General features: G+C 37.2%; 77 protein-coding genes (1 of these 77 only partly in view). 60 read left to right on the top strand and 17 right to left on the bottom strand.

The window, feature by feature from the left end:
• Nucleotides 1-223: 223 nt before the first annotated feature.
• On the bottom strand, nucleotides 224-1408 hold the full coding sequence (locus MOK21_RS08450; protein WP_249073490.1) for an alginate O-acetyltransferase AlgX-related protein: 1185 nt from the start codon (nucleotides 1406-1408) through the stop codon (nucleotides 224-226).
• A 10-nt stretch (nucleotides 1409-1418) separates the two neighbouring features.
• Entirely contained in the window at nucleotides 1419-2843 is a 1425-nt protein-coding gene (locus tag MOK21_RS08445; protein WP_249073489.1) for an MBOAT family O-acyltransferase, read from the bottom strand.
• Nucleotides 2844-3801: 958 nt separating this feature from the next.
• Here MOK21_RS08445 and MOK21_RS08440 point away from each other — a divergent pair.
• On the top strand, nucleotides 3802-6840 hold the full coding sequence (locus MOK21_RS08440) for an S-layer homology domain-containing protein (protein WP_249073488.1): 3039 nt from the start codon (nucleotides 3802-3804) through the stop codon (nucleotides 6838-6840).
• A 283-nt stretch (nucleotides 6841-7123) separates the two neighbouring features.
• Nucleotides 7124-8623: an S-layer homology domain-containing protein gene (locus MOK21_RS08435; protein ID WP_249073508.1), complete on the top strand. Its 1500-nt coding sequence runs from the start codon at nucleotides 7124-7126 to the stop codon at nucleotides 8621-8623.
• On the opposite strand, the gene MOK21_RS08430 is transcribed toward MOK21_RS08435, so the two are convergent.
• The 3 genes from MOK21_RS08430 to MOK21_RS08420 are packed head-to-tail and all read right to left on the bottom strand — an operon-like array spanning nucleotide 8616 to nucleotide 10935.
• Complete coding sequence (locus tag MOK21_RS08430; RefSeq protein ID WP_249073487.1) at nucleotides 8616-8960, bottom strand: hypothetical protein; 345 nt, start codon at nucleotides 8958-8960, stop codon at nucleotides 8616-8618. The two genes, MOK21_RS08435 and MOK21_RS08430, sit on opposite strands and share 8 nt — an antisense overlap.
• Before the next feature lie 41 nt (nucleotides 8961-9001).
• Entirely contained in the window at nucleotides 9002-10258 is a 1257-nt protein-coding gene (locus MOK21_RS08425; protein WP_249073486.1) for an HlyD family secretion protein, read from the bottom strand.
• Entirely contained in the window at nucleotides 10258-10935 is a 678-nt protein-coding gene (locus MOK21_RS08420) for a hypothetical protein (protein ID WP_249073485.1), read from the bottom strand. Before MOK21_RS08420 ends, MOK21_RS08425 begins: the two co-directional genes overlap by 1 nt.
• 512 nt (nucleotides 10936-11447) lie before the next feature.
• On the opposite strand from MOK21_RS08420, the gene MOK21_RS08415 reads away from it, so the two are divergent.
• From MOK21_RS08415 to MOK21_RS08380, 8 genes are all read left to right on the top strand, one after another.
• Nucleotides 11448-14927, top strand: coding sequence for a hypothetical protein (locus MOK21_RS08415; RefSeq protein ID WP_249073484.1), 3480 nt, complete (start codon nucleotides 11448-11450; stop codon nucleotides 14925-14927).
• Nucleotides 14928-14992: 65 nt separating this feature from the next.
• Entirely contained in the window at nucleotides 14993-15646 is a 654-nt protein-coding gene (locus MOK21_RS08410) for an S-layer homology domain-containing protein (RefSeq protein ID WP_249073483.1), read from the top strand.
• Nucleotides 15647-15812: 166 nt separating this feature from the next.
• Nucleotides 15813-16895 carry a CAP and S-layer homology domain-containing protein gene (locus MOK21_RS08405; protein ID WP_249073482.1) on the top strand — a complete coding sequence of 361 codons (1083 nt, stop codon included), beginning with the start codon at nucleotides 15813-15815 and terminating at the stop codon, nucleotides 16893-16895.
• An 828-nt stretch (nucleotides 16896-17723) separates the two neighbouring features.
• Nucleotides 17724-18653: a C40 family peptidase gene (locus MOK21_RS08400; RefSeq protein WP_249073481.1), complete on the top strand. Its 930-nt coding sequence runs from the start codon at nucleotides 17724-17726 to the stop codon at nucleotides 18651-18653.
• Nucleotides 18654-18891: 238 nt separating this feature from the next.
• Nucleotides 18892-20790 carry an N-acetylmuramoyl-L-alanine amidase gene (locus MOK21_RS08395; protein ID WP_249073480.1) on the top strand — a complete coding sequence of 633 codons (1899 nt, stop codon included), beginning with the start codon at nucleotides 18892-18894 and terminating at the stop codon, nucleotides 20788-20790.
• Nucleotides 20791-20965: 175 nt separating this feature from the next.
• Complete coding sequence (locus tag MOK21_RS08390) at nucleotides 20966-21211, top strand: hypothetical protein (RefSeq protein ID WP_249073479.1); 246 nt, start codon at nucleotides 20966-20968, stop codon at nucleotides 21209-21211.
• A gap of 241 nt (nucleotides 21212-21452) precedes the next feature.
• Nucleotides 21453-23369, top strand: coding sequence for an N-acetylmuramoyl-L-alanine amidase (locus tag MOK21_RS08385; protein ID WP_249073478.1), 1917 nt, complete (start codon nucleotides 21453-21455; stop codon nucleotides 23367-23369).
• A 1609-nt stretch (nucleotides 23370-24978) separates the two neighbouring features.
• Nucleotides 24979-26262 carry an oligosaccharide repeat unit polymerase family protein gene (locus MOK21_RS08380; protein ID WP_249073477.1) on the top strand — a complete coding sequence of 428 codons (1284 nt, stop codon included), beginning with the start codon at nucleotides 24979-24981 and terminating at the stop codon, nucleotides 26260-26262.
• Between the two features lie 249 nt (nucleotides 26263-26511).
• On the opposite strand, the gene MOK21_RS08375 is transcribed toward MOK21_RS08380, so the two are convergent.
• The gene (locus tag MOK21_RS08375) at nucleotides 26512-28467 is read right to left on the bottom strand and encodes an S-layer homology domain-containing protein (protein ID WP_249073476.1); all 1956 of its coding nucleotides are present in this window, start codon (nucleotides 28465-28467) and stop codon (nucleotides 26512-26514) included.
• Between the two features lie 237 nt (nucleotides 28468-28704).
• Between MOK21_RS08375 and MOK21_RS08370 the strand changes: the two genes are divergently transcribed.
• From MOK21_RS08370 to MOK21_RS08350, 5 genes are all read left to right on the top strand, one after another.
• Complete coding sequence (locus MOK21_RS08370) at nucleotides 28705-30969, top strand: S-layer homology domain-containing protein (RefSeq protein ID WP_249073475.1); 2265 nt, start codon at nucleotides 28705-28707, stop codon at nucleotides 30967-30969.
• Between the two features lie 338 nt (nucleotides 30970-31307).
• Nucleotides 31308-32453, top strand: a complete 1146-nt coding sequence (locus MOK21_RS08365) for a polysaccharide pyruvyl transferase family protein (protein ID WP_249073474.1) — start codon at nucleotides 31308-31310, stop codon at nucleotides 32451-32453.
• The gene (locus MOK21_RS08360; RefSeq protein ID WP_249073473.1) at nucleotides 32450-33550 is read left to right on the top strand and encodes a glycosyltransferase; all 1101 of its coding nucleotides are present in this window, start codon (nucleotides 32450-32452) and stop codon (nucleotides 33548-33550) included. The genes MOK21_RS08365 and MOK21_RS08360 overlap by 4 nt, the downstream gene beginning before the upstream one ends.
• On the top strand, nucleotides 33547-35085 hold the full coding sequence (gene murJ / locus MOK21_RS08355) for a murein biosynthesis integral membrane protein MurJ (protein ID WP_249073472.1): 1539 nt from the start codon (nucleotides 33547-33549) through the stop codon (nucleotides 35083-35085). Before MOK21_RS08360 ends, murJ begins: the two co-directional genes overlap by 4 nt.
• 724 nt (nucleotides 35086-35809) lie before the next feature.
• A complete protein-coding gene (locus tag MOK21_RS08350; protein WP_249073471.1) occupies nucleotides 35810-36406 on the top strand; it encodes a TetR/AcrR family transcriptional regulator in 597 nt (198 codons plus the stop codon).
• Nucleotides 36407-36732: 326 nt separating this feature from the next.
• Here MOK21_RS08350 and MOK21_RS08345 read toward each other — a convergent pair whose 3' ends face one another.
• Both MOK21_RS08345 and brnQ read right to left on the bottom strand, forming a co-directional pair.
• On the bottom strand, nucleotides 36733-38118 hold the full coding sequence (locus MOK21_RS08345) for a S41 family peptidase (protein WP_249073470.1): 1386 nt from the start codon (nucleotides 38116-38118) through the stop codon (nucleotides 36733-36735).
• Between the two features lie 186 nt (nucleotides 38119-38304).
• Nucleotides 38305-39657, bottom strand: a complete 1353-nt coding sequence (gene brnQ, locus MOK21_RS08340; protein ID WP_249073469.1) for a branched-chain amino acid transport system II carrier protein — start codon at nucleotides 39655-39657, stop codon at nucleotides 38305-38307.
• 249 nt (nucleotides 39658-39906) lie between these two features.
• On the opposite strand from brnQ, the gene MOK21_RS08335 reads away from it, so the two are divergent.
• Nucleotides 39907-40806, top strand: a complete 900-nt coding sequence (locus MOK21_RS08335) for a C40 family peptidase (RefSeq protein WP_249073468.1) — start codon at nucleotides 39907-39909, stop codon at nucleotides 40804-40806.
• Between the two features lie 41 nt (nucleotides 40807-40847).
• On the opposite strand, the gene MOK21_RS08330 is transcribed toward MOK21_RS08335, so the two are convergent.
• The 3 genes from MOK21_RS08330 to secA2 form a co-directional block, all read right to left on the bottom strand.
• Complete coding sequence (locus tag MOK21_RS08330) at nucleotides 40848-41171, bottom strand: hypothetical protein (RefSeq protein ID WP_249073467.1); 324 nt, start codon at nucleotides 41169-41171, stop codon at nucleotides 40848-40850.
• A gap of 134 nt (nucleotides 41172-41305) precedes the next feature.
• Nucleotides 41306-42208, bottom strand: coding sequence for an accessory Sec system S-layer assembly protein (locus MOK21_RS08325; RefSeq protein ID WP_249073466.1), 903 nt, complete (start codon nucleotides 42206-42208; stop codon nucleotides 41306-41308).
• A complete protein-coding gene (secA2, locus tag MOK21_RS08320; protein WP_249073465.1) occupies nucleotides 42208-44571 on the bottom strand; it encodes an accessory Sec system translocase SecA2 in 2364 nt (787 codons plus the stop codon). The genes MOK21_RS08325 and secA2 overlap by 1 nt, the downstream gene beginning before the upstream one ends.
• 224 nt (nucleotides 44572-44795) lie before the next feature.
• On the opposite strand from secA2, the gene MOK21_RS08315 reads away from it, so the two are divergent.
• The gene (locus MOK21_RS08315; RefSeq protein WP_249073464.1) at nucleotides 44796-45860 is read left to right on the top strand and encodes a glycosyltransferase family 4 protein; all 1065 of its coding nucleotides are present in this window, start codon (nucleotides 44796-44798) and stop codon (nucleotides 45858-45860) included.
• A gap of 314 nt (nucleotides 45861-46174) precedes the next feature.
• Here MOK21_RS08315 and MOK21_RS08310 read toward each other — a convergent pair whose 3' ends face one another.
• Both MOK21_RS08310 and MOK21_RS08305 read right to left on the bottom strand, forming a co-directional pair.
• Nucleotides 46175-47233, bottom strand: coding sequence for an LCP family protein (locus tag MOK21_RS08310; protein WP_249073463.1), 1059 nt, complete (start codon nucleotides 47231-47233; stop codon nucleotides 46175-46177).
• Nucleotides 47234-47371: 138 nt separating this feature from the next.
• The gene (locus MOK21_RS08305) at nucleotides 47372-48007 is read right to left on the bottom strand and encodes a YigZ family protein (protein ID WP_249073462.1); all 636 of its coding nucleotides are present in this window, start codon (nucleotides 48005-48007) and stop codon (nucleotides 47372-47374) included.
• Between the two features lie 155 nt (nucleotides 48008-48162).
• Between MOK21_RS08305 and MOK21_RS08300 the strand changes: the two genes are divergently transcribed.
• The 25 genes from MOK21_RS08300 to hpf all read left to right on the top strand — a co-directional run bounded on the left by MOK21_RS08300 (nucleotide 48163) and on the right by hpf (nucleotide 70429).
• Nucleotides 48163-49311 (top strand): sensor histidine kinase, encoded by a 1149-nt coding sequence (locus tag MOK21_RS08300; protein WP_249073461.1) that lies wholly within the window; start codon nucleotides 48163-48165, stop codon nucleotides 49309-49311.
• Nucleotides 49312-49345: 34 nt separating this feature from the next.
• Nucleotides 49346-50020 carry a response regulator gene (locus MOK21_RS08295; protein WP_249073460.1) on the top strand — a complete coding sequence of 225 codons (675 nt, stop codon included), beginning with the start codon at nucleotides 49346-49348 and terminating at the stop codon, nucleotides 50018-50020.
• 363 nt (nucleotides 50021-50383) lie between these two features.
• Nucleotides 50384-50932: a nuclear transport factor 2 family protein gene (locus MOK21_RS08290; RefSeq protein ID WP_249073459.1), complete on the top strand. Its 549-nt coding sequence runs from the start codon at nucleotides 50384-50386 to the stop codon at nucleotides 50930-50932.
• A 611-nt stretch (nucleotides 50933-51543) separates the two neighbouring features.
• Entirely contained in the window at nucleotides 51544-52386 is an 843-nt protein-coding gene (locus tag MOK21_RS08285; RefSeq protein WP_249073458.1) for a DegV family protein, read from the top strand.
• Nucleotides 52387-52676: 290 nt separating this feature from the next.
• Nucleotides 52677-54044 (top strand): ATP-dependent helicase ComFA, encoded by a 1368-nt coding sequence (locus MOK21_RS08280; protein WP_249073507.1) that lies wholly within the window; start codon nucleotides 52677-52679, stop codon nucleotides 54042-54044.
• Nucleotides 54041-54631, top strand: coding sequence for a ComF family protein (locus tag MOK21_RS08275; RefSeq protein WP_249073457.1), 591 nt, complete (start codon nucleotides 54041-54043; stop codon nucleotides 54629-54631). Before MOK21_RS08280 ends, MOK21_RS08275 begins: the two co-directional genes overlap by 4 nt.
• An 80-nt stretch (nucleotides 54632-54711) precedes the next feature.
• Nucleotides 54712-55125, top strand: coding sequence for a TIGR03826 family flagellar region protein (locus MOK21_RS08270; RefSeq protein WP_249073456.1), 414 nt, complete (start codon nucleotides 54712-54714; stop codon nucleotides 55123-55125).
• Nucleotides 55126-55244: 119 nt separating this feature from the next.
• Nucleotides 55245-55505: a flagellar biosynthesis anti-sigma factor FlgM gene (gene flgM / locus MOK21_RS08265; RefSeq protein ID WP_249073455.1), complete on the top strand. Its 261-nt coding sequence runs from the start codon at nucleotides 55245-55247 to the stop codon at nucleotides 55503-55505.
• 27 nt (nucleotides 55506-55532) lie between these two features.
• Nucleotides 55533-56033, top strand: coding sequence for a flagellar protein FlgN (locus MOK21_RS08260; protein ID WP_249073454.1), 501 nt, complete (start codon nucleotides 55533-55535; stop codon nucleotides 56031-56033).
• A gap of 66 nt (nucleotides 56034-56099) precedes the next feature.
• Nucleotides 56100-57671 carry a flagellar hook-associated protein FlgK gene (gene flgK, locus MOK21_RS08255; RefSeq protein WP_249073453.1) on the top strand — a complete coding sequence of 524 codons (1572 nt, stop codon included), beginning with the start codon at nucleotides 56100-56102 and terminating at the stop codon, nucleotides 57669-57671.
• A 40-nt stretch (nucleotides 57672-57711) separates the two neighbouring features.
• Nucleotides 57712-58659, top strand: a complete 948-nt coding sequence (gene flgL / locus MOK21_RS08250; protein WP_249073452.1) for a flagellar hook-associated protein FlgL — start codon at nucleotides 57712-57714, stop codon at nucleotides 58657-58659.
• A gap of 123 nt (nucleotides 58660-58782) precedes the next feature.
• On the top strand, nucleotides 58783-59346 hold the full coding sequence (locus MOK21_RS08245) for a DUF6470 family protein (RefSeq protein ID WP_249073451.1): 564 nt from the start codon (nucleotides 58783-58785) through the stop codon (nucleotides 59344-59346).
• A 16-nt stretch (nucleotides 59347-59362) separates the two neighbouring features.
• Nucleotides 59363-59806: a flagellar assembly protein FliW gene (gene fliW, locus MOK21_RS08240; RefSeq protein ID WP_249073506.1), complete on the top strand. Its 444-nt coding sequence runs from the start codon at nucleotides 59363-59365 to the stop codon at nucleotides 59804-59806.
• On the top strand, nucleotides 59806-60024 hold the full coding sequence (gene csrA / locus MOK21_RS08235) for a carbon storage regulator CsrA (protein ID WP_249073450.1): 219 nt from the start codon (nucleotides 59806-59808) through the stop codon (nucleotides 60022-60024). The genes fliW and csrA overlap by 1 nt, the downstream gene beginning before the upstream one ends.
• 196 nt (nucleotides 60025-60220) lie before the next feature.
• Nucleotides 60221-61378, top strand: coding sequence for a flagellin N-terminal helical domain-containing protein (locus MOK21_RS08230; RefSeq protein WP_249073449.1), 1158 nt, complete (start codon nucleotides 60221-60223; stop codon nucleotides 61376-61378).
• A 110-nt stretch (nucleotides 61379-61488) separates the two neighbouring features.
• On the top strand, nucleotides 61489-61842 hold the full coding sequence (locus tag MOK21_RS08225; protein ID WP_249073448.1) for a hypothetical protein: 354 nt from the start codon (nucleotides 61489-61491) through the stop codon (nucleotides 61840-61842).
• Between the two features lie 9 nt (nucleotides 61843-61851).
• Nucleotides 61852-63702 carry a motility associated factor glycosyltransferase family protein gene (locus MOK21_RS08220; protein ID WP_249073447.1) on the top strand — a complete coding sequence of 617 codons (1851 nt, stop codon included), beginning with the start codon at nucleotides 61852-61854 and terminating at the stop codon, nucleotides 63700-63702.
• A gap of 7 nt (nucleotides 63703-63709) precedes the next feature.
• Nucleotides 63710-64450 carry a 3-deoxy-manno-octulosonate cytidylyltransferase gene (gene kdsB / locus MOK21_RS08215; protein ID WP_249073446.1) on the top strand — a complete coding sequence of 247 codons (741 nt, stop codon included), beginning with the start codon at nucleotides 63710-63712 and terminating at the stop codon, nucleotides 64448-64450.
• A complete protein-coding gene (locus MOK21_RS08210; RefSeq protein WP_249073445.1) occupies nucleotides 64443-66038 on the top strand; it encodes an aldolase catalytic domain-containing protein in 1596 nt (531 codons plus the stop codon). The genes kdsB and MOK21_RS08210 overlap by 8 nt, the downstream gene beginning before the upstream one ends.
• A gap of 209 nt (nucleotides 66039-66247) precedes the next feature.
• Complete coding sequence (locus MOK21_RS08205) at nucleotides 66248-66640, top strand: flagellar protein FlaG (protein ID WP_249073444.1); 393 nt, start codon at nucleotides 66248-66250, stop codon at nucleotides 66638-66640.
• Nucleotides 66641-66663: 23 nt separating this feature from the next.
• Nucleotides 66664-68256: a flagellar hook-associated protein 2 gene (locus tag MOK21_RS08200; protein ID WP_249073443.1), complete on the top strand. Its 1593-nt coding sequence runs from the start codon at nucleotides 66664-66666 to the stop codon at nucleotides 68254-68256.
• A gap of 21 nt (nucleotides 68257-68277) precedes the next feature.
• Entirely contained in the window at nucleotides 68278-68637 is a 360-nt protein-coding gene (fliT, locus tag MOK21_RS08195; protein WP_249073442.1) for a flagellar protein FliT, read from the top strand.
• Between the two features lie 76 nt (nucleotides 68638-68713).
• Nucleotides 68714-69124 carry a flagellar export chaperone FliS gene (fliS, locus tag MOK21_RS08190; RefSeq protein WP_249073441.1) on the top strand — a complete coding sequence of 137 codons (411 nt, stop codon included), beginning with the start codon at nucleotides 68714-68716 and terminating at the stop codon, nucleotides 69122-69124.
• Between the two features lie 217 nt (nucleotides 69125-69341).
• A complete protein-coding gene (locus MOK21_RS08185; RefSeq protein ID WP_249073440.1) occupies nucleotides 69342-69725 on the top strand; it encodes a PilZ domain-containing protein in 384 nt (127 codons plus the stop codon).
• 152 nt (nucleotides 69726-69877) lie between these two features.
• Nucleotides 69878-70429, top strand: a complete 552-nt coding sequence (gene hpf / locus MOK21_RS08180; protein ID WP_249073439.1) for a ribosome hibernation-promoting factor, HPF/YfiA family — start codon at nucleotides 69878-69880, stop codon at nucleotides 70427-70429.
• A 132-nt stretch (nucleotides 70430-70561) separates the two neighbouring features.
• Here hpf and MOK21_RS08175 read toward each other — a convergent pair whose 3' ends face one another.
• On the bottom strand, nucleotides 70562-71611 hold the full coding sequence (locus MOK21_RS08175; protein ID WP_249073438.1) for a PD-(D/E)XK nuclease family protein: 1050 nt from the start codon (nucleotides 71609-71611) through the stop codon (nucleotides 70562-70564).
• A 357-nt stretch (nucleotides 71612-71968) separates the two neighbouring features.
• Between MOK21_RS08175 and secA the strand changes: the two genes are divergently transcribed.
• The 3 genes from secA to prfB all read left to right on the top strand — a co-directional run bounded on the left by secA (nucleotide 71969) and on the right by prfB (nucleotide 76623).
• Nucleotides 71969-74479: a preprotein translocase subunit SecA gene (gene secA, locus MOK21_RS08170; protein ID WP_249073437.1), complete on the top strand. Its 2511-nt coding sequence runs from the start codon at nucleotides 71969-71971 to the stop codon at nucleotides 74477-74479.
• Between the two features lie 357 nt (nucleotides 74480-74836).
• Nucleotides 74837-75382: a competence protein ComK gene (locus tag MOK21_RS08165; protein WP_249073436.1), complete on the top strand. Its 546-nt coding sequence runs from the start codon at nucleotides 74837-74839 to the stop codon at nucleotides 75380-75382.
• A gap of 136 nt (nucleotides 75383-75518) precedes the next feature.
• Nucleotides 75519-76623, top strand: a protein-coding gene (gene prfB / locus MOK21_RS08160) for a peptide chain release factor 2 (protein WP_283164646.1) whose coding sequence is annotated in 2 segments (ribosomal slippage) — nucleotides 75519-75593 and nucleotides 75595-76623 — 1104 coding nt in all. Because the reading frame shifts where the segments join, the coding sequence is not laid out codon by codon here.
• Nucleotides 76624-76926: 303 nt separating this feature from the next.
• Here the strand turns inward: prfB and MOK21_RS08155 are convergent.
• On the bottom strand, nucleotides 76927-77436 hold the full coding sequence (locus MOK21_RS08155) for a competence protein ComK (protein ID WP_249073435.1): 510 nt from the start codon (nucleotides 77434-77436) through the stop codon (nucleotides 76927-76929).
• A 226-nt stretch (nucleotides 77437-77662) separates the two neighbouring features.
• Between MOK21_RS08155 and MOK21_RS08150 the strand changes: the two genes are divergently transcribed.
• From MOK21_RS08150 to MOK21_RS08095, 12 genes are all read left to right on the top strand, one after another.
• On the top strand, nucleotides 77663-77905 hold the full coding sequence (locus MOK21_RS08150; protein WP_249073434.1) for an IDEAL domain-containing protein: 243 nt from the start codon (nucleotides 77663-77665) through the stop codon (nucleotides 77903-77905).
• Nucleotides 77906-78332: 427 nt separating this feature from the next.
• Nucleotides 78333-80312: an excinuclease ABC subunit UvrB gene (gene uvrB / locus MOK21_RS08145; RefSeq protein WP_249073433.1), complete on the top strand. Its 1980-nt coding sequence runs from the start codon at nucleotides 78333-78335 to the stop codon at nucleotides 80310-80312.
• 7 nt (nucleotides 80313-80319) lie between these two features.
• Nucleotides 80320-83184, top strand: a complete 2865-nt coding sequence (gene uvrA / locus MOK21_RS08140) for an excinuclease ABC subunit UvrA (protein ID WP_249073432.1) — start codon at nucleotides 80320-80322, stop codon at nucleotides 83182-83184.
• A 582-nt stretch (nucleotides 83185-83766) separates the two neighbouring features.
• Nucleotides 83767-84960 (top strand): DUF4097 family beta strand repeat-containing protein, encoded by a 1194-nt coding sequence (locus MOK21_RS08135; RefSeq protein WP_249073431.1) that lies wholly within the window; start codon nucleotides 83767-83769, stop codon nucleotides 84958-84960.
• A 275-nt stretch (nucleotides 84961-85235) separates the two neighbouring features.
• Nucleotides 85236-85922, top strand: coding sequence for a cell division ATP-binding protein FtsE (gene ftsE, locus MOK21_RS08130; protein ID WP_249073430.1), 687 nt, complete (start codon nucleotides 85236-85238; stop codon nucleotides 85920-85922).
• The gene (gene ftsX, locus MOK21_RS08125; RefSeq protein ID WP_249073429.1) at nucleotides 85912-86796 is read left to right on the top strand and encodes a permease-like cell division protein FtsX; all 885 of its coding nucleotides are present in this window, start codon (nucleotides 85912-85914) and stop codon (nucleotides 86794-86796) included. The genes ftsE and ftsX overlap by 11 nt, the downstream gene beginning before the upstream one ends.
• Before the next feature lie 50 nt (nucleotides 86797-86846).
• Entirely contained in the window at nucleotides 86847-88184 is a 1338-nt protein-coding gene (locus MOK21_RS08120; protein WP_249073428.1) for a murein hydrolase activator EnvC family protein, read from the top strand.
• A gap of 243 nt (nucleotides 88185-88427) precedes the next feature.
• Nucleotides 88428-89069, top strand: coding sequence for a hypothetical protein (locus tag MOK21_RS08115; RefSeq protein WP_249073427.1), 642 nt, complete (start codon nucleotides 88428-88430; stop codon nucleotides 89067-89069).
• A complete protein-coding gene (locus MOK21_RS08110) occupies nucleotides 89066-89653 on the top strand; it encodes a redoxin domain-containing protein (RefSeq protein WP_249073426.1) in 588 nt (195 codons plus the stop codon). The genes MOK21_RS08115 and MOK21_RS08110 overlap by 4 nt, the downstream gene beginning before the upstream one ends.
• 420 nt (nucleotides 89654-90073) lie before the next feature.
• A complete protein-coding gene (locus MOK21_RS08105; RefSeq protein ID WP_249073425.1) occupies nucleotides 90074-91519 on the top strand; it encodes a S41 family peptidase in 1446 nt (481 codons plus the stop codon).
• A 198-nt stretch (nucleotides 91520-91717) separates the two neighbouring features.
• Nucleotides 91718-92899, top strand: coding sequence for a PDZ domain-containing protein (locus MOK21_RS08100; protein ID WP_249073424.1), 1182 nt, complete (start codon nucleotides 91718-91720; stop codon nucleotides 92897-92899).
• The gene (locus tag MOK21_RS08095) at nucleotides 92899-93135 is read left to right on the top strand and encodes a DUF2198 family protein (RefSeq protein ID WP_249073423.1); all 237 of its coding nucleotides are present in this window, start codon (nucleotides 92899-92901) and stop codon (nucleotides 93133-93135) included. The genes MOK21_RS08100 and MOK21_RS08095 overlap by 1 nt, the downstream gene beginning before the upstream one ends.
• 58 nt (nucleotides 93136-93193) lie before the next feature.
• On the opposite strand, the gene MOK21_RS08090 is transcribed toward MOK21_RS08095, so the two are convergent.
• The gene (locus MOK21_RS08090) at nucleotides 93194-93520 is read right to left on the bottom strand and encodes an AzlD domain-containing protein (protein WP_249073422.1); all 327 of its coding nucleotides are present in this window, start codon (nucleotides 93518-93520) and stop codon (nucleotides 93194-93196) included.
• Entirely contained in the window at nucleotides 93517-94248 is a 732-nt protein-coding gene (locus MOK21_RS08085; RefSeq protein ID WP_249073421.1) for an AzlC family ABC transporter permease, read from the bottom strand. The genes MOK21_RS08090 and MOK21_RS08085 overlap by 4 nt, the downstream gene beginning before the upstream one ends.
• A 124-nt stretch (nucleotides 94249-94372) precedes the next feature.
• On the opposite strand from MOK21_RS08085, the gene MOK21_RS08080 reads away from it, so the two are divergent.
• The 3 genes from MOK21_RS08080 to addB form a co-directional block, all read left to right on the top strand.
• The gene (locus MOK21_RS08080) at nucleotides 94373-94924 is read left to right on the top strand and encodes a helix-turn-helix domain-containing protein (protein ID WP_249073420.1); all 552 of its coding nucleotides are present in this window, start codon (nucleotides 94373-94375) and stop codon (nucleotides 94922-94924) included.
• Nucleotides 94925-94935: 11 nt separating this feature from the next.
• Nucleotides 94936-95565 (top strand): TVP38/TMEM64 family protein, encoded by a 630-nt coding sequence (locus tag MOK21_RS08075; RefSeq protein ID WP_249073419.1) that lies wholly within the window; start codon nucleotides 94936-94938, stop codon nucleotides 95563-95565.
• A 491-nt stretch (nucleotides 95566-96056) separates the two neighbouring features.
• Nucleotides 96057-99324: the 5' portion of a helicase-exonuclease AddAB subunit AddB gene (addB, locus tag MOK21_RS08070; RefSeq protein ID WP_249073418.1), read on the top strand. It continues 242 nt past the right edge of the window; the window shows 3268 of its 3510 coding nt (coding positions 1-3268); the start codon lies at nucleotides 96057-96059; its stop codon lies beyond the right edge, outside the window.

The raw sequence follows: 99324 nt of genomic DNA, 5'->3' as shown, positions 1-99324 counted from the left end.
GCTAAAGATAGAAACAACGCCGACAACAGTAAGAGTAGCGTCGCTAAAGAAAGAAACAACGCCGGCAACAGCGAGAGTAGCGCCGCTAAAGGTAAAACAACGCCGGCAACAGCGAGAGTAGCGCCGCTAAAGGTAAAACAACGCCGGCAACAGTAAGAGTAGCGCCGCAAAAGACAGAACAATCGCCGGCAACATCAACAATTGCGCCGCTAAATGTCGATCGTTACTCTGGCATCAGTCTTAAATTACGGTCATTGTAAGCAAGCACGACGTAGTCTGGGTGCAGGCTTTGTAGATAAGAGATAGCATCTTTATCCAAATAACGTAAGTCTAAAATCGTTAACTCTTTAAAGTGACTTGCCACATGAAATTGAATAGTGTTGAAGTATGAATCTTTGATGACGACGATATGTTTATCGCTGTCATAATGATTGTTAACAATTGTGAGCTCTGAGAAGTCGCGGCTATAGGCTTCGGCATAGTTGACGACTGTTTCAGGACTCATCTTTTTAGCACGGCCGTATACTGCGTCGTACGGAGCTGTGACGCCATCCTCGATAGAACCGACATGAATTGTAAATTGTGTTGCGAATGAAGCTGGCTCGTTGTAGCAAACTTGATCGCGGTTATTGACGGTCATGTACAAAATTTTATTCCATGAGCCAGCAAACTTATTAGGTAAGCAATAAGTATTGGCTTCATTATATGGAATCGGTTCAATCGTTTCACCGAGTCGTTCGCTCATTGTTTTCATGAGTGCCTGATAGCCTGAGTATGCACCGCGTATTGTCCAGTGATGATCGGTTTTGAAGAAGTTACGTTCAGCAGAAAAGTCGTTATTCTTCATTTCATCATAGAGACGAACATTATCTACACCTTTAGCGGTAACAAACTCATGAAGGCGTAAATTATTGGCAACTCCGGCGTCCTCAGGCATATAGCTTGGGCTTGGCTCGCGTGAGTAAGTCGCCTTTGCTGGTAGCGAGTAATACGTAAACGGGATATTTTTTTCAGCTAGTCCTTCGCTTAGCTTTTGTAAATCAGTAGCAAAGTAAGCGAGCTCCTCATCCGGTTTTTCTTCAGCAGGCTTTGAAATAATCCAGCCGCTTTTATCATCAACTGCGTACTTATCGTTTAAGTAGGTTTTCCCCATCGCACGTTGGTAGTAAACATAATTACGCATCCATGTATCGCGTGCAGGAAATTGATCGGAAATATAGGTTTCTACTTGTTTTGACCATGCCCCAGATAAAATTTCCTGTGGGCTTGGCGAAAGATTTGCAGATTCTAACGTACGGTTCTCCATTTCAGATTGTGGACGATCCACCGTTAATACGTGCACGACGAAGCCACCGAAAATGATGCAAAAAAAGGTTATTGGTAATAGATACATTTGTATTTTTCGCATGTTGTCCCACCTAGAATCTAAAGTAAATGAATGGATTATGTGTTGCGTTCACTAAAAACATCGTGATAAAGAGCAACAATGCTCCATAGTAAATGGATTGTACAAGGCGTAGACTCCAATCAAATGATAGGGAAGCCGTCGCTTTTTGCTCGCTCCACGTTTGATAAAGTCTATAAACTGGCATAACGAAGATAATCGCAATGACAAAATACACGACATAATCCTTTGCAAGCAAAATCGTTTCATAATTATACAGTGCTGCATCGGATAGTCCGAACAACGTTTTGATAAATCCAAAGGCGTATGTAAAGTCATTCGCTCTAAAGAATACCCAACCGAACATAATGAAAGTAATCGTATAAATATGACGTAAGAAACGAGGTACGCGTTCCAACCATTTTAAAAGCACCCATTTTTCAAGGCAAATTAATAGTCCGTAATAAAAGCCCCATGCCATAAATGTCCAGCTCGCCCCGTGCCAAAAGCCCGTTAACGTCCAAACAATTAATAAGTTTCGATATAGTTTCCATGCGTGGCTAACACGACTACCGCCAAGTGGAAAGTAGACATAGTCTCTAAACCAGCTGCTGAGCGAAATATGCCAGCGACGCCAGAATTCTGTTACGGACTGTGCAATGTACGGATAGTTAAAGTTCTCTTCAAAATGGAAGCCAAAAATTCGTGCTAAACCAATGGCCATATCACTATAGGCAGAGAAGTCAAAATAGATTTGTAGCGCGTAAGCAAAGAGCCCAATCCAAGCAGTACCTGTTGTTAAATCGCCACCTGATAAACTGAAAACCTGGTCGGCCACTTCACCCATCGGATTCGCAATAAGTACTTTTTTAGCTAACCCCTGCACAAAGCGACGAGTACCCATCATCCAATCCTCAGCTGTAGAAAAACGCTTTTTAATTTGCTCGGCTACCGTTTGATAACGCACAATCGGTCCGGCCACAAGCTGTGGAAACAATGTAATGAAAAGCGATAAATCTAAAAAATTACGCTGTGCCTTTACGTCTTTTCGGTAAACATCAATCACATAGCTAAGTGCTTGGAACGTGTAGAATGAAATACCAATCGGAAGCGGTACAGCCTCCCATTCAATAGGCTTATCCAAATAGTTGTTCAAAATGTCCACGAAAAAGCCGGCGTATTTGTAATAGCCTAGGATGGCCAAATTACTCACAATAACAAGCCAAAGTAGCGCTTTTCGTTTAGACTGCGAAACCGTATTTTCAATGACAATCCCCAAAATATAATTCAGCAAAATGGAAATCATCATTAATAGTACATACTTCGGTTCCCCCCATGCATAAAAGAACAGGCTGGCCAAAAGTAAAATTGTGTTACGAAGCATCTTCGGAGAGATGAAGTACACAATGAGCACTAATGGTAAAAAGACATATAAAAATATAAGGCTACTAAAAACCATTCCTTCAAATCCTCATCTCTAATAATAGTTATATCCATTATAGTATCGCGAATAATCGCTAATAAAAAGCCTAAATCGCCGATAAGATCATGAAGATCCCTAATAATAAGGTAGAATCACTGAAAAATCACGAAAATCACTGAAAAATCACAAAAATTGCTGATAAAATTCCAAATATCGCTAATTGCACCAATGCAGTCGCTGATAGAAAAATAGAATCGCTGATAACTAGACGAATACCGCTGATAAAAAGTCAATAACCGCTGATAAATTCACGAAGATCGCTGATAAAAAGGTAGAATCGCCGATAAATCGTGAAGATCGTAGATAAAAAGTAGAAACGCTGATAAATCGTGAAAATCGCTGATAAAAAAATAGAAACGCTGATAACTAGACGAATACCGCTGATAAAAAGTCAATAATCGCTGATAAACTCACGAAGATCGCTGATAAAATGCCAAAAACCACCGACTGTATCACGACACTCGCTGATTAAAAAATGCAAATCACATGGGTCATTTTTCGTCGATCATTAAAAAAATAATTGCTTATAAAATGTACCAAATAACTCATAGTACATCAAATTTATGTAAAAATATATTAGATTCAAGGAATACAAGAATAAATTTCCTACACTATTTTAACGTAAATTCACGAATTGTTCACTATTGGTTTTTACTCAATTATTGCGCGAAAGTCGAAATATGTAGAAATTTGGATGGTAAAAATGACATGGGTAAGATGGTATATTTTCCTTGTGGCAGTAAGGTTTGTCTGTCAATTTTAAGGATGGTAGCAACAATTATATTTTCATAAAAAATGGTTAAATAACCTTTAAAATTCAGGTGTTACCACAATTTTCATTCCAGTTATTTCATTTTGAAATTTATTATCTCGTAATCTTATAATGAATTCGTAGTCACAAATATTGGCTAATTTATCTAGGGGGTATTTTCATATGAAACAAAAATATAGTAAATGGGTTGTCGGCGCAGCGTCAGCAGCTCTAGTAGCATCAGCAATCGTACCAGCAGCAAGCGCAGCTAGCTTTACTGATATTGAAAAAAGTGATCACAAGGATGCAATCTTAGCATTAGCGGACGCTAAAATCGTAGCAGGTTACCCAGATGGCACATTCAAACCGAATGCTGTAGTTACTCGTGGTAATGTAACTAAGTTCTTAGGAAAATGGTTAGTGTCAGAAAATTACGAAATTCCTGCAGATTATGCAACAGAAGCTCGTTTCACTGATTTACCAACAACAACACCTGACAAAGAGTTATTACAATATGCAGCACTTGTTAAAGATGCTGGCGTATTCAAAGGCTCAAATAACAAATTAATGCACACTAATAACATGAGCCGTGAGCAAATGGCAGTAGTTTTAGTACGTGCGATCAAAACAGTTTATAACGTAGATTTAGTAGCTGAATATAAAGAAGCTGGATTCAAATCTACTATCACTGACTTAGAAAAAGCTACAGCTGCAGAAAATCGCGAAGCAATCATCGCGTTAGAATATGCTGAACTTACAAACGTTAAACAATTCAATCCTAAAAACACATTAACACGCGGTCAATTTGCATCATTCTTAAGCCGTGCAATTGATAATGTTGGTGAAGAAGTTTTAACTGTTAAAGAAGCTAAAGTTGTAGATGCAACTACATTAGAAGTAACACTTTCTGATGATTCAAAACATACTGTGAAATTAGAAACTGCTCTTCCAGAAAACAAAGAAACTAAAGTAGATTTCGAAATTGATGGTAAATCTTATTCAGCTGTAGTTACTTATGAAGTACCTGATGCTAAATTAGATTCAGTAAAAGCAATTAACGCTAAAACAATCGAAGTTCAATTTAACAAAGCAATAGAAGATACTTCTAAAGCTAAAGTTGAATTACTACGTGGTTCTTTCAAACAAAACGTAACTCTTGTTTGGGCTGATGACAAAAAATCAGTTCAATTAGTAGGTGCTACAAACTTCCAAGCAGCTGAATACACTGTAAACGTTGCTGGTTTAACTGAAAATGTATTAACTAATACAGTTAAAATCGAAGCTCAAAAAGTAACTTCAATTGAAGTTTTAGACGAAGTAGCTGTAGTTAACAAAGCCGTTAAAACTGACGGTACTTTCGACGCTGGTACTACTGCAACTGTTGGTTATGTAGTTAAAGATCAATACGGTACAGATATTACAAAATCAACTTCTTTAAAAACAAATAATGATGTTAACGTAGTTGCTGATTCAGCTAAAGGTGTAGTGAAATTATCAGGTGCTGTAGTTGAAGGCAAAAAAATCGGCGATTTAGTACCAGTAGTATTATTTGATTCTGCTACAGGCACATCAGTTTCAAAAACTGTAAAATTATCTGCTGAATCTACAGTTTCTTCTATCGAAGTAGCTGGTGTTTATAACGCTAAAGGTGAAGAAGTAGCTTTAAATGATGCTTCTAAAGCTTCTGATGCGTATATCGTATTAAATCTTAAAGATCAATATGGTAAAGAAATTACAGACGAAGCTAAAGCAACTGGTCTAGTAATTACAAACACAAACTCAACAAACTTAGACATCGAAAACACTGTTAAAAAAGTTAAAATTGGCGATAAAGATAAATTAGTAGTTGCATTAAAATCTATCTTAAAAGCTGGCGATACTGATGTATTATTCATTTCAACAACTAACGGTCAATCAGCTAAATATACTGTTAAAGTTGCAGAAACTTCTACAACTAATACAATCGCTGTTTCTCAACCAGAAATCGCTGTTGCTGAAGAAGCTACATTAATCCCATTAACAGTTACTGATAAAGAAGGCAATGTAATCACTAACAAAAAAGTGTTAGCTGATGCAAACAAAGGTATTAAAGTTGGTGGTGCTACAGTTGCTGAATCAGCTCTTGAAGTAAAAGATGGCCAAGTATACTACAAAACAACATTTAACACTGCTGGAACACAAGCATTAGTATTCCAAACTTCAACTTACAACGTTGCTACTATTACTGTAGATGTTAAAGCAAAAGCAGTACCAACTGTTGTTCGTGGACTTAAAAATCCTTTAGTAATTTCAACATCTCAAAATCCTGTTACAATTACAGCGAAAGACCACTTAATCATTGAAGACCAATATGGTCGTGAAATGAAAAACTCTGAAGCGCCTGTAAAAGTTACATTAGTTGGTACTTCAGATGTAGTAACATTAAACGGTAATACAGTGAAAGCTGAAAAAAATGGTACTGCGACTTTAAATGTGGCACTTGAAACTCAAAATGGCACAATTGATTCTGCTGTAGAAGTAAAAGTACAAGTAACTGATGGTACAGAATACAACGGTTATGAAATTGCTGAAATTGGTAAAACAAAAGCAGGCGAAGATAAAGCTATTACAGTTAACGGTTTACTAAACGGTGGTAAAGTTGCACTTGAAGCTAACGAATATACTGCGACAGTAACTGGCGGTCAATTAGATTCACCACAAGTTGTAACTGCTGGTAAAGTAAAAGTTGAAGAAGCAGCTTTAAACACAGATTCAGCTAAAAAAGTAGTAGATACAGAATTCACATTAAAAGTTACAGTTAATGCTACTGGTGAAATCTTAGAACAAAAATTCGTTGTTTCAGCTGAAGCTGCAAAAACGCAAGATTTCTTCTTTACAGCATCAGCACCAGCAGCTGATTACAACCAAGCTAAAGCTATTACAGAGGCTACATTAGTATCTGGTTCAACTATAGCAGTAGGCTTAAAATCTACAGGTGATGCACCTGCAGTAGTAAACGTTGCAACTGTTGACCAATACGGTAACAAAGCAATCACAGCACTTGCTGCAAATACAGTTACAATCGTACCTGAAAAAGCGGCTGATTTAACAATTACTGATAACGGTACTGCTGGTGCAACAGCAGCATTAAAATCAGGTGTTACAGAAGCTAAAGCTACTTTAAAAGTTAAAGTAGGTAACGCAACAAAAGAATTAAAAGTAACAATTGTAGCAGCACCTTAATTAAAGGGATTATGCTATAAACTAGTGAACTAGTATCTTAGCCTTGTGATTAGATGAAACTTTTTGTTTCATTATGGTCACAAGGCTTTTTGATGGAGATAGAAGTTAAAGCCCTAACATTTAATATAAATGTTAGGGCTATTTCCATTTGTAGTAAAACATGGAGAAAAGCTCAACAACACATTCTAGAATACATAACAATAGAAGATTATGAAACTTTTAGTATTACTCGACATATTATCATAGTATGATAGACAAAATATGTTAAGGGGTTGAGCTGGTGATGAATAAGCATACTTTATTTCAGGGGGCATTAGTTGCTGCTCTTGCGACAAGCGCCATTGTAATAGTACCGTCTGCGCAGGCAACAGAGAAATTTTCGGATGTTGATTACACGAAGGAATACGGTGTAGCGGTAAAGGATTTAGCGGGACGCGGAATTATTAAAGGTTATGCAGATGGCACATTTAAGCCATTTGCTAATGTGACGCGTGGACAGGCATCGAAGATTTTAGCAGGTCTTTTAGGGCTTGATACTAAAAATGTACAGGACCCTAAATTTACGGATGTAAAGCCGAGCGATGAATATTATGGAGCAATCGCTGTCTTAGCAAATCAAGGCATTATTTCAGGATTTGCTGATGGTAGATTCGGTGTCAATCAAGCTATTACACGTGAACAATTGGCGCGAATGCTAACAAGCGCTTATCAATTAGAAATGGCTGAAGCAGATCAAACATTACCCTTTACGGATATTGTAAAATATTCGGATGCCTATTACGCAGTCGCTCCATTGTTTGAAAATCATATAACGAAGGGGATAACGCCAACTACTTTTGGTGTACAAGAGACGGTGAATCGTTCGCAGCTTGCTTTATTTATTCATCGAATTGAGGCTGTTCAGGCGAAACGAGCTATCCAAACATTTACTGCGCGTGAGCTTAATTCAACTAATATTGATGCTTATTCTACCAATAATTTAACACCAGATGGAGAACATGAATTTTTCCGTATTCTTCGAACAAATTACGATGTGAAAATTGAGGCGTTACGAGAAGGATCAGGCTATTTCATGCTTGTTGGCTATAATATCGATAATGAGGGAAATTATGCAATTGTCGATATGCAAAAATATAAAATTGATGTCACAAAAGTAGATGGAAAATTACAAATGAACTGTCAGCCAACAGATGAAATTACACCAGGTTCAGCACTGTTTTTAGAGCAAGATTTTGGCTTTGATCCGAAAAATATTCAGCTAACAACAGCTGATGGTCATGCTGTGAGTGATAAAGTTTTCAGCTATAAGCCATATAAATTTGATGGCTGGGAGGAAGAAACAATTCCTAAGGGCGGTAACTACGTGCTGATGTTATCACAAGCAGGTGACTATATCGCGACTCTTTCTGATAATAACGGACATTCGACACGGGTAGGTATCCATGCAGAATCTGATGGCTATGAATTGTATACAACATCAGCGATTGAAAAAAACAGTGCGTTCATTCCAAAAAGTGAAATTGGTTTTAAAGTGAAAGATTTCAAAATCGAGCAATACACAGGTGCAATGCATGATCATAAAATAGTTGATGTCGAGCTTTCAGAAGATGGCGTCACTGTCAAAAAAGTCGGACAAGGTAATGCTATTTTTTCTGTTCGTCTAAATGGGGAAAATGGTGAAAAACTTTATGTCCATGGCATGATCCATGAGGTAACTGGTATAACAGCAATGAATTATGAACTAGTAACCCAAGAACAAATGGAGAATGCATCGTTTAATTAATAAAACGGTGTAAATCGCTGATAAACCTGGGTAAATCGCTGATAAATATCGAAGAATCGCTGATAAAACCAGGTGAAACGCTGATAAACAATGGAAAATCGCTGATAAACCTGGGTAAATCGCTGATAAATATCGAAGAATCGCTGATAACCCCGGGTTCGCTGATAAATATCGAAGAATCGCTGATAAACCTGGGTAAGTCGCTGATAAATATCGAAGAATCGCTGATAAATCCGGGTAAATCGCTGATAAACAACGAAGAATCGCTGATAACCCCGGGTTCGCTGATAAACAACGAAGAATCGCTGATAACCCCGGGAAAATCGCCGATAAACATCAAAAAACCTCCCCAATTTCATTCGGGGAGGTTCTTGTATACTAAAAGACGATATATTTCACGTAGTCTTTCCAACCGATCTTTTTGAAATCTTGCCATTTAATTTTTTCGAGAGGGATTGAACGGAAGGAGCGCGCTAATATATTGCGTTGTTCATTTGCAATAATTGGTGTGCCGGCTTCCAAATAGCTTGAGAAGATAGTAGAATCGGCCGTTTTAAAGGCAACCTGGATATCCTCAAGGCGTATTTTGCCGTTTTCATCAATTGTATAAATGCTATGTTTATTGTTCTTTCTAGATTTCACCCATGCGGACTTCACCTTAAACGCGTTGGATGCTTCATTTACGGTAATAGCAGCCTTACCAACTGTTGAAAATGGAATGTTATCTAGTATGTCATCCTGATGCAAGATGACTTCATAGCTTGTAGGCTTTGGTAGCTTGGCAGTTTTAGCTAGTTCATTTGCCCAAAGTGATTCAGTATTCATGGCTATCTTTTGTTTTTGAACGACAGTACCTGATAAATCCCCGTCGTTATGTGGCAATTTAAAAGTAACAGTTTGTCCATCTTCAACCTTTTGCCATTCATCCTCGGATAAGTAGGCGAGCATAGATTTTTCAGCTGAATAAATTTCAAATGTTACTGTACCAGCTTCTTCAGTGATTTTTGAGATTACACCATCTACTGGGCAAATAACACCTTGCCATGCTTTAATTTGTTCTATGCGTGCATCCAATAATGCTACTTCACGATTAGTCTCCGCGATGTGGCGATTCAGTATGGCCACTGCCGTTGATGGAGTAGCTTGCTGACCTAATTCAAACTTAACAGAGACGTTTAACTTTTCACTAATTTGGTCGGTATTAATAGAGCTTTTTGGGTCATTGGCTCCACCGTATTCAGATTCTATCTCCGCTAGCGCAGATTCTAAATCACTTAATTCAGTTTCGTAGGCAGTGCGTTCAGCCTCAAGCTTTGTTAATTCACCGTCAACTTTCTCTGTTTTGTAGGTTGCTAGTAAATCATTAGCGTGTACTTCTTGTCCACGTGTTGCATCGATGGCAGAAAGGCTTTTCGCATCTGCTGAAATCGTATAAGTTTGAGAAGGTGCAACAATCGCATCCTTTTCAACAGTCTCTTTACGTTCGCCAGTAGCAGCTATTTGGAATTCATCGATAAAGTAGGATCTGGCTACTTTACTATCATCCTTAAATACAAAATAAGCATTTACGCCAATTAATAACGCTATCACAATAATACTTAAAATTGTCCAAGGTCTGGATTTAATAAAGCGCATCATCCTAACCCCCTTGTAATCCATTCTTGTAGTGGTAACGCACTAACCATTCCGATAAAAATAGCCATTACCACATAGAGCCCAATAATTTTTGCTAATAAGGCCTTACGATCTGACCAGTCCTCCCATTTTGAAAGGAACGTGTATTGCACAATAATTGTTAATACCGTTGCTACGGTTAGTTGATTGATAGCAAATAGTACAAAATCCGTATCAATCACTTGCTGTGCTACAGGTGCAAGTGAAAAGAAGGAGAAGTTTGTCGTGTATCCAACTGCATAAAACACGGCAAATAAAATTGTCTTTTCAATAAGTAAAAATACCATTACATAAAGTTGTACCTTCTGAATCCATTTGTAAGGAATGTCTGTAAATAGATGTAACAAGTATGTAATGCCGTAATAATGGAAGCAATAATAGATAACTCCCCAGGCAATAGCCCCAACCATTGATAGTAAACGGGCTGTATAGTATTCACTTGGATGATTCGATGCAAATAATGTTGTTAAGCTTTCGGTACCCATGCCCCAAAACTCGCGAACCATAAATAGAAGCATAAAGAGTATGAAAACTGTGAAGGATCGTTTTTTATAGCCTCTTATTTCTCCTTGTTCAACAGCTTGGGTAAAGTTAGCGGGATGCATTAAGCTGTGCCAAAACTTATATTGATAAAACATATGTAGCTCCCTTTCTCGTAATTTAAATATTTAAGTTGTAGTATGCACCTATTTACTGGTAAATGACATAGTAGTTTAATTTAATCGCTATGGTTAGACAATTATACAAAGTTTTTATTCCCCATTCTATGTAATGTTAGACAAAATATTTCCTGGAAAATATAAAGTGCAAGTACATGCAGACAAGCTTAGATCTCGCTTTCGACAATTGTGGGCCATATTCGCACCTATCTTTAACATATAAAGTCTATTAGCATTTTTTATTGCAATCGGTCATATTTTGCCAAAATTTTTGCCAGATCAATGCACATGATTCAATTATATAGTATCCTAACAATAACTTCCTATAAAAAGACTATTTAATCTAAAAAAAAATATTATTCCGTTGGTGAAGGGGATAGCTTCTTCTATAGAATAGCTTGAAATAGGATAAAATGCACCGATACTAAAGGTAGCAAATTAGAAATGAAAGATACATAACAATTTACCTATAAAAAGAAAGGGTGGGCATTTTGAAGAAACCAATACAGGTTGGTGTCATAACAAGCCTATTACTAACTCCGGCAGCGATCGCCAATGCTCAAGAAGGACAACCTCAAACAATCTCTCAGGAGAATCAACAAGCTAATGTGAATGTAGCTGCAACAGTCACAGATCCAAGAGCTCAAACTATTGCACAATTTGGCAAACTATCTGAAAAATCTGGAGCGACAGAAATGGCTGCTGCCAAGAGAGATTTAGCATTTTTAAGCGATAATTTTGATGAGGAAGAAATCTATTTTATTACGGCTAAATATAACTATATAGAAAAACAAATTGTTTTGTTAAAAAAGCTCAAAGATATTGGTGCAAGTATTAATGGTCTCTCCTATACTAGTAAAACTTTCATGAAAGAAGTAAACGATGTATTTACTAGATATGAGAAATTTTTAGGTACAGAAGAGGGAAATTATTTATCTGTACAAAAAACATTTAGAGACGCTGTTGATACTGCAACTAACAATAAGGCTAGAGCTATCGTTAAAGATGTGACAGGTACATCACTCCAATATGAATTTCCAGAGCCTGATCGCAATACGTATTTCAAAAATAACGGGGCAGATATTGCAAAACTAAACAAAATGAATGATGATGCAAATGCAGTGAGTGGTTCAGTCACTTTATTGGAAAAACTTTTATCCATCCTTAGTGATCCAAATGCTGATGCTACTAAAATTGCAGAAACTACTACTGAAATAACAACTAATTTGAACAAACACACAGCAGATCAAAAGAAAATCATTACAGCCTATAATCCAACGAATGCAACGGTGACACCTTACAAAAAATATACAGAAGTAGTAGCGAACTTATCTTCAGCGGAGAAAGTAATGGCGAGTATTACACTGCTGAAAAATAAAGGTCCAGAAAAATTCACATCTGCTACAAGCTTTATTAGTGAAGTTGCATCGATTGAAACGGCCTTTAATAAACTAGATGCTAGCTCAAAACGACTAGTGACAAACTATAAAGATCTTGAACCGTTTAAGGAAGCGGCTACTATTTCCAAGCAAATTGCAGCGCTAAAACCGTCAAGTAGTGCAGATTATCGAACTTCCGTAGCGGCGATAAGTGGTGCCTTATCAACTTTAGATACAAAAGATTACGTAATAAATAGCGCTGACTTAACATTAGCTGAAGCAAATATCAAAGTAGCGCAAGAAATTGAGGCACTCATTGCGGGCATTACCAAAGCACCGGATATTATTACAGCAATTGAGCAAGCACGAGCTGCTTACAATACACCTGTAGCATCTGATGGAACGAAAATAGATCCAGCCACTGTCAAAAAAATCGTCAATAATTTGTCAGTGCTAACAAGCTGGGAAACTTCACATAAAGCTGTTTTAAATGTAATTACACTTGTGGAAAAGCTAGACCCAACTGCCAAAGATTATACTAAAAAAGCAAAGGCAGCGAATACGGCTTACCTAAAGTTAGATTCTACAAAACAGGCGTCCGTGAAAAGCTATCATTCTGGAAAGTTGAATGATCAAGTAGCGGCAATGGATGTTGTGGCACGCATCATGGCCTTAAATCCATCGCAAAAAACATATACAGAGGCAGTTACGCAGTTATTTAAAGATTACGGGGAACTATCAGCTGAGGGGCAAAAACTTGTCACGAATTATGTTGATCTTGAAACCGCGAATCGCTATATTACAACAGCTAAAAATTTCGATGAGCGTGTTATCGCTTTAGCGAATGAGTCAGACGCTACGTTTGTAGCGAAAGTAGCGGAGATGTCTACTGAATATAAAGCAATGGATAAAAATGTGAAAAAATTGGTCACACAATCCAAGACATTAACAACTTATGAGAAGAATAATGCCAATGTTGTGAAGGTTATTAAGGCAATTGACGCTTTAAATCCAGCAAGTAAGGATTATACAAAAAAAGTTTTGGCCGCACGAAAAGCTTATAATGCATTAGATTCTGCTTCGCAAAAACGCGTAACAAACTACAATCAGCTAACAGCGGTTGAGGATGTGGCTACATTAATAGGCTTAATTGAAACATTGAAGCCGACAAGTAAAACATTTTTAAATGATTTAGAATCTGCGCGCAAAAACTATGATGCATTACCACCAGAAAAGCAAAATGCTGTCACTAACTATGAAAAGCTTGTTACAGCAGAGACTGAGCTAAAATCTGCGGCTATAGTGATTGAATTGATAGAGGCGGCAATGCCTGATGACCCTGATTATTTAACGAAGCTTATGAATGCCCGTGTTGCATACGATAAACTAACATCCGGACAGAAAAAGCTTGTGTCTAATGTAAAGGTATTAACAGATCGCGAAAAACAAGTAAAACCAATTTTAAATGTGATGGTGCAAATTGATGGTTTAGAGCCAGGCACAAGTAAATTTGTCAGTCAAGTAAACTCAGCACGAAAAGCGTACGATAAGCTGACAAAGGACCAAAAGCTATATGTTAAAAATATTGCTATTTTACAGAGCTATGAGCCAACTGCCAAAGTGGTTGAATTAATTGGCAAGTTAAAGCCATCAAGTAAAACGTTCACTACGGATACCGTACAAGCTCGAGCATTATACGATGCCCTAGCGAATGACATGCAACAATATGTCACAAACTACAATTTATTACAAGCTGCTGAAGCGAGCATCTTAGGTGCAGGAAATGTACAGCGCATGATTGATGAGCTTCCGACTGTCCCAGCAAATCAATATATTAAACGTATTGAAGAGATACGAGCAGCATATAATGCATTACCAAAAGATCAACAATATGCGGTTTCAAACTATAAAACATTGCAAGAGCAAGAGAAAATGATTAAACCTGTCATTAACGTTGTCAACGAGATTGATAAACTTATGACATCGAAAAATATGGACAGCCAATATCAAAAGATTTTAAAAGCATATGACAATCTTACTGCTACTCAACGTAAATATGTTTATAACGAGCAGTTGCTTCTATCATTAGATAACGTTATTAAAGTTTATAAGAGTATTGCAGCGTTAAAACCAAGCGATAAAATGTATTTTGGCATGATAGAATCTGTGCGTAAAGATTACGATAGCTTAAGTACTGCAGATAAGCAAAGAGTATCCAATTACAATGTATTGCTTGAAGCTGAGAAAAATATGAGTGAAGTAAAGAAAGTCGTAGAGATTATTGCTGGTCTAAATCCGACTTCCAGCACATATATTCAAGATGTAGCGAATGCTTCTGCGGCATATAAAGCGTTGGACTCAAAAGTAAAAGGACAAGTCCTTAACTACGATACTTTAAAGAAAGCGGAAAAAGATGTAGCGGCCGTGTTAAAAGTAGTAAATGCAATCGGTGAATTGGATCCAGACGCTAAAACGTTTGAGAAGAAAGTACTGGCTGCACAAAAACTATATGACGCCCTTACGCTTGAACAGCAGGACTTAGTATATAATTACCGTATTTTACAGGACCACTTAAAAACATTAGGTTATTAATAAGAAGAGAGGGCATGTCCCTCTTTTCTTTATATATAATAAGGAAGGGAAGCATAAATTTGTCGATGGAGAAGGTACATAAAGCATGGGCTTTAGCAACCGCTGCAGTAGTTGTACCCTGTGTTGTGGCAATGCCTGCAGAAGCAGCGACAATGCCATTTACAGATATAAAAAATAGCGGAAGCGAAGCAGAATTATACAAGGCGGTTAGTGAATTATATAATCAGGGAATTGTCTTTGGAACAACATCGACTACGTTTAGTCCTTATCAAAATTTAACGCGAGGGGAAGCGGCATATTTTTTGGCTAAAGCTCTAAAATTGGAGACAAAAAATGTAGTGAATCCTGGCTTCAGTGATGTACCAACCTCTCATCAATATTACGGGCATATTGCCGCGCTTGCTGAAAAGGGTATTATCCAAAAAGGTACAAATTATAATCCAAATCATTTTATCAAGCGAAGTCAAATGGCAAAGATGTTGACAGTTGGCTTTGATTTACAGCAGGCAACAACATTATCTGCACCATTTTTAGATTTTACGAAAGATAATGAAACTAATAGGTATATTCAAACGTTATTAAATTATGAGATTACACAAGGAACTAGCGCGACGACATTTTCACCTTATACAGATGTCCGACGCGGTCAAATGGCCTTATTCATCTATCGTACTTTGCAAAAAACAGAAGATGATTTCTTTATTATTAGCGTTGAATAAACACGAAAACGCACTCTCAGGTTATTTTCAATCTTAGGGTGGTTTTTTGAAAGGTAAAAGGTAAAATCGGGTAATAATGGATATGTTTGTTGTGCTAATTGCACACGTCCCCCGAAGAAGATCAAATAGTTCTATACATATTTAAATGAAGGAGGAGGTAGTTGTTTTGTTTAAAAAAGTATCTATTGTAGTTGGCATGTCTTGTATTTTGCTGACTACATCATATGCTGTGCCTCTGACAAACACATCTGAAGAAGTATTGGCAGCTAGTATTGCAAAGGATGTATCACAATCACATTGGGCAAGAAGCTCAATAGAACATATGCTAGAAAAGCATTATATGACAAATTATCAGGATGGCTCCTTTAGACCAGAACAAACGATTACTAGGGCAGAGGCGGCAACTGCAATTGCCCGTTCCATGCAGCTAAACCTTGATAACAATTATTCTCCAAATTTTAAGGACTTATCAGCCAAACATCCGAACTATAAAGAAATTTGCGCCTTGGTCAAATTAGGGGTTTTGCAAAATGGTGATTACTTCAACCCTGATGCCCCTTTACAGCGTGCGCAAATTGCCAAAATGCTAACACTCGCTTATAAAATTGAAGTCGATTCTAAAAATAATAGTAAATTTAGCGACGTGAAGCAGGGATATTGGGCAAAAGACTATATTGAATCACTTGCAGATGTTGGGGTTATTAAAGGGATCAACGCACAGCAATTTGCACCAAATCGGTTGGTAACACGTGCGCAATTTGCTTCTCTGGTTGAAAGAAGTCTCGACTTTTCAACGAAGGTAGCAAATCGCGAGGTCGCCTATGACTATTTATCCAAGTCATATATTCCAACAAAAAATTATTCGCCAACCATGTCTAATGATGTCATCCGTTTAGTTAACGTGGAACGACAAAAAAGAAAGCTACAACCCCTAAATTATGATGCAGCATTAACACAAGTTGCCGTTATTAAGGCACAGGATATGGTGAATCGACATTATTTTGAACACAACTCACCTTACTACGGGATGCCCTGGGATATGGCAACATTATTCGATTATCCTTATACGAGCTTTGGAGAAAACATAGGAAGAAAAATCCCATCCCCTGATGCGGCCGTTAAAGCATGGATGGCTTCTCCAACCCACCGTGAAAATATTTTACGAGAAAATTACACAAATACCGGAGTGGCAATTGCCGTGGATAGCAATGGAAATTACTATTGGGTGCAATTATTTTCTAGTCAATAGCTGAAGCGAGCGGGGTAAGAAATACCTGCGCGGAGTGTGAGAATACCCGCGGGAGGGAAGGTAAATACCAGCGCGGAGTGTGAGCATACCCGCGGGGGGAAAGGTAAATACCAGCGCGGAGTGTGAGAATACCCGCGGGGGGGAAGGTAAATACCCGCGGAAGAGAGGTAAATACCCGCGGAAGAGAGGCGAATACCCGCGAAAGTGAAGCAAATACCCGCGAAGGTGAGAATACCCGCGAAAGGTGAGCGAATACCCGCGAAAGTGAAGCAAATACCCGCGAAAGTGAGAATACCCGCGGAAGAGAGGCGAATACCCGCGAAAAGTGAGCGAATACCCGCGGAAGGAAGGTAAATACCCGCGGAAGGTGAGCGAATACCCGCGAAGGTGAGAATACCCGCGGAAGGAAAGCAAATACCCGCGAAAGGTGAGCGAATACCCGCGAAGGTGAGAATACCCGCGAAAGGTGAGCGAATACCCGCGAATAGCAATTGAATACCCACGCAAGCAGCGTAGCGACAGGTACAGGTGTAACCCGCATTCATCTCACCACCTAAAAGGTGGGGACTTCTGCTGAAAAAAAGTAAACTGCACTAATTCTTGTAATCTATTGTGACAAAGCGTAGCGAATATTACAGGAATGTTACAAAAATCCTGAATATCCATTATGTAATACCCATATTTTAACGCTGATAAACCGCGAAACGTTGGTATATCAGTGTTTTTTTGTACTCTCAAAACCGTTACACAATTGAAAAGTTATACTAGCATCTTTTGTGATAGTCTATTTATAGGCAAAAAAGTTTCTGAGAGGGGAATACCGAATATATGAAAAAGAAATGGTTACTACCGATTTTTGCATCTTTTATGTTATTTACAACAACTCAAATAGATACAGCTGAAGCAGCTACAGCATCTGATGTTACTGATACAGCTTCAAAATATTTAGGGGTTCCATATCTTTATGGGGGTACGACTACTAAAGGAATCGATTGCTCAGGCTTTACATCAAAAGTATTTGGAGAATTAGGTATTCAATTAAACCGTACATCAGGCTCACAATATCAACAGGGTACTGCGGTAGCTAAGAATGATCTTCAAGTTGGAGATTTATTATTCTTCAATACTAGTGGTAAAGGTGTCTCACACGTATCGATATACGTAGGTGACGGAAAAATGATTCATTCACAAACAGGTAAAGGTGTTAGCTACTCAAATGTAAACGATCCATATTATTGGGGTTCTCGTTACATCGGTGCTAAACGTGTAGCAACATTTGATAGCACACAAGCTGAAGCTGTTAAAGAAGAAGTAAAGAAAGCTGCGATTGATTTTACAGTTTATGCTTCTCGTGCTGAAGTGGCAGAGCAAATTGCTAAAGCGCTTAACTTGGATACATCCGATAAAAATACGAAATTTACAGACGTAAAACCAACATTTGAACATGCTGGTGCGATTGCTGCTGTATCGAAGTTAGGTATCTTTGATGGTGATGGTAGTGGTAAATTTAATCCATCTTCACCGATAACACGTGCTCAAATCTCGAAAGTTTTAGTACAGGCCTTCGGATTAAAGCAACAAGGCAATGTTGTAACATTTACTGATGCTCCTGCAAATCATTGGGCAAATGAATTTGTTTCAATTCTAGCGTCAAATCATATTACAGAAGGTAAAGGAAATGGTACTTTCGGTTATGATGAAATGTTAAAAATTTCACAGCTTCAAGCATTTATTGAACGCGCACAAAAATTACAATAATATCAAATTCCGTATTACTTAGACAAGGGCTACGTTAGAGTAATACATGCAAGGAAGTTCTTTTAAATAATGAATAAATTGAGGAGAGTTTGCACTTGCAGACTCTCTTCTTTTTATGAAATACCAAATATAGGAGGGGTGCCCAAAAGTAGTATAATAGTTACATTTGTATGATAGTTTTGTCTGTGTGATTTTGCTAAAATGAACCACGAGAACAGGAAGGGAGGAAATAAGACAAATGTACCTCAAAAAAATCAGTCTTATATTATGTGTCTTATTCATTTCAGCTTCTATGTTTACAATACATAGTGCCCAAGCAAGTGGCGGATTTGTAGATGTTCCTAAAACGCATGAAGCCTATGATGAGATCAATTATTTAGTTAGTTTAGGTGTTATTAAAGGATATACGGAAAACGGCAAAACGTATTATAAACCTTATAATAGCGTAACCCGTGGACAAGTTGCTAAAATGGTCGTTATTGCATCAGGTAATAAGCCACTAGTTGTTAATAAATCAAGCTTCACGGATGTGAAAGTCGGAACAGAGCTTTCAGGCTATGTAGAACGTGCTATACAGCTTGGCCTTTTTAAAACAAATATTAAAGGTCAGTTCTATCCGAACAAGCCTTTAACTCGTGATGAAATGAGTTATGTTTTAACTAAAGCGTTTAAACTTGATACAAGTGAATATCAAAATATCGATTCTCCTTTTGTAGACGTAGCTATTACGAATCCGTACGTTACATACGTAAATACAGTTTACTATAATGGTATCGCGCAAGGATCGGGTCAAAAATATAACCCGACTAGCCAAATGACACGTGCGCAGTTTGCATTATTTGTAGCGCGTGCCAAAAGTGAAAAGTATCGTTTAGAGCTACCAGTTAAAGGTGTAGTTGTACCGGATACATCACAAGTCATTGGATTAGTTTCTGTAACTACCGATGGATTAAATATTCGCAAATCTAAAGATTCTTCATCTACTATTAATATTGTAGGTACTGTCAATAAAGGCGGTAAGCTATCCGTTTATGCAGTTGAAGGTGACTGGTTAAAGGTTACTTACAAAGGTGCCTTTGCTTATATTTATAAAACATATGCACAGTTTTTAGATGCAGATGGTAACCCATTAGGGAATGTCCAAAAACAAGTTACTGCAACACAAAATGTAAATCTTTACGTAAAACCAACTTCTTCATCAAAGGTAATTACGTCAATTAATAGCAAAACAAAATTACCAGTGTATAAGACAGTAAGTGGCTACCATTTAACTGTAGTAAACGGTATTCCAGGCTATGTCGTGGCTAATAGTACGGAGGACGTTGAAAAACCTTCTACTCCAGATCCAACTCCGACTCCACCACCAACAGTCTCTGGTGATGTATTAGGTCGAGTGACGGTTGACAGTTTAAATATCCGCAAAGAAGCAAACTCTACTTCTACAGTGCTAGCTAAGCTGAAAAAGGGCGAAACTGTTCAAGTAAACAGTATTAACGGCTATTGGGCTCAAGTTACTTACCAAGGTCAAAAAGGGTATGTCCATAAGTCATACGTAAAGTTACTAAACCAAAGTGGTAACCCATTGAAAGACCGAATCATTATTATTGACCCAGGACATGGCGGAAAAGACGTTGGTACATTGTATGGTTCTTTCTACGAGAAAAATATTACATTAAAGGTTAGTACGATTGTAAAGAACAAGCTGGAAGCAGCAGGTGCAAACGTTAAGATGACACGTACAGGTGATACGTTCCCTTCATTACAGGGGCGTGTAGATTTTACAAATGCTAATTACGGTGAAATCTTTGTAAGTATCCATGTTAACTCTGCATCGAATACTTCTGCACAAGGTACTGAAACATATTATGCAAAATCAACAGGTGATATGTATCAAGAGGACATTGATCTTGCGACATTTGTAAATAATCAAATCGTTAATAACGTAAAAATGAAAAATCGTGGTGTTAAAGAACAACAATATTACGTAATTCGCAACACGATTATTCCAGCTATTCTTGTTGAGCTAGGCTTCCTATCAAATAGTGAAGACCGCGCTAAACTGACAAGTGATCAATATGCTGAGATGTATGCTGATTCCATCTATAAAGGAATTTCGCAATACTACGCAAAAAAATAATAACAACGGGCTACATTGTTCAATGAACAATGTAGCTTTTTTACTTAAAAAAGCATGAGGAAGAAAGAGGCAATTGAATCACGTTGTATGTACAATTGCTGTACGCATCATGCCAAGCTGAAAGTACTATGAGAAAAACTATATTTCCGAAAAAAATGATAAAAAGAGACAAGAAATGCTTGTTGCATTTAATGAATTTGTATCTTTTGTAGATAACCATTCCTCCTTGGTAAGAAGTTTGTTATACGACCAAGTAAAAAAAGATGAATATGTAGCATTGGAAACAGCTATTGCTAAAGAAATTCTTTTATTCCAAAAAGCTGTAACTGACCCTGAAAGACGAACGCATGTCGAAAACCTTGAAGTAGCTTCGAAAGAGTTCAACAACTATATTAAAGAACAAATGGATAAAAGCATGTGATAACTTATCTTGAAAATTCTATTAATAATAGGTCCTGAAAGTCTTGTTAGATATAGGCTTTCAGAAATTTTTAATTTGGGGGATTCCAGTAGAAAGATATTGGGTTAACATGCCGAAAGATACATCCTATAATAGCATTCTATTATTTATGATAAAAGTTTAATAATTCCTGTATTTAATAGTTTTACCTGTCTAATTTTGTTAATATTAATGTTAGAACAAGAAAGGAGGAAATATGACATTGAATCTTAAAAAAATTAGTGTTGTATTATGCGCCTTATTCGTTTCAGCAATGTTTACAATACATAGTGCACAAGCAAATAGTGGTTTTGTAGATATTCCAAACAAGGATGAGGCATATGAAGAAATCAATTATTTAGTTAATTTAGGTGTTATTAAAGGATATACGGAAAAGGGCAAAACGTATTATAAACCTTATAATAACGTAACGCGTGGACAAGTTGCTAAAATGGTGGTTGTTGCATCAGGTAACAAGCCATTAGTTGTTAATCGATCAAGCTTCACGGATGTAAAAGCAGGCACAGAGCTTTCAGGCTATGTAGAACGTGCTATACAGCTAGGCTTTTTTAAAACAAATATAAATGGGCAATTTTTACCAAATAAGCCGTTAACTCGTGATGAAATGAGTTACGTATTAACAAACGCGTTTAAGCTTGATACAAGTAAGTATAAAAATATCGATTCTCCTTTTGTAGATGTAGGTATAACTCATCCGTACGTTACATTCGTGAATACGATTTACTATAATGGTATTACAAAGGGAAGCAATCAAAATTATAATCCAAATGAACAAGTGACACGTAAACAGTTTGCGTTATTTGTAGCGCGTGCCAAAGAAGAAAAATATCGTTTAGAGCTACCAGTTAAAGGTGTAGGTGTACCGGATGCATCACAAGTCATTGGCCTAGTTTCCGCAACAACTGACGGCTTAAATATTCGTAAATCAAAAGATTCTTCAGCTGCTACTAATATTGTTGGCACTGTCAACAAAGGCGGTAAACTATCAGTCTATGCAGTTGAGGGAGACTGGTTAAAGGTTTCCTATAAAGGTGCCTTTGCTTATATTTATAAAACGTATGCACAGTTTTTAGATGCAGATAGTAACGCATTAGGGAATGTCCAAAAGCAAGTTACTGCAAAACAAAATTTAAATCTTTACGTAAAACCAACTTCTTCATCAAAGGTGATTACATCCATTAATAGCAAAACAAAATTACCAGTGTATAAGACAGTAAGTGGCTACTATTTAACTGTAGTAAACGGTATTCCGGGCTATGTTGTGGCGAATAGCACAGAGGAAGTTGTAGTAGAAAAACCTACTACTCCAGATCCAACACCAACACCAACACCAACTCCACCATCAACAGTTTCTGGTGATCTATTAGGTCGAGTGACGGTTGACAATTTAAATATCCGCAAAGAAGCCAACGCTACTTCCGCAGTAGTAAGCAAGTTAAAAAAGGGCGACTTTGTTCAAGTGAACAGTATTAACGGTTATTGGGCACAAGTTACCTATCAAGGTCAAAAAGGGTATGTCCATAAATCTTATTTAAAGCTTTTAAATCAAAAGGGTAATCCGTTAAAAGATCGAATTATCATTATTGATCCGGGTCATGGTGGTAAGGATCATGGAACCATTTTCGGTAAAACGATTTTCGAAAAAGACATTACATTAAAGGTCGGTACCCTTGTCAAGGACAAACTACAGGCTGCAGGTGCAAATGTAAAGATGACACGTACAGGTGATACGTTACCTTCATTACAGGGGCGTGTAGATTTTACAAATGCTAATTACGGTGAAATCTTTGTAAGTATCCATGTTAACTCTGCAGTGAATACTTCAGCACTAGGCACTGAGACGTTTTATTCAGTGTCAACAGGTGATATGTTTAAGGAAGATATTGATTTAGCGACATTTGTAAACAATCAAATCATAAATAACGCAAATATGAATAATCGTGGTGTTAAAAAATACAACTATTATGTCATTCACAACACGATTATTCCAGCTATTTTAGTAGAGTTAGGCTTCCTATCAAATAACGAAGACCGCGCTAAGCTGACAGATGATCAATATGTTGAGAAATATGCTGAATCCATCTACAAAGGAATTTTGGAATATTACTCAAAACAATAATAATGAAGAGCTACATCGTTCAATAGAGACGATGTAGCTCTTTTTGTAGTATTAAGGTGAATTTTATTAGCGTAAAGAAGTGATTTAGCGGCGGAAGTCACGGGTTTAGCGGCGCACCATGCATAATTAGCGGCGGAATTCACAGGTTTGGCGGCGAACTATGTATAATTGCGGCGGAATTCATGAGTTTAGCGGCGAATCGAGCATATCAATCGGCCGAATTCACAAGCTTATCAGCGATATATGAATAAATAGGAAACAATTGTCGATTGTTGGAACCTTTTAAGCGTGTGAACGTTTTAATTTTTGCAATCGTTTTGCGATTATCACGCCCTCTATAAGGATATATGTATCGTATGTTCCAGTGGCTAAATTACCAGGCATAGTAAATCTGATATTTTTCCGAATTGGTACTAATATCTCTTTGAACTCAGTATTGCCTGTTGCGGAATCATCAGCCAGTGCCCGTATCAACAACTTTAGTCTAAAATTTCTCTTTTCAATGTACAACGTGCAGGCACATTAACATTGTTCTTAATCGCTACAGTGGAGAAGAAAGTAAATTTACCAGACGGTGGGGCACATAGCTATCGTAGCTACCCAATTTAATGCATGCTTCATAAATATTTGTGCATTTTTGTCACCATTCGTTGTGAAATAGGCTACACCATTTTATCCTGCCAATCCGCTTCATTATTGAATTGAACAACTCTGCCTATACCGTGCAATAGCATTGGCTACGTCAATGTCAATTTCCTGTTTTATGGATAAACAGTAAGTACTCTAACACAATATCTTCAAGGGGTTTTTGCGGATTCATTATAGGCTGTCTAAAAGGCACAAATTGCATCACCTCCATTTCAAACGTACATTTTGACATTTTCACGTTCTTGTTGCTGATAAAAAAGCTTTAAGTTCCGGGCTATAGTTAACCTTTTCAGAAACAAGTTGGTCATTAACTGTTCCACAAGGGTGTGTAATATTGACATATTTCTCACTACTTCCAGAGAAAGAGCATGCTACGGGTAGTGAAATGAATAATTCTTCATACCATTCACATCCTTAATTTTGTACTTTTCTTTAATTATGTGTGATTGAACCATGAAATTTGCACTACTTATGTATCGTGCCTCTAAATAATCGATAAATCATTAAAAAAGGGTGGAACATTAGTTAAGACGTATGCTTTGAATAGAAGTAGATTGGAGTGGATGCTGGGCGACTCCTGGTGATCAATAGAGGAACGACGGTTAAAAACGCCTTCGAAAACAACAAATGTTTTCTGTAGCGAAAGCGAAGCGCTAGTCGGAACGGATATAGTGATTAGCTCAACAATTGTTGTGGTATAATTTTTTCTAAAATAGATTGTCGATTGATGTGAGGGGAAAATTGTGTGCAAGGGGACCAATGGTAGGGGGATTGGCTCGGAAGACTGGGGATAAACTCGTAATTTAGAGAAAAAGAGAAATCATTGCATAATTTTATATAAAATCAATTATAAGTCTATCTGTATTTATGTTATAATAACACTTGTTTTGCTTAAAAAGAATAAACAACTATGATTCGCGATAGAGGAGGGCAATCACATCTACTGAGATGTATGACATTTATGAATAAACTGAAACAAACCTTTGCAAAGGTCAACAAAATTGATACGTTTTCGCCGTATTTCTTTTTACCTTTTATATTAGTGCTCTATTTCTTTACAAGTCTATTTGATTTCCATCGATTTGAATTATTTAATTTACGTGTATCAATTTGGCCAGCGGTATTTTTAGCAGTAGCCTGCTATTACATCGGTGTTTACATTATTGATAAGTTACAATGGACAATCCCATCATTTGGTTTATCCTTCTTTGGGAAGTATGTTGTTCATTTTATCGTACTTTTAACTTTACTAGGTTTAGTTTCATACGTATTAATGATGATTTCCGGTGGTGGGTTAGGAATTTCTGATGAATCTAACCGCCGTAACCTTGATCCAAAACTAAACTTCTTTGCACAATTATTATGGTATGGCGTTTTACTGCTAATATCTTATAAAATGATTTTAGAAAAAAATATGACATGGAAAAAAACATTAATCTACGGCTCCATGTATGCTGCTGTAATGTTCTTATTCCTATTAATGGGTTACCGTACGCCATTAATCATTATGTTATTTACTGGTATTATCATTTTCCATTACGTTGTAAAACGTGTGAAATTAACATGGTTCCTTACGGCTCTGTTTGTTATCGGAGTAGCTTTCTCAATGTTTGGTTTCTTCCGTGTTGTATCAGAGGATACAACGAAGGAATTTAATAGCCGTGAACAGCCAGAAGTAGCTTTAACTGAAACAGAAAAGGAACAACTGCTATCAGTAGAGCAGCAAGTGAATTTAACACCAAAATGGATTCGTTCATTAAATGGTGAGAGCGTAACTGGCCATATTGTTTTAAGTAAAATTATGGAATATACACAAGAGGAAGGCTACCTTAAAGGTGAAATCCATGCTGGTGTCTTCAATACCATTTTACCGGGCGAACAAGTATCGCCACGTATGAGAGTAACAGAGGTTGTAAACTCTCTAAGCGAATCAGAAGGTAAATATATTACACGTCCTAATAGAACAACAACACCTACATTTATCGGTCAATTATTCTTAGATGGCGGTTATCTACTTGTAGCAATTGGCTTCTTCTTATACGGTGTATTAATTTCATTAATTTATAATAAAGTGAAGCAAGGTGGTATTCGTAGCTTCCACTCAGTAGCTTATGCATTTGTCATTACCGTATTTACAGTATCTATGCATACGGGCTTACTTGATTTAATCTTTATTTTAATGCTTGGCTTTGTCATAATTGCGTCAGCGATTATTAAAACAGATAAAAAGAAGCTTTCATACTAAACAATACAAGAGATGTCTCAAATATTATTTGAGGCATCTCTTTTTCGTTAGGTATTATTATCCGTCGCTTTTATTTCACCAAAAAAGCTGTTGGGCCGAGACTCTGGAGCGCAGCGGGGAGGGGCTTGTGATAACGTCTACGTGACCAGAACCCGACGCCCCCGGAAAAAGCACTTAGTCGAAAAGGAACCTTAAATAGCTTCCCAACAACAAAAAAAGTCGCCCTAATAGGATAGGACGACTTCTTTTTTATTTGACTGTATTGATTACTTTTACGTAGTCTTTGCTAACGAAAGCTGTACTTGTATGGAGCTTGTCAGAAAGGACTTCATACCAGCCGTTTGTAGCAGAGCTTGTGATGATAACAGGCATACCGCTTCGTGCATATGTGAATAGTGGGCTAAAGCTAGTAGCCGCGCCAGTACGAACGTTTAAGCCGCTTGTTGTCGTTAGACCGACTGTGTATGGGTTACGGGCATCCTTAAAGCCTAACGCCTTTTCAGCACGGTAATAGTGTCCGGCAATTTTTGAACCCCAGAATGGATCAGAAGCGTATTTTATATTAAAGCCAAGCGCTTTTGAACCAATTGTTGCACCATTAGCAAAGTAACCCCCTGGTGTAATATAGTTTGGCTGTAGGAATTTATCCACAAGCTCATTGACATTGTCAATTACACTATCAAATTTTTTGTTTGCTGGGTTTGTATCATACACGTACAAACCAAATAGGTTATTTAAATCTTGTGCATGGTCACTCATACCATAAGCACTCTCATGCTGTGCAAGTGACAACACGAGCATTGCGTTAATTTGGGATTTAGCTTCTACATTTTTCAATGTTTTCCCTAAACCTATTAACTTACTTTTCTTTGTAGCATCTTTATAACGGCTGACTCCTGTACTCTCAACTTCTGCTAGCTTTTTCATAATATAAGCATCTATTTCTTGTGCAGTATATTTTGTTTGAGCACGGGCAGGTAAAAATTGATAGTAGTTATAAGCATCACCTTTAGATGAGCCACTGCTATTTGTGAAATAAATACCGTCCCAGCTATAGTATCTTTCGCCCTGCTTCATAAATGCTGGTGCTTTTCCGAAAACATAGCTAGAAGAATACTTATTTGTTTTGTAATCGTAGAGTGTGTGTTTAATTTCGCCATTTTCATTTGAATAGTACGAACGGCCTTTGCTCATTGAAAATGGGATTAATGTAACATCAGCATGCTTTAAGTAGCCGACCTGACCTGCTAGTCGAACTTTTACTTGTGTTGCATCACTACTTAGGTATTCCATTTCTGTGTTTGCTGCAACAGATAACGCGTCATTAATTGTTTCAGATTTAAGGGCTACATAATTATTTGTAACAACGATGCCTGAGGACATTTTTACAATTTTGTCACTTTGGACAATAACCTGTGTGTTTTTTGTCATAGCTTTTTCAGCAGCTTCAAAGGTAGAGAATCCTTGGTTGCCAACTAATGCACCGTTTGAAATTTCTTTCACAGCATATTTAGAGGGGCCAGTTGTATTACCACCGCTAGTATTACCATCATTAGAACCGCCACTGTTTGAATTGCCATCGTTTGGTTCACCAGCATCTGGATCACCAGCAAGTTGCATTAAACGTAGAATAAACGATGATGATTGTCCAATCGTTGCGTTTTTTTCAGGCATAAAATTACCATTAGAGCCTTGAATGATTCCTAGTTGTGCACCTATAGCTACTGCTTGACGGTAGTCTTTATAAATAGCTGCATTATCCTTAAAGGTAATAGAAGAAGTACCTTTAGGAATTTTTAAATAATCAATAGCTCTCTCAAGCATAACCGCCATATGTTGTCTTGAAATAACGGCATTAGGTTTAAATGAACCATCTCCGTAGCCTGTAATAATCCCAGCTGAAGCAGCAAGTTTAATACCTTTTGCATGTACATATGTATCTGGAACATCTTTAAAGACCATGTCGCTTGTCGTTTGAAGATTCATGGACTTCGCTAAATAAGAAGCAAACTCTCCGCGTGTCACATTGTCATTTGGACGATAACTTCCTTTAGCATCTTTTATTAGTGCATCTTTGGAAATTAAATAACGAAGACCCTGTTCATGTGAATGCCCTGTTAGTTCATCGGCAGATGCCAGTTGGGGCTGCCAAAGAAGCATGCCGATAACTGTCATGAGCAAAGCAATGATTGATAGTTTTTTCATATTTTACCCTCCTAGACTTCTACATCATTTTACCAAAGTTATAGAGTAACGATAAGGTCAAATGTTAGAAAAATCATAAAATGAGACTATATAAATAGATTTCGTGTCAATTAATATAAAACTGGAAAATAGCTTAAATGTTCCATGGCTATTTTGGCATATTTTTGCTAATCTTATAGAAGTAAAACATGTGAAGGGAGAGTTGAGAGCTCCATATTTCCTTGGAGTGCAAAAAAAATGAAAAAAATAGCGAAAAATTTACTAGTTTTAGTTGTATTATTGTCAATGGTTGTTAGTCCGTTAAATGCTTATGCAGCACAAACGGTTAAGAAGGATTATAAACTATCAAAAGGTGTGCAGTATAAACAATATACATACAGCAGTACCAAAACAAATTCTATTAATCATATTGCTATTAATGTAGATGAGCCAACGACAGAAGTACAATTAGGTATGCCCGCAACAGTCAATGGTAAAGAATCTACAGTCGCAAACGCTAATCGCCATTCACGCGAAGGGAATCGTGTAGTTGGTGCTATTAATGCAAGTTTCTTCGATATGTCGGTAGGTTTCCCATTATTTTTACTTTCTAAAGATAATGTGATTTTAAACGGTGGTGCAGTTTCAAACGGCTCCGATGAATATATGAATGTTCCTACAGCTTTCGGGGTTGCACCTGATGGCAGAGGGGTCATTGACTATTTTGATTTTGATGTAACACTTTCTCATAAAGGTAAAAACTATGAAATGTCGGGAATGAACCGTGCACGTAATATATATGAAGGAATTGTTTACACACCGCAATTTTATAGTAAAACAACAAATACGAATGAATATGGTTTCGAAATCGTAGTAGATACAGGAGCTCCGATTACTGAAAACAAATTTGGTCAAACATTAACAGGGAAGGTTAAGCAAATTACACCTTATGGATCGAAGGAGAAAATATCCATTCCTTCAACTGGTTTCGTCGTTTCTTTACAAGGTGGGGATTGGCACAGTAAGTTAAGCAAAATTGCAATTGGAGATGAGTTGAGTGTTAACTTCTCGATTGATAAGCTTTGGAAGGATGCGAAGTTTATCTTAGCTAGTGGTCCGTATTTAGTAAAAGATAATAAGCCTTACATTATGATGAGTACATCTAGCAGTCGTGCAAAAGCGGTTGTGCCACGTACAGTTGTAGCGACAAGTAATAACGGAAAAACAGTTCACTATATTACCGTCGATGGAGGTCAGAAACATAGCGCAGGGATGAACATGGTTCAACTTGCTAACTATTTAGTGTCACTTGGTGTCGATCGAGCAATTAACTTAGATGGTGGCGGCTCAACAACAATGGGCATTCGAAATCCCGGTACTAATAATGTCGTTTTAGCGAACCTACCATCAAATGCAGGGAATGCGCAACGTCTTGTATCCGCAACATTACAAGCTGTTAGTACGGCCCCGACCGGCAAAGGCGCAATTATTAAATATACGCACAGCACAAACCATGCAACTCTTTTAGCAGGTGCTTCGTCTAGTATAGCAGTGCAATATATTTGGGATGAAAACTATAATCCGCTACCACTTGAAGGTCGTGTATCGCTAAAATCTGAGAATAATACGTTAAAAATTAACGGCTTGAACTATACTTCAACGACAGCTGGCAATGATCGTATTTACATCAACCACGATGGTACACCTGTTCAATCGTTCCAAGTGAAAGTAGTAGATGCTCCAGCAGAAATGAACATTGCACCAAAGTCAAAAACAGTAGGATCAGGCGAAACTGTCAAATTTACGATGGATGCAAAGGATGAGGGTGGCAAACCTTTAGTTTACAATGCATCACAGGTGAAATGGACTGTAGAAGGTAATATCGGTACAATTACTAGTGATGGTAAGTTTACAGCTAAAAATCCAGGGGCTACTGGTAAAGTAGTAGCGACCTTAGGGAAAAAACGTGCAGAAGCTGCAGTAACTGTAGCAAAGGGCGCGTTGTTTAAAGATATTCCTAGTAATTATGTATACTATAAAGAAATTGAGTATTTAACAAAAAATAAAATTATTACAGGTCAAGCAGATGGCACATTTAGACCAAATGACAAACTTACACGTGCACATGCAGCAGTTATTATTAGTCGTGCACTTGGTTTAAATACATCAAACGTCAAAAATCCAGGTTTTAAGGATATTCCAGCGAATCACGTTTACTATAAACAAATCGCATCTGTCGTTGAGTCTGGTATTATGAGTGGTAAGGGCAACAATACCTTTGATCCGAATGGTACTTTAACTCGTGCACAAATGGCGAAGGTTGTAGCATTGGCTTATAAACTAGACGGGACAAGCGGTATCAACTTTAAAGATGTATCAAAAAATCATTGGGCATACACATATGTTCAGCAGTTAGCTGCAAATAAAATTACAACTGGCTATGGTGATAATACCTTTAAGCCAAATGAAGCAATTAACCGAGCTCATTTTGGATTATTCCTTTATAGAGCAATCCATAAATAAAAGCCGCCCTTAAAAGAAAGGCTTCGTATTTATTAAATAGCAAACTAGTAGTGTTACCTAGTTTGCTATTTTTCTCTTTAAATAAAAATGTATGGAAGTGAGCGAGTTGGCTTGTATTCTTGCAAGTAGAAAAATACTCGATTGTTACTTTTTTAAGTAATCTTGTCTATAAGTTGGAAGTGGAGGCTTGGTGACTCCTTGGTGATGAGCATATTTTTTATCATGTTACAAATCTACTAGCGACTTTTGAAGCTCACTTTTTTTACTATTTTTAAAAAGAACGAAAATGTGCAATTGTGGTATAATCTCAGTATTAAAAAGTAAAAGGATGTTTTTTAATGAAAATAGGCATTGTGGGGAATTACGGCAATGATAATAATGGTGATGAATCAATATTATACGGCATTCTTCAACAAGTAAAACAAACATTTTCGGTAACTAGTGATGACATTACCGTTTTTAGTAATAATACACAACAAACATCCGAACGCTATGGGGTACATAGCTATCCATTGTATTACAGAAAGAGTAACTTATTTAAAACGTTTATCCATACTTATAATAACAATAAACAATATGTATCAACATTTGACCTCCTCATCATTGGTGGTGGTGGTATTTTAATGGATTTTTATAAACGTGAGGCTCACCTGTATGGAGCGTATGCAATGATGGCAAAACAAAGTAATGTTCCCTACATTATTTACGGATGTGGCGCTGGACCGCTAGATACGTTTTCCGGGAAAATTAGTATTCGCGTAATGTGTCGTTATGCAGCAAATATCTCTGTACGTGATCCCCAGTCTAAAAAGCTTTTGCAAAGTATTGGGGTGAAAAAGCCAATAGAAGTTATTGGTGATCCTGCATTTACATTAAAAGGGGATCGTCATGATTATGCAGATAAACCAGTTAAAATAGGTGTATCAGCGGTTCCGTACTATAATGCAAACTATTGGCCAGAGGGAAATGTTGAAAAATATGATGCGTATGTTACAAGCATGGCAAAAAATTTAGATCATGTAATTTCTGAGCATAATGTCAAAATTACATTTTTCGCCACTAAATTCCCGCAGGACGTCACTGTGACGAAAGATATTCAGAAAAAAATGCAACAACGTGAACATACAGAAATTATCGATGAAAATTTGGTGCCGGAGCGATTACTTGATGTAACGGAGAAGCAGGATATTATTATCGGCACACGTCTGCACTCGCTTATTTTGGCCACAAATTCAGAAACGCCGATTATTGCGATATCCTATCATACAAAAGTACAGGATTTTATGTCCTTTGTGGGCTCATCAGATCGTTGCTTACAAATGCAAGATATAGAGGATGATGAGAAGGCTCTATCCACATTAGTTGGCAAACTAAGTAGCAATTGGGCGCAGTCGATCGCGGAGACGAAACAAATTGCTACCCATATTCATAAAGAGGCCATGCGTGGTCAGGAATTAATGAAAAAGGCAGTGACACGTCTATGAAAAAAATACTTGTAATTAGTAATATGTATCCAACTTCTGATCATTTATCATTCGGTATTTTTGTGAAAAACCAAGTCGCTGCACTTGAAAAAGCAGGACTAGACGTAGATATATCTGTTAATACTAATCCGGCAACAGGCAAGAAAAACACCATTATGAAATATACAAAATGGGGTTTATCGACATTGATGAAAGGCTTAAAAAACAGAAAGTCCATTGATGTCACACATGCACATTATGTGTTTCCATCGGGTATGCTGTCGCTACTATTAAAGAAAATGTTTGGCATACCATTTATCGTTACAGCGCATGGTGGCGATATTGAGCGCATGGCGAAGAAGAACGCTAAAATTCGCAATTGGACAGCGAGTATTTTACGTGAAAGTGAACATGTTATCGCAGTAGGTCCTGTCTTAGCTCAACAAATTGAACAAGATTTTGGCATTGAAAAAGGTAAAATCTCTGTCGTTAGTATGGGTGTGAATCGTGAGGTTTTCACAAAAGGAAATCAAGAAGCGATATGCAAAGAATTGCAATTAGCAACTGAGCCATTCAGATTTTTATTTGTAGGAAATGTTATTAAACAAAAAGGCGTTGAAGAGCTGTTACAGGCTTTCCAAATGCTAAAAACAAAAGTATCTCGTCCTGTAGAGTTAAATATTGTAGGTTCTAGAAGAGATCAATCGTTTTTCCAATCTTTGCAACCATTAATCAGTGAAGACGTCAAATTTATAGATCCACTAAAACAACAAGAACTAGTAAAGTGGTTCCAAGCAAGTGATGTCTTTGTATTACCATCTCATTTAGAAGGATTTGGATTAGTGGCATTAGAGGCATTAGCGACAGATACACCTGTTATTGCTTCAAATGTAGGCGGACTTGTATCGTTGCTTGGAGAAGGCGCAGGGCATTTAGTGGAGCCCGAAAATGCGATGGTTTTATCTGAGGAGATGCTGCGTGCCGTGAACACGCCAACAGAACAATATATGAATCGTGAAGCGGTCGACAAAGTTTTAGCCATTCACGATGAAAAAAATATAACAGCTCGTTGTATTGAGATTTATAAGTCGGCCATTGAAGGTAGGGATGACTTATGAAAAATTTTTTAAAAGTAATCGGAGCGGTTGCGATTATTAATATTGTAGCTCGTGTTTTTGGATTCTTACGCGAAGTGATTATTGGTTCTCAATATGGTAGTAGCCATATTGCTGATAGTATTTTCACAGCTTATACAATTCCAAATTTTTTATATCTAGTCGTAGGTGGTGCATTCACTACTGCCGTCATCACGATTTATAATCGGGAAACAACGGACCGTGCACTATTTGTTAAACAGTCCTTTACAATTGTTTTGTTAACCGTTTCCATTATGACCATTGTCATGTTAGCATTCACGAATCCGATAATGGACATGTTTAATCAAGCTAAAGCTGAGAAGGGCAGATTAAGTCAAAGTGATTTAGAGTTAGCTAAAAATCTATATTATTGGATGATGCCATCGTCAATCTTGCTCGTATTATCCTCATGGTATAGTGGATTGCTAAACGCAAATCATAAATTCCATTTGTCTAGTTTTGCCATTTTAATTTATAATGCAGTGTTTTTATTAATTGCTGTAGTTTTATCTAATATAAAAAGTATCGGTGCAATTGGATATGGGATTAGTGCATTAGCAAGTGCGATCATAATGATATACTTCTTAATTGCCGGCTATCGTAAAATGGGTTCGTTTAAGGTTGGTTTTTCATTTGAACGTAATAGTGCATCAAAGCAATTGTGGGTAATGATCTTACCGATTATGCTTGGTGGCGCTACCATTCAACTTTATGCGTTATTACAGCGTGTTTTTGCAGGGATGTTATCTGAAGGAGCAGTAGCTGCTGTAAACTATGCCTCAAGGCTTATGCAATTCCCACAAGCTATTTTAATTACAGCAGTAACAACTGTTATCTTCCCGATTTTGAGTAAAAAAGAGGGAGAGAACGACCATGCTTCCATTAAAAGCTTATACTCAAAAGGGTTACATTATCTATTGTTGTTACTTTATCCTGTAACAATCTACTCATATTTTTACTCAGAGAATCTAATACAGGTTGTTTATCAACGAGGTGAATTTGATGAACTTTCAACTGCAATTACTACACCAGTAATGGCAATCTTCTGTTTATCGATGTATTTTTTAGCCGCAAACATGTATATAACGCGCTTTTATTATGCAAAGGGTGACTCAATGGCACCTGTTGTCTTTAGCATAATCAATGTATTTGCTGTTAATATTGCTGTTATTATGCTACTTGTTGACAAGTGTGGAGCAGAGGCAATTGCCTGGGGTACATTTGTAAGTTCAGTAACAAACTTTATTATGCTAATTGTTTATGCAGGCTTTAAATATGACCTGAAAATGGGGATCTTCAGCAAAGAGCTTCAATTTTTCAGAGCAGTTCCACCAATGATCATTATCACAGTTGTTTTGTATTTTTCAAGTAAATATTTAGTATTTAGCAACATGTATATAAATTTCATTGTAAGCCTTGTTATTTTTAGTGCAGTAGTTGTTGGCTCGTACTTATTATTTGGCGTGAAAGAAGTTAAAGAATACGGCAATAAATTAAAACGGAAGTTTTCTAAATAATAGTGAAGTGGGAATCTAAGCAAGAATTAGATACCCACTTTTTTATTTTGTTCAATGGACACTAAAGTTACTAGCTGCAAAAAAGTTGTTATTTTTATAATATTTTATAGTGAAAAAAAAGGAGCTGTATTATAATTAGTTTTAACTTACTTTCAGTAAATATCTTTTGTAACGTAAGTGAAACGGCAGTTACAGAAGTTTCCACTTATATAGGTGGTGTGATAAATGCGGATTTAAGTTACTTTTAAGTGGGTATCCGAAGAGCTGTTGAAATAGAGGAACTCAGTTTAAGAACGCCACGTCCTGTGGCAATTTATCTGTGAGAAAGCATAGCAGCAAAAGGAACAACACACGATTGAGTGACCAACATAATGCTGCTGCCGCTACGTTAGCACTACGCTTTCGCGCAAAAAACCATAATGCTGCTGCCGCTACGTTAGCACTACGCTTTCGCGCAAAAACCATAATGCTGCTGTCGCAACGTTAGCACTACGCTTTCGCGCAAAACCATAATGCTGCTGTCGCTACGTTAGCACTACGCTTTCGCGTAAAAAAACATCTGTCGGCCCTCGTGCATGCCTAAACATAAAGCCGATTCCGGACGCAATTATGCCGAGGCATAATTAATTCAGTGTGGAATTTTTTATGAACATATGGATAATATCGCATTGCTCTGTATGCATAAAGGACTAAGTCTACTACAAATTATGATAAGGGAGGAAGTATGGCAAGAGGTAGGAAGGTTAATTCAAATGGTGAACGAAGTAAACAATTATTACTTGAAAAAGCTTTAGAGTTATTTTCTGAAAAAGGTTATCACGAAACCAAAATTAGTGATATTGTAAAAGCTGCTCATGTAACACAGCCAACTTTTTATTTATATTTTGAAAGCAAGGACTCTCTCTACAACGATCTGAATACACGATTTCAACGTGGATTTGATGAAATTATGAATAAACAATCAGAAGAAGTTGAAAAGGGATTAGAAGGCTTTGTTAGAGAGCTAAAGCAAAAAGTTCATATGTTATTCGTTTACATAATCGAAAACCCAAAATTAACAAAAATCGGATTATTTGAATCTGAGCAGTCACTTGCAGTTAAATCTCGACTTACACAGCAATTTACTCACCTTATACATCGTTATGATTGTGCCCATATAATACAATCATATTGTGTAGACCAAGACATCATTGTAGATAGTTTTGTAGGGTCCTTAGAGCGTTTAATACTAACTAATTTACTTGAACACAAAAAACTACCATGCGAGTTAGCGAGCGACTTAGTTCATTTATACTTTGTAAGAGAAGCAAATTATAAATAGCTCATAACCATAACGTGTGGTTGATTTCCGCTCCGACTGGGCGCTTTCCTGGGGGCGTCCGATGAGCCGCTTCGCTTCGCTGCAGGGTCTCATCTGTGACGCAAATCCCCAAGGAGTCGCCCAGTCTCCACTCCAATCAACTTAAATAAATGGTATACGTTGTCGTCCACAATTAATGGTAATGAGCCTTATAAATTTCAAAAAAATGCTGGAAAAAACCAGTTGAAATCTTAAAAAGCGCGAGAAATCAATTTTACACTCGCGCTTTTCTCATGTGAAATTTTAAAATTACGCTTCAAAAACTTACTAATGCCACATTCTCTTTGCTATTTCTTAACCGTAATATGAAGATAAGCGCCTTTTTGAAGCTTATTGCCTGTTTCTTTTTGAATAGATGGATGAACAAGTAGCATATACTCTTGCCCACTGTTTAACGGCTTTAATGGAGTAACAAGTAATGAACGACCATTAACTTTTGTAGAAATAGGTACCTCGTTACCTCCTAAAGCGACGAGTTGTACACTACCATTAGCAATCTGTGAAGAGAGTGCTTGAGAGAATTTCACCGTAAAGGTTTTAGAAGCTGCTACATTTTTTAAGCTTGCAAGTTCTTTATAATTTGTATGTTGTGCTTTTATTGCATCATAATGTGCCTGGAAGATAGGAGCAGTCTTTGTAGGGATGTTCGGTTTTACTCCAACTTCATTAATTGTTTTTCCTAAAGGGCCTGTAAAATTACCGACAGTCAGCTTTAAATAGCTACCATCTTGCAATTCAAAAAAGCCTTGCATACAGCCTTTTCCATACGTATTTTCTCCATATAAAATAGCAGATTGCTGATCTTGTAATGATGCTGCTAACATTTCAGAGGCGCTAGCACTATAGCGATTTACAAGAATACGAGTATCAGCTGGGAATTTTTCATTTTGAATGCCAGCACGTACTTTGTAAGAGGCGTGTGCTTGTTCTAGTAAATAAGCTATTTTCGCCTTTGGGAATAGCCCTGCCATCTCCTCAGCTGTTGTCACATAGCCGCCGCCATTGTTTTGTAAATCAACGATAAAAGAAGTTGCGCCACGCTGTTTTAATTGAATAAGCGCATTTTTTACTAGTTTTGCACCGTCTTCTGAGAATGATGACATAGCAATATATCCGACATCCCCAAATAATAATTCAGATTCCACATTCGGTAATGTGAATTTTTTTCTTATGACGTTTGTCGTAGAAGTTGTCCCATCTGCATGCTGGAGTGTCACTTCTATTGTAGTGTCTTCATCTCCAATTAACAGGGAGGAGACTTCTTGTGTAGAGGTTCCTACTACGGATTGTCCGTTAATGGCAGTAATAATGTCTCCAGCAACTACACCCGCATCCGATGCGCCGCTGTCCTCAAACACTTGTAAAATATGAATACCGTCTTCATGTTCTTCGATGATCACACCAATCCCAATTGTTGATAGATCGATGCTATTTATAAAATCCTCAAATTCTTTTTTCGTAAAATATGTAGAATAAGGGTCTAGCATATCAATGATTTCAGAAATTGTTTTAGCTTTTTGCAAGTTGCCATGGATGGTTCCTACATAATTTTCCTCGATAATTCCTTTGATTTCTTTTACAAGCTGCTGTTCATTGCCTGCAGCAGAAGCATTGGTAAATGGAATGATGAAAAAGCTTAGAACAAATACGAATGACCACAATACTTTTTTCATTGGACACCTCTTTTCGAATTTCCTTTAGTATACATGATTTTCCATATGAGCGTGAATAGGGAAAGTAGAGGAATTATGACAAAAAAAATCTGTTAGCCTTTTGCGAATAAGTAAGTTTATGCAAGATTCATAGAACGTCGTTGTCTATAGGAAGCTTGAGGCTTATTCGCAAAAAGCAAGCAGATTCTAGTTAGATGAAGAAATTAGAGAAGTCTTCTTTGATTTTTTTGTGAGGTTATGAATAATCAAGCCGATCAGCGCACCAATGATTGCAGGTACAAGCCATGCAAGACTTTGCTCGTATAATGGTAGAGCTTTTAAAATGTTCACATATGGAGCAATATGAATCTCCATTTGCTTTAAACCATCATTCAGACTAACAAAGAATGTAGGAATTAACGCTAAAATGTAAACAATTTTTCCGCCTTTAAAGAAGTGATCGAAAAGTGACAGAACCATTAATACCATTGCAAGCGGATAGATGATTAATAATACAGGTAGTGATGCACTTATAATTGTAGAAAGACCTACGTTTGTTATAGCTGCACTGAATATTGTGAAAATTACTAAAAACGTTTTATACGAAACTTTAGGAAATAGTTTATTGAAAAATTGAGCATTGGCAGTTAGTAAACCTACAGCAGTAGATATACATGCTAGTAAAATTGTAGCAGATAATATAATAGTCCCGAGTCTACCGAATAGAGCCTCAGCTGACTTCGCTATGATTGTACCGCCGTTATCAAAAGTTCCTATTGCATTGATACTAGTGTTACCAATTTGTCCAAGTGCGATATAGACAAAAGATAAGCCAATAGCCGCAATAATTCCTGCGAAAATTGTCGTTTTGACTTGCTTTTTAGTGTTTGACATACCCATGTCGCGCAATGCTTGTAAAATAACGATTCCGAAAACAAGTGCACTTAGTACATCCATTGTTAAATAGCCTTGCACAAAGCCCTCAGTCAATGGTGTCTCCGTATATTTACCTAAAGCTGCTCCTGGTTCACCCATTGGTGAAATAAAGCTCTTAATAGCTAGTAATAGAATAACACCTAATAGAACAGGCGTTAAAATTTTCCCTACGCGATCGACAAGCTTTGAAGGGTTAATCGCTAATAAAAGTATTAAGGCGAAAAATACGATTGAAGTAATGAAAAGAGGCGCCCAATGATCTGTTAATCCCTCTGGAAGAAATGGGACGATCCCGATTTCAAAGGATACAGACCCCGTACGCGGCACTGCAAAAAATGGTCCAATCGCCAAATATACGATTGATGTAAAAATAACACCAAAGGTAGGGCCAACACGATTCGCTAGTATTTGTAAATCGCCACCCGCCTTCGCAATCGCAACAATGGCTAATAGCGGTAATCCAACACCTGTTATTAAAAAGCCGATCATGGCTGTCGTTATATGTTCACCAGCTTGTTGACCTAATAATGGGGGGAAGATAATATTTCCGGCGCCTAAGAATAAGGCAAATAATAGTAAACCTACTGCTAAATTCTCTTTGATGAAAAGCAAAATGTTTTTCATAAAAATTAAAACTCCTTTAAAATTGAAAAGATGAAACTTTCTAAAAATTTTAAATACTGATGTGTATATTATCATATGAATACTAATCTTGCAATTAATATTCTCCTACAATTTGTCAGAATCTGTCGGAATCAGCAAGATTCCTAAATTGTTTGAAAAATAGTCAGTTTTTCCGATACCTCAATTCAAAAATCTCTAGTATGATAGACACACAAGGAAATATTTTAGCACGAACGGAGGCAAATTGATATGAAAAAAACAAAAAAATTAAGAATCCTTGCATTAAGCACTATTGCTACTTCTTTTTTAGCATTACAAACAGCAGAAGCAGCTACGTATACGGTGCAAAAAGGCGACACTCTAACGAAAATCGCTCAAAACCATAAAGTAACAGTTCAAGACATAAAAAGCTGGAACAATTTAAAGAATGATATGATTTATGTCGCACAAAAGCTTGAAGTTTCAAAACAAGCTACTAATGTTGTGGTAAAACCCTCGAATCCATCAACTACAAAACCGACAACACCATCAAAACCCGCAACTGCTTCCCATACAGTAGTTAAAGGTGATACATTGTCCAAAATTGCTAAGCAATATAATGTGATAGTTAAGGACATCAAAGACTGGAATGGTCTTAAGACAGACACGATTTATATTGGACAGGTGTTAAAATTATCTTCGGTAGCTTCAATACCCGAGAATGAAACAGTACATAATAACGGATCTTCAGATGCAGGAACATCCACATCTAAAGATCCTGCCGCTAATGGACAAGCTATTTATAAGAAAACAGTAGAAGTAGCCAAGTCATTAGTAGGAACACCATATCTTTACGGTGGTAACACATCGGAAGGTTTAGATTGTAGTGGCCTTATTTACTATGCCTTTAATCAAGGCGGTTTAAAAATTGGAAGAGACAGTAGCGAAGGATATTTTTACGGTAATACAACACAAGTTAAAAATCCGGTAGCGGGAGATTTAGTATTTTTCCAAAATACTTATAAAGACGGAATATCCCATATGGGTATTTATCTAGGCAACAATAAATTTGTCCACGCGGGGTCAGACGGTGTTGAAATTTCAGACGTTACATACTCTTACTGGTCAACAAGATTAGTAGCTTATAAACGATTGGACGCTATTAAATAAAGTTAAAGCGATTTTTGCCTATACGGGAAAAATCGCTTTTTTCATGGAGATGAAGGCGGACAACGCTGATAAAAGTGTGCATATAGCTGATAAAAAGTGAACAACGCTGATAAAGTATAGAACATCGCTGATAGAAGTGGGATCGCCGATAAAATCGAAGAATCGCTGATAAAACCAGATAAAACGCTGATAAAAGGTAGAATATCGCTGATAAAAGATAAAACATCGCTGATAAAAAGGAGAACATCGCTGATAAAAGTGGGATCGCCGGTAAAATCGAAGAATCGCTGATAAAACCAGATAAAACGCTGATAAAAGGTAGAATATCGCTGATAAAGGTAGAACATCGCTACTAAAGCGAACAAACGAAAAATCCCTTCTTTCAATAGGAAAGAAGGGTTTTCGATGTTGCATTAATGGGCATTCATGTATAGAGAAGCGTTAAGTATAAGGCTCTCACTCCGAGTGTAAGGAGATTATTTGCCCGTAAAATGTCACTTTATTGTGTTACACGTGCTGTCCAACGAGAAAGGTCGGCATCTTTTGCGTCAACAAGCTCTGCAGGGAAGATAAATGTCCATGGCTTTGTTGAGTTTGGTTGCACAGTTAATATTGGATCCATTTTAAATGAGCCTTTAGCAATTTGTTTGCCTGTTGCATCAATAATTTCTAGTGGTAATTGTTCTAGGTTAATCGCTTTATTATGTCCGTTACGGATGAAGATAGACACATTTAAATTACCGTTATCAGCAAGTTTCGCTTGTAGGCCGGTGAAGTTTACTTCTGTTTCACCTAACTTCGGTAAAGTTTTTACGATGTTGGCAAGTTCCTCTTTTTGTGCGGCAGGGAGTTGCTTTTCCCATGATGGATCTAATTCTAATTGGTGACCGCGAAGAGAAACAAGGTTGAATGCAATTTTCCAGCCATCTTCTGGTACTTTATCGACTTTGATCGTTGATTTTTCAAAATCAAATACCCATGGACGAGCACTTTCTGCTGGAATTGTTCCAAGTGCTGCGAAGTCGAATGTTTTCGATGCTACAAGCTCATCATTTTTATCCATAATGAATAGTTCAATTTCACCTAGCTCAATCGCTTGAGGTAAGGATGAGCGGAAAAATGCACGCACTTGCCATTTTTTTGAGCGTTTGTCTTCTTCAATACTAATAGAAGAAAGTGATAATTGATTTGGTTTCAACGGTTCTAGCTCATTAGCAAGGAAGTTGAATATATACTTTTGCTCCTGAGGTACTTCCCAATCTGGATGGTATGATAATTTCGTCACAACATCTCGGTTATTGTTTGTATTTTCTACCTTGATGTTTTGCAGTAAATCCTTAGAATCGATTGTATTTTCTTGCCCAAGTTTATCTGATTTTTTAAAGAATGAGAATAAGCCCATTATTGTACCTCCATTTGTGCTTCAATCATTTTCATGAAGCCTGTAATTTCTATAATGATAGAACGACGTAATTCTTGGAAATTCTTGCCGAATAATTCTAGGCCTTCACGTTGGTAAATTCGCATCGGGTCTTCTTGTTGGTAATGACGTAAGCCGATACCTTCTTTTAAGTGTGCCATGTTTTCTAAATGTTTCACCCAGCTACTATCAAGATAGCTTAGCATTACTTGTGGGATAACAGCCATTACTTCATCATTGCCAGCAAACTGTTCCATGCGATCAAGCAACTCTTGTTCAGAAGGCTGAATATCAGCTAAAATTTGTTTTACTTTGCCCACTTCACGGTCAATTGTGACAGGCGTCATAAATAGTGAATTGAGAGAGCGTTCCATTTGATCATAATCCCATTCCACTGAAGGGAGTTCATCTGGAGCGGCTTCTCTTACAGCAAAATCAACTGTTTCACTTAGCATTTTTTTCAGCTCACCCATTAAATCTTCACCAGCTAAAATTTTATCGCGTAGACCGTAAATAACTGTACGCTGGTCATTGATCACATCATCTAATTTTAGGTTGTATTCACGCATACCGTATTGAGAGCCTTCTACAATACGTTGTGTACGGTTAATGAGTTCTTGAACTTCTTTATTTTGGATGATGCCTTTTTCATCGACAACCATTTTTTCTGAGAATTTTTCAACCTCTTCTTTTGCATAACGGCGGAACATATCATCTTCAATAGAGAGAATGAAGCGGGTTTCACCGATGTCGCCTTGGCGACCTGAACGACCACGTAGCTGATTATCTACACGACGGCTTTCATGCTTTTCGGTACCGATGACAAATAAGCCTCCAAGCTCGTGAACTTCTTCAGCTAGCATAATATCTGTACCACGGCCAGCCATATTGGTTGCTACAGTAATACGCCCTTTTTGCCCAGCTTGTGAAATCAGCTCAACCTCTTGCTCAACTGTTTTAGCATTCAGCAATTGGAACGTTAAGCCTTCCTTCTTTAAATGTTCGGCAACGGTTTCAGATTGCAGTATTGACGTTGTCCCAATTAAAACAGGTTGTCCTTTTTCATGACGACGTTTAGCTTCGGCAGCCACGTACTTATATTTATCTTCCTGTTTTTTGAAGATAATATCAGGCTGATCGACACGTTTACGAGGGCGGTTTGTTGGAATTTGAATAACTTCCATGCCGTACACTTCACGAATTTCTTTTTCCTGTGTTTTCGCTGTACCCGTCATCCCAGAAAGCTTAGGATACATACGGAAGTAGTTCTGAATGGTAATCTGTGCTTGTGCTTTATTTTCTTCAGTAATCGTTACGCCTTCTTTTGCTTCAATCGCTTGATGTAAGCCATCAGATAGTGAACGACCTTCTAAAATACGACCTGTGAACATATCAACAAGCTCGATTTTGTCATCTTTTACGATATAATCAACATCACGCTTGAACATTACGTGTGCACGAACTGCTTGGATCACGTAATGGTAAAGTGTTTGGTGTTCCAGATCATATAGATTATCAACATTGAAGGCAGCCTCAACCTTTTCAATGCCTTTATCAGTTAAAGAAGTAGCTTTTGTTTCATCATCAAAATCGTAATCTTCTTCTTCTTTAAAACGTTTAGCTAGCATAGAGGAAATGCGGTGTAGTTCATCATTCGCTCCCATTTTCCCAGCGATAATAAGCGGTGTTTTTGCCTCATCAATCAGTACACTATCGACTTCATCGATAATGGCGAAGTGATAAGGACGTTGTACTTTATCAGCCAAGCTATGTGCCATGTTGTCGCGTAAGTAGTCAAATCCGAACTCAGTACCGACACCATATGTAATATCTGCGTTATAGGCTTCTTTTTTTTCATCCGGCTCCATCATTGGGATATTTAAACCAACTGTTAAGCCAAGGAAACGATGAATTTGGCCGACAAGCTCGTAGTCACGCTTAGCTAGATAGTCATTAACTGTAATGACGTGAACGCCTTTACCTTCTAATGCGCGTACATATGAAGGAAGGGAAGCGACAAGCGTTTTACCTTCACCTGTAGGCATTTCTGCAATATTGCCTTCAGTTAAAACAAGGCCACCGATAAGCTGTACATCAAAATGACGCATACCTAATACACGTTTTGAGGCTTCGCGTACTACAGCAAATGCGTCCGGGATGATAGATGTAATTGGTTCACCTTGTTCTAAACGATCCTTGAAAATAAAAGTCATTTCTTTTAATTCTTCATCTGACTTATTCACATAATTTTCTTCAAGACTATTAATTTGATCTACTATTTTATAGTAGCGCTTTAATTGACGAGCACTAGTTTGCTCATTGTTGCGTTTAAAAATTGAGAACATGAAATTTACGCTCCTTTTAAGTTGTCTAAATGCTAGACACTCCATTATTTTATCAAATTTTACGAATGATGACTAGATTTGACATGCAGCATTCTTCCATTTCAAAAAAAGGAATAATATTTGTGAAATGGTGGAAAATAAATAGAAAAAGTATATTTCGGCGTCTGTTCGTGCTATAATCAATTAGAATTTAAATGTAGATTATTTTTTTGAGGAGGAGAGACATGCTCTACGTGTCTTTAATAGCAGCATTTGTTGCTTCAATATTGTTAACTCCACTAGTTAAACGATTAGCATTCAGAATAGGTGCTGTTGATGCACCGAACTATCGAAAAGTACATGCACGAATTATGCCAAGACTTGGGGGATTGGCGATTTTCCTTGCGTTTTTAATAGCTGTGGCTATTTTCCGGCCGATATTGATATACAATGAACATGGTAGTGATTTTTTACTGGCAATTATAATTGGGGCTTGTATTATCGTAGCAACAGGTGTCATAGACGATATGCGTGAAATTTCCGCAAAAGCCAAATTAGTAGGTCAACTTGTTGCGGCACTTATTGTCATTTTTGTAGGTGGCATTCATATTGAGATGATTAATTTACCATTTTTTGGCGAATTAAATTTTGGATTACTAAGTATCCCTTTAACAGTTATTTGGATTGTTGGTATTACAAATGCCATTAATTTAATCGATGGTTTAGATGGCTTAGCGGCAGGTGTTTCAACGATTGCCCTCATAACTTTAGCGGCTATGGCATTTATCATGAGCAATATGTTCGTTTTAGCAATCGCAGCCATTTTAGCAGCAGCAACATTTGGATTTTTATTTTACAATTTCCACCCAGCGAAAATCTTCATGGGAGATACGGGAGCCTTATTCCTTGGCTTTATGATATCGGTGCTCGCATTGCTTGGATTTAAAAATGTAACGGTCGTAACATTAATTATTCCGGTTATTATACTAGGTGTGCCAATTTCTGATACATTCTTTGCGATTGTTCGTCGCGTACGTATGAAGAAAAAATGGTCTGATCCAGATAAATCACACTTGCATCACCGTTTACTAGATATGGGCTTCACACATCGTCAAACAGTACTTATTATTTATGGGATTGCCATCATGTTTGGTTTAGCAGCCATCATCTTCTCAATGGCAAAAGTATGGGGCGCCATTTTACTCGTAGCTGTCATTTTAACAGCCATTGAAATTTTGGTTGAAGTCATTGGACTGGCGGGTAAAAACTATAAACCACTGTTGAATTTTGTGCGGATATTTAATAAATAAAACATTCAAGCAACCATCCACTTGACGGATGGTTGCTTTTTTAATTGGTGCTCGGATAAAGAGAAAAACGGCAATGTGCGTTCTTGCTTGATTAGCGGCGGAATTTTGGGGTTTAGCGGTGTTCTTTGCTTGGTTAGCGGCGCAACTTCGTGTTTTAGCGGCGTTCCTCCTTAGGTTAGCGGCGGAACCCATACTTTTAGTGGCGAATCGCGATAAAATAACATGGAGCAAAACTCAGGTCAATAAGTGCTACAAGATCATGCCATACAAAAAGCCTTTCCACAAATATATTTAACGTGGAAAGGCTTTTGTAGTTATTGAGCGTTATTGCTATCAGTGGCATCATCGCCAACAGCGTTAGCATTATTAGTATTTTTATTTGTTAAGCTACTAGACGCTTTTTTGGTGTCAAGATGGTTATTAAGAGTTTCAGACACTTCATCAACCGATTCTTGATTTAATTTATAGTAGTAAACACCAGTAGACATATCATCTGTACCTTCTAATGTTAAAGAATCAATACGTGGCATCCCTTGTGTTAAATAAGATAGGAATGATTTCATTTCGCTAAATGTCATATTTGTCTTCATATTATCACCAAGTGCTTTAATGACATCATCGTATTTTGTAATAGATCCTACAGAAGAAACTTTATTGATGATCGCTGTTAAAATTTCTTGTTGACGCTTGCCGCGTTCAATATCACTGTCTTGCTTACGTGTTCTTGCGAGTGCAAGTGCCTGACTTCCGTTTAAATGCTGTAAACCAGGCTCTAAGTTGATGGCGTTGCGATCGAATTCATCTTTTTCGTGTAACTTATAAGGCACTTCAGCTTCAATTCCACCTAATGCATCCACAACATCAATAAACGCATTAAAGTTCATACGTACATAATAGTCAATTGGCACATCTAATAGTTGTTCTACAGTATCAATTGTTGAAAGTGTTCCTCCATAGGCATGTGCATGAGTAATTTTATCCTTATGTTCTACAGAAGGAATGTAAACATACGAATCTCGAGGGATACTGAGCATTTTCACCGTTTTCGTTTTATTGTTTAATGTTGCTAGAATGAGCGCGTCTGAACGTGAATTCTCAGAGCCTTGTCCTCGGTTTTCACTATCATCTACACCGACAAATAGGACTGAAACATTATCATGAATTGGTTCTACCTTCGCATCACGAAGTGCAGAAATGTCTCGACCTTCTAATTCTTCATGCGCTGAGTCAATAGCATGTTTTGCTTGCTTCGCAATATATACGCCATATGCCGTCGCGCAAATTAGTAAACTAGCAACAAGAAGAATGGAAACTTTTATAATTATAGAAGTTTTGGAAGACTTCTTTTTGCTTTTTTTATTTCTATTTTTCATTTTTAATATATTCTCCTCTGAATTTTCGGAATAATAATGCGGTTAAACTAAACTTTATTCAAACAAATGTGCAAATGATAAAATAGCTCAATATTAAAATTATACTATGGATATTTAGTTTTCGACAATTAAAACTATTTATTTCACAACAAATTCAATAAATTGAGCATTCTCAAAAGTAATGTTTGCTTGTCCGTTTGTCAGTTCTGTTACCCAGTTTCGGAACGGTTCTTCTTCCTCTTTTAACACGGAAACAATAATTTCGACGCCTTCCAAGTAGCGAATTTCTTCTAAAGTATACGAAGAACCTCGAATTTCATTTTCTACTTTACCAAGCCATGTGTAATCAACAGCAATTTTCATGAAATGGTGAAGCTTACGTTCAACTACTTGAGCAGCAAGCAAACCTTCTGTTGTCGCTTTTCCGTACGCACGAATAAGACCGCCACCGCCAAGCTTAATGCCACCAAAGTAGCGTGTGACGACAACGACCGTATCCTTTAACCCTTGTTTTTTTAGGACTTCTAACATAGGGACGCCTGCTGTGCCGCTAGGTTCCCCATCATCATTTGCTTTTTGAATATGATCATGTTCTCCGATAATATAGGCTGAACAATTATGTGTTGCATTATGGTGCAATTTTTTTATGCGTTCAATAAAAGAAATTGCATCCTCTTCCGTTTCTACACGTTCTATATAAGTAAGGAAACGAGATTTTGAAATAACAATTTCACTTTCTCCATATCCTTTTACAGTTAAATAGTTTTCTCTCATCGATATCAATCTCCTTTAAAGTAGTTCTATTCTATAATTTTCATAAAGAAAAAGCATTAATTTTTAACATGAGGATGCTATAATAGGTATAGACTATGTAATTGGTCTATTGAAAATAGTTAGTAATCATAAGACATTAGACTGGGGAGTATACTATGTTTTCAAATGATACCTTCGATTTAAAGTCGCTTGATGACATATTTAATCGAATGTTAGAAACAATCATGAGCTCAAAAGATGATATCTTTATTATAAGTGAACAAAGCCGAAGAAGTTTCGAAGATATGCAAAACGAGCTAGAAATTGTTCGAAAACAAGTTTCAATTGTTATTGATGAAGGCGATGCTTTAGAAAAAAGTACACAGCTTGCTAAGCAAAGACTTGTGCTAGTGAGTAAAGCTTTTGATAATTATACCGAAGAACAAGTTAGAGAAGCATATGAAACTGCACAGGATTTTCAAGTGAAGCTCTCTGTTATTAGAACACAGGAAAAGCAGCTACGTGATAAAAGAGATGATTTAGAGAGAAGATTAAGAGCATTACTCGATACTATTGAACGTGCAGATCATATTGTCAATCAAGTAAATGTCGTTTTGAATTACTTAACTTCAGATTTAAAGAATGTTGGTTTAGCACTTGAACAAGCAAAAATGAAACAAGATTTTGGTATACGTATTATTGCAGCACAAGAAGAGGAGCGTAAACGCCTATCTAGGGAAATTCATGATGGGCCTGCTCAAATGCTAGCAAATGTACTTATGCGCACTGATTTAATAGACAGAACGTATCGTGAAAAGGGCATTGACAATGCTTTAGCTGAAATTGCCGATTTAAAGAAAACCGTACGTAATGCATTATCAGAGGTGCGACGTATAATCTATGATTTAAGACCAATGGCACTTGATGATTTAGGTATTGTTCCGACATTAAAAAAATACTTATCGACCGTTACTGAATATAATCCCGGTGTTGAAGTTCATTTTCAATCGAGGAGCACCGAAAAGCGTATACCATCAAACTATGAAATATCTATTTTCCGATTAGTGCAAGAGTGTGTAACAAATGCCATGAAGCACGGGAAATGTAAGGATATTTGGGTAAAACTTGAATGGTTGAAGAATGCCGTAAATATTGTTGTAAAGGACAATGGCATAGGTTTTGATTCGCAGAAAGTTAAAGATCATTCTTTTGGGATTTTAGGTATGAAAGAACGTATCGAAATTTTGGATGGGACAATCTCAATTAAAAGTGAGGTAAATCGAGGTACGACGGTTTTATTTAAAATTCCGTTAGAAGTAGCGTAAAACGATTGTTGGAGAATTTAGGGGGTAAAGACAAATGACGAAGATTATTATTGTAGACGATCACCAGCTATTCCGCGAAGGAGTAAAGCGTATTTTAGATTTTGAAGATACGTTTGACGTAGTAGCAGAAGGTGACGATGGTACAGATGTGGTTTCTTTATATGCTGAAAATCAACCAGATGTAGTATTAATGGATATAAATATGCCGGGGAAAAATGGAGTAGAGGCAACGGCAGATTTAATAAATGAATTCCCAGATGCAAAGGTTATTATGTTATCTATTCATGATGATGAAACATACGTAACACACGCACTAAAATCTGGATCACTTGGCTATATGCTAAAAGAGATGGATGCTGACGAAATCGTTGAAGCTATTAAAGTAGTTGCGAATGGTGGATCTTACCTACATCCAAAAGTAACTAAAAATTTAGTAGCGGAATTCCGTCGTCTTTCTGAGCATGAAAATAAAGGTAACTTCCATCAAACAGAAATTCGTCGTCCATTCCATTTACTAACAAAACGTGAATGTGAAGTATTACAATTATTAACAGATGGGCAATCTAACCGTACAATTGGTGAGACACTGTTCATTTCTGAAAAAACAGTTAAAAACCACGTTTCAAGCATTTTACAAAAAATGAATGTAAACGACCGTACACAAGCTGTTGTGACAGCCATCAAAAATGGCTGGGTTGAAGTACGTTAATAACATACATGAACTTAACTATCAGCGGGTGTCCAAACATCCGCTGACATAGAGGAACTCAAGAATGAACGCCAGGTCCTGCGGCAAATGCAGACTTAAGCACAAAGCTGAGTCCTACGAGGCATAATCGATAGCTGTTTTTAAAGGCTACTATATTATATAGTAGTTTTTAAAACAGTTTTTTTAATATAAGTATGCCGCTGCTCTTTTGTGGCGAAATTTATACATAATGATCACATAAATCGTGCAACATTTTAATAGTACGCGCGTCATAAGGAAGATGTAGCACCTAAATGTTGAAAAAGCACAACAAAATTCCTGCAACGGGATTTATATGCTACAATATGCGCGGGAGGTTTTTTTATGTTAAAGAAAAGTTTTTTAGCAGTTTTTACCTTATTAATGTTAACTGCATTAATGTTAACTGCCTGTGGTAATAAAAAAGAAGAAATGAGTTCAGAAGATAGACAAAAAATCATTGATGATGGAACTGTAGGGTTTGAAGCGAATGGTGGGAAAATAACAAAGGCAGAAAATGTCCCTGCTGATGAAGAAAAAGCGATATTAGCAGCCTTTAATGAATATATTGCAGCTCTCAATTCAAAAGAAATTGATCGTTATATGCAAACACTCTCAAAGAATCCAAAAGGTTTCAATTATGAAGAAGAAAAAGAATATATTACAGACGTATTTAAACAGTCAGACGTTAAACGTGATGCTAAAAATACTACAATTATAAAATATAGCACGGATGAAGCGCAGGTTTATTCAAATCTAACATCGCATGTTGTACAAACTAAAACAAATGTAAAGCATGAAAGTGCAGGACAACAAGTGACAGTATTCGTTAAAGAAGATGGACATTGGAAGGTTACAAGTGTCTTTTATACTGAATCGAGTACTGGCAGATAAAGTTAGGATATCTTCATGAAAGGCTCATCACTAAAAGTTGAGGTTGAGTGATTTTAGGGCATAGCGACAAAGATAAGACACTAGTGGAACGACGGGCAAAAAGCCTTGTGATAACGTTCATTGGACTTGCCTATGGAAATCAGCCTTAGGTTAGGTGATGAGCCTATATTCTTTAATCGAATAAAGTTCAACCTCTGGTACTAAGAGAAATACATAGAAAATGAATGTGAAATGAATGCTAAGATAACAATTTAGCAGACGTCTAGAATGATGAAAGAGTGAAGTGGACTTACTTCTATTCGACATTCAGACAGATTACGTAATGTCGTAATTCATTTCACATTCATTTCTTTTTTTAGTGGGTTCCTACTGAATGACGATAAAGCAAGCATCATTCAAAACCCAGACAACATTTTTTTATCTGTAGCGAAAGCGAAGCGGCAGCAACAAATGTTTACTGTAGCGAAAGCAAAGCGACAGCAACAATTTTTTTCTGTGCGAAAGCGAAGCGACAGCAACAAATGTTTTATCTGTGCGAAAGCGAAGCGACAGCAACAATTGCGCCGAGGAGCAATTGATTGTAAACTATTAGAATAGGAGAGTGGACATGGATGAGGACAGCAATCGTAACAGATAGTACTGCATATATTTCGGCCGAGGAACGAGCGCGCTTAAACATTCATATGATTCCGTTAAGTGTAAATATCTCAGGACAACTATTTGCAGAAGAAGTAGATATCACGGCATCTGAATTTTATGATAAAGTACGCGGGGCAAAAGAATTCCCGAAAACAACCCAGCCCCCAATTGGAGAATTTGTTGCTCTCTTTGAAGAGCTTTCAAAAGAGTATGATGAAGTAATTTCTATTCATTTATCAAGTGGAATCAGTGGAACATATCAAGGTGCCATTCAAGCAGGCGAGATGGTAGAAGGCATTGATGTGTATGCTTTTGATAGTGAAATATCCTGTGCGGTACAGGGTTTTTATGTTCTACGAGCAGCTGAAATGGCAGCACAAGGCTTTTCCGCAAAAGAAATTCTTGCTACATTGGCGGACATGAAGCAAACAATTCGTGCTTACTTCATTGTAGATGACTTAGCGCACTTACAACGAGGGGGACGTCTGTCTGCAGCAGCAGCATTAATTGGCGGCTTATTACAAGTAAAGCCAGTACTGCATTTTATGGACAAGGTCATTGTACCTTTTGAAAAAATTCGTACACGTAAAAAAGCATTAAAGCGTGCAGAGGAGCTACTAGCAGAGGATGCTAGTAAGTATGAAGCAATGGACGCTGTCGTGATCCATGCCAATTGTCAGGCAGAAGCCGAAGAATGGCTAGCACAATTAGCAGCAACCTACCCGAATGTTAACTTTAAATTAAGTTATTTCGGTCCCGTCATTGGCACACACCTGGGCGAAGGCTCAATGGGGCTAGGCTGGACAAAAAAATAATCTTCAGTGAGACAGTCTCTACATTAAATTTGTAGAGGCTGTTTTTTTATTTTGCGAAAATACTTATTGCCAGGGGAAGTAGGGATACTAGGTGGTAGATTTCGGATATATCTGATGAAAATATGAGAATCGCTGATAAAGTAATGAACATCGCTGATAAAAGTTCGAGAATCGCTGATAAAGTAATGAACATCGCTGATAAAAGTTCGAGAATCGCTGATATACCAATGAATATCGCTGATAAAAGTACAGAAATCGCTGATAAACCCCAAAACGAAAGGAGCAATGCAATGAAATACAAAGGTTGGTTGTTGCCACCTGCATTACGAGATTTTCATGAAGGACGTATTTGGTTAAAGGAGCATGCTCCATTCCAAATGGAAGATATCGAGAAAGCAATCCATCATAAATACTTCCATATAATAGAAGGAATTCAAAAAGAGCCACATCTTAGATGCAATCGTTGTCATAATGATGATCCTCAGCAATTTACAACATTTGATTGTTCGAAATGCCAGCAGCCATGTGTATATTGTAGACATTGTTTGAATATGGGCAGAGTGAGTAGCTGTACGCAATTGATGACTTGGACGGGCCCTCGGGCAATAAGAACAAGAAAGCATGCGCTCAAATGGGCGGGGCAATTTACAGTGCTTCAAGAGCAGGCGGCAAATGAAATGCTAGAAAGTGTGAAAGCACAACGTTCCCACCTTATTCATGCGGTATGTGGGGCAGGGAAAACGGAGCTACTTTTTCCGACTGTACATTATGCGCTAGAGCAGGGCTTACGGGTATGTATCGCTACGCCTCGTACTGATGTAGTGCTAGAGTTATATCCACGCTTTCAAGCAGTTTTCCCGCAAACGGTGATCCATGCACTATATGGTGGATCACCAAAGCAGGAGGGGTATGCGCAGCTTGTGTTGGCGACAACTCATCAGCTATATCGTTTTGAACGAGCGTTTGACGTGATGATTGTTGATGAAGCTGATGCATTTCCCTATACATTTGACGAAACCTTGCAAAGCGCTGTGCAAAAGGCTAAAGCGGAAAACGCACCAATATTGGTGGTCACAGCAACACCTTCACATAAATTACTGACTCAGTATCAACAGGAAAGCTATTCATTTATCCCAAAGCGCTATCATAACCGTCCATTACCGGTCCCTCGATTTCATTCCTTATGGAACTATGAAAAAAGCTTGAAACGGGGAAAGATTCCGCGAAAGCTAAAGCAATGGACAGAGGAACGCCTAGCACGAAAAGAGCCTTTTCTATTATTTTTCCCGAAAGTAGAGTTAATGAAAATAGCTACGCCACTTTTTCAGCAATTAGATGGAAGCATCATGGCGGTACATGCTGAAGATCCTGAGCGTAAAGAAAAAGTGCTTAAACTCCGTCAAGAAGAAGTTCCAGGTTTACTGACAACGACTATTTTAGAAAGAGGAATTACAATCAAGAATGTACAGGTTGCCGTTATTGGGGCAGAATCAACAATTTTTACTTCTAGTGCACTTATACAAATCGCTGGGCGAGTTGGCCGAAATGCTGATTTTGCAGATGGAGACGTCGTATTTTTTCATCATGGTATTACGATTGAAATGGATGATGCGCGTACAAAAATTCTTAATTATAATAAGAAAGGATTTTCACAATGAATAAAATGGAAACACTTTGCTTGCTATGCTCACAGCCTTTGCAATCAGTAATCTCATGGAAATTACTTTTAACCAAACAATTTCAACCGACCATCTGTGAAAGATGCTCAGCTAAATTTGAATATTCCTCAACGGCATCAGCATTTTATCAGTATAACGATGCCATGAAAGATTATTTGCATCAATATAAATTTCTTCAGGATGTCGCACTTGCTAAAGTATTTCGGCAGAAACTATATGCCCGGTTTAAACATGAAAAAGCAACTATCATTCCTATTCCTATGCATCCTCTCAAGCTAAGGGAACGTACCTTTTCGCATATGGAGGAGTTATTAAAGGCTGCTCATATTCCTTTTATACAACTTTTAGAAAAGACAACAGCAGAAACGCAAAGCTCCAAAAATAGAGAGCAACGAATCCAAGCAGCTCCCCTTTTCCGTCTGATGGATGGAGCACATGTTGAACATAAAGAATATCTTCTTTTTGACGATATAAAAACGACAGGAACAACTTTACAGCACGCCACCGAGCTATTACTGAAGGCAGGTGCAAAAAATGTCAAAAGCTTTACACTAATTAATGGATGAAATTACAAACGCATTGTGTATAATAGATTACGAGTATATAAGGTTCGTTTAGCTGTTATATGGAAAAGGAGGAAGAGTAGATGGCAGAGGTTCGTAATTGTCCGAAATGTAATGAGTTTTTTAATTATATCGGGGTCAGAGAAGTATGTCATAAATGTGCTCAATCTGAAGAGGAATTATATCAAATCGTTTATCGCTTTTTACGTAAACGTGAAAACCGTGCGGCGACAGTAGAACGTATTGTTGAAGCAACGGGAGCTGAAGAGGAGCTATTGTATAAATGGGTACGCAAAGGGCGCTTACAGCCTGCAATGTTCCCGAATCTTGGCTACCCATGTGATAACTGTGGTCATTTAACGACGAAAGGCAAGCTTTGTACAAAATGTCAGGATGAATTGAAGTCGGAGCTACGTACATTTGAAGCGGCGAAAGAGTTCCGTGACAGTGTGGCGGATCATGATCGTGTAACGTATCACTCAGATCGAAAACGTTAAGGGCTTAAAGTGTGTTAATTTTAAACAAAATTAGCACACTTTTTTATATTTGAAAACTTAACATTATGTGAGACAATCCGAAATAATAGGAAGAAAGCTTTTTGATAGGGGGGTATTATATGAAAATTACATCTTATGGGATTAATGCAGTGAACGCCTATAAAAATCAGGTGCGCAATGTAAAATCAGACACTAACAAAGCATCCTTCGCAGATAAAATCGAAATTTCAAAGACTGCACAGGAGATGCAAGGGATTTCAACATACAACACAGAGCGTGCAGAACGCGTAAAACAATTAAAAGAAGATATCGCTTCTGGCGAATACAAAGTGGACGCTCGCAAAGTGGCAGAAGATATGCTGAAATATTATCGTTTCTAAGGAATAACAGAAAGGGTGCTTCACAATATGTCTGTAGAGGCGATCTGTTCTACATTAACAAAGCTAGAAAGAATGCACAAAAGCTTACTTGAACTAGCTAATAAAAAAACTGAAATCATTACAGTTGGGGATATCGAAGCATTGGACCAAATGCTCAAGGATGAGCAGGCGCATGTAGCGGCCATCGATAAGCTCGAGCAACAGCGTCAGAAACAGGTAACGGATTACCTTGAGGCAAAAGGATTTGCTTCAACTGACAAAGCAACTGTCGCTGATGTCATCGAGGCAGCTGAACAACAGACTGAAAAAGACTCACTTTTGGCAGTGCGCAATCGATTATTGCAAATCATCAACGACTTAAAAAACCAAAACGACTTAAATCAAAAACTAGTGTTCCAATCACTACAATTTGTCAATCTAACACTGGGTTCCTTGCGACCTCAGAACGAGCAAATGAATTACTCGGGCAGTGAGATACGCGGAACAAATAAAGTTACCAAAAAATCATTTTTTGATTCTCAAGCATAGTTTCTTGCACCCACGCAAGAAACGTTTGCTTGGAATGAAAAACGTTCATAAAAAGGAGGAAAAAGAATGCGCTCAACATTTATGGGCTTAGAAGCAAGTAAACGTGGTTTATTTACACAACAAACAGCTTTATATACAACTGGACATAATATTTCCAATGCAAATACATTAGGCTACTCTCGTCAACGAGTAAATATGCAAGCAACGCAAGGTTTCCCACAAGCAGGTTTAAATCAACCTAACTATCCTGGGCATCTTGGAACTGGCGTTGAAGCTGGATCGATTCAACGTGTCCGTGACGAATTTGTCGACCGTCAATTCCGTCAAGAAACAAACAAACTAGGCTATTGGGAAGCACGTTCAAATGCGATTTCTCAAATGGAAGATATAATGGACGAACCGTCTCTTTATGGTTTAAACGCAGCATTAGAACAGTTCTGGAAAGGGCTTCAAGATGTCAGTACAAACCCAGAAAATATGGCCTCTCGTAAAGTTGCCATGCAACGTGCGGATCACCTAGCAGAATCATTTAGATATATGGACAAGCAGCTAAGAACAATTCAAGGTAACATAGGAAATGAAATTAATGTAGCGACAAATCGTATCAATTCACTTCTAAAACAAATTGCTGCTATCAATAAACAAGTGCAGGAAGTAGAACCAAATGGTCATGTACCGAACGACTTATACGATGCACGTGATGTTTTAATCGATGAATTAAATAATTACATACCTGTATCCATTAAACGTGTCCCATCAGGCGGAAATGCTAGTGCTGTGGCTGAAGGAAGCCTTACAGTTGTAATCAAACCATTTGGTACAGATAAAGAGATTGAGCTAGTGAATGGTAGAGACTTTGCTACTATCGAAGTAAATGGCACTGTCGGTTCAAAGCAAATTGATGGTAACGACTTATCTAGTGTGTTCTCGTCTATTCAAGTAAATGGACTTGATGGCACAACAGAATCAATTTCATATGACCAGTTAGAACCAGGTAAAGGGAAACTGTTATCCCTTATTGATTCGTACGGATATGCTGAGAAGGATATTAATGGTAACGTCATTGGTACAAAAGGTTATTATTTCGAAATGTTAGCTGACCTTGATGATTTGGCAGCTGAATTTGCAAAAGTCTTCAATGACAAGCATAAGGAAGGCTATGATTTAACGGGTAATCAAGATAAGGCATTAGATTTCTTTATTAAGGAAGACGGAGGAACAAAAATAACTGCTGGCAATATTAAGTTAAATCAAGTTTTTATAGATGATCCTTCTAAATTTGCTGCCTCTTCTAAACCGAATGAAGAAGGAAATGGTAAAATGGCCCTTGAACTTGCTAATCTTCAATCAAAAACCCAAACTGGTTTAGATGGTGCGACATTTAATTCTTTCTATCAAGGAATGATTGGGAAACTAGGAACTGATGGTGAAGAAGCTTATCGCTTAAACATGACTTCTGAAAAATTATTAGTAACACTTTCTGGTAATCGCGCCTCAGTAAGTTCAGTGTCCCTTGATGAAGAAATGACAAATATGATTACATTCCAACAAGCTTATAATGCGAATGCTCGTATGATAACTGTTGTCGATGAAACATTAGACAAAATTATTAACGGCATGGGCCGAGTAGGACTATAGAAAATACTCTAGCATTACGATAGAAAGGGGCTATAAAAAAATGCGCGTAACACAATCCATGTTATCGAATAACATGCTTTTAAATTTAAATAATAGTTACGGTAAAATGTCTAAGCTACAAGATCAAATCACTTCAGGGTCTAAAATTACTCGCCCTTCTGACGATCCTGTAATAGCAGTAAAAGGAATGGGCTATCGCCGTGATTTAGGTCAAGTTGAACAATATACACGTAATATGAACGAAGTTAATAACTGGATCGACACAACAGACGAATCTTTAAACCAAGTTGGCGAACAGATGAAGCGTGTGCGTGAGCTTGTGATTCAGGCAGCCAATGATACGAATACACCAGATGAACGTGCGAAAATTAAAGCTGAAATTGATCAGATTCGTCAACAAATTCAGGATGTAGGTAACACAAAGATTGCTGATCGTTATATTTTTAGTGGTACGAATACTAGTAAGCCGTTATTCGTTGAAGCTACACCTCCAAATACTGATGGTACTAAAATTATAAATTCAGCTATAAATGCACCTAATGGTGATGTAGAAATTGAAGTATATGATGGAATCCAAATGAAAGTGAATACTCCCGGAACAGAGTTATTCGGAGATATCGATGCACTAATGGGTAAGATTTCAAATCTTCTAGATCCAGAAAGGTTACCAGGACCGGCAACAGGTGAAGAAATCGGTGAAGCTCTTGGTGGATTTAAAACAGATAGTAAGTCTGATGATATTACAAATATGCACAATAAAATTTTGGAAGCGCAAGCTGACGTTGGTGCTCGACAAAATCGTGTAGAGTTAATGGAGAATCGTCTTTCTATCCGAGAAGTAAGTGTAACAAAGCAAATGTCTGAGAATGAAGACGTTGATTATGCGAAAGCAATTACAGAAATGGTAACGCAAGACGCTATTCATCAGGCAGCATTATCTGTAGGGGCAAAGATTATTCAACAAACATTAGTAGATTTTATTAGATAAATAGTCTTGCTTATTTAAATTTCTACAAAAAGCGTCAGATTTTGAGAAGTTTTAACGCATAATATTAAAAAGAAGCGTTTGGACATTTTGTTCAGACGCTTTTCTTGAAAGGAGAGAAGTAGAATGAGACTCCCTCAAATTCAAATTCACACAACAGATGCTAAATTAGACCTTAATATAGCTAAACCACAACAATATATTAAACAACCAAAAGCAACACAGCATATTGAACAACCCGCAGCCATACTTGAAATAAATACAACCCGGGGTGTACTTAAAATCGATTCTTCTCAGGCTAGACGAGATTTAGGATTAATCGGACCTCTGGAATCAAGCGCAAACTACGCAGAGAAAGGTAAACAAGAGGTTTTAAATGGGATGGCGCGAAGAGCGAGAGAGGGACGTCAAATGATGGATAACGCGGGTAAAGGACATGGGCGTGCGACGATTCAGGGTATAGCAAAACAAAATCATGGTCCCCACCAAGTGCAATTTAATATTAAGTTTGTACCCTCTGTAGGATCTGTCAAAATCGACTATACACCTGGGACAACGGACGTCAATATCCAACGTAGAGAGCCAATAATTGACGCAAAAGTGAACAAACCAATACACGAATACACACCAGGAAAAGTAACTGGTACAATGGTACAAAGACCGGATGTTGACATCAATGTCGTCATTTAAAGGAGCGTATAAAAGAATGAAAATTGCTACTAAATTTTTAGGTGAAATCGAAATTGGGGAACAGGACATCTTAACGTTTGAACATGGTTTACTTGGGTTAGAGAATGAAAAAAAATTTGTTTTATTACCTATAGATGCAGACCTTCCTTTAGCAATACTGCAATCTGTTGATAATGTGGAAATTGGTTTTGTAGTTGCCTATCCGTTCGCCTTTAAAAAAGATTACAGCTTTGATATAAGTGAAGATGATCGTGAGCAGCTACAAATTGGGAAGGAAGAGGATGTACTTACATACTCTATTGTAACAATGAAGGAAACATTCCAAGACTCAACGATTAACTTACTTGCACCTTTAATCATTAACATGGGTAAAAAATGCGGTAAACAAATTGTTCTTCAAGATAATAAATCTTATTCATTACGTTATCCAATGCAAAGATTGGAAGGAAGTGCGAAATAATGCTAGTACTATCCCGAAAAAAAGACGAATCTATAATGATTGGCGATCAAATCGAAATTAAAATACTAGCTGTCGAAGGTGAGCAAATTAAAATCGGAATTGTCGCGCCAAAAACAGTTAAAGTGCATAGATCCGAAGTTTTTGAAGCTATCCAAGCACAGAATAAGGAAGCTTTATCAGCAGCATCAAGCTTCTTAGAACAGTTAAAGAAGAAATAAAGAATACTTTTTAGTGATAATTTTAATCTAGTAATATATTACATAAAAAATAAAAAAACTTTTAAAAAACTATTAAACATTTCCAACTAAATACGATATATAGATTGTAAGGGGCAGGAAGTACATACATACTACCTAATCCGATATTCCACACGGATGTGGAATAACAAAACAAACATTCAAGGAGGAATTCCAAATGAGAATTCAACACAACATTTCAGCTTTAAACACACACCGTAACTTAGGCTTCAACAACACTCAAGCTTCTAAAAACCTTGAGAAATTATCTTCTGGTTACAAAATCAACCGCGCTGGTGACGATGCTGCTGGTTTAGCAATCTCTGAAAAAATGCGTGGACAAATCCGTGGTCTTGACATGGCAACTAAAAACTCTCAAGACTCAATTTCTTTAATCCAAACTGCTGAGGGTGCATTAAACGAAACTCACTCAATTTTACAACGTATGCGTGAATTAGCAGTACAATCTGCTAACGACACAAACGTTACTGAAGACCGTGACGCACTTCAAAAAGAAATCGAGCAATTACGCGAAGAAATTACTCGTATTTCAACTGACACAGAGTTCAACACTCAAAAATTATTAGATGGTAACTTCTCATCTAAAGTATTCCACATCGGTGCTAACGAATCTCAAAATATTAAATTATCAATTGGCGACACTTCTTCAAAAGCTTTAGGTTTAGAAGAAGGAGTAAAAAAAGCAACTGCTGGTACAACTAACCAAGTAACAGCTGGTGGTGTTACTTACGATTATAAAGCAAAAGGTTCTGAAGTTAAGCAAGCTGTGACAGAAGTGAAAGCAACAGCAGCAGGTTACTATAAAAAAGATGGTTCAGATACTACAGTTATGGATACAGCAACTTTTAGTGCATTAAGTGCTTCAAAACAAGCTGATTATGCTGAATTCGCTCAAGATGCTGTAATTAGAACTGCTAAATCTGCAGTAGTTGCTAAAGAAGATGGTTACTACAACTCAACAACTGGTGAGTTAAAGAAAGCTGCAGCAGCAGGTGAAGTTGTAACATTTGGTGGTTTAGATATCTCTTCTCAAACATCAGCAGACGAAGCTATTACAACTTTAGATTCAGCAATTAAATCTGTTTCTAATACACGTTCTAACTTAGGTGCTGTTCAAAACCGTTTAGAGCACACAATTAACAACCTAGGTGCTACTTCTGAAAACTTAACAGCTGCTGAATCACGTATCCGTGATACAGATATGGCTGCTGAAATGATGCAGTTCACTAAGAACAACATCTTAATGCAAGCTGCTCAATCAATGCTTGCTCAAGCAAACCAACAACCACAAGGTGTACTTCAATTATTAGGTTAATTGATAACCATTTAAAACTAGTCTTCAATTTGAAGGCTAGTTTTTTTATTTTGGTTTAAATTATTGATGAAAGTTGTCGATATAAGGAGTAAGAAATGGAGTGATATATGATGGATCAACAACTAATTAATGATATTAAACAATCTTATTTTGACTATATAAGCAAAGTAACAAATGGATGTAAAGATATTGCCTTTAAAATACGTAGTTCAAATACAGCTGAAGCGATTCTTTATATTGAACAATTCGCTGAGGGTTTGCAATGGCTTTTAGATGTAGAAAAGAAATTCACAGAAATCGGTTACACTGTAAAAAGTCGTATACATGAGGCTTCTATATATTTTAATGATATTAATGAAGCCTTGGAGAATAAGGATTATGTCATGCTTGCAGATATTTTTGAATACGAACTTCCTAATGTTTTTGATAGTGCCTCAGAATGGGTTATTGAATCAAAGGAGTAGATGAACTTTATGCATTATTTTGATAACTTACAAATATTAAAAAAGATGAATGAAAAGTTATATAAAAGATTAAATACATATGAAGAGGAAATAGAATTAGATGTAGAAGAAACAAAGGTAGGGGTTCCAACTCTAGTCCTCACACAAGAAAATCAAAAAAAAGTTTACTTTCATAGTAAATATAATCCTATACAAGAAGCAGAAACTTTTGTTAACCAATTAGGAGATTTAACGAAATATGACCATTTGTTATTTATTGGAACAGGATTGGGTTATCATATAAAACAAATTTTAGAATTGAATCCGAAGATAAAGTTTTCTATTTTTGAACCTAATGTTAGCATATTGAAACAATTCCTAACAAAAGTAAATCTTAAAAAATATAATACAGAGAATTTTGTAGAAATTTTCACTAATAGTGATGAAATTGTAAGCAAGGTAGATTTTTTTAAATACTATTCTGAGTTTTCTTCTGATATTATTTTTCCAGTGACGGAAAGATTAAATAGAAATGAAATAGAGAAATTTTTCGATGGAATTTTACCTGCATTAAGAGAAAGAAAAAGTAGTGTATCTGTGAACGCACAATTGCAACAACGTTGGATGATTAATCCAATTATAAACTTCCCTAACATTTTGAAAACGCCTAATTTACTATTGGATTTAAATAAAGAATACTTTAAAAATAAGCCTGTATTATTAGTTTCAGCAGGCCCATCTTTAGCGGAAGATATTGAATATGTTCGAAGAATAAAAGCTGAAAATAGAGCCTATGTATTTGCTATGGGATCAGCTATCAAATCATTATTGTCGTATGATATTATTCCAGATGCTTATTTTAGTGTTGACCCAAACTTCACCAATCAATTTGTAGTGACGGAGGTGAAAGAGCGAGGGTTAAATATCCCGATGTGCTTCGGAAGTTCTACAGGATTTGAAACAGTTAAAAATTATCCAGGTAAGTTAATTAATTTTATGTTAAATCAAGATAAATTTACGAAATATATGCTTGAGTATAATAATGAAATAGTTATTTATGATGCCGTTTCAGTAACGAATATGACACTTCAAGCTTTAATTAAACTAGAAGTTGGACCGATTATTTTAGCGGGGCAAAATTTCGCTTTCTTAAATAATCGACGCTATGCGGACGGAATTAATTATAATCATAGAAGCTCAGAAATAACTGAACGAGATAAAAAAGATATAAAGTATACACAAAGTGTATACGGTGAAGAAATAGAGACTAATGAAGAATTTTTAAATATGAAATCGAGTATGGAGTTATGGTTAAGAAGATACCCGAATTTAGTTGTTTATAATACAACTAAAAATGGAGCATTTATTAAACATACAACATTTATGCATATAGATGAAGTTATAGAGAAAGTTTTAACTGACAAAAATGTCGTTCCATCTAATTGGACAGAAGGTGAACCAACATATGATTTACGATTAGTAAAGCGTAAGATGGTTGAGCTAGAACATAGCTTCGATGAATTAATAAAGTATGGTAATAAAAGCTTAGAGTATTTGAATGAAATAAATAATTCATATAAAAATAATTTTTCTATGTTGCCGATTTATTTGTCTGCATTTGATCAATTATTTAATTTGCTCCAAGATAATATTTTTTACAAAACTGTAGTGGTCCCTATGTCTCGGGTTCAACATGAAAATTTTATTAATAAATCTCCTGACGTTGCAAAAGCTAAATTGCCAAAAGATAAAGTGAAATTATTTAATGATATTTTTGGAAGTTATATAAAAACTATTTATGCATGTATTGTTCACATTCAGCCGGCATTTGGAGATATGAAAATGCAATTAGAAAAAGAACAACTATTGATAAAGGAATGAAGTTAGGATGAAAATTTTAGGAGTAATTCCTGCTAGATTTCAGTCAAGTAGATTTCCAGGAAAGCCTTTAGCGGATATTCAAGGAAAACCAATGATTTGGTGGGTTTATCAGCAAGCAAGTAAATCTAAATTACTGTCGGAAGTAATTGTAGCAACAGATGATGATAGAATAAAAACTGTTTGTGAAAACTATAATTTGAAAGTTATGATGACTTCTTCAGACCATCCTACTGGAACTGACAGATTATGCGAAGTAGCCGAAAAAATTCAAGCGGATATATTTGTGAATATCCAAGGTGATGAACCACTTATAGAGCCAGATACAATAGATAAAGCAATACAACCTATGTTAGAGAATCAAGAAATTTTAGTCACGAATCTCATGACGAAAATAAAAAATCCAGTAGATTTAATTAATCCAACTATCCCAAAAGTAATCACTACTGATGGTAATAGAGGTCTCTTTTTAAGTAGAGGTGTTACACCTTTTCCGAAGGCAAGCTTAGAATATTATTATTATAAACAAGTTTGTGTATACGGATTCTTACCACAGGCACTTGAACATTTCAAAATTTCTAAACGTACTAAAATAGAATTGATTGAAGATATTGAAATTTTGAGATTTATTGAATCCGGATTGTATGTTCAATATATAGAAGTTAATAGTGAAACAGTTGCAGTTGATACGGAGGAAGATTTGAAGAAAGTACGTAAAATCTTTGAAAAGAAAGGGATTTCGTATGAATAATATTCAATCTTTAGATTGCACTTTACGTGATGGTGGTTATATTAATAAGTGGAATTTTCGTTCACCACATATAACTAGTATTATAAAATATTTAAACGAAGCTAAAATTGATATTATCGAATGTGGTTATTTAAATCAAAATGCTCCTAATAATGTAGACTCTACTATTTTTAATTCTATCGAAGCTGCTGTTAATTATTTGCCTACTGAAAGCAATGCTAAGTATGTATTAATGATTAATTTAGGGGAGTACGATGTAGAAAAAATCGAACATCGTCAATCAAATGATATTTTTGGCTTTAGGATAGTCTTTAAAAAAGAACAATGGGTAGAAGCCATAAAATATGCAGAAGCGTTGATTGAAAAAGATTACGCAGTGTTTATTCAACCGATGATGACAATAAATTACTCTGATGAAGAATTGTTATCGTTAATTCATGAAATAAATAGAATTGAACCGTATGCATGTTATATTGTTGATAGCTTTGGTGTCATGAAACAAAATGATTTATTAAGGCTATCTTATATTTTTGATCATAATTTAAAATCAGACATTATTCTAGGATATCACGCACATAATAATCTACAACTTGCTTTTTCGAATGCTCAAGTGTTTGTGGAGATTATGACAAAAAGAAAAAAAATTATTGATAGCTCAGTGTATGGAATGGGCCGCGGTGCAGGAAATTTAAATACTGAGTTATTTGTACAATACTTAAATGATAATTATGATGGCGATTATTGTATTGAACCATTATTAAAAATTATTGATGAATCATTAAGTAATATTTATCAAGAAACATATTGGGGATATTCAATGCCGCATTATTTATCTGCAGTTTACTATTGTCATCCTAATTATGCTAGTTATTTAGTAGAGAAAAATACTTTAAGAATCGATGATTTAAAAAATGTTATTTCAAATATAGAAGAGTCCAAAAAAGGCATATTTAACAAAGTCTATATTGAAGAATTGTATCAGCAGTATCAAAATAATTCTTATAACGATGAAGTCTCTATAAAAGAATTAAAAGAAAGCGTTTCGGGGCAAGAAGTTTTACTATTAGGACCTGGAAAAAGCATTGTGGATCAAAAATTGAAGATCGATAAATTCATAGAATTACATAAACCTATCATTATTAGCGTTAATTTTGAGTCAAAGGTCTATGAAGAAAACTTAATTTTTATAAGTAATACAAAAAGATATCAATTATTTAATGGGGATTTAAATAATAATAATGTTATTTTAACTTCTAATATTGAAAATAATGGAGATTATAAAGTAAATTATAAATCCCTACTTACGGACAATTTGGCGGTTTCAGATAATTCACTATTAATGATTCTAAACCTATTAAAAAAATTAGATATTAAAAGAGTAAATTTAGCTGGGTTTGATGGTTATACAGTAGACTCTACAAATAACTATGCGAATATAGATTTAATTTTTACGCAAAATAAAAATCGGTTATTAAATTTAAATCAAGAAATTTCTTCAGAGTTAATAAAACTTAGCAGTGAGATGAAGATAAGATTTATTACATCTAGCTTATATGAATTTAATGGAGTCCTTTCTTATAGTAATTAGTATTAGCTATACACGTATGTGTTCGTAAAAACAAATATATTTAATTTAAAGGATGTATGACTGTAGACAAACTTAGGAAATTTAAGTTTGCCTATGGTCTTCTTCTTTAAAATAGGTATATTTTCTCTATTTTCTATCGTTTTGGTGAATAATTTTAAAAATAGTCCGATAGTATATATACAATGAATTAATTCACGGAGGGGTTTAGTATGCGTGTTGCTTCACAAAATACAGAGATGTCAGTTCAGCAAAACGTAGGGAATAACATAGCGACAACAGAAAAAAAGAACTCTGATACCCTAACTCAAGTCGCTATAAAAGAAGAAAAAGTGCTTGCTAAAAATAAAACACAAATTGGTTTTGAAACATCTGAAGTCCCAATTGATGAACTAAAGCAAGCAGTAAATTCTGTGAATGAATTTTTAGAGGTGGATCATAAACGTTCAAAGTTTGTGTTACATGAGGGGCTCGACAAATATTTTATCCGACTTGTTGATTCAGAAACAGATGAAGTGATTAAGGAAATTCCACCAGAAAAAATATTAGATGCTTTTTATGAAATGCAGAAACTAGTAGGAATGATTGTAGACGAAAAAATTTAAATAACACGTAGGAGGTTTTTTATATGGTAAATCGAGTTGGTGGTTTAGCATCAGGAATGGATATTGACGGTCTTGTAGAAAAATTGATGAAGGCTGAAAAGGCACCATTAAATAAACTTTATCAAAAAAAGCAAACTTATGAATGGCAACGTGACGCGTACCGAGATGTTAATAAGCAAATCAAAGCATTCAATGATTTTCTATCAAAAGAAATGCTTTATCAAAAAGATCTTTGGAAAAAGACTACAACAAGTAATAATGATGCAATTTCTGCTACAGCTACAACGGCAAAAGAAGGTGCTAGCTTAGACATTGCTTCAGTTACACAGCTAGCAACTTCAACAAGACGTGTAGGTAACGTTGGTACAACATTATCAGGCGGCGGTGCTATCACGAAGTCTACTACTTTAGCAGATTTAGGTGTTGCTGGTGATCAAACTATCGAAATGAAAGTTCATCAAAAAGACGGTACTTTTAAAAATGTTAAATTATCATTTAAAGAAACAGATACAATTAATAGTGTTATATCTGAGTTAAATAATGGGAATGGTCTTAAAGCATTTTACGATGAGCGATCAGGTCAAATATCGATTACAACTGAGGCAACAGGTACTGGTGGTAAGTTAGAGTTAGAACAAGGTGGTACTACTCAAACTATTGAGGATGTTAACTTATATGTTACAAAGGATTCTGCTGGTATTTTTCAAAAGCTTGGTTTTGGTGCAAATCCTGATTTGACTCATTCGGATGCATCAAATCCAGCGAATGCTTTAAATACTAATGGTCAAAATGCTAAACTTACTGTTAATGGAATTGACATTGAGCGATCTTCTAATACATTCGATTTGGATGGTGTAACAGTAACATTAAATGATACATATACAGGTACTAAGCCGATAAGTATCACAACTAAAACTGATTCAGACCATTTGTTTAATCAAATTAAAAAATTTGTAGATACATATAATGGTCTTGTAGAATCTTTAAATAGTAAAACAAAGGAAAAAAAATACCGAGATTATGCTCCTTTAACAGATGAACAAAAAGCTGATATGGAAAAATCGGATATTGAAAAGTGGGATGAAAAGGCGAAAAGTGGTATTCTTCGAAGTGATTCAATGATCCGAAGTGGTCTTTCTGCATTACGTAGCAACCTGTATGAAAAAGGTGGTAGTACGAATGCTGACTTAGATACCTTATATGAGTTGGGAATCACAACAACTAAAGAATATTCTGACGGCGGTAAATTAGAAATTGATGAAGAAAAATTACGTGCTGCTATTGCTAAAGATCCAGAGGCTGTTGTAAAAACATTTACCAATACAGTTACCGATAGTAATCCAGGAGAATCAGGGATTGTCCAAAAATTGCGTTCTTCAATGAATACATTTACTACTAACATTGAGAAAAAAGCTGGTAAGGCAACAATGACAGAACAAACTTACTCACTTGGTAAAAATTTATTAGATGTTGATAGTCGAATAAGCACTTGGAAAGTTAAATTGGAAAATATTGAACAACGTTACTGGAATCAATTCACAGCTATGGAGAAAGCAATCAATAAAGCAAACCAACAATCTAGTATCTTCATGCAAGGTGCAGGTGGAGGCTTCTAATTAGTAAGGTAGGAGAATGATATGCAACTAATAGAACAATTATTGCAGGTTTCAGCTAATTTATTTAAACTTTTGGGCGATATTCCAAAAGGTGAAGAGCGTGATGAATATATTGATAACATTAACGACATGTTAGATAAGCGTGGAAAGATTATTGAAGATTTGGTTCAAGAAGGCTTTCAATTCGACGAACAGAATCTCATTCATCGAACGTTACTTGAATTAGATCATGGGATAAAAGAACGTTTGACTGCTGTCATGAACGCTGTAAAGCAGGATATGGCAAACCTACAAAAAACGAAAAAAAGTGAAGAGCAATACTTCAATCCTTACTCGAATGTTCGTGTTATGGATGGGATGTATTATGACAAAAAGAATTAACATTTACCTATTAGCTTTTCTTCGTAAAATGGTTTAAAATAGTAAAAAAGTAACCTTTCAAAGGAGTTGTCCTTTATTGGCAGCAAATTTAACAGCACAAAACGCGTACAAACAAAATAGTGTTACCACTGCTTCCCCGGGTGAGCTGACGTTAATGCTTTATAATGGATGCTTGAAGTTTTTGCACAAGGCTAAACTGGCAATTCAAGAAAAGAATATCCAAGAAAAAAATACAAATCTTATCAAAGCACAAGCGATTATTAGCGAGCTGATGGCGACGCTGAATATGGACATCGAAGTATCAAAAAATATGTTTGCCCTTTATGAATATATCAACCATCGTTTAGTAGAAGCTAATATAAAAAATGATATCGCTCTTATTGAAGAAGTTGAGGGGTTAGTGACGGAATTCCGTGATACTTGGAAGGAAGTTATTCGCATCAATCGACAGCAACAATTCGGTCAGGGAAACACTGGACAAATTTAGACAACATCAGAGGCCATCCATTTCATGATGGCCTCTTTTCTTTATAAGAAAAATGAGACACAGCATTTTATCATTACAAAAGGGAATCATTTGATTCGTCATAAAATAGGTCTTTATTCAGTAAAATATGTTACTTATTCCCTCTAGATGTAAATCATGCATCGTGTCATAATCAAGCTTAATAAATAGATGTTTACAATAGTATTGGAGTGGGTAGATGATATTTAAACGCCAGGAAGGCTTTCGATTTAAGTTTGAAAAGCCTCTTAACATGACTTTTGCAATATATGAGGATGGACGAGTCAATCAAGCGGAAACAGCAATGGCTGACTTGCTTGATATTAGTCCACGAGGTTTAAAGATGTTTACTGAGGTGGATTTAGGTGTTAATCCTCCTCCTTTGGATTTACGCTTTGTTCTTGATACTAAAGAGGTACGAGCTTTTGGTGAAGTCATTTGGAGCCGTCCTTTTGGCAAGGGCAAGCAGTATGGCGTGAATTTTCATGATCAGGAATCGGTTGAAGATTTGATTGTCGAAGAGTTGAAGCTGCGTCGAAGAAAAGAAGCTGATGAAGCAAAACTAAATAGCATTAATTCCTAAGAGGGATTTGCTCATCACATACCTAACCTCTTAGTTTTCGCAGGTGCTGTCCAATGGAAAAAATATTTTTGTGAAAAAAAGAATTATTTTAGAGGAATTTCTCACACTTGTGTAGAAATATAAAGTATAGCAGTTATAAAGGAGGAGTTTACATGTTAAACTTTAACATTCGCGGTGAAAATATTGAGGTAACTCCAGCTATTCGAGAGTATGTTGAAAACAAAATCGAGAAAGTTGAGCGTTATTTTAACGAAGATATTAACGCCAATGCTAACGTAAATTTAAAGGTTTATAATGACAAGCAAACGAAAGTGGAAGTTACAATTCCGATGAAGAATTTAACTCTTCGTGCTGAAGAGCGTCATACAGATATGTATGCTGCGATTGACTTAATTGTTGATAAATTAGAACGTCAAATCCGTAAGCATAAAACAAAAGTAAACCGTAAATTCCGTGAGCGCGAGGGTGCAGGCCTTTATTTTGCTACTTCTCAGGCAGCAGCTGATGTAGTAACAGAAGACGAAGAATATTCAATTGTTCGTACTAAGCAATTTGATCTAAAACCGATGGATCAAGAAGAAGCTGTTTTACAAATGAATATGCTAGGGCATGATTTTTATATCTTTACAGATGCAGAATCAAATGGCACAAACATTGTCTATAAACGTAAAGACGGTAAATATGGCTTGATTGAAACAACTTAAACTTTAATATGTTCAAAGGCTCTCGCAAAAGCGGGAGCCTTTTCTTCATTATTTTATTGAATGCTTTGAAACCCGTGACAAAGCAAGGGAAGCTTTAGCCCTGACAAAATATTTCCGGGAGCAAATTCTTATTTAAAGTAAAGTTAATATAGGGTGAATTTTATCAAGAATTTCGTCAACTTTTTTCATAATAAAAGTAATATCTTGATTTTTGAAGTCGAATTCCCACTTATATAGTGAATTATAGGTGCCATATCGATATTGTGTTTTTCGCCCGTAGTGAGTTTCATGATGGCAAATAGTACCTACTTCATCCCTTAACCAATTTAGATCATCATGAGAAAGTTTGTTATGTTCATCTATCATTGCTTTTAAAACAAAGTCCTCATAGTTAAATTCCCAATAAAATTTTATTGGATGACCTAGTATATCTTTATGGAGACAACCGTTTCTCCAATTCATGACAGGATTGTTTTGTCCACTATATATATCCCACTCTTCGAATCTTTTTGAATGACATTTTAATTCGTGATATATGTAATAAAACAACGGGAACCAAGTACGATATCTTTTTTTCTTCCAATAGGAATCGTCCCAAATTTCAGGAGCATTTTCTAATTCACTTTTGATATGGATTTTACGTAAATTTTCATTTTCTAATGATGCAATCCAATCTTTATAAATATATTCTTCAATCGGAAACCCTGCAAAAACTTCTAAAATCCATGGTAGTCTAAATAGATTGAAATTATAAAGTTCGGGCTGTTCACAAACTTGAGCGGAACCAAATAGAAATAATAAAAATAAAACATTATTTTGATCTGAAACATTTTTTTGATTAAAATCAAATTGCGTTCCTTGAAGTTGATCACTTGTTGGAATAGAATCGACTTTCATTTCAATAACTAAATATCTTGGGGTGCTATTGAACAAATCGATTTTGATAACTAAATCAATTTTTCGTTTACGACCAAAAGAGTACTCTGGAAAACAATTAATATTTTTTATTTCGTTAAGCTGAAAATCAATTGCTTTATTGCACATTTTATAAATACGGCGAATGATTTCGAATTTTATTTGTAATGATACTGTTTTATTTTCAGTATCAAGAATCCAACTGATAACACCTGTGTGGACTTTTTCCAATTGATAACCAACGATATTTACAAAGTTATTCGACAAAATTATATCTCCTTACTATTGTATGTTGCTACAAAACTACAATCCAATTTTTAGATAGGGTACATTATGAAAATTAGATGGAATCTTCTGTGTTTAGTAACATTAGTTTATTTCAGAGTAACACGTAATTCTCTAATTGTAATATAGTATTAAGGAAAAATTTCTGAATAAATTATATATTAGGAAATCTTTTTTTACTAACGCATTACGTATTTTAATTAGACACATAAGCACTAAGACATTTTTTATATGTAAGTAAAGTAAGTTTAGCTTTTAATGGATAGAGACTCTGTTTGCATGAATCTGTTATACAATGGTAAAATGAAATCTGAGACTATATAGGAAGTGAAAAAATTCATGGTAAACCTATTAAATAAATTATTTGATTTCAATAAACGTGAACTAAAAAAATTAGAAAAAATCGCTGACCAGGTTGAGGGATTCGCTTCCCAAATGGAACAGCTTTCAGATGATCAATTACAAGCGAAAACAGAAGAATTTAAACAGCGCTATGCCGATGGAGAGAGTTTAGAGTCGATTCGTGCGGAAGCTTTTGCCGTTTGTCGAGAAGGGTCTAAACGTGTATTAGAGATGTACCCATTCCGTGTTCAAATTATGGGTGCTGCTGCATTAGATGAAGGTAATATCGCAGAGATGAAAACTGGTGAAGGTAAAACGTTAACGGCTACGATGGCTGTTTACTTAAATGCTATTACTGGTAAAGGCGTACATGTTGTCACAGTCAACGAGTATTTAGCGAGTCGTGATGCTGAGGAAATGGGGCATTTGTATAATTTCTTAGGCTTAACGGTTGGTTTAAACTTGAATAGTTTATCGAAAGAAGAAAAACGTGCAGCTTATGAAGCGGATATTACGTATAGTACAAACAATGAGCTTGGCTTTGACTATTTACGTGATAATATGGTGCTTTATAAAGAGGAACGTGTACAACGTCCGTTACATTTTGCGGTCATCGATGAGGTTGACTCGATTTTAATTGATGAAGCGCGTACGCCATTAATTATTTCGGGACAGGCTGGGAAATCAGCGCAGCTTTATAAACAGTCTAATGCGTTTGTTCGTATGTTAAGTGCGGAAACGGATTACACATATGAAGAGTCGACAAAGGGTGTAACGTTGACAGATGCTGGTGTTGAAAAAGCGGAGAAAGCATTTGGCATTGATAACCTATTTGATTTAACGCATGTACGTCTAAACCATGCAATTAACCAATCGCTAAAGGCACATGTCAGTATGCATAATGATGTTGATTATGTTGTACAAGAGGGCGAAATCGTTATTGTTGATAGCTTTACAGGTCGTTTAATGAAAGGTCGCCGCTACTCAGATGGTCTACATCAGGCAATCGAGGCTAAAGAGGGCGTAGAGATTCAAAATGAATCGATGACAATGGCGACAATTACGTTCCAAAACTACTTCCGTATGTATCAAAAGCTTTCGGGTATGACAGGTACAGCGAAAACAGAGGAAGAAGAATTCCGTAATATTTATAATATGAGTGTTGTGGCGATTCCAACGAATAAGCCGATTGCTCGTGATGACCGTCCGGACTTAATTTTTGCTTCGATGGAAGGAAAATATAAAGCGGTGGCGGCAGATATTGCAGAGCGCCATCTAGCAGGACAACCTGTTCTTGTTGGTACTGTTGCCATTGAAACGTCTGAAATAATTTCAAAATTATTAGATAAACATAAAATTCCACATAACGTCTTAAACGCGAAAAACCATGAGCGCGAAGCTGAAATTATTGCGAATGCTGGTACGAAAGGTGCCGTAACAATCGCGACGAACATGGCTGGTCGTGGTACGGACATTAAACCTGGAGAAGGTGTTTTGGAGCTTGGCGGTTTAGCTGTCATTGGTACAGAGCGTCATGAATCTCGTCGTATTGATAATCAGCTACGTGGTCGTTCTGGTCGTCAAGGGAACCCAGGGATTACGCAATTCTATCTGTCACTAGAAGATGAATTAATGCGTCGTTTTGGCTCCGATAATATGAAGAACATGATGATGAAATTGGGAATGGATGATTCACAGCCATTACAATCAAAAGTTGTTTCAAGAGCAGTGGAGTCAGCTCAAAAACGTGTTGAAGGTAATAACTTCGACGCTCGTAAACGTTTATTACAATATGATGATGTGTTACGTCAGCAACGTGAGATTATTTATCAAGAGCGTTATGACGTATTAGAAACAGAAAACATGCGTGTCCTCGTTGAGTCGATGATTCAAGAAACGATCGACAACGTTGTTGCATTGTATACGCAAGGTGAGCAAAAAGATTGGCACTTAAAAGCAATTGATGACTATGTATCAGCAAACTTATTAGATGAAGGCGTTCTGAAGGTGGAAGATTTCCAAGGTAAATCTGCAGAAGAGATTAACCAATTAATTTCGAACGCTGTCCAAGTACGTTATGATGAAAAAGAAGAACAGCTTACATCAGAGCGTATGCGTGAATTCGAAAAGGTTATTTTACTACGTTCAATTGATACGAAGTGGATTGACCATATTGATGCGATGGATCAGCTACGTCAAGGTATCCATCTTCGTGCCTATGGTCAAAATGACCCGCTTCGTGAGTATCAACAAGAAGGCTTCGCTATGTTTGAAGATATGGTTGCTTCCATTCGCGAAGATGTAGCAAAATATGCGATGAAGGCAGAGATTCATAATAATTTAGAGCGTGAGGAAGTTGCAAAAGGTCAAGCAGTTAATCCGAAAGAGGATGGCGAATCCGCTCCGAAAAAGAAACCTGTCCGTAAAGCTGAAAATATCGGACGTAATGATTTATGTCCATGTGGCAGCGGTAAGAAATTTAAAAACTGCCATGGTGCAGCACAATAAGTGTATGATGACGGAAAAGATCATTTTAACAGTATGTTAAAATGATCTTTTTTTATGTTTTAGGATAATTGCTAGTCAGTCAGCGGGAGAGTGAAGCGAATTTTCAATCAGAGATAAAATAGATTTAAATATTCGAAAATTCAGATAAAAGATACAAAATACTACAACAATAGGTAAAAAGTTCAATGAAAAGGGTAATGTTTATAACTTTTTTCTAATTTATTATAAATTTTATAGTAGTCAAAAAGGTCTGATAGGAGTGATGCATGTGTGTGAAATAAAACCCCCGAGAACCTTCTCGGGGAAATGCATTGGAGTATATCAATATATTTCTTAGTGAATAAAAGGGGGATTGACATGCATAGTGATGACATTATGAGTAGTGAAACGATGCTGTATATACCGGAGTTTGATGCCCAAGGAAATCTGTATACACGTGTAATAGAAAGGCATTACGAATATGTATCAAAATTAGCACCGACAAAATTAATAGATTATAATCTCCGGTATTTTGGTTCAAGCTTAAGAGGGGCTTTCGATGGCTCGAGGATGATACTAGGGAAGCTGAATCAGAATCCAATCGTTGTTCATGAACAAAGTAGTATTATATGGTTTCCAAGTAAATCATATGTAAGACCCGAATGTAAATGGTTTGCCGTTCATCATATTAAGGATTACCAAGCAGTCGATAAAAAGAATACAAAAGTAACTTTTTTGAACGGCTATGAAGATTGTGTGGATTTAAGTATCAGATCATTTGAAAATAGAGTCCAAAGAGCGTTTTTACTAAAATATAAGCTGGAGAAACGAACAAAGAATTTGCTAGTTCAATTTGATCAAGGGAAAGTATTCCAACGAGTGGCGAACAACGTTATTTTTGAAGATGAAGCTGAAAAAGGTTGAAATGAAGTCTGTATTGTAAAAAAGTATGTTTTCCGCCGTAAAAACGTTATAATAAAGAGATCGGGGCTTGAAGGAATCGGATTTTTAAACTTCTATCATCGGTTTGCCCCACTAATAATGTTCGGAGGATTTAACAATGATTGAATTAGCAGATGTACGTAACGCGTTAGACACTTCAGCCAAAAAATTGGCGGATTTTAGGGGGTCTCTTTGACTTAGAAAACAAAGAGGCACGTATTCAGGAATTAGATGAAATGATGCTTGAGCCAGGCTTTTGGGATGATCAGCAAGGGGCACAGGTCATCATTAATGAGAGTAATGGCTTAAAGGCAATTGTGAACGAGTATAACGATTTATTGGAAACATACGAGAATCTAGATATGACGCTAGAGCTATTGCGAGAAGAGCCCGATGAAGAATTGCAGGAGGAGCTAGGCAATGAATTAGTAGAATTCCAGCAAAAAATGGGTAATTTTGAGCTGCAATTACTATTAAGCGGTCCATACGATCAAAATAATGCGATTTTAGAGCTACACCCAGGAGCAGGTGGGACGGAATCTCAGGATTGGGGCTCAATGCTGCTACGTATGTACACACGCTGGGCGGAAAAACGTGGCTTTAAAGTCGAGACAGTGGATTATCTTCCGGGCGATGAAGCGGGGATTAAATCTGTCACATTGTCCATTAAGGGGCATAATGCTTACGGCTATTTGCAAGCAGAAAAAGGTGTTCATCGTTTAGTACGTATTTCACCGTTTGACTCTTCAGGTCGTCGTCATACGTCTTTCGTTTCTTGTGATGTTATGCCTGAATTCGATGACAATATTGAAATTGATATTCGTACAGAGGATTTAAAAATTGATACGTATCGTGCAACAGGTGCAGGTGGTCAGCATATTAATACGACAGATTCAGCTGTTCGTATTACGCACGTCCCTACTGGTACAGTCGTACAATGTCAGGCAGAACGTTCGCAAATTAAAAACCGAGAAAAAGCCATGACGATGTTAAAAGGGAAACTCTATCAATTAGAGATTGAAAAGCAGCAGGCGCAGCTTGATGAAATCCGTGGTGAACAGAAGGAAATCGGCTGGGGCTCACAAATTCGTTCATATGTATTCCACCCATATTCAATGGTGAAGGATCATCGTACAAATGAAGAAACAGGTAATGTAGGAGCGGTGATGGATGGTGATGTAGATCCATTCATTCATGCCTATTTACGTTCAAAAATCGGTTAATGTAATCCCCTCAGAAAGCACAGCTAAAATGTGCTTTTGAGGGGGTTTTTTTATGATTCTACATCAATTATTATAACTCGGCATTATTGCGTCCGGAATCGGGTTTGTGCTTAGGCCTTCAAATGTTTTTTGCGCGACAGCAACACGTTTTTATCTGTGCGAAAGCGACAGCAACAACAACAACAAAAACAGCATGATGCAGGCCAGTTAGCTGTTATTGCATGTGATGCTTTTAGGCGAATATCCTTATGAACGCCTTGCCAATTCCGTGACATCCGTCGAAGGCATTACGCCTTTAAGAAGTTAAAAAGGTGGAGGAAAAGGCGTGTCTTGACTAAGCTGCTTACGCTCATTCATGTAATGCTTATAAAGCATCGATGCATTGACAAATTGCTTACTAATCGAAGCATATTGAATAGGCAGTTCAATCTGTTTACCATTTGTCAATGTAACGATACAGCCCATTTTACTTGGTACAATATTTGAAATGGCGTGAAGTCCGATCCAAATATTGTGGATAGAGTTTGGTGAATACGTTGGTAGGAAAATACAAGGATAACCATAATCAAAAGCAACAACAATTGGAAGCTTATGTTGATTACCGAAAAAGCGTTTGGCAGAATGTTTTGCAGCTTCATAGGTTGTTCCTAGTGAAACACAAGATTTTCGTAATATATGCATTGGTTTCCTTGTGACGATCAGTTCATTATGCTTATCAATTACCCGTGTGAAAATTTTTGAGTCATACTGAACCGGCTGAAGTAAATAGGTGTTGAAAGACATTAAATATCCATTGACGTAGTTTGCTGACATCTATGTAAGCCTCCTTTTTCTATTTGTTAAGTGAAGTGTAAAACATAAAATAAAATTCAGAAAATATAAATAAATTCAGAAAACCATTGATATATCAAGTAATTGCATAGAGGAATTGTTTGAAATTGCACAAGATTAATAGTAAATCGAAATGATTTTCAGTTCTTAAGCATTGCATTTTAATTTCAATTTTCTTATAATTTAGAAAAGGATCGAGGTGAGATCGTTGGATAAATATTATTCGTATACAGATTTTCTAAAAGCCGTTGGTCAGTCAAAGAAAGTTGATGAGGCAGAGAAATTATTAAACGAGATTTATTTAGATTTATTTTTAAATCATATCCAGCGTATGCATCGTGAAGAGCAGCTCATGGTTCTGATAGATAGAGCACTCGATGAAAAAGATGAAAAGGCATTTCATCTATACGCAGCCGAACTAGTAGATTTACACCAAGATGCAAGTGAATAATATGACGAGCCCGCTCTCTGTTATTGGAGAGTGGGATTTTTTTGCTAATTTGTGCTAGCTGATCATATCTAGCAGTAACCCGATCAATTTATCACCCAAGCTGATCATATCTAGCAGCAACCCGATCAATTTATCACCAAGCTGATCATATCTAGCGGTAACCTGATCATTTCCCCATTGATTCAATCAAATCCCCTCTATGTTATGCATTTACATTCGCCCATCTCGATTAGCTAACATTTGGAAAGGGTAATCTATTTATAGATAGGCTGTAATTAAACATTTCGGTACATATGTTCTGTCTGAATCATCTTAAATATAGCAAACGGAAAAACTTTTACAAACATTCGTTCGTTAAATGTTCGAAATTTTAATAATGCTATGCTAAAATATATGTACAAATTGGAAGGAAAGGGCGGGGACATGTGTGCAAACATTTGATTTACAAGCGCCATATCAGCCTAATGGGGATCAGCCACAGGCAATTGCGGAATTAGTAGAGGGTGTACGTGCGGGGAAACGTCATCAAACATTGCTTGGTGCAACAGGAACAGGGAAAACGTTTACGATTTCTAATGTCATTAAACAGGTAAAAAAACCGACACTTATTATGGCACACAATAAAACACTTGCGGGTCAATTATATAGTGAGTTTAAAGAGTTCTTCCCTAATAATGCAGTTGAATACTTTGTTAGCTACTATGATTACTATCAGCCAGAGGCATATGTACCGCAGACGGATACTTATATCGAAAAGGATTCAAGCATTAATGATGAAATTGATAAGTTACGTCACTCTGCAACATCTGCATTATTCGAGCGTGATGATGTCATTATTATTGCATCCGTGTCCTGTATATATGGTTTAGGTTCTCCAGAAGAATATCGTGAAATGGTCGTATCGGTTCGTACTGGAATGGAAATTGAACGCAATGAGTTGCTTAGAAAGTTGGTCGATGTACAGTATGAGCGTAATGATGTAAGTTTTACACGTGGGACGTTTCGAGTACGTGGTGATGTTGTGGAAATTTTCCCGGCATCTCGTGATGAGCATTGTATTCGCGTTGAATTTTTTGGGGACGAGATCGATCGAATTCGCGAGGTGGATGCGCTAACGGGTGAAATATTAGCAGATCGTGAACATATAGCTATTTTCCCAGCATCCCACTTCGTTACGCGAGAAGAAAAAATGCGAAAAGCCATTGAAAATATTGAAAAAGAGTTGGAGGAGCGTTTAGCTCTTTTACGTGCAGAGGATAAATTATTGGAGGCACAGCGGTTAGAGCAACGTACTCGCTATGATTTAGAAATGATGAGTGAAATGGGCTTTTGTTCAGGTATTGAAAACTATTCACGTCATTTGACATTGCGTGAAGCAGGAGCAACACCGTATACGTTACTTGACTACTTCCCTGATGATTTCTTACTTGTTGTTGACGAAAGTCACGTGACATTGCCACAGGTTCGAGGAATGTATAATGGTGACCAAGCACGTAAAGGTATGTTAGTAGAGCATGGATTCCGTTTACCATCAGCACTTGATAACCGACCTTTACGTTTTGAAGAGTTTGAGAAACATATTCATCAAGCTATTTATGTTTCTGCTACACCTGGCCCGTATGAGCTTGAGCATTCTCCAGAGATGGTACAGCAAATTATTCGTCCAACTGGATTGCTAGATCCACAAATTGACGTACGTCCAATAGAAGGTCAAATTGATGATTTAATCGATGAGATTCAAGGTCGTATTGCTCGTAATGAACGAGTGCTTGTGACAACATTGACGAAAAAAATGTCAGAGGATTTATCTGCTTATTTAAAAGAAATGGGCTTAAAGGTCGAGTACTTGCATTCAGAGATTAAGACATTAGAGCGAATTGAAATTATTCGTGAGCTGCGTAAAGGTACGTATGATGTGCTAATCGGCATTAACTTATTGCGAGAAGGACTAGATATACCTGAGGTTTCCCTTGTAGCAATTTTAGATGCTGACAAGGAAGGATTTTTACGTTCAGAGCGTTCATTAATTCAAACGATCGGACGTGCCGCACGTAATGCCAATGGTCATGTCATTATGTACGCAGATAATATGACGGATTCGATGAAAAAGGCGATTGAGGAAACGAAGCGTCGTCGAACATTGCAAATGGCTTATAACGAAGAACATGGCATTACACCGAAAACGATTGTGAAGAAAATTCCTGATGTGATTCGTGCGACACAGGTGGCAGAGGAAGAAGAGTCTTATGTCACGAAGGCAACAAAAGGTAAGAAGCTGACAAAGGCGGAAAGAGAGCAGTTACTCGCTTCTCTAGAAGTAGAAATGAAGGAAGCAGCAAAAGCACTCGATTTCGAACGTGCTGCTGAGCTGCGCGATACAATATTTGAATTGAAGGTAGAAGGGTGAATGGCTTGTGAAAAATACTGAAATCGTCGTGCAAGGCGCACGAGCACATAATTTAAAAAATATCAATGTCACAATTCCACGCGATCAATTAGTCGTGCTAACAGGTTTATCGGGCTCAGGGAAATCATCATTAGCGTTCGATACGATTTATGCCGAGGGGCAACGTCGATATGTAGAATCTCTTTCAGCCTATGCCCGTCAATTCCTTGGTCAAATGGATAAACCAGACGTCGATGCGATAGAGGGATTATCCCCTGCTATTTCAATCGATCAAAAAACGACGAGCCGTAACCCGCGTTCGACAGTTGGGACAGTAACGGAAATCTATGATTATTTACGTTTGCTCTATGCGCGCATTGGGAAGCCTATATGTCCGAATCATGGTATTGAAATTACCTCCCAAACGATTGAGCAAATGGTCGATCGTTTACTATCTTATCCGGAAAGAACGAAAATGCAGTTGCTTGCTCCAATGGTATCAGGACGTAAGGGAACACATGTTAAGCTACTGGAAGATTTAAAAAAGCAAGGATTTGTCCGTGTACGTATCGACGGTGAACTGCGTGATTTAGATGATGCCATTGAACTTGATAAAAACAAAAAGCATTCAATTGAAGTAGTGGTCGATCGTGTTGTGATGAAGGAAGGTGTTGCGGCACGTTTGAGTGATTCCTTAGAGACAGCATTACGTTTGGCAGATGGGCGTGTACTTGTTGATGTCATGGAGCATGAGGAATTATTATTTAGTGAGCACCATGCTTGCCCATTATGTGGATTTTCAATCGGTGAGCTGGAGCCACGCATGTTTTCATTCAATAGTCCATTTGGAGCTTGTCCAAGCTGTGATGGTTTAGGCTCGACACAAGAGGTCGATCTTGACCTAGTAGTGCCTGATTGGGATCGTAGTTTATTAGAGCATGCGATCGCACCGTGGGAGCCAACAAGTTCACAGTATTATCCACAATTATTAAAGGCTGTGTGCGATCATTATGAAATCCCGATGGACGTCCCAGTAAAGGATCTTCCGAAAGAAAAGATGGATAAAATTTTATATGGTTCAGGGAAAGATAAAATCCACTTCCATTATGAAAATGAGTTTGGCAATGTGCGAGATCAAATGATTGAATTCGAAGGTGTTGTACGTAATGTAGAACGTCGTTTTAAGGACACAACGTCTGATTATGTGCGTGAACAAATGGAAAAATATATGGCGCAGCAAGCATGTCCATCTTGTAAAGGCTATCGCTTAAAGCCTGAAACATTAGCTGTAAAACTAGCAGATAAGCATATTGGTGAAGTTACACAGTATTCGATTCAGGACGCTGATACATTTTTCAAAGAGCTGGATTTATCAGAAAAGGATATGAAAATTGCTCGACTTGTGTTACGCGAAATTGAAGAGCGACTGGGTTTCCTTGTCAATGTTGGGTTAGATTATTTAACGTTAAGTCGAGCGGCAGGAACATTGTCAGGGGGAGAAGCTCAACGGATTCGTCTTGCGACACAAATTGGCTCACGCTTAACAGGTGTCCTCTACATTTTAGATGAGCCTTCAATTGGCTTGCACCAACGGGATAATGATCGTCTTATTAGTACGCTGCAAAATATGCGTGATATCGGCAATACGCTGATTGTTGTCGAACACGATGAAGATACAATGCTAGCGGCAGATTATCTCATTGATGTTGGTCCTGGTGCAGGTGTGCATGGTGGTCAAATTGTAGCGGCAGGAACACCGCAGGAAGTCATGGAAAATGAAAAGTCTTTAACGGGGCAATATTTGAGTGGCAAGAAGTTTATTCCCCTGCCAATTGAGCGCCGCAAACCGAATGGGCGCAAATTGTCGATTAAAGGTGCCAAGGAAAATAATCTTAGAAATGTGAAGGTTGATGTACCGCTTGGTTTATTCGTTGCGGTTACAGGGGTTTCGGGGTCAGGCAAATCAACGCTAATTAATGAAATTTTATATAAGTCATTAGCTCAAAAGCTTAATCGTTCAAAGGTGAAGCCTGGCGAACATAAAGAAGTAACGGGCATTGAGGAGCTAGAAAAGGTCATTGATATTGACCAATCACCAATCGGTCGGACACCTCGCTCAAATCCTGCTACGTATACAGGCGTTTTTGATGATATTCGAGATGTTTTTGCAGCAACAAATGAAGCAAAGGTACGCGGCTATAAAAAAGGTCGCTTTAGCTTCAACGTTAAGGGAGGCCGCTGTGAGGCTTGTCGTGGTGACGGTATTATAAAAATTGAAATGCATTTCCTACCAGATGTTTACGTACCATGTGAAGTCTGTCATGGGAAGCGTTATAACCGTGAAACACTTGAAGTGAAATATAAAGATAAGAGCATTGCAGATATTTTAGATATGACGATCGAAAATGCAGTTGTATTTTTCGAAAATATACCGAAAATCCAGCGTAAGTTACAAACGATCGTGGATGTAGGTTTAGGCTATATGAAATTAGGACAACCTGCCACAACTTTATCTGGTGGTGAGGCACAGCGTGTCAAATTAGCCTCAGAATTACACCGTCGTTCAACAGGTAAATCATTCTATATTTTAGATGAACCGACAACCGGTTTACATGCACATGATATTGCACGCCTACTCGTTGTTTTACAACGTCTTGTAGAAAACGGCGATTCAGTACTAGTCATCGAACATAATTTAGATGTCATCAAGACAGCAGACTACATTATCGATTTAGGACCAGAAGGCGGAGACAAAGGTGGTACGATTGTGGCGACAGGTACACCAGAAGAAGTCGCTGAAGCCAGTGGCTCTTATACAGGTAAATACTTAAAGCCAATATTAACAAGAGATCGTGCGCGTATGGAAGCTGCTTTGGCCAAGGCTACTCAATAAAATGAAACTTTAATCAGTGGGGATGTTTCCCCACTGATTATTTTGTGTGACCAGCAGGTGGATGTCGATAAAACTCAAAAGTTGGGTGATAAAACGTGAAAGTTGGTCGATAAAACTCAAAAGTTGGGTGATAAATCATAAAAGTTAGTCGATAAAACTCAAAAGTTGGGCGATAATACTTAAAAGTGTTCCGATAAAACTCAAAAGTTGGATGACATTACGTTAAAACGTATTTCATGTGGATAGGTTGATTGGAGTGGAGGCTGGGCGACTCCTTGGGGATCAGCAAAAGAGGAACGAAGGCTAAAAGCATCACATCCTGTGATAACGCCTTCGTGACCAACATCCTGTTGGCCCGAGACCCTGGAGCGCAGCGAAGCGGCTCATCGGACGCCCCCAGGAAGCTCTGCTCTGCGCGAAAGCGAAGCGTCAGCGGCAAAGCGCCCAGCCGGAACGGAAATCAACCCCACGTTAAATGAGCCTAAAAAAAAGATATATTCCCAATTTCTCATTTTTTGGTGAAACTTTTCACAATATGTTTCGTATAAATAATATAACGAACTGAGGGAGGCTATTTTAATTATGCAAAATGAACGTCAACGAATTTTAGAACTTGTGGAAAAAGGAACGATTTCAGCGCAAGAGGCGATTACATTATTAGAAGCATTAGAGCAACCTAGCAAGTCCACTCAAAATGTTATGAATGATGTGTCAAACGAGGGCCAACATTCCCCAACAGAAAAAGAGTCAGTATTTAAAGATAAAAATGACAAAGACGAACAACCGCAAAAAGATGAGGATTTCTCTAAATACGTCCAAGAAGAAATGCGAGATTTCCGTAAAGATTTAACACAAATTGGTTCACTCTTTATGGATATGATGAATACAGCGGTAAAAAAGGTCAAAGAATTTGATGTAACTTCCCCATTTGGTGATAAATTCGAGTTTACACATACGGAAGAAGTTGCAGCTGAGCATATAGAAAAAGTAATTGTTGAATTACCGAATGGCAATTTTGCAGTCGAAACGGCTGAAGGAGATAGCTTCCAAGTCATTTGCAAAGTAAAGGCACCACTTATCAATGATAGCGAAGAAGAAACGCGTGCGAACTTCCTAGAGCAATTCGTTGTGAAGGAAGATGGAGATTCACTACGAATTTTAAGTCAACTTAAGCTTGTTCAAGCAAATGTTAAAGTACTTGTTCCAAAGGATAAATTAGAAAAGTTATCAGTACGTTTAATGAATGGTAGTGTAACTTTACAAGATACGGATTTCGAGCAATTAAAAGTAAAGACATTAAACGGTGCGATTAAAGGCTCTAAATTTAACTTTGGAAAGGCAGAAGTGGATTCATCTAATGGATCGATTGAATTAACAAATGTTCGTGGTAAAGATTTAGAGGCTGAAACAATGAATGGCCGTGTTTATTTAGATGGCGCATTGGATGAAGTTGAAGCAAAATCGGTTAATGGACATGTTGTTGTTACAACTTGCTCAACTAATTCATCGAAAATCAAAGCACAAACGGTCGCAGGAGCTGTTGAATTGTATGTGCCACGTACAATATCGTTAAGCGGTAAAATTGTTACGAATTTTGGTAAAGTAGATGTTGGTATACAAGATGCCTCAAAGATTGAATCGCAAGATCAATTTTTATCAAAAGTAGTACGTTTTGATAAAGAAGTAGAGAATGCTAATCGTCTATTTATCGAAGGTGAATCTAAAACAGGTGCAGTTTTAGTACGCTATACAACAACTGACGAACAGCATGTTTAAGTACAAAAAGCATTCAGGCTATGCGCACTAGCATAGCATTGAATGCTTTTTTGCTGTTTAAAAACGTTAGAAAGGCAGAAATCGACTTTCCTCAAATGGCATCGAATTCTGTTTTTTTGTATGTCGAAATTATAATACTTTTATGGCAATCTGATAACGAAATAACAGGAACTACCATGTAATGAAATGAAACTGTAATAATAAAGGGAGAAATTGAATGCTATAATAGGTAACGAAATACCTCTTACAGGGTAAGAGATTTAGGTGGTTTAGATATGATAGAAATGAAAAATGTGACAAAGAAGTACCCAAATGGCGTTGTTGCGACAAATGGGCTTTCCGTTAACATAAAGCAAGGTGAATTTGTTTATGTTGTAGGTCCCAGTGGTGCAGGTAAATCTACATTCATTAAATTAATGTACCGTGAGGAAAAAGCTACTTCTGGAGAAATTACTGTTAATGGTATAAATTTAGCTGAATTGAAAAATAAAAAAGTGCCTTATTTACGTCGTCAAATTGGCGTTGTTTTCCAAGATTTCAAGCTGCTACCTCGTTTGAGTGTTTATGAAAACGTAGCGTTTGCACTAGAGGTAATCGAGGAAGACCCAATAGAAATTCGCCGTCGTGTAATGGAAGTTTTAGAGCTTGTGGGACTGAAGCAAAAGGCAAGAATGTTCCCTAATGAACTTTCAGGTGGCGAACAGCAGCGTGTGTCGATTGCACGATCTATTGTGAATGTGCCGAAAGTCGTTATTGCGGATGAACCTACTGGGAATCTGGATCCTGAGACATCTTGGGACATTATGAATTTATTCGAAGAAATTAATGCAAGAGGGACAACTATTGTGATGGCCACTCATAACCGCGAAATCGTCAATACGATTCGTCGTCGAGTAATTGCAATTGAAGGCGGAATGATTGTCCGTGATGAGCACGGAGGTGACTACGGCTATGAAATTTAATACATTAAAACGTCACTTCCGAGAAAGTTTTAAGTCCCTTGGCCGTAATAGCTGGATGACTATTGCCTCAGTAAGTGCAGTTACAGTTACATTAATATTAGTAGGCGTATTCGCGCTTATTATGATGAATTTAAATAAAGTCGCATCTGATTTAGAGAACGATGTTGAAATTAAAGTGTTAATTGATGAAACAGCGGACAAAGCTGCTGAAAAAGCGCTCATGGAAAAAATCAAGAAATTGCCAGATGTCGAAGAGATGAACTTTTCGACAAAGGAAAATGAATTAACGAAATTAGTAAAAGACTTTGGGGACGATTTTAAGTTATTTGAGCAAAGTAACCCATTACGTAATGTTATTTATGTGAAGGCTTCTGATCCTCAGCAAACAGCTACTGTTGCTAAAAAAATTGATAAATTTGAGTATACACATGAAGTTATGTATGGTGAAGGCAAAGTAGAAAAGCTGTTTAATTTCATAAATATTAGCCGTAACGTAGGGATAGTTCTTATTTTAGGATTATTATTTACAGCGATCTTCTTAATTTCTAACACGATTCGAATTACTATTATTGCACGTCGTGATGAAATAGAAATTATGAAGCTTGTCGGAGCAACGAATTCATTCGTGCGTATCCCATTTTTATTAGAAGGAATGTGGCTCGGAATTTTAGGTTCTATTATTCCGATTGCGGTCATCGCAACCCTTTACCACAATGTATATAAAATTATTGCGCCTCGATTAAAAGGCGAACTTGTTCAAGTGCTTGATTTCTCACCTCTTGTGTACGAAGTAAGCGGTCTACTATTACTCATCGGTGTATTAATCGGAATTTGGGGAAGTTTCATGTCAGTACGTAAGTTCTTAAAAATTTAGCTTTCGTTTATGACAATCAACCAAAAAACAGTCGAAAAGGAGTTCAATCGGTGAAAAGTATGGCGAAACACTCAATGAAAACACTTGCTGCAGCATCTGCACTATTTCTTTTTATCCAAACTCCATCAGCGTATGCAACTAGTTTATCGGATTTAAAAGATGAAAAAAAACAAATTGAATCAAAGAAAAATGGCTTAAACTCATCCATCAATAATAAATCAAATGCTATTTCTGAGAATGATAATAAGCAACAAAAATTATTAGATCAAATTAAAACACTAAATGCCGAAATTGACAAAACGAATAATAATATTAAAGATGTATGGACAGAAATTCAATCTACAAATAAAGATATAAAAGCGCTAGAAGATTCAATTAATGAGCTTCTGAAAAAAATTGAAGAGCGTGATTTATTGTTAGAGGAGCGTGCTCGTGCCATTCAAGCGGGTGGTTCCGTTAGCTATTTAGACGTATTGCTTGGTTCTAATAGCTTCGTAGATTTTATTGATAGATTCTCTGCGGTAAATACATTGCTTGAAGCGGATCGACAAATTATCCGCGACCAAAAAGAAGACAAGAAAAAATTAGAGGAACAAAAACAAGTCTTAGAAGGAAAACGCCAAAAGCTTGAAGCTAAAAAAGCTGAGCTTGATCGTTTAAAAGCGTCATTGGGTGGACAGAAAACTGAGAAAAACAAATTAATTGATCAATTAGAAAAAGAACAAGAAAAGCTGAAATCAGAAAAAGTATTGCTTGAGAAAGAATATTCTGAGGCGCTTGAGATCAGTTCTGAATTACAACAAAAAATCATTAATGAGCAAAATCGTTTAGCTGAAATTGCTCGTCAAGAAGAAGCGAAACGTAAAGCAGCTGCAGCCAAGGCCGCAGCCGCAGCCAAGGCATCTAATTCAAGTAACAAGGGTGGGGGATCTGCTGGGTCTGCTGGATCTGGGTCTTCAACAGTCACTGCTCCACCATCGAGTGGTACTTGGGTTAAACCAACAAATGGTCGTTTAACATCGACTTATGGCTGGCGTGAATTTGGCGGTTCAGAGTTCCATTATGGTATTGATCTTGCCAATAGTATTGGTACTCCAGTTTGGGCAGCCGCTGACGGTGTTGTTTCATATGCTGCACCACTTAGCACGTATGGTAATTGTGTCATCGTTACACATTCTATCAACGGTCAAATCTATACGACAGTGTATGCACACTTAAGTTCCTTTAACGTTGGTGTTGGCACGGTAGTATCCCAAGGTCAACAAATTGCTGCCATGGGTAATACAGGACGTGTAACAGGACCACACTTACACTTTGAAGTGCACATCGGTCCTTGGAGAGGACAAGCTGTCGGAAGCGACAATCCATTAAAATATATTCCAATCTAAAAATTGTGCAAGCTATACATTAGGATTTTTCTAATGTATAGCTTTTTTTATATTTCTGTGTAAATTGAAAGCGACGGATAAAACTACACTGGAATACCTTGTAGGGTATTTCAATAAAATTGCTCATAAAAAGTCTATTTTTTGATGTTTCAGGGAGATTTTTTGAACACAGTGTAAAATGGCGGTTCCTAGAAAGATTATATGCTATGCTGAACCTATCTTTTCTTGTGGAGGATTTATTAGTTGAATAATACAGAATGGTTCTCTATTCGGACATTAACATTACCGGCAACAGCTGTTGCTCTTCTTGTGGCATTTTTCATTGTATGGCTAGTTTTACGGGTGCAATTTACGAAGAGGTGGGCGGAGGTATATGGGGACGTCGTTTTTACCTTTATTCTCGTTTGGAAATTCAGCATAATTATTACTGATTTTAAAGCTGTTATCGCTCAACCATTTGTGCTCCTTTATTTCAATGGTGGAACAATTGGTGTCTTTTTAGGAACAATCGCAGCATCGCTACAGCTTTGGCGGAAGAACAAAAAAAATCGGTTTGACGCAACTGGAATTACTGCCTGTACTTGGGCGATCATTTTAACGCAATCGATCTATCAATGGCTTGTGGTGTTATTAAATGATAATCAAACAAGTAGCGAATGGATTACTTTAATTGTGCTAAGTACAGTAACAATCCTCATACTATGGAAAATAACAGTGATCAAACGTGCTTTATTTTTATATACGATTGGTCTAATGATTGTTGCCTTCTTTCAGCCACATGGTTTTTGGCAACCGGCTGTTGGGGTGAGCGTCCTATTACTTATAGTAGGTATAGTAATACAGCATTTTGCTGACGTAACTAAATTATTCGGAGGTAAGGAATGAAAAAAAATATTGGACTACTTATCGTCGTGTTATTAGTAGTCGCGATGATTGGTACATATGTTAAACAGCAGATTGATAAGGATCGTGAAATCGAAGCAGCTTCTTTAGGAAAAGAAATGGAAGAGCGAAAAGTTGGATTGAAAAATGGAGATACGCCACCGGATTTTACGTTAACAAGTTTGGATGGCGAAGACATGACCTTGAGTGATTTTCGTGGAAAAAAAGTCGTGTTAAATTTTTGGGCAACCTATTGTCCACCATGTAAAGCTGAAATGCCACATATGCAAAATTATTATGAACAATATGCTAAAAAAGATAATGTAGAAATAATAGCTGTCAATTTAACAACGTCTGAACGAGATGTTACAGAGGACGCAAAAATAGATTCTGTCATGACATTTAGAGATAGTTTCGATTTAACATTTCCTATTTTACTCGATCAGAAAGGCACAGTAGGCTTCGATTATCAAATATTAGTCATTCCTACAACCTATTTTATTGATTCAAATGGATATATTCAACGTGCTATTAAAGGGCCGATGAATGTAGAAATGTTAAAAAGCTATGTAGATGCATTAGACTAACCAAATCATAAATTTCGAAGAATCTGCTCGTTTTCTGGAAGAAACGAAGCAGATTTTTTTATGTAAATATTTCCTTACATATTAGTACCCGCGAGTTGTGAATGAATACCCGCGGAAGGAAGGAAAATACCCGCGAATGAGGACAGAATACCCGCGGAAGGAAGGAAAATACCCGCGAATGTTGATAGAATACCCGCGGAAGGAAGGGAAATACCCGCGAATGTTGATAGAATACCCGCGGAAGGAAGGGAAATACCCGCGACTGTTGATAGAATGCTCACGCAAGGAAGATAAATACTTGTGAATCGCAATAGAATACTCGCGAAACAAAAATCATAGTATTCAACAAATTATTTGAAGCTGAATCTTGTATGTTTGAAAAATAAGATTCATACAGTAAAGAGACGGAGGAGGGAAGGTTTGCGCAAAATAATGGCTGGTTTCGGCGTACTTGCCAGTAGTCTATTGCTAGGTAGTGGGATTTATTTTGACTGGTTTCATTTAGGGGATAAAAAGGAGCCGGTTGTTGCTGAGGTTGATTCGATTAATGAAGCGTTGAATTTAATTGAGAAAAAATCTGTATACAGTACGAAAAAGGATGTTTTAGTGGAGGGCGCGCTTCGTGGTATGGCAGATGCTATTAAGGACCCTTACAGCACCTATTATTCGAAGGAAGAGGCAGAACAACACCGACAAATGTTGGCCGAGGAAAGAGTGGGCATTGGGATCGAGCTAACTGAAAATAACGGGAAATTTATTGTTGTGTCTCCTGTCCGTTCGTCCCCAGCAGATAAAGCAGGAATGCGCTCTCTTGATGAAATTGTACAAGTTGATGGTGTTCGGGTAGATGGTAAAAAGATGAGTGAATTAATGCAATTAATTCAAGGAGAAAAGGGAACGAAAGTAACGATTGTCGTCTATCGTCCAAGTGAAGATAAACATATTAAAATGACGATGGAACGAGCAGCAATTTCCAATAAAACCGTAACGAGCGAAGTAGTGAATGTAGAAAATACGCCGATAGGTTATGTAGAAATCTCACTTTTTGGTGAGAAAACGGCGAATGAGTGGGTTGCCGAAACGAGTAAGTTGCTTCGGAAAGATGTAAAGGGGATCGTCATCGATGTGCGGGATAATCCAGGTGGTTATTTACATAGCGTCGCAGCGCTACTGAGCACAGTATTAGAGAATGGCAAAGTGTTTGCCTATATGCAAAATGCTGAAGGTGCTATGGAACCGTTAAAAACGGAATCAAAAAGCTTTGATGAAAAATATTTGCAAACGATGTACAAAATGCCGATTGTTGTTTTACAGAATGCGGGCAGTGCATCTGCTAGTGAAGTATTGAGTGGTGCTTTAAAAAGCTGGGGACGTGCTTCCCTTGTGGGTGTCAAGAGTTTTGGGAAGGGAACAGTGCAGGAGTCTTGGTCTCTGAAAAATGGTGGGGAGCTTAAATTGTCCACAAATAAATGGCTGACACCAAAGCGCGAATGGATTCATGGGCAAGGTATTGAGGCTAATTTAGTCGTTGAACCGAATGAACTATTCGCTTTCCAAATGCATCCGTTATCTGGAAAGTTTAAAGCGGGCGATATGAGTGAGGAAATTGCTTATACACAAAATGCTTTGAAAAAGCTAGGCTATAAAATTGCTCGTTTAGACGGTTATTTGGATGAATCGACGGAGGAGGCTGTTAAGCTTTATCGTGAAGATAAGAAATTGAAAAAGGCAGAAGGTGATTTTAATATAGACACTACCTTCTTTAACAGCTTAAATGAAACGTTGAAAAAATATAAAGAGGATCGTCAAAATGATTTACAGTTCCAAATGGCGACAAGCTTTTTGTTGCACAATATTGAAGAATAAATACTATTTTTTTGTACAGAGGAAGAGGCTTCTAATGGTTCATCTACACAGCTGAGCAACCATTTCATTTAACATAACACCCGCTGAATACGATAAAAAAGGAAGAATAGCAGCTTTCTACTAGATTGTACTACGCAAGAGTGTAGTCGTTTGATACAATAAATTCATAGTATTCAAGATAGAATGGCGGGTGTTCGTATGGTTAGTGATATATTAATAGAAATTGTAACAGCGATTGGCCGCTTTTTAATTAACCCATTATTGTATATCGCAATTTTATTTGCGGTTTTATTAGGTTATCGTCGTGTAAAGCAGGAGCGGAAATTTTTTAATAGACGTATTGTTTGGGGTTGGACAGAGCTAATTGTTCAATGGAAATATGGTTGGTTAAATGCCCTACTTATTTCATTAATAAGTGTTGGTTTAGGTTTAACTGTACCAAAAACTTTTTTAATGATTTTAATCGTTATTTCTGTGTTGGCGCTATTATTGTTCTTCATCAATGCGCTGTCACCTATTTATACGATGGGGCTTGCGACGCTAGCTATGTGGTTGATGTACCATTATAATTGGACATTTTCTTGGTGGAAAATTTCGTTAGAAGGTGTCAATTTATTAGATGGTTCCATTATAACGATTACGATTTTAGCAGGTCTAGGTGTGATTGCTGAGGCTATGTTCATTCGTCGAACAGCCATGAGGGTCACGACACCGGGGATTGAAAAGACGAAGAGAGGTATGCAGGCAATTGTCTATCGTTCAAGAAATGTATGGGTTTTGCCTATTTTCTTTGTCATACCTGGGGATGTTATACCGGTAGATTTCCCTTATTGGCCACAATTTACATTGGGGGAGAGTAACTTTGCACTCGTACTATTTCCACTTGTTTTAGGCTTTTCAAAGCTTTCTAGAAAAGAATTACCGGCTTTGCAATTGCCTAAAATTGGCCGAGCAGTACTCATACTGGGGCAGTTCATTTTAATAGGTGGACTTGCTGCAGCTTTGGAGCCATTTATCGGCTTTATCACGTTGGCAATTGGTGCGGTGATTCGTATCATTATTTCAATCTACTATGCGTTGCAAGATAAAACGGACATTTATGCGGTTGCTCCTAGTTCAAAGGGAGCTATTATTGCGGCAGTTTTACCTGATTCACCAGCCGAAAAAATGGGCTTGCTAGCAGGTGAATGTATTCGTAAAGTAAACGGTCAGGCCATTTTTACTGAAAATGATTTATACGAGGCTTTGCAATTAAATGCTGCACATTGTCGTCTAGAAGTAGTAGATCGTAACAATGAAATTCGCTTAACCCAGCATGTTATCTATAGCAATGATCATTATCGTATTGGATTATTACTAGCTGAGCAGAGGGATATATGATGGATGTTTTCGGGAAAATGATGTTAGCGTTATTTTTACCAGCATTACTCGTATTATTGTTTACTAGAATTACGTTTAACCGGTATGTTGCTTTCATATTGGCAATTGCGCTTATTGCGGCATCTGTTTATGCGGGATACACTTCACCACCTATTATATTCGTCATCGATGCTTTTTCATTAACAGTAGGCTTTTGGCTAGCCAGTAAAATGAAAAAAAACAAAGGTACAGTTTAAGTTACTATAAAAGGTCAGTCAAAAAGTGATAGTTTTCTCACTTTTACGACTGACCTTTTTACATGAAAAATCTTACGGCTGCCATAATGATAACCCCTGCTACAACTGTAATAGATAAGCTTTTGGTCACAAGTGCAATAATAAGTGTTGGCACAAATGTAATAAATACAGGCCAATCGAGTGAAACAATTTTTCCGCTTTCAGTATCCAGTAAGTTTTCAATTACCAGAGCACTCAAAATACAAACTGGGATAAAGCTTAGCCATTTTAAGACAACCTCTGGTAGTTTGACATTTCGGACGAATATAAACGGAATAATACGTGGTAGCCAGGTAACAAGTGCACAGCCAATGATGAGCCATACCATAGTAGCGGACGTCGTCATTTATCTGTCACCACCCCTATAGTTGCTACAATAACTGTTGAAAGAAGAACAGCCACATGCGAAGGCACGATATAAGAAAGACCATACATAATGACAACCATATAGCCGATTAACATAAGATAATGCATTATTTTATTTTTACCTATACTGCTAAGCTGAAGAACAAGAAGTGCCACAAACATAGCAATCAATGCGAAATCTAAGCCCCATTTCTCAGGAGTTGCTACCCATTGACCTAAATATGCGCCAGTTACACAAGAAAGAATCCAAAATGAATAAGCCGTTATATTCAGGCCATCCATCCATTTGCCATGCAGCTTACCCGTTTGCATTTGCTTTGTAACTGCCACACCAAATGTTTCGTCGGTTAATAACGTACCGAAACCAACATTTCTTAGCATGGAGTAGCGTGTGAAATGAGGGGCTATTGTTAAACTCATTAGTAAATGGCGTAAATTTACAACAAAAATGGTTACAATAATAGCAGAAGCAGGGCTATTTGTTAAAAGAAGTGCACAAAAGATAAATTGTGCGGAACCTGCATAGATGAGTATCGTTAAAAGTGCTATTTCGAGTACAGATAAGCCCGAAGCGGAACCTACAACACCGAAAGCGAGTCCTATACTAATATAACCGAGTAAAGTGGGAATACAATCTTTAACGCCTTGTAAAAAGCTATCATCTGGCGTGTTTACTATGTCCTTCTGAAAATCAGTTGTACTTGTCATAAATAGATCGTCCTTTCTTAAAAATTTCCATGTATACTAATGATGGAATAGTTTGATAGTTCTTGATGTTTATTAAAGTATACATATGTCTTATAAAATAAACAATAGAGATTGGTGAATTAATATGGAACAAATGAGTCGGAATTTAGCATTCCAATTAAAGAAGATCCGGCAGCAGCGCCATTTAAGCTTAGATGATGTTGCCAAGGCTACAGGAGTAAGTAAAGCGCAACTTGCACAAATTGAAAAAGGAGAGGCAAATCCTACAGTATCAACGATTTGGAAAATAGCTGCAGGAATGCGCACTTCATTTTCTTCGCTATTGCAAGCACCGACAGCACATTTCATGAAATATAGTAGTAAGGATGCACCACATGTAGATGAAGATGAAGGACGCTATCGTGTGTATTCCATTATTCCTTATAATCCCGAACGCGGCTGGGAGCTTTATAAGATTGAAATGGAGCCTGGTGCTTTTAGTAGGAGTGAGGCTCATACAGAAGGGGTAGAGGAAACCGTAACTGTCATCCAAGGACAAGCTACCATTTCTGCTGGGGAGATGCATGAATTCCTGGAAGAAGGGGATACACTAGTATTCTCAGGGCATCAGCCACATGAGTATAAAAATACTTCGGAAAAGCTAACGATTTTACATTTAATATTGCAATATAAATAGAGGTGTCGATTGTGAGTGAATGGTTTACTGTAGACAATATTGAGCAAATTGCAGCGCAATATCGAACGCTTGGCCCGGTCATTGGTTTATTACTACCTTTTATAGAAGCGTTTTTACCATTTTTACCTTTGGTCGTGTTCGTTGTAGCCAATGCGAGCGCATTCGGTTTATGGTTAGGTTTTTTATTATCTTGGATAGGTTCTGCAGCTGGTTCTTATGCAGTATTTTTACTTGTCCGTCATTATGGCAAGCATCCAAGGCTTAAATTTGTAACAGGCAGTAAAAAAGTACAGCAGCTAATAAAATGGGTAGATATGAATGGGATTAGTCCGCTGTTTGTGTTACTTTGTTTTCCTTTTACGCCATCAGTCATTGTAAACATTGTAGCGGGGCTATCTCATATTCATAAAAAGTTTTATTTAGTGGTGTTATTGGCTGGGAAGTTCGTTATGATTTTAGGTATGAGTGTGCTTGGTTACGATTTAAAGGCGCTCCTAACAAGCCCTATAAGACTGATTATTGCGGCTGTTGCGATTGTCGTGCTTTGGTGGATTGGCAAGCTAATAGAGAAACGCTTAAACGCGCGTGTAGAGAAAGATTTAAAACAAGCGCGAAAATTGACGAAAAATCATTATCAATGAAAGTTGAATATGCACATCTAACCCCTTTTATCATGTAAAATGAGAGAAGGGGTTTTTTATCTTCATGCGACAGATACATTACGCCAAGGCGAAATTCAAAAATGGTATGCAATACTCGAAAAACATTGAGTAGCGCTTAGATAAAATATTTAAAATGCATAGGTAGAGTAGCAAAGTGATCGGGGCAATGTGAAAAGTGATCAGGTAGAGTAGCAAAATGATCGGGTCGAAGCGAAAAGTGATCAGGTAGAACCGCAAAGTGATCGGGTTAGTGCAAAAAGTGATCAGGTAGGACCGCAAAGTGATCGGGTCAGTGCGAAAAGTGATCAGGTAGAGCAGCAAAGTGATCGGGTTAGTGTGAAAAGTGATCAGGTAGAGCAGCAAAGTGATCGGGTCAGTATAAAAACGCTCAGGTAGACCCAGCCAAGCCCAGATGTTCCACAACAACTATCACTTTTTTTAAATAGATTTTAACAGGAGGAGAAAAGTACATGACATTGCGAATTGTATCAGGACGTTCAGGGACGGGTAAATCAACGTTTATTCATCAGGAGATTGTCGAGCAACTAAAATCAGATCCGTTAGGTCATCCAATTTTTGTGATTGTACCTGACCAGATGTCGTATTCAACGGAGTATGAGCTTACGAATAAGCATGGTTTACAAGGCTTAATCCGTGCGCAGGTCATGACCTTTAAACGATTAGCATGGCTAGTATTACAGGAAACGGGTGGTATTGCTCGAAAAGAAGTAAACGGCTATGGCTATCGAATGCTTATTCGTAAACTTTTAGAGGAACAAAAAAGTGAGTTTTCGCTATTTCGACAAGCAGCTGGGAAACGGGGCTTTACGGAGGAAATTGAATCGTTATTACGAGAGTTTAGTCGTTATAGTGTAAATAGTACGGTGTTAGCGGACGTGACAGCCTCTTTGCAGGCCATTGATGCGCCTAATACATTGCAAGCGAAGACGAATGATTTACAAGTTGTTTTACAAGCTTTGGAGGAACGACTTGGCACGACATATGTCGATAGTGAGGGGTATTATCCAATTTTAACCGAGCAACTAAAACACTCTGAGACGATGAAGCAGGCGTCCATTTATATAGATGGTTTTACAGCATTTACAGTAAGAGAATTAGAGCTTGTAAAAGAGTTATTAAAGGTAACGAAACAGGTAACTGTAGTTCTGCCCTTTGACCATATCGAAGAAGTGTATGATGAGCAATCTTTATTCCATGAAGCCGCTTCTACGAACCAACGTTTACATGACATTGCCTATGAAGAAGGCATTGAAGTGGATGCACCATTGCATTTCTACAATACGTATCGTTTTCAATCTAGGGATTTACAACATATGGAAAAATGTTTTGCGGATATGGTGCCTCAAACGAAAGAAACTTCAGGTGATGTCATGGTATTTGAAGCATCTAATCGACGTGCGGAGATACATGCCATTGCCCGGGAAATAACAAAGTTGACAAGAGAGAATGGGTATCGTTATCAAGATATCGTACTTCTTTATAGACAAGCAGAAATCTATGACCCACTTATTACAACAATTTTCCAACAATATGATATTCCTATTTTTACAAATTCGAAAAAGACGATGCTGCATCATCCTTTAATTGAGCTTAGTCGATCTGCTTTAGAGGTTATTACTTCCAATTGGAAATATGAACCGGTTTTTCGTAGTGTGAAAACAGATTTATTTTTCCCGTTACATGCTGAGTTAAATGTTTGGCGAGAACGTGCGGATCGTTTAGAAAATTATTGTTTAGCACAGGGTGTCTTTGGTGAGCGCTGGTTTGAGGAGGCTCGATGGTTTTTCAAAAAGTATCGTGGACTTGAATTCCATTCACGGGTGCAAACGGACGAAGAACGAGCGATGCAGGCAGAAATCGAGGCTATTCGTGATGAAGTTCGTCAACCGCTTAAAGTATTACAGGACAAGCTGGAAGTAGCGACAACAGGCCGAGACGTAGCGACAGCTTTATTTGAGTTGATTGAGGGTTTAAATGTTTATGAAAAGCTTCAAGCAATGAAGGACCGTGAACTTGATCGGGGAGACGCATTAGCTGCAAGTGAGCATGATCAAGCGTGGAAAGAATGGATTGCAGTACTCGATCAATTTGTTTATATGTTTGGTGAGCAGGAGATGTCCGTAGAGGAAGCGGCGAAAATTTTAGATGAGGGCTTTGATACATTAGAATTTTCGCGTATCCCGCCTACATTAGATGAGGTTATGGTAGCGACAGTTGATTTAGCTCGTTTATCGAATATAAAAGTCGCTTTTGTCTTAGGGATGAATGATGGAGTCTATCCAACACGTATGGATTATGAGGGATTGCTATCAGATACTGAACGTGAATGGTTTAGTCAAATTGGTTATGAGCTTGCGCCAACATCTAAAAATCGTTTGCTGCAGGAAAATTTCTTGTTATATCGTGCTTTAACGACACCCTCCGATAAATTATATATGTCCTACCCAACGGCAGATGAAGAGGGCAAGGCGCTATTGTCCTCACTCTATATCAAGAAAATTATCGGCAACGATAAAACGGCAGGCCTATTGAGCGGTGTTGAAGTCGAGCGAGTGGTGATGGATCCAATTGAATTACTGGATGAAAATGCTATGCCGTATATTCGTCATCCTCGTACAGCTTTGGCACATTTAATGGTGCAAAAACGCCAAGCTGAACATAGCAGGGAGCTAGCGCCAGAGTGGCTTGCTTTACAAAAATTTTATAAACAGGACCCTTATTGGGCACTTGTTTATGAACGAGTGTTACATCCAATCACACATAAAAATGAAGCAGAGCCATTAGAAAACTACATTACGCAGGAATTGTATGGTCAAAAGTTAACTTCGAGTGTGTCGCGTATTGAGAAATATTTCCGATGCCCATTCTCACATTTTACAACGTATGGGCTTCATCTAGAAGAGCGGGCAGAGTACAGACTAGAAACATTTGCAATGGGTGATTTATTCCATGAGGCATTGAAATGGATTACTGAAGAGACCCACCGTCTGCAACTATCATGGATTCGTTTAACACAGCAGCAAATTAAACAATTAGCACGACAAGCCGTAGAGCAAATTGTGCCGGTATTTTCACATCAAATTTTACTGTCAAGTGCGCGTTATCGTTACATTCAACGCAAGCTTATTCGTATTGTCGAGCGAACAATGACGGCACTTACGCAGCATGCCAATGTATCTCACTTTAAGCCAATTGCCATTGAGGCATCATTTGGGCCGGGACAAAATGAACAGCTACCACCACTTGAAATTGATTTAACAGGTGGTCAGAAAATGTTTATGCGGGGTCGTATTGATAGGGTGGATAGTGCGTCTATTGATGACCGCTCTTATTTACGGATCGTCGATTATAAATCATCAGCACGTGATTTAGATTTGAATGAGGTTTACCACGGATTGTCTCTACAAGTACTAACGTATTTAGATGTAGCAATGGAAAATGCCTCTTATTGGCTACCAGGTGAAACGGAGCCAGCTGGGGTTCTGTATGTACATGTACACAACCCAATGCTTAAGCTTGATAAGGATTTAAGCGACAGCGAAATTGAGGAAGATCGTTTAAAACAATACAAAATGAAAGGTCTTTTGTCAGAAAATGCGGAGGCCATTTTATCGATGGACGAGCAATTAGAGGAATCGAGTGGGCATTCAAAAATTATTCCTGTCTATATGAAAAAAGATGGGACACCGTCAGAATCTCAGTCACGCATCGTCCCTG

The organism is Lysinibacillus sp. BPa_S21, assembly GCF_023337795.1.
Lineage (GTDB): Bacteria > Bacillota > Bacilli > Bacillales_A > Planococcaceae > Lysinibacillus.
The sequence above is the reverse complement of the archived record's forward strand: the minus strand, read 5'-3'. Positions and strand labels throughout refer to the sequence as shown.

Bases quoted from the DNA above. Each gene is read 5' to 3' on its own strand.
- MOK21_RS08450 (WP_249073490.1), bottom strand. From the start codon at position 1,408: ATGCGAAAAATACAAATGTATCTATTACCAATAACCTTTTTTTGCATC.
- MOK21_RS08445 (WP_249073489.1), bottom strand. From the start codon at position 2,843: ATGGTTTTTAGTAGCCTTATATTTTTATATGTCTTTTTACCATTAGTG.
- MOK21_RS08440 (WP_249073488.1), top strand. From the start codon at position 3,802: ATGAAACAAAAATATAGTAAATGGGTTGTCGGCGCAGCGTCAGCAGCT.
- MOK21_RS08435 (WP_249073508.1), top strand. From the start codon at position 7,124: ATGAATAAGCATACTTTATTTCAGGGGGCATTAGTTGCTGCTCTTGCG.
- MOK21_RS08430 (WP_249073487.1), bottom strand. From the start codon at position 8,960: ATGTTTATCGGCGATTTTCCCGGGGTTATCAGCGATTCTTCGTTGTTT.
- MOK21_RS08425 (WP_249073486.1), bottom strand. From the start codon at position 10,258: ATGCGCTTTATTAAATCCAGACCTTGGACAATTTTAAGTATTATTGTG.
- MOK21_RS08420 (WP_249073485.1), bottom strand. From the start codon at position 10,935: ATGTTTTATCAATATAAGTTTTGGCACAGCTTAATGCATCCCGCTAAC.
- MOK21_RS08410 (WP_249073483.1), top strand. From the start codon at position 14,993: ATGGAGAAGGTACATAAAGCATGGGCTTTAGCAACCGCTGCAGTAGTT.
- MOK21_RS08400 (WP_249073481.1), top strand. From the start codon at position 17,724: ATGAAAAAGAAATGGTTACTACCGATTTTTGCATCTTTTATGTTATTT.
- MOK21_RS08395 (WP_249073480.1), top strand. From the start codon at position 18,892: ATGTACCTCAAAAAAATCAGTCTTATATTATGTGTCTTATTCATTTCA.
- MOK21_RS08390 (WP_249073479.1), top strand. From the start codon at position 20,966: ATGCTTGTTGCATTTAATGAATTTGTATCTTTTGTAGATAACCATTCC.
- MOK21_RS08380 (WP_249073477.1), top strand. From the start codon at position 24,979: ATGAATAAACTGAAACAAACCTTTGCAAAGGTCAACAAAATTGATACG.
- MOK21_RS08375 (WP_249073476.1), bottom strand. From the start codon at position 28,467: ATGAAAAAACTATCAATCATTGCTTTGCTCATGACAGTTATCGGCATG.
- MOK21_RS08370 (WP_249073475.1), top strand. From the start codon at position 28,705: ATGAAAAAAATAGCGAAAAATTTACTAGTTTTAGTTGTATTATTGTCA.
- MOK21_RS08365 (WP_249073474.1), top strand. From the start codon at position 31,308: ATGAAAATAGGCATTGTGGGGAATTACGGCAATGATAATAATGGTGAT.
- MOK21_RS08360 (WP_249073473.1), top strand. From the start codon at position 32,450: ATGAAAAAAATACTTGTAATTAGTAATATGTATCCAACTTCTGATCAT.
- murJ (WP_249073472.1), top strand. From the start codon at position 33,547: ATGAAAAATTTTTTAAAAGTAATCGGAGCGGTTGCGATTATTAATATT.
- MOK21_RS08350 (WP_249073471.1), top strand. From the start codon at position 35,810: ATGGCAAGAGGTAGGAAGGTTAATTCAAATGGTGAACGAAGTAAACAA.
- MOK21_RS08345 (WP_249073470.1), bottom strand. From the start codon at position 38,118: ATGAAAAAAGTATTGTGGTCATTCGTATTTGTTCTAAGCTTTTTCATC.
- brnQ (WP_249073469.1), bottom strand. From the start codon at position 39,657: ATGAAAAACATTTTGCTTTTCATCAAAGAGAATTTAGCAGTAGGTTTA.
- MOK21_RS08335 (WP_249073468.1), top strand. From the start codon at position 39,907: ATGAAAAAAACAAAAAAATTAAGAATCCTTGCATTAAGCACTATTGCT.
- MOK21_RS08325 (WP_249073466.1), bottom strand. From the start codon at position 42,208: ATGGGCTTATTCTCATTCTTTAAAAAATCAGATAAACTTGGGCAAGAA.
- secA2 (WP_249073465.1), bottom strand. From the start codon at position 44,571: ATGTTCTCAATTTTTAAACGCAACAATGAGCAAACTAGTGCTCGTCAA.
- MOK21_RS08315 (WP_249073464.1), top strand. From the start codon at position 44,796: ATGCTCTACGTGTCTTTAATAGCAGCATTTGTTGCTTCAATATTGTTA.
- MOK21_RS08310 (WP_249073463.1), bottom strand. From the start codon at position 47,233: ATGAAAAATAGAAATAAAAAAAGCAAAAAGAAGTCTTCCAAAACTTCT.
- MOK21_RS08305 (WP_249073462.1), bottom strand. From the start codon at position 48,007: ATGAGAGAAAACTATTTAACTGTAAAAGGATATGGAGAAAGTGAAATT.
- MOK21_RS08300 (WP_249073461.1), top strand. From the start codon at position 48,163: ATGTTTTCAAATGATACCTTCGATTTAAAGTCGCTTGATGACATATTT.
- MOK21_RS08295 (WP_249073460.1), top strand. From the start codon at position 49,346: ATGACGAAGATTATTATTGTAGACGATCACCAGCTATTCCGCGAAGGA.
- MOK21_RS08290 (WP_249073459.1), top strand. From the start codon at position 50,384: ATGTTAAAGAAAAGTTTTTTAGCAGTTTTTACCTTATTAATGTTAACT.
- MOK21_RS08285 (WP_249073458.1), top strand. From the start codon at position 51,544: ATGAGGACAGCAATCGTAACAGATAGTACTGCATATATTTCGGCCGAG.
- MOK21_RS08280 (WP_249073507.1), top strand. From the start codon at position 52,677: ATGAAATACAAAGGTTGGTTGTTGCCACCTGCATTACGAGATTTTCAT.
- MOK21_RS08275 (WP_249073457.1), top strand. From the start codon at position 54,041: ATGAATAAAATGGAAACACTTTGCTTGCTATGCTCACAGCCTTTGCAA.
- MOK21_RS08270 (WP_249073456.1), top strand. From the start codon at position 54,712: ATGGCAGAGGTTCGTAATTGTCCGAAATGTAATGAGTTTTTTAATTAT.
- flgM (WP_249073455.1), top strand. From the start codon at position 55,245: ATGAAAATTACATCTTATGGGATTAATGCAGTGAACGCCTATAAAAAT.
- MOK21_RS08260 (WP_249073454.1), top strand. From the start codon at position 55,533: ATGTCTGTAGAGGCGATCTGTTCTACATTAACAAAGCTAGAAAGAATG.
- flgK (WP_249073453.1), top strand. From the start codon at position 56,100: ATGCGCTCAACATTTATGGGCTTAGAAGCAAGTAAACGTGGTTTATTT.
- flgL (WP_249073452.1), top strand. From the start codon at position 57,712: ATGCGCGTAACACAATCCATGTTATCGAATAACATGCTTTTAAATTTA.
- MOK21_RS08245 (WP_249073451.1), top strand. From the start codon at position 58,783: ATGAGACTCCCTCAAATTCAAATTCACACAACAGATGCTAAATTAGAC.
- fliW (WP_249073506.1), top strand. From the start codon at position 59,363: ATGAAAATTGCTACTAAATTTTTAGGTGAAATCGAAATTGGGGAACAG.
- csrA (WP_249073450.1), top strand. From the start codon at position 59,806: ATGCTAGTACTATCCCGAAAAAAAGACGAATCTATAATGATTGGCGAT.
- MOK21_RS08230 (WP_249073449.1), top strand. From the start codon at position 60,221: ATGAGAATTCAACACAACATTTCAGCTTTAAACACACACCGTAACTTA.
- MOK21_RS08225 (WP_249073448.1), top strand. From the start codon at position 61,489: ATGGATCAACAACTAATTAATGATATTAAACAATCTTATTTTGACTAT.
- MOK21_RS08220 (WP_249073447.1), top strand. From the start codon at position 61,852: ATGCATTATTTTGATAACTTACAAATATTAAAAAAGATGAATGAAAAG.
- kdsB (WP_249073446.1), top strand. From the start codon at position 63,710: ATGAAAATTTTAGGAGTAATTCCTGCTAGATTTCAGTCAAGTAGATTT.
- MOK21_RS08210 (WP_249073445.1), top strand. From the start codon at position 64,443: ATGAATAATATTCAATCTTTAGATTGCACTTTACGTGATGGTGGTTAT.
- MOK21_RS08205 (WP_249073444.1), top strand. From the start codon at position 66,248: ATGCGTGTTGCTTCACAAAATACAGAGATGTCAGTTCAGCAAAACGTA.
- MOK21_RS08200 (WP_249073443.1), top strand. From the start codon at position 66,664: ATGGTAAATCGAGTTGGTGGTTTAGCATCAGGAATGGATATTGACGGT.
- fliT (WP_249073442.1), top strand. From the start codon at position 68,278: ATGCAACTAATAGAACAATTATTGCAGGTTTCAGCTAATTTATTTAAA.
- MOK21_RS08185 (WP_249073440.1), top strand. From the start codon at position 69,342: ATGATATTTAAACGCCAGGAAGGCTTTCGATTTAAGTTTGAAAAGCCT.
- hpf (WP_249073439.1), top strand. From the start codon at position 69,878: ATGTTAAACTTTAACATTCGCGGTGAAAATATTGAGGTAACTCCAGCT.
- secA (WP_249073437.1), top strand. From the start codon at position 71,969: ATGGTAAACCTATTAAATAAATTATTTGATTTCAATAAACGTGAACTA.
- MOK21_RS08165 (WP_249073436.1), top strand. From the start codon at position 74,837: ATGCATAGTGATGACATTATGAGTAGTGAAACGATGCTGTATATACCG.
- MOK21_RS08155 (WP_249073435.1), bottom strand. From the start codon at position 77,436: ATGTCAGCAAACTACGTCAATGGATATTTAATGTCTTTCAACACCTAT.
- MOK21_RS08135 (WP_249073431.1), top strand. From the start codon at position 83,767: ATGCAAAATGAACGTCAACGAATTTTAGAACTTGTGGAAAAAGGAACG.
- ftsE (WP_249073430.1), top strand. From the start codon at position 85,236: ATGATAGAAATGAAAAATGTGACAAAGAAGTACCCAAATGGCGTTGTT.
- ftsX (WP_249073429.1), top strand. From the start codon at position 85,912: ATGAAATTTAATACATTAAAACGTCACTTCCGAGAAAGTTTTAAGTCC.
- MOK21_RS08110 (WP_249073426.1), top strand. From the start codon at position 89,066: ATGAAAAAAAATATTGGACTACTTATCGTCGTGTTATTAGTAGTCGCG.
- MOK21_RS08100 (WP_249073424.1), top strand. From the start codon at position 91,718: ATGGTTAGTGATATATTAATAGAAATTGTAACAGCGATTGGCCGCTTT.
- MOK21_RS08095 (WP_249073423.1), top strand. From the start codon at position 92,899: ATGGATGTTTTCGGGAAAATGATGTTAGCGTTATTTTTACCAGCATTA.
- MOK21_RS08090 (WP_249073422.1), bottom strand. From the start codon at position 93,520: ATGACGACGTCCGCTACTATGGTATGGCTCATCATTGGCTGTGCACTT.
- MOK21_RS08085 (WP_249073421.1), bottom strand. From the start codon at position 94,248: ATGACAAGTACAACTGATTTTCAGAAGGACATAGTAAACACGCCAGAT.
- MOK21_RS08080 (WP_249073420.1), top strand. From the start codon at position 94,373: ATGGAACAAATGAGTCGGAATTTAGCATTCCAATTAAAGAAGATCCGG.